Annotated in this window: 88 protein-coding genes, 2 tRNA genes, 2 pseudogenes and 1 riboswitch (2 of these 93 only partly in view); of the genes and pseudogenes, 30 read left to right on the top strand and 62 right to left on the bottom strand. The window is 59.6% G+C overall.

Features of this window, described 5'->3' with window-relative positions:
• Together WG29040_RS04750 and WG29040_RS04745 are read right to left on the bottom strand one after the other, a co-directional pair.
• A protein-coding gene (locus WG29040_RS04750; RefSeq protein WP_003439063.1) for an FAD-binding oxidoreductase crosses the window boundary here: on the bottom strand, positions 1–833 show its 5' portion. 451 nt of this gene lie to the left of the window's left edge; the window shows 833 of its 1284 coding nt (coding positions 1–833); it begins with the start codon at positions 831–833; its stop codon lies beyond the left edge, outside the window.
• 114 nt (positions 834–947) lie between these two features.
• Complete coding sequence (locus WG29040_RS04745) at positions 948–2438, bottom strand: aldehyde dehydrogenase family protein (protein ID WP_010656251.1); 1491 nt, start codon at positions 2436–2438, stop codon at positions 948–950.
• A 165-nt stretch (positions 2439–2603) separates the two neighbouring features.
• On the opposite strand from WG29040_RS04745, the gene WG29040_RS04740 reads away from it, so the two are divergent.
• From WG29040_RS04740 to WG29040_RS04725, 4 genes are all read left to right on the top strand, one after another.
• Positions 2604–3500, top strand: coding sequence for a LysR family transcriptional regulator (locus WG29040_RS04740; protein WP_003439059.1), 897 nt, complete (start codon positions 2604–2606; stop codon positions 3498–3500).
• 175 nt (positions 3501–3675) lie between these two features.
• Positions 3676–4890: a nicotinate phosphoribosyltransferase gene (gene pncB / locus WG29040_RS04735; RefSeq protein WP_003439057.1), complete on the top strand. Its 1215-nt coding sequence runs from the start codon at positions 3676–3678 to the stop codon at positions 4888–4890.
• A 3-nt stretch (positions 4891–4893) separates the two neighbouring features.
• Positions 4894–5721, top strand: a complete 828-nt coding sequence (nadE, locus tag WG29040_RS04730; protein ID WP_010656252.1) for an ammonia-dependent NAD(+) synthetase — start codon at positions 4894–4896, stop codon at positions 5719–5721.
• A 162-nt stretch (positions 5722–5883) separates the two neighbouring features.
• Positions 5884–6906, top strand: coding sequence for a DUF1338 domain-containing protein (locus WG29040_RS04725; RefSeq protein ID WP_127195739.1), 1023 nt, complete (start codon positions 5884–5886; stop codon positions 6904–6906).
• Between the two features lie 58 nt (positions 6907–6964).
• Here the strand turns inward: WG29040_RS04725 and azu are convergent, their stop codons facing one another.
• Positions 6965–7411 (bottom strand): azurin, encoded by a 447-nt coding sequence (gene azu, locus WG29040_RS04720; protein WP_003439051.1) that lies wholly within the window; start codon positions 7409–7411, stop codon positions 6965–6967.
• Between the two features lie 367 nt (positions 7412–7778).
• Here azu and WG29040_RS04715 point away from each other — a divergent pair, with 367 nt between their 5' ends.
• Positions 7779–7985, top strand: coding sequence for a hypothetical protein (locus tag WG29040_RS04715; protein ID WP_003439050.1), 207 nt, complete (start codon positions 7779–7781; stop codon positions 7983–7985).
• A 268-nt stretch (positions 7986–8253) separates the two neighbouring features.
• On the opposite strand, the gene WG29040_RS04710 is transcribed toward WG29040_RS04715, so the two are convergent.
• From WG29040_RS04710 to rnr, 8 genes are all read right to left on the bottom strand, one after another.
• Entirely contained in the window at positions 8254–10560 is a 2307-nt protein-coding gene (locus WG29040_RS04710) for a YgiQ family radical SAM protein (RefSeq protein ID WP_003439049.1), read from the bottom strand.
• A gap of 201 nt (positions 10561–10761) precedes the next feature.
• Positions 10762–12156 (bottom strand): replicative DNA helicase, encoded by a 1395-nt coding sequence (gene dnaB / locus WG29040_RS04705; protein WP_003439048.1) that lies wholly within the window; start codon positions 12154–12156, stop codon positions 10762–10764.
• A 135-nt stretch (positions 12157–12291) separates the two neighbouring features.
• Entirely contained in the window at positions 12292–12738 is a 447-nt protein-coding gene (gene rplI / locus WG29040_RS04700) for a 50S ribosomal protein L9 (RefSeq protein WP_003439047.1), read from the bottom strand.
• Positions 12739–12757: 19 nt separating this feature from the next.
• On the bottom strand, positions 12758–13654 hold the full coding sequence (locus tag WG29040_RS04695; protein WP_003439046.1) for a hypothetical protein: 897 nt from the start codon (positions 13652–13654) through the stop codon (positions 12758–12760).
• Positions 13655–13690: 36 nt separating this feature from the next.
• On the bottom strand, positions 13691–13921 hold the full coding sequence (gene rpsR / locus WG29040_RS04690) for a 30S ribosomal protein S18 (RefSeq protein WP_003171373.1): 231 nt from the start codon (positions 13919–13921) through the stop codon (positions 13691–13693).
• Between the two features lie 28 nt (positions 13922–13949).
• Positions 13950–14375 carry a 30S ribosomal protein S6 gene (gene rpsF / locus WG29040_RS04685; RefSeq protein WP_003439045.1) on the bottom strand — a complete coding sequence of 142 codons (426 nt, stop codon included), beginning with the start codon at positions 14373–14375 and terminating at the stop codon, positions 13950–13952.
• Between the two features lie 306 nt (positions 14376–14681).
• Positions 14682–15449 carry a 23S rRNA (guanosine(2251)-2'-O)-methyltransferase RlmB gene (rlmB, locus tag WG29040_RS04675; RefSeq protein ID WP_003439044.1) on the bottom strand — a complete coding sequence of 256 codons (768 nt, stop codon included), beginning with the start codon at positions 15447–15449 and terminating at the stop codon, positions 14682–14684.
• Positions 15446–18103, bottom strand: coding sequence for a ribonuclease R (gene rnr / locus WG29040_RS04670; RefSeq protein WP_003439043.1), 2658 nt, complete (start codon positions 18101–18103; stop codon positions 15446–15448). Before rnr ends, rlmB begins: the two co-directional genes overlap by 4 nt.
• A gap of 227 nt (positions 18104–18330) precedes the next feature.
• On the opposite strand from rnr, the gene WG29040_RS04665 reads away from it, so the two are divergent.
• From WG29040_RS04665 to WG29040_RS04650, 4 genes are all read left to right on the top strand, one after another.
• Positions 18331–18417: transfer RNA gene (locus WG29040_RS04665), tRNA-Leu, on the top strand.
• A 169-nt stretch (positions 18418–18586) separates the two neighbouring features.
• Positions 18587–18673: transfer RNA gene (locus tag WG29040_RS04660), tRNA-Leu, on the top strand.
• A 212-nt stretch (positions 18674–18885) separates the two neighbouring features.
• Entirely contained in the window at positions 18886–19911 is a 1026-nt protein-coding gene (locus tag WG29040_RS04655) for an iron ABC transporter substrate-binding protein (protein ID WP_003439042.1), read from the top strand.
• Positions 19911–21464, top strand: coding sequence for an iron ABC transporter permease (locus tag WG29040_RS04650; protein WP_003439041.1), 1554 nt, complete (start codon positions 19911–19913; stop codon positions 21462–21464). Before WG29040_RS04655 ends, WG29040_RS04650 begins: the two co-directional genes overlap by 1 nt.
• A gap of 40 nt (positions 21465–21504) precedes the next feature.
• Here the strand turns inward: WG29040_RS04650 and WG29040_RS24685 are convergent.
• The 13 genes and pseudogenes from WG29040_RS24685 to WG29040_RS04590 form a co-directional block, all read right to left on the bottom strand.
• Positions 21505–21999 (bottom strand): annotated as a pseudogene (locus tag WG29040_RS24685) (methyl-accepting chemotaxis protein); the annotation flags it as partial.
• Positions 22000–22410: 411 nt separating this feature from the next.
• Positions 22411–22476: pseudogene (locus WG29040_RS24680) on the bottom strand (hypothetical protein); the annotation flags it as partial.
• Between the two features lie 1096 nt (positions 22477–23572).
• Positions 23573–24868, bottom strand: coding sequence for an adenylosuccinate synthase (locus WG29040_RS04640; RefSeq protein ID WP_003439037.1), 1296 nt, complete (start codon positions 24866–24868; stop codon positions 23573–23575).
• A 53-nt stretch (positions 24869–24921) separates the two neighbouring features.
• Positions 24922–26109, bottom strand: a complete 1188-nt coding sequence (locus tag WG29040_RS04635; RefSeq protein ID WP_003439034.1) for an ATP phosphoribosyltransferase regulatory subunit — start codon at positions 26107–26109, stop codon at positions 24922–24924.
• A gap of 331 nt (positions 26110–26440) precedes the next feature.
• Positions 26441–27319, bottom strand: a complete 879-nt coding sequence (hflC, locus tag WG29040_RS04630; RefSeq protein WP_003439032.1) for a protease modulator HflC — start codon at positions 27317–27319, stop codon at positions 26441–26443.
• Positions 27319–28494, bottom strand: coding sequence for an FtsH protease activity modulator HflK (gene hflK / locus WG29040_RS04625; RefSeq protein WP_003439030.1), 1176 nt, complete (start codon positions 28492–28494; stop codon positions 27319–27321). The genes hflC and hflK overlap by 1 nt, the downstream gene beginning before the upstream one ends.
• A 96-nt stretch (positions 28495–28590) precedes the next feature.
• Positions 28591–29892, bottom strand: coding sequence for a ribosome rescue GTPase HflX (hflX, locus tag WG29040_RS04620; protein WP_003439028.1), 1302 nt, complete (start codon positions 29890–29892; stop codon positions 28591–28593).
• Positions 29893–29904: 12 nt separating this feature from the next.
• On the bottom strand, positions 29905–30165 hold the full coding sequence (hfq, locus tag WG29040_RS04615; RefSeq protein ID WP_003439025.1) for an RNA chaperone Hfq: 261 nt from the start codon (positions 30163–30165) through the stop codon (positions 29905–29907).
• A 90-nt stretch (positions 30166–30255) separates the two neighbouring features.
• Positions 30256–31236 carry a tRNA (adenosine(37)-N6)-dimethylallyltransferase MiaA gene (gene miaA / locus WG29040_RS04610; RefSeq protein WP_127195737.1) on the bottom strand — a complete coding sequence of 327 codons (981 nt, stop codon included), beginning with the start codon at positions 31234–31236 and terminating at the stop codon, positions 30256–30258.
• Positions 31236–33149 (bottom strand): DNA mismatch repair endonuclease MutL, encoded by a 1914-nt coding sequence (gene mutL / locus WG29040_RS04605; protein ID WP_029612523.1) that lies wholly within the window; start codon positions 33147–33149, stop codon positions 31236–31238. Before mutL ends, miaA begins: the two co-directional genes overlap by 1 nt.
• Positions 33146–34570 (bottom strand): N-acetylmuramoyl-L-alanine amidase, encoded by a 1425-nt coding sequence (locus tag WG29040_RS04600; RefSeq protein WP_198285235.1) that lies wholly within the window; start codon positions 34568–34570, stop codon positions 33146–33148. The genes mutL and WG29040_RS04600 overlap by 4 nt, the downstream gene beginning before the upstream one ends.
• A 2-nt stretch (positions 34571–34572) precedes the next feature.
• Positions 34573–35043, bottom strand: coding sequence for a tRNA (adenosine(37)-N6)-threonylcarbamoyltransferase complex ATPase subunit type 1 TsaE (tsaE, locus tag WG29040_RS04595; protein WP_003439021.1), 471 nt, complete (start codon positions 35041–35043; stop codon positions 34573–34575).
• Complete coding sequence (locus tag WG29040_RS04590) at positions 35031–35891, bottom strand: NAD(P)H-hydrate dehydratase (protein ID WP_127195736.1); 861 nt, start codon at positions 35889–35891, stop codon at positions 35031–35033. Before WG29040_RS04590 ends, tsaE begins: the two co-directional genes overlap by 13 nt.
• A 62-nt stretch (positions 35892–35953) precedes the next feature.
• Between WG29040_RS04590 and queG the strand changes: the two genes are divergently transcribed.
• On the top strand, positions 35954–37021 hold the full coding sequence (queG, locus tag WG29040_RS04585) for a tRNA epoxyqueuosine(34) reductase QueG (protein WP_003439019.1): 1068 nt from the start codon (positions 35954–35956) through the stop codon (positions 37019–37021).
• 23 nt (positions 37022–37044) lie between these two features.
• On the opposite strand, the gene WG29040_RS04580 is transcribed toward queG, so the two are convergent.
• Both WG29040_RS04580 and orn read right to left on the bottom strand, forming a co-directional pair.
• The gene (locus WG29040_RS04580; RefSeq protein WP_003439018.1) at positions 37045–37656 is read right to left on the bottom strand and encodes a trimeric intracellular cation channel family protein; all 612 of its coding nucleotides are present in this window, start codon (positions 37654–37656) and stop codon (positions 37045–37047) included.
• Positions 37657–37744: 88 nt separating this feature from the next.
• On the bottom strand, positions 37745–38287 hold the full coding sequence (gene orn, locus WG29040_RS04575) for an oligoribonuclease (protein WP_003439017.1): 543 nt from the start codon (positions 38285–38287) through the stop codon (positions 37745–37747).
• Between the two features lie 106 nt (positions 38288–38393).
• On the opposite strand from orn, the gene rsgA reads away from it, so the two are divergent.
• Positions 38394–39425: a small ribosomal subunit biogenesis GTPase RsgA gene (gene rsgA, locus WG29040_RS04570; protein ID WP_127195735.1), complete on the top strand. Its 1032-nt coding sequence runs from the start codon at positions 38394–38396 to the stop codon at positions 39423–39425.
• A 45-nt stretch (positions 39426–39470) separates the two neighbouring features.
• On the opposite strand, the gene motB is transcribed toward rsgA, so the two are convergent.
• Positions 39471–40466, bottom strand: a complete 996-nt coding sequence (motB, locus tag WG29040_RS04565; protein WP_003439010.1) for a flagellar motor protein MotB — start codon at positions 40464–40466, stop codon at positions 39471–39473.
• Positions 40467–40469: 3 nt separating this feature from the next.
• Positions 40470–41321: a flagellar motor stator protein MotA gene (motA, locus tag WG29040_RS04560; protein WP_003438996.1), complete on the bottom strand. Its 852-nt coding sequence runs from the start codon at positions 41319–41321 to the stop codon at positions 40470–40472.
• Between the two features lie 164 nt (positions 41322–41485).
• Here motA and WG29040_RS04555 point away from each other — a divergent pair, with 164 nt between their 5' ends.
• The 3 genes from WG29040_RS04555 to asd are packed head-to-tail and all read left to right on the top strand — an operon-like array spanning position 41486 to position 44769.
• Positions 41486–43021, top strand: coding sequence for an HDOD domain-containing protein (locus WG29040_RS04555; protein ID WP_010656255.1), 1536 nt, complete (start codon positions 41486–41488; stop codon positions 43019–43021).
• Between the two features lie 44 nt (positions 43022–43065).
• On the top strand, positions 43066–43893 hold the full coding sequence (locus tag WG29040_RS04550; protein WP_010656256.1) for a rhodanese-like domain-containing protein: 828 nt from the start codon (positions 43066–43068) through the stop codon (positions 43891–43893).
• A 9-nt stretch (positions 43894–43902) separates the two neighbouring features.
• On the top strand, positions 43903–44769 hold the full coding sequence (gene asd, locus WG29040_RS04545) for an archaetidylserine decarboxylase (RefSeq protein ID WP_003438984.1): 867 nt from the start codon (positions 43903–43905) through the stop codon (positions 44767–44769).
• A gap of 66 nt (positions 44770–44835) precedes the next feature.
• Here asd and serB read toward each other — a convergent pair whose 3' ends face one another.
• The gene (serB, locus tag WG29040_RS04540) at positions 44836–46050 is read right to left on the bottom strand and encodes a phosphoserine phosphatase SerB (RefSeq protein WP_003438982.1); all 1215 of its coding nucleotides are present in this window, start codon (positions 46048–46050) and stop codon (positions 44836–44838) included.
• A 132-nt stretch (positions 46051–46182) separates the two neighbouring features.
• Here serB and WG29040_RS04535 point away from each other — a divergent pair, with 132 nt between their 5' ends.
• Entirely contained in the window at positions 46183–47721 is a 1539-nt protein-coding gene (locus tag WG29040_RS04535) for an AhpA/YtjB family protein (RefSeq protein WP_003438981.1), read from the top strand.
• 133 nt (positions 47722–47854) lie between these two features.
• Here WG29040_RS04535 and WG29040_RS04530 read toward each other — a convergent pair whose 3' ends face one another.
• The 9 genes from WG29040_RS04530 to WG29040_RS04490 form a co-directional block, all read right to left on the bottom strand.
• The gene (locus WG29040_RS04530; protein ID WP_003438979.1) at positions 47855–48559 is read right to left on the bottom strand and encodes a membrane integrity-associated transporter subunit PqiC; all 705 of its coding nucleotides are present in this window, start codon (positions 48557–48559) and stop codon (positions 47855–47857) included.
• A gap of 173 nt (positions 48560–48732) precedes the next feature.
• Positions 48733–50997: a DNA topoisomerase IV subunit A gene (gene parC, locus WG29040_RS04525; protein WP_003438977.1), complete on the bottom strand. Its 2265-nt coding sequence runs from the start codon at positions 50995–50997 to the stop codon at positions 48733–48735.
• Positions 50998–51008: 11 nt separating this feature from the next.
• Entirely contained in the window at positions 51009–51530 is a 522-nt protein-coding gene (locus WG29040_RS04520) for a TIGR02281 family clan AA aspartic protease (protein WP_127195734.1), read from the bottom strand.
• The gene (locus WG29040_RS04515; protein WP_003438975.1) at positions 51527–52507 is read right to left on the bottom strand and encodes an esterase-like activity of phytase family protein; all 981 of its coding nucleotides are present in this window, start codon (positions 52505–52507) and stop codon (positions 51527–51529) included. The genes WG29040_RS04520 and WG29040_RS04515 overlap by 4 nt, the downstream gene beginning before the upstream one ends.
• Positions 52507–54411 (bottom strand): DNA topoisomerase IV subunit B, encoded by a 1905-nt coding sequence (gene parE / locus WG29040_RS04510; RefSeq protein WP_010656257.1) that lies wholly within the window; start codon positions 54409–54411, stop codon positions 52507–52509. The genes WG29040_RS04515 and parE overlap by 1 nt, the downstream gene beginning before the upstream one ends.
• Positions 54412–54463: 52 nt before the next feature.
• Positions 54464–55072 (bottom strand): YqiA/YcfP family alpha/beta fold hydrolase, encoded by a 609-nt coding sequence (locus WG29040_RS04505; RefSeq protein ID WP_003438973.1) that lies wholly within the window; start codon positions 55070–55072, stop codon positions 54464–54466.
• Positions 55073–55149: 77 nt separating this feature from the next.
• Entirely contained in the window at positions 55150–55965 is an 816-nt protein-coding gene (gene cpdA, locus WG29040_RS04500) for a 3',5'-cyclic-AMP phosphodiesterase (protein WP_003438971.1), read from the bottom strand.
• A gap of 104 nt (positions 55966–56069) precedes the next feature.
• Positions 56070–56522, bottom strand: coding sequence for a DUF1249 domain-containing protein (locus WG29040_RS04495; protein WP_003438969.1), 453 nt, complete (start codon positions 56520–56522; stop codon positions 56070–56072).
• Positions 56513–57130, bottom strand: a complete 618-nt coding sequence (locus WG29040_RS04490) for an NUDIX domain-containing protein (protein ID WP_003438967.1) — start codon at positions 57128–57130, stop codon at positions 56513–56515. The genes WG29040_RS04495 and WG29040_RS04490 overlap by 10 nt, the downstream gene beginning before the upstream one ends.
• 220 nt (positions 57131–57350) lie before the next feature.
• Here WG29040_RS04490 and WG29040_RS04485 point away from each other — a divergent pair, with 220 nt between their 5' ends.
• Complete coding sequence (locus WG29040_RS04485) at positions 57351–58097, top strand: RsiV family protein (protein ID WP_003438965.1); 747 nt, start codon at positions 57351–57353, stop codon at positions 58095–58097.
• Positions 58098–58162: 65 nt separating this feature from the next.
• Here the strand turns inward: WG29040_RS04485 and cytX are convergent, their stop codons facing one another.
• Both cytX and thiC read right to left on the bottom strand, forming a co-directional pair.
• The gene (gene cytX, locus WG29040_RS04480) at positions 58163–59428 is read right to left on the bottom strand and encodes a putative hydroxymethylpyrimidine transporter CytX (protein WP_037001306.1); all 1266 of its coding nucleotides are present in this window, start codon (positions 59426–59428) and stop codon (positions 58163–58165) included.
• 116 nt (positions 59429–59544) lie between these two features.
• Positions 59545–61434 (bottom strand): phosphomethylpyrimidine synthase ThiC, encoded by a 1890-nt coding sequence (gene thiC, locus WG29040_RS04475; protein ID WP_010656259.1) that lies wholly within the window; start codon positions 61432–61434, stop codon positions 59545–59547.
• Between the two features lie 154 nt (positions 61435–61588).
• Positions 61589–61694: riboswitch (TPP riboswitch) on the bottom strand.
• 180 nt (positions 61695–61874) lie between these two features.
• Between thiC and WG29040_RS04470 the strand changes: the two genes are divergently transcribed.
• Entirely contained in the window at positions 61875–63311 is a 1437-nt protein-coding gene (locus tag WG29040_RS04470) for a TolC family outer membrane protein (protein WP_003438959.1), read from the top strand.
• Between the two features lie 40 nt (positions 63312–63351).
• Here the strand turns inward: WG29040_RS04470 and waaA are convergent, their stop codons facing one another.
• The gene (waaA, locus tag WG29040_RS04465; RefSeq protein WP_127195733.1) at positions 63352–64629 is read right to left on the bottom strand and encodes a lipid IV(A) 3-deoxy-D-manno-octulosonic acid transferase; all 1278 of its coding nucleotides are present in this window, start codon (positions 64627–64629) and stop codon (positions 63352–63354) included.
• A gap of 164 nt (positions 64630–64793) precedes the next feature.
• Here waaA and WG29040_RS04460 point away from each other — a divergent pair, with 164 nt between their 5' ends.
• The 4 genes from WG29040_RS04460 to WG29040_RS04445 all read left to right on the top strand — a co-directional run bounded on the left by WG29040_RS04460 (position 64794) and on the right by WG29040_RS04445 (position 68242).
• Positions 64794–65126 carry a multidrug efflux SMR transporter gene (locus WG29040_RS04460; protein ID WP_003438955.1) on the top strand — a complete coding sequence of 111 codons (333 nt, stop codon included), beginning with the start codon at positions 64794–64796 and terminating at the stop codon, positions 65124–65126.
• A gap of 130 nt (positions 65127–65256) precedes the next feature.
• Positions 65257–66432 carry an FAD-binding oxidoreductase gene (locus WG29040_RS04455; protein ID WP_127195732.1) on the top strand — a complete coding sequence of 392 codons (1176 nt, stop codon included), beginning with the start codon at positions 65257–65259 and terminating at the stop codon, positions 66430–66432.
• A complete protein-coding gene (locus WG29040_RS04450) occupies positions 66429–67241 on the top strand; it encodes an aldo/keto reductase (protein WP_127195731.1) in 813 nt (270 codons plus the stop codon). The genes WG29040_RS04455 and WG29040_RS04450 overlap by 4 nt, the downstream gene beginning before the upstream one ends.
• A 41-nt stretch (positions 67242–67282) precedes the next feature.
• On the top strand, positions 67283–68242 hold the full coding sequence (locus WG29040_RS04445) for a hypothetical protein (protein WP_003438949.1): 960 nt from the start codon (positions 67283–67285) through the stop codon (positions 68240–68242).
• 69 nt (positions 68243–68311) lie between these two features.
• Here WG29040_RS04445 and hldE read toward each other — a convergent pair whose 3' ends face one another.
• Together hldE and msbA are read right to left on the bottom strand one after the other, a co-directional pair.
• Positions 68312–69733, bottom strand: a complete 1422-nt coding sequence (hldE, locus tag WG29040_RS04440) for a bifunctional D-glycero-beta-D-manno-heptose-7-phosphate kinase/D-glycero-beta-D-manno-heptose 1-phosphate adenylyltransferase HldE (RefSeq protein WP_003438946.1) — start codon at positions 69731–69733, stop codon at positions 68312–68314.
• Positions 69734–69904: 171 nt separating this feature from the next.
• Positions 69905–71713, bottom strand: a complete 1809-nt coding sequence (msbA, locus tag WG29040_RS04435) for a lipid A export permease/ATP-binding protein MsbA (protein WP_003438945.1) — start codon at positions 71711–71713, stop codon at positions 69905–69907.
• Between the two features lie 157 nt (positions 71714–71870).
• Here msbA and WG29040_RS04430 point away from each other — a divergent pair, with 157 nt between their 5' ends.
• Positions 71871–73733: a bifunctional O-antigen ligase/aminoglycoside phosphotransferase family protein gene (locus tag WG29040_RS04430; RefSeq protein WP_177412929.1), complete on the top strand. Its 1863-nt coding sequence runs from the start codon at positions 71871–71873 to the stop codon at positions 73731–73733.
• Positions 73730–74935, top strand: a complete 1206-nt coding sequence (locus tag WG29040_RS04425) for an acyltransferase (RefSeq protein ID WP_127195729.1) — start codon at positions 73730–73732, stop codon at positions 74933–74935. The genes WG29040_RS04430 and WG29040_RS04425 overlap by 4 nt, the downstream gene beginning before the upstream one ends.
• A gap of 75 nt (positions 74936–75010) precedes the next feature.
• On the opposite strand, the gene WG29040_RS04420 is transcribed toward WG29040_RS04425, so the two are convergent.
• The 7 genes from WG29040_RS04420 to WG29040_RS04390 all read right to left on the bottom strand — a co-directional run bounded on the left by WG29040_RS04420 (position 75011) and on the right by WG29040_RS04390 (position 83265).
• Entirely contained in the window at positions 75011–75895 is an 885-nt protein-coding gene (locus WG29040_RS04420; protein ID WP_127195728.1) for a glycosyltransferase, read from the bottom strand.
• Positions 75892–77043, bottom strand: coding sequence for a glycosyltransferase (locus WG29040_RS04415; RefSeq protein ID WP_127195727.1), 1152 nt, complete (start codon positions 77041–77043; stop codon positions 75892–75894). The genes WG29040_RS04420 and WG29040_RS04415 overlap by 4 nt, the downstream gene beginning before the upstream one ends.
• Complete coding sequence (locus WG29040_RS04410) at positions 77040–77924, bottom strand: DUF6625 family protein (protein WP_029612535.1); 885 nt, start codon at positions 77922–77924, stop codon at positions 77040–77042. The genes WG29040_RS04415 and WG29040_RS04410 overlap by 4 nt, the downstream gene beginning before the upstream one ends.
• 63 nt (positions 77925–77987) lie before the next feature.
• Positions 77988–79394, bottom strand: a complete 1407-nt coding sequence (locus tag WG29040_RS04405) for a PIG-L deacetylase family protein (RefSeq protein WP_127195726.1) — start codon at positions 79392–79394, stop codon at positions 77988–77990.
• 103 nt (positions 79395–79497) lie between these two features.
• Complete coding sequence (locus WG29040_RS04400; protein WP_003438932.1) at positions 79498–80394, bottom strand: antimicrobial resistance protein Mig-14; 897 nt, start codon at positions 80392–80394, stop codon at positions 79498–79500.
• On the bottom strand, positions 80394–81524 hold the full coding sequence (locus WG29040_RS04395) for a glycosyltransferase (protein ID WP_127195725.1): 1131 nt from the start codon (positions 81522–81524) through the stop codon (positions 80394–80396). Before WG29040_RS04395 ends, WG29040_RS04400 begins: the two co-directional genes overlap by 1 nt.
• The gene (locus WG29040_RS04390; protein WP_003438928.1) at positions 81508–83265 is read right to left on the bottom strand and encodes a carbamoyltransferase; all 1758 of its coding nucleotides are present in this window, start codon (positions 83263–83265) and stop codon (positions 81508–81510) included. The genes WG29040_RS04395 and WG29040_RS04390 overlap by 17 nt, the downstream gene beginning before the upstream one ends.
• Before the next feature lie 283 nt (positions 83266–83548).
• Here WG29040_RS04390 and WG29040_RS04385 point away from each other — a divergent pair, with 283 nt between their 5' ends.
• Positions 83549–85651: a TonB-dependent receptor gene (locus WG29040_RS04385; RefSeq protein WP_127195724.1), complete on the top strand. Its 2103-nt coding sequence runs from the start codon at positions 83549–83551 to the stop codon at positions 85649–85651.
• Between the two features lie 503 nt (positions 85652–86154).
• Here the strand turns inward: WG29040_RS04385 and WG29040_RS04380 are convergent.
• From WG29040_RS04380 to glnE, 9 genes are all read right to left on the bottom strand, one after another.
• Positions 86155–87594: a lipopolysaccharide kinase InaA family protein gene (locus WG29040_RS04380; RefSeq protein WP_010656267.1), complete on the bottom strand. Its 1440-nt coding sequence runs from the start codon at positions 87592–87594 to the stop codon at positions 86155–86157.
• Entirely contained in the window at positions 87594–88346 is a 753-nt protein-coding gene (locus WG29040_RS04375) for a lipopolysaccharide kinase InaA family protein (RefSeq protein ID WP_127195723.1), read from the bottom strand. The genes WG29040_RS04380 and WG29040_RS04375 overlap by 1 nt, the downstream gene beginning before the upstream one ends.
• Positions 88343–89077 carry a lipopolysaccharide kinase InaA family protein gene (locus tag WG29040_RS04370; protein WP_127195722.1) on the bottom strand — a complete coding sequence of 245 codons (735 nt, stop codon included), beginning with the start codon at positions 89075–89077 and terminating at the stop codon, positions 88343–88345. Before WG29040_RS04370 ends, WG29040_RS04375 begins: the two co-directional genes overlap by 4 nt.
• Positions 89077–89883, bottom strand: a complete 807-nt coding sequence (gene rfaP, locus WG29040_RS04365) for a lipopolysaccharide core heptose(I) kinase RfaP (RefSeq protein WP_010656268.1) — start codon at positions 89881–89883, stop codon at positions 89077–89079. Before rfaP ends, WG29040_RS04370 begins: the two co-directional genes overlap by 1 nt.
• Complete coding sequence (locus WG29040_RS04360) at positions 89880–91004, bottom strand: glycosyltransferase family 4 protein (RefSeq protein ID WP_003438913.1); 1125 nt, start codon at positions 91002–91004, stop codon at positions 89880–89882. The genes rfaP and WG29040_RS04360 overlap by 4 nt, the downstream gene beginning before the upstream one ends.
• A complete protein-coding gene (gene waaC / locus WG29040_RS04355) occupies positions 91004–92065 on the bottom strand; it encodes a lipopolysaccharide heptosyltransferase I (protein ID WP_003438909.1) in 1062 nt (353 codons plus the stop codon). Before waaC ends, WG29040_RS04360 begins: the two co-directional genes overlap by 1 nt.
• Positions 92066–93100, bottom strand: a complete 1035-nt coding sequence (gene waaF, locus WG29040_RS04350; RefSeq protein ID WP_003438906.1) for a lipopolysaccharide heptosyltransferase II — start codon at positions 93098–93100, stop codon at positions 92066–92068.
• A 235-nt stretch (positions 93101–93335) separates the two neighbouring features.
• Positions 93336–94259 (bottom strand): branched-chain amino acid transaminase, encoded by a 924-nt coding sequence (locus tag WG29040_RS04345; protein ID WP_003438904.1) that lies wholly within the window; start codon positions 94257–94259, stop codon positions 93336–93338.
• Between the two features lie 85 nt (positions 94260–94344).
• Positions 94345–97287 (bottom strand): bifunctional [glutamate--ammonia ligase]-adenylyl-L-tyrosine phosphorylase/[glutamate--ammonia-ligase] adenylyltransferase, encoded by a 2943-nt coding sequence (gene glnE / locus WG29040_RS04340; protein ID WP_003438902.1) that lies wholly within the window; start codon positions 97285–97287, stop codon positions 94345–94347.
• A gap of 384 nt (positions 97288–97671) precedes the next feature.
• Here glnE and aceE point away from each other — a divergent pair, with 384 nt between their 5' ends.
• From aceE to msrA, 4 genes are all read left to right on the top strand, one after another.
• Entirely contained in the window at positions 97672–100317 is a 2646-nt protein-coding gene (gene aceE / locus WG29040_RS04335) for a pyruvate dehydrogenase (acetyl-transferring), homodimeric type (protein WP_003438900.1), read from the top strand.
• Positions 100318–100328: 11 nt separating this feature from the next.
• On the top strand, positions 100329–101972 hold the full coding sequence (gene aceF / locus WG29040_RS04330; protein WP_003438897.1) for a dihydrolipoyllysine-residue acetyltransferase: 1644 nt from the start codon (positions 100329–100331) through the stop codon (positions 101970–101972).
• 377 nt (positions 101973–102349) lie between these two features.
• Entirely contained in the window at positions 102350–105046 is a 2697-nt protein-coding gene (locus tag WG29040_RS04325; RefSeq protein WP_003438895.1) for a GGDEF and EAL domain-containing protein, read from the top strand.
• 67 nt (positions 105047–105113) lie between these two features.
• Complete coding sequence (gene msrA, locus WG29040_RS04320) at positions 105114–105764, top strand: peptide-methionine (S)-S-oxide reductase MsrA (protein ID WP_003438892.1); 651 nt, start codon at positions 105114–105116, stop codon at positions 105762–105764.
• 97 nt (positions 105765–105861) lie between these two features.
• On the opposite strand, the gene WG29040_RS04315 is transcribed toward msrA, so the two are convergent.
• Together WG29040_RS04315 and putP are read right to left on the bottom strand one after the other, a co-directional pair.
• The gene (locus WG29040_RS04315) at positions 105862–106698 is read right to left on the bottom strand and encodes a 23S rRNA (adenine(2030)-N(6))-methyltransferase RlmJ (RefSeq protein ID WP_003438881.1); all 837 of its coding nucleotides are present in this window, start codon (positions 106696–106698) and stop codon (positions 105862–105864) included.
• 188 nt (positions 106699–106886) lie between these two features.
• On the bottom strand, positions 106887–108374 hold the full coding sequence (putP, locus tag WG29040_RS04310) for a sodium/proline symporter PutP (RefSeq protein WP_003438880.1): 1488 nt from the start codon (positions 108372–108374) through the stop codon (positions 106887–106889).
• Positions 108375–108884: 510 nt separating this feature from the next.
• On the opposite strand from putP, the gene putA reads away from it, so the two are divergent.
• Positions 108885–112838: a trifunctional transcriptional regulator/proline dehydrogenase/L-glutamate gamma-semialdehyde dehydrogenase gene (gene putA / locus WG29040_RS04305; RefSeq protein ID WP_127195721.1), complete on the top strand. Its 3954-nt coding sequence runs from the start codon at positions 108885–108887 to the stop codon at positions 112836–112838.
• A gap of 80 nt (positions 112839–112918) precedes the next feature.
• Here putA and WG29040_RS04300 read toward each other — a convergent pair whose 3' ends face one another.
• Positions 112919–113500: a hypothetical protein gene (locus WG29040_RS04300; protein ID WP_127195720.1), complete on the bottom strand. Its 582-nt coding sequence runs from the start codon at positions 113498–113500 to the stop codon at positions 112919–112921.
• A gap of 267 nt (positions 113501–113767) precedes the next feature.
• Between WG29040_RS04300 and WG29040_RS04295 the strand changes: the two genes are divergently transcribed.
• Positions 113768–115343, top strand: the 5' portion of a protein-coding gene (locus WG29040_RS04295) for a potassium/proton antiporter (RefSeq protein WP_003438877.1). It continues 167 nt past the right edge of the window; only the first 1576 of its 1743 coding nucleotides appear in the window; it begins with the start codon at positions 113768–113770; the stop codon falls past the right edge of the window.

Genomic DNA, 115343 nt, shown 5'->3' with positions numbered 1-115343 from the left:
GAGCCCTGCCCGCCGGGCAAGATGCGGCTGGCGCTGTCATCGGTCAGCGGCTTTGAGGCAACCTGGTAGTAATAACCGGGGAAAAAGTTACGTCGCAAGTCAGTCCATTCGCCTTCGGTGTAGGCATTGGACGCCAGCACCACTTGCTCTGCACTCACCGCGCCCTGAGCGGTTTGCACCGACCAGCGCTGGCCTTGACGCTCCAGGCCGGTCACTGCGCTGTGATCAAACAAACGCCCGCCCAAGTCACTGGCGGCTTTGGCCAGGCCCGAGGTATAGGCCATTGGATTGAGGGTTCCGGCACGCCTGTCGAGCAGGGCGGCGGCAATTTTCGGGGTTCCGGTCGCTTCGGTGCAGGCAGCGCCGGTGAGCAGTTCCACAGGGGCGCCCCGACGCTTCCATTGTTGCTCGCGACTGCGCAGGTCAGCTTCGCCCCGGGCGTTGTGAGCCATGTGCAAGGTGCCTTCGCGGCGCAGCTGGCAGTCGATGCGGTACTTGTCGACAAGGCTGAACACCAGTGCCGGGGCAGCACCCAGCATGCGATTGAGCTGGCTGCCCACTGCTTCGCCGAAACCGGCTTCGATCTCGTCCGGGGCAATCCACATCCCGGCATTGACCAGCCCCACATTGCGCCCCGAACCGCCGTGCCCGGTGCGATGGGCTTCGAGCACACAGACGCTTTTACCCTGTTCCAGCAAGTGAATGGCGGCAGACAAACCGGTGATGCCAGCACCAATCACACACACATCAACGCTCAGTTCGCCCTGTAAGGCAGACGATTGCGGACGTTGAGGCGTCAGGTTTTCCCACAAACATTGTTCGAGTAAAGGCATTGCCAAGCTCCAGAGATGAAACCCAACGGTGATGCGTTTTTATCCACAAACAGTGGGAGCCGGGTTGACCCGGCTTCCACAGTGGCCCTTCACATGAGCTCCGGGGGGGTTGCCTCAATCGAACGTAATACCCTGCGCCAGCGGCAGTTCCAGCGAGTAGTTGACGGTATTGGTCTGGCGCCGCATGTAGCCGCGCCATGCATCGGAGCCCGACTCACGGCCGCCACCGGTTTCTTTTTCACCGCCAAAGGCGCCGCCAATTTCTGCACCGCTGGGCCCGATGTTGACGTTGGCGATACCGCAGTCACTGCCGGTGGCCGACATGAACTGCTCGGCCTCACGTACATCGGTGGTGAAGATGCACGACGACAGGCCCTGGGGTACGGCATTGTTCAGGCGCAGGGCCTCGCTGAAGTCGCTGTAACCCACCACGTACAGGATCGGGGCGAAGGTTTCGCTGCACACCACATCGCTCTGCTCGGGCATTTCAACGATGGCCGGGGCCACGTAGTACGCATTCGGGTACTGCCCGGCCAGCTGGCGTTCACCGCCAAACACCCGGCCGCCTTCGCTCAGGGCTTGCTCAAGAGCGTCCTGCATGTTTTCAAAACTGTGTTTGTCGATCAGCGGGCCAACCAGATTGCCTTCCAGCGGGTGACCGATGCGCACCCGGGAATAGGCCGCCTTGAGCCGGGTGACGATTTCTTCCTTGACCGAGTCATGGGCGATCAGGCGACGCAGGCTGGTACAGCGCTGGCCTGCGGTACCGACGGCGCTGAACAGGATGGCGCGCACGGCCATATCCAGATCGGCGCTCGGAGCCAGGATCATCGCGTTGTTGCCACCCAGTTCCAGAATGCTGCGGGCAAAGCGCGCGGCAATCTTTGGTGCCACTTCGCGCCCCATACGGGTGCTGCCGGTGGCGCTGATCAGGGCAACGCGCGGGTCATCGACCAGGGCTTCGCCGGCGTCCCGGCCACCGATAATCACTTGGGCCAGGTACTTGGGGGCATCGCTGAACGTGCTCAGCACCCGATCGAACAGCGCCTGACAGGCCAGTGCCGTGAGCGGGGTTTTCTCCGAGGGTTTCCAGATCACCGCGTTGCCGCAGACCAGTGCCAGGGTGGTGTTCCAGGCCCAGACGGCCACCGGAAAGTTGAACGCGCTGATCACCCCCACCACGCCCAGCGGGTGCCAGGTTTCACGCATGTGGTGGCCCGGGCGCTCGGAAGCAATGGTCAGGCCGTAAAGCTGACGCGACAGGCCGACGGCGAAGTCGCAGATGTCGATCATTTCCTGGACTTCGCCCAGGCCTTCCTGGGTGATCTTGCCCGCTTCCCAGGACACCAGTTCGCCCAGATCCGCCTTGTACTCACGCAGCAGGTCGCCAAACTGACGCACCAGTTCGCCGCGGCGCGGCGCCGGAACCTTGCGCCAGGCTTCGAATGCATGTTCGGCGCGGGTCACGTGCTGCTCGACCTCGGCAGCCCCTTCCCAATGCACGGCACCGATCCGGCTGCCATCAATGGGCGTATGTACCGGTTGCCGGCCCTGCTGGTACAGCGCGGGGTCAACACCAAGACGATCCAGTAATGCAGCAAGCATGGGACACTCCTTCAGCTCAAAAAACGGGTTTTCAGGCCATTAGTTGTAGCTGGCCCGCATCGCGGCAACAAACGACCTTTAAGCGAGATATCATTCCGAAAATTCATGCTGCGCTGGTAACGTTGCCTGACAACAAGAATGAGGGGCTTTTTATGCTCAGCACTGATGCTAAATAAACGCCATCTGCCATCGATCACTGCACTCCAGTGTTTTGAGGCTGTGACCCGCCACCTGAGCTTCACCCGCGCCGCCGAAGAGCTGAACCTGACCCAAAGCGCGGTCAGCAAGCAGGTCGCGCAGCTGGAGGAACTGTTACAGCACTTGCTGTTTCGCCGCGTGCGTCGGCGCCTGCAATTGACCCCGGCGGGTGATTTGTACCTGGTAGAAGTCCGAAAAATCCTGACCCAGGTCGAGATGTCGACCCACACCCTGCGCTCCTACGGCGGCGAAACAGAAGTGTTACGCGTATCTACGCCGTCGACCTTCGGTGCCCGCTGGCTGGTGCCGCGCCTCAAGGGCTGGCGCCTGCAGCACCCGCATATCCATCTGGACCTGTGCAATGAACAGCAGGCCGATGACTTGCTGCAAGGCCGCAGCGATCTGGCGTTCTATTTCGGCCAGGGCTCACGCCCCGGTACCGAATGCCTGAAGCTGTTTGGCGAAGAGTTGGTGGCGGTGTGTGCGCCAGCGAGCTTGCCTGACACGCCCTATACCGATCCTACGCAACTGACCGATTTGGTCCTGCTGCAAAACGCCTCCCGTCCACAAGCCTGGCATGACTGGTTTGAAAGCCAGGGGCATCGCACCGATCACAGTTATCACGGCCCGCGCTTCGATACGTTTTATATGTGCATCCGGGCGGCACAAGTGGGCTGTGGTGTGGCACTGCTGCCCAGGTTTCTGGTGGCAGAAGAATTGGCTGACGGCAAACTGGTCGTTGCCTGGCCGCACTCCATGCCCAGTCCCGACGCCTATTACCTGGCCTACCCTGAACATTCGGCGGGGGTGCCCAAGGTGCAGGCATTTGTGACGTGGATAATGGAACACATTGAGGACCTGTAGGCGCGAGCTTGCTCGCGATCTTTTGATCTTTAAAAAGGTCCCCAGGCTTGCTCGCCCCTGCAGACAAGAGAAAAACCGCTGGCAAAACCGCCCGCGGATATGCGCCACTAGCGCCATTCATTGAAAGAGCTGAACGTCGTGATTATCTGGCACGGCCAGCATGGAGATTGCCGCTATGAGCGAGAGTGTGTTTGCCGATCGCATCGTGCAGAACTTGCTCGACACCGACTTCTACAAATTGACCATGATGCAGGCGGTGCTGCACAACTATCCCAACGTTGAAGTCGAGTGGGAGTTCCGCTGCCGTAACAGCGAGGACTTGCGCCCGTACCTGAATGAAATTCGCCACCAGATCGAGCGTCTGGGCGAGCTGAGCATGACTCAGGATCAACTGGGGTTTCTGGAACGAATCACCTTTATGAAGCCTGATTTCATACGCTTCCTGGGGCTGTTTCGCTTCAACTTGCGCTATGTGCACACCGGCATCGAAAACGGCGAGCTGTTTATCCGCCTGCGCGGGCCGTGGCTGCACGTCATTCTGTTTGAAGTACCGTTACTGGCGATCGTCAGTGAAGTACGCAACCGCTCGCGCTATGCCGACACGGTGCTGTCCCAGGCCCGCGAGCAGCTGTACCGCAAGTTTGACTGGCTGCAGGCCAACGCCAGCGCAGATGAACTGGCCGATTTGCAGGTGGCCGATTTCGGTACACGCCGACGCTTTTCGTACCGGGTACAGGAAGAAGTGGTCAGTGTGCTCAAGCACGACTTCCCGGGGCGCTTCGTCGGTACCAGTAACGTCAACCTGTCCCGCGAACTGGACATGAAGCCTCTGGGCACCATGGCCCATGAATGGATCATGGCCCATCAGCAACTGGGCCCGCGATTGATCGACAGCCAGAGTGCCGCGCTCGATTGTTGGGTGCGCGAATACCGCGGGCTGCTGGGGATTGCCCTGACTGACTGCATCACCACCGATGCGTTTCTGGCCGATTTCGATCTGTACTTTGCCAAGCTGTTCGACGGTTTGCGCCACGATTCGGGGGATCCGGTGGTATGGGCCGAAAAATGCATCGCGCACTACCACAAGCTGGGCATTGACCCGATGAGCAAGACCCTGGTGTTCTCCGACAGCCTGACCCTGCCCCGCTCCCTGGAGATTTTCCGGGCACTGCGCGGGCGGATCAACGTCAGCTTCGGCATCGGCACCAACCTGACCTGCGACATTCCGGGTGTCGAGCCAATGAGCATCGTGCTTAAAATGACCGCCTGTAATGGCTCACCCGTGGCCAAGATTTCGGATGAGCCGGGCAAGACCCATTGCTCGGACCCGAACTTTGCCGCCTACTTGCGCCATGTTTTCCATGTTCCTGAACTACCTCCAAAGGAGTGAATCATGCAGGCCGTACAGCGTCAGATTGCTGAAGAGCTCAAGGTCCAACCGCCGTTTAGCGACACTGCAGCCCTTGAGGCCGAAGTGGCACGACGCATTACCTTTATCCAGTGCTGCCTGCACAACTCCGGGCTCAAGACCCTGGTGCTGGGCATCAGCGGCGGGGTCGATTCGCTGACTGCTGGCTTGATGGCCCAGCGCGCAGTCAAGCAACTGCGCGAGCAGAGCGGCGATCAGGACTACCGTTTTATTGCCGTGCGCCTGCCATACGGCGTGCAGCACGACGAAGTCGACGCCACTGCGGCCGTCGACTTTATTGACCCGGACCAACGTCAAACCGTGAATATCGGCCCGGCGGTCAAAGCGCTGGCCGCTGAGGTGTCGGCTTTTGAAGGCAAGCCCCACGCCACGGTGGATTTTGTCCTCGGCAATACCAAGGCGCGGATGCGCATGGTGGCGCAATACACCATCGCCGGAGCCACCGGTGGCCTGGTGATCGGCACTGACCACGCTGCCGAAGCGGTGATGGGCTTTTTCACCAAGTTCGGTGACGGTTCCTGCGACCTGGCCCCCCTCAGCGGCCTGGTGAAGAATCAGGTGCGGGCGATTGCACGACACTTTGGTGCGCCAGAATCCCTGGTGGAGAAAGTCCCGACTGCCGACCTTGAAGATCTGGAGCCCGGCAAACCTGATGAAGCCTCCCATGGCGTGACCTACGCCGAGATTGATGCGTTCTTGCATGGCGAGCCGGTGAGTCAGGAAGCGTTCGGGATCATCTGCCGCACCTATGAAAAGACCCAGCACAAGCGTGAAATGCCGCTGGCGCCTTGAAGCAAGCCCGGCACCTGGGGGAGCTGGCTGCCAGCTCCCCCAGGCCTGGCAAAGACTGGGCATGTACGAAAAAACGGAATGAACCCCACGTTTTTTTTCGCTTGCCGCCTCTGCATTCAAAGGCTTTGATAGGCGTCTATTTGGTCGCCAGAGCCCTGCCCCATGTCTTCTTTCGATGGTTTGTTCTCTCTTGTCGAGTCTGTGCTCGGTCAATCTGCAGCCCATTGGCTGCGCGAGCATGTCGAGGTGCCCCGGGGGCTGCGGGCTTTCAGCTGGAATCAACAGGCCGTGCACCGGGCCTGGCTGGCCGAAGGGTTGAACCTGTGCCTGCTGCACAAGCTGGTAGACGCCGTGCCGGATGGCCGACGCTACGTTGAGGAGCAGGCGCAGCAAGGGCGCAAAGTGGTGTTTGACCACGGCGCGATCCGCACCGTCGACTGGCCCGCCAACGGCGAACTGCCCCGCGGCCGCCAGGCCTTTGCGCGGCTGCTGGAGCCACTGGGCTTTACCGATGTACGAACCTATCCGCTGACCAAGCTGAACATGACCGGCTGGGGCTATCGGCAGATGGACCTGCCTGAAGACATTGCGCAGTTTTTTGTCTCGGAATTACATCCGGGGCGTTTTAGCCAGACGTTTCAGCAGGCGGTTACCCGGGTTGTCAGCTCCAGTCTCGATCCGCTGCAAGCCGAACACACCAGCATTCTCGAGCGCCTGAGCCTCACCCGTCATTGCAGCCTCGGCGAGGCGCGCACCCTGCTGCCGGCGCTGTACCGGGCATTCGGCCGTCAACACGGCGTGGTGCTCGAGGCCGATTACCAATCTCTGCTCGATGAAAGTGCAGAGATGGCCTGGATTGCCACCGAGGGCAACAGCTTCAACCATCTGACCGATCGCGTGCAGGATCTCAACGCCTGCGTGGCCCAACAGCGAGACTTGCAGCGGCCGATGAAGGACAGCATCGAGGTCTCTGCCTCAGGCCGGGTGATGCAGACTGCCTATCGTGCCTGCACGGTGACCCGGGGGCTGATCGATGCCGCCGGTCATTATCGCGAGCATCAGGTGCCGGGCTCGTTTGTCGAATTTATTCAGCGCAAGGTCGACCCGGAAAACGGGCGGATCGATCTGAATTTCGACAGCAGCAATGCCCAGGGCATTTTCAAGATGACCGATTCAAAAGCCTGAATGCAAACAGCCCTGAGCGCACAAGGCGCGTCAGGGCTGTTGATTGGCAGGCCGGGGCTTATTTGAGGACCACGGCGCCTTTCATCATCGAGTTGTGGCCAGGGAATGTGCAGAAGAACTCGTACGATTCAGCCGGATTCAACTTCGACACGTCGAAGGTCACCGAGTCTTTCTCACCGGCACCAATGATCTTGGTGTGGGCAATGATGCGGGTGTCACCGTCTTTCAGGTAGTTTTTATCCAGCCCGGCGGCCATGCCGTCAGTCGCTACACCTGCCATGTCTGCAGTTTTGCTCAACACCCAGTTATGACCCATGACGTTTTTCGGCAAGCTGCCGGAGTGCGTCAGGTTAACGGTGAAGGTCTTGCAGGACTTGTCGATGACGATCTCTTTGGTGTTGTAAGACATTTGGTCAGTCGAATCGACAGTCACAGCGCATTCAGCCGCCAGCAAATGGCCGCTGGCCAGGGTCAAAAGGGATACCGCAAGAACTTTGGCAAACATGGTGTATCTCCAAGGCAGGGTATGAAAAAAATCTGTATACAGATTGCCCGAAAATTGTCTCGATTCCAATGATCTGAATCATGGTCCTGGCATTGTTCGAAACAATTCGCCCACCAGAGGAACGCCGGGCTTATCACCTTAGGTCATCAACAGGGTATTCGGAGGAATAAGTGACGGGACTTTCTGCGCTGATCAGCCGCTGCTATCAGCTTCGTTCAGAGATTTAATCCACAACCGGCTTTTTCGGCAGTGTAGAGTCGTGTTTTCAGCGCAAAATAGCGACTTGCTAAAACCCAGCTAACGGCTAAGCACTAATACAGGGCAGAATACGCGCCGCTCAACCCCTTCGACCCCCAGAGGATCGCCCATGGCCAAACCAAATTACAACTTCGCTAAGCGTCAAAGAGACTTGGCTAAAGAGCAGAAGAAAGAAGAAAAGCTTGCCCGCAAGAAAGCGGCTGCTGAGGAAGGTACTGTAGAGCTGGACCCGAATGCCGACGTTGACGTCGATGCAGAAGCTGAGGTTGTTGCTGAAAACACCGACGCCGTAGAACAAAAAGCACCCGACGCGTAATACCCTCGGCCCGGTTATCCACAACCCGGCCCACAGGATCTGTGATCAGGATCAGCAGCCCGGCTGTTGATCCTCGCAGTCCACCTGATTGCCTGTGCTGCATCCTCAGACGCTCCAGACCACCCGCCCCCGCATCCCTTGCACCAATCAGTCGATTCACGCCTGACGAGCTTGTGCGCGCGCAGAATGCACAACGCCAGCCCGAAGGCTGGCGTTGTGTTTGGCCAAAGCGCTTTTGCAGGAGCCGGCTAACCGGCCCCGGCAGACGTTAGCGCGGTACCACCGGCTTACGGGTCGGCTTCTGGCTCTTGCCGCCCTTGGCCGCTTCATGGCGCTCTTTGGCAGCCTGCTTGTTACGGGCAAATGCAGCGGCCTTGGCCTGCTCGCGCTTGTCCCACGGGTTACCACCATCGCTGGCACGCGGCGGCAGGCCGGTGTGCTGGGTGAGGATCTTGGTGGTTTTTTCGCCGGCGACCTTGTGGCTGCCTGCAGGCGTCGAGTTTTTGCGACGGGCACTCTGGTAGCTGTCAGTGGCTGGCTGATGCAATGGAATCAGCTGGTCTTTACCCGAACCAATCAGGTCGGCACGGCCCATGCGGGTCAGGGCCTCACGCAGCATTGGCCAGCCCTTGGGGTCGTGGTAGCGCAAGAACGCCTTGTGCAGCCGACGCTGTTCTTCGCTCTTGACGATAACCACCGAGTCGCTTTTGTATGTGACCTTGCGCAGCGGGTTCTTGCCCGAGTGGTACATCGCGGTGGCAGTGGCCATCGGCGACGGGTAGAACGCCTGCACCTGGTCAGCACGGAAGCCATTGCCCTTGAGCCACAGCGCAAGGTTCATCATGTCTTCATCTTTGGTGCCGGGGTGAGCGGCGATGAAGTACGGGATCAGGTACTGCTCTTTGCCTGCTTCCTTGGTGTACTTCTCGAACATGCGCTTGAACTTGTCATAGCTGCCAATGCCCGGCTTCATCATCTGGTTGAGCGGACCTTCCTCGGTGTGTTCCGGGGCGATCTTCAGGTAACCACCTACGTGGTGCGTCACCAGCTCTTTAACGTATTCCGGCGACTCGACCGCGAGGTCGTAGCGCAGACCGGAAGCAATCAGGATTTTCTTCACCCCCGGCAAGGCACGGGCGCTGCGATACAGCTGAATCAACGACGAGTGGTCGGTGTTCAGGTTCGGGCAAATACCCGGGAACACGCAGGATGGCTTGCGGCACGCGGATTCGATTTCCGGCGTTTTGCAGGCGATGCGGTACATGTTCGCGGTCGGGCCACCGAGGTCGGAAATGACGCCGGTAAAGCCTGGCACCTTGTCACGGATCTCTTCGATTTCGCGAATGATCGACTCTTCGGAACGGTTCTGGATGATCCGGCCTTCGTGCTCGGTAATGGAGCAGAAGGTGCAGCCGCCAAAGCAGCCACGCATGATGTTCACCGAGAAGCGGATCATGTCGTAGGCCGGGATTTTTTCCTTGCCGTACGCAGGATGCGGAACACGTGCGTAAGGCATGCCAAACACGTAGTCCATTTCTTCGGTGGTCATAGGGATCGGCGGCGGGTTGAACCACACATCCACTTCGCCATGCTTCTGCACCAGCGCACGGGCGTTACCCGGGTTGGTTTCAAGGTGCAGCACGCGGTTGGCGTGGGCGTACAGAATCGAGTCGCCACGCACTTTCTCTACCGATGGCAGACGGATTACCGTCTTGTCACGGGTCATGCGCGGGCTGGCCAGAAGTTGCACGACCTTGGCTTCGTTCGGGTCTTCAACCGGACCTTTTTCCTGCTCGATGGCGCAGGCCTGGGTGTCCTGGGTGTTCACGTACGGGTTGATGATCTTGTCGATCTTGCCCGGACGGTCGATACGCGTGGAGTCGACTTCGTACCAGTCTTTGGGCGTATCGCGACGAATGAACGCGGTGCCGCGAACATCGGTAATGTCTTCGATCTTGTGGCCATACGACAAACGCTGGGCAACTTCGACAATGGCACGTTCGGCGTTGCCGTACAGCAGGATGTCGGCGCAGGCGTCGATCAGGATCGAGTTGCGCACTCGGTCCTGCCAGTAGTCGTAATGGGCGATACGGCGCAGAGATGCCTCGATGCCACCGAGTACGATCGGTACATTTTTATAGGCTTCCTTGCAGCGCTGGCTATACACCAGGCTCGCGCGATCCGGACGTTTGCCAGCCATGCCACCGGGGGTGTAGGCGTCATCGGAACGGATTTTTTTGTCGGCGGTGTAGCGGTTGATCATCGAGTCCATGTTGCCGGCCGCGACGCCAAAGAACAGGTTCGGCTCGCCCAGCTTCATGAAGTCGTCTTTGGACTGCCAGTTCGGCTGCGCAATGATGCCCACACGGAAGCCCTGGGACTCCAGCAAGCGACCGATGATGGCCATGCCGAACGACGGGTGGTCGACATAGGCATCACCGGTGACGATGATGATGTCGCATGAATCCCAGCCAAGCTGATCCATCTCCTCCCTGCTCATTGGCAGGAATGGCGCTGGACCGAAACATTCGGCCCAGTACTTGGGATAGTCAAATAGAGGCTTGGCTGATTGCATGTCGATGACCGGTGTTGAGTACAGAAAATTGGGCGCGTCATTTACGAAGAAATTCGCGGGCGCGGAATATAGCACAAAAAATGATCAATTCCGACGGTAATGGTCGGAATTGATTGGAGCCTGTGATTGCGATCCCTCACATGCCCGCCTTGCCGGCAATAACCTCAGCGTGACCGCCTGGGGCAACCACGCAGCGGGCCGTTAATCGTCGTCGAAGTTGTAGCTGCCCGGCGCCAGGTTTTCGAAGCGCGTGTATTTGCCGATAAACGCCAGGCGCGTGGTACCGATAGGGCCGTTACGCTGCTTGCCGATGATGATTTCGGCAATGCCCTTGTGCTCGGTTTCGGGGTGATAAACCTCGTCCCGGTACACGAACATGATGACGTCGGCATCCTGCTCGATGGCTCCGGATTCACGCAAGTCAGAGTTGATCGGGCGCTTGTTGGGCCGCTGCTCAAGAGAACGGTTGAGCTGTGACAGCGCCACCACCGGGCAATTGAATTCTTTGGCCAGGGCTTTCAGGGAGCGGGAAATCTCGGAGATTTCGTTGGTGCGGTTGTCACCGCCCGAACCGGGGATCTGCATCAGTTGCAGGTAGTCGATCATGATCAGACCGATCTCACCGTGTTCACGTACCAGGCGCCGGGTACGGGCGCGCATTTCCGACGGGCTGATACCGGCCGTGTCATCGATGAACAGCTTGCGGTCGTTGAGCAGGTTGACCGCCGAGGTCAGGCGCGGCCAGTCATCGTCTTCCAGTCGACCGGCACGGACCTTGGTCTGGTCGATGCGCCCCAGAGACGACAGCATACGCATGATCAGCGATTCGCCTGGCATCTCGAGGGAGTACACCAGTACCGCTTTTTCGCTGCGCAATACCGCGTTTTCCACCAGGTTCATCGCAAAGGTGGTTTTACCCATCGATGGACGACCGGCCACGATGATCAGGTCAGACGGCTGCAAGCCACTGGTCATGCCATCGAGGTCGGTGTAGCCGGTGGACAGGCCGGTAATGGCGTTGTCGGTGTTGAACAGCGTATCGATCCGGTCGATGGCTTTGGTCAACAGATCATTGACGCTGACCGGGCCGCCGGTTTTTGGCCGGGCCTCGGCAATTGCAAAGATCTGCCGCTCGGCTTCGTCAAGAATCTCGGCGGCATTGCGCCCTTCAGGATTGAACGCGCTATCGGCGATTTCGGTGCTGATACCGATCAGCTGGCGCAGTGTGGCGCGCTCGCGAACGATCTGCGCATAGGCCTTGATGTTGGCGACCGACGGCGTGTTTTTTGCCAGTTCGCCCAGGTAGCCCAGGCCACCGACTTGCGACGTCTGACCTTCCTTGTCCAGTTGCTCGGCAAGGGTCACGACGTCAATCGGGGAGTTCTGGTCCGCCAGCTTGGCAATTGCGCGGAAGATCAGGCGATGGTCATGTCGATAGAAGTCGCCGTCCGAGACTTGATCCAGCACGCGTTCCCAGGCGTTGTTGTCCAGCATCAAACCACCGAGCACGGCCTGTTCGGCCTCGATGGAATGCGGCGGCACCTTCAGGGATGCGGTTTGCAGGTCGTATTGCTCAGGAGCGGAGATATCGTTCATGGCCACTTGGTTAATTTGTAAAAGCTGGGGGTTTTAAAATCAGGAACAGCAGAAAGACAAAGGGCACGACCTGTAAACAGGATCGTGCCCGATGTTAACCGCCTGACACACAAGGTGCCAGTCAGTTAAGACTGCTTAAGCAGCTACCACAACAACGCGTACGGTTGCTTCAACTTCGGCGTGCAAGTGCACAGCCACGTCGAATTCGCCAACGTTGCGGATAGTGCCGTTCGGCAGACGAACTTCGCTTTTAGCAACTTCAACGCCAGAGGCGGTCAGTGCATCAGCGATGTCGTGGGTGCCGATCGAACCGAACAGCTTGCCTTCGTCGCCAGCGGTGGCAGTGATAGTCACTTCCAGCTCAGCCAGTTGGGCAGCGCGTGTTTCAGCCGAAGCTTTCTTGTCTGCTGCTGCTTGTTCCAGCTCAGCACGACGCTCTTCAAACGCAGCCAGGTTGGCAGCGGTTGCAGCGGTAGCTTTGCCGTACGGCAGCAGGTAGTTACGACCGTAACCGGCCTTAACATTTACTTTGTCGCCCAGGTTGCCCAGGTTCGCGACTTTTTCCAGAAGGATCAGTTGCATGTGAAAATCCTCTTAACTTTTAACCTTCACCGTCCGCAGAGTCTTTATCAGCGTCTTTCGGCGCCAGACGTCCACGGAAATCAATCAGGCTGTCGACAATGGCCAAGACCACGAGCAACGGATAGATCAGCTGCATAAACAGCAACAGCGTGACGTACAACCCCACCAGCCAAAACTTGGCCAGTCGCTTTTGCGCCACCAGCCCATGGATCAGGGCCAGCCCGGCGAAGAACAACGCTACGCTGCACAACGGCGTAAGCATGGCCATTTGAGGGCCGAAGTTCGGTCCTACAAGCATGCACGCCAGCAACAGTAACGCTGGACCCAGCGGTAGGCGGATGCTGCGAAATTCGCTGGCAAAACCGCCCGGGTTGTACAACAACGCCTGCCAGTAACGCCCGATAATCAGGCTAAGCAAGCTGACGACCTGCATCAAAGCTGCAATCAAACCGGTAAGAACAGGGGCAATCAATGCTCCTAGGCGCGCTCGCTCTACGTCAGATAACTTGTCGTAGAGACCATTGAGGACCTGCGGCAGAAGTTTTTCCAACTCCTGCGCCATCGCACCAATGGGTTCGCGGAAAACCGTACCCAGGATCACGCCATACACTACACCCAACGCCACGCTGACCAGCAGCACGCGATGCCAGGGCTGACCGGCGCGTAACATCATCGCCAATCCCAGAGATCCCAGCAGCACCATCAAGGTGCGAGGTTCTCCGATAAACCACCAGACCAAGGCCGGCAGTAGAGCCCATGAGAGAATGCTCAAGGCATCTCTCGGACCGCGCCGCAGGAGCACAAGGCAACCCGCAGCAGCACTCAACCAGAACAAAAACGGCAATGCCGCACATCCGGCCACGATTAACGCGGCCTGCACACGGCCTCGCATGATGAACTCAGCTAAGGCGCGCATGCTTTCAATCCTTTACTACTTGTCGACTGCCCGGTCTCAGCGGCCGTGGCTGTCGGTGTAGGCCAGCAGGGCCAGGAAGCGGGCGCGCTTGATAGCGGTGGCCAGCTGACGCTGATAACGAGCTTTAGTACCGGTGATACGGCTTGGAACAATTTTGCCGGTTTCGGATACGTAAGCTTTCAGAGTGTTGAGATCCTTGTAATCGATCTCTTTCACTTCTTCTGCGGTGAAGCGGCAGAATTTACGACGACGGAAGAAACGTGCCATGTAATTGGCTCCTCAAAAGGTCCGTGGATTACTCGTCAGCGTTATCGCTGGCGTCGCTGTTATCGCTGTCATCGCCATCGGCGCTGTCAGAATGCTCAGGACGGTCACGACGCTCACGGCGCTCACTGCGGTTCTCTTCAGCCTTGAGCATCTCGGACTGGCCAGTTACGGCTTCGTCGCGACGGATGACCAGGTTACGGATCACAGCATCGTTGTAACGGAAGTTGTCTTCCAGCTCAGCCAGGGCTTTGCCAGTGCATTCAACGTTCAGCATCACGTAGTGAGCCTTGTGAACATTGTTGATTGCGTAGGCCAGTTGACGACGGCCCCAATCTTCCAGACGGTGGATTTTGCCGCCGTCTTCTTCGATCAGCTTGGTGTAACGCTCTACCATGCCGCCGACTTGTTCGCTTTGATCCGGGTGGACCAAAAAGATGATTTCGTAATGACGCATGAATGCTCCTTACGGGTTGTAGCCTGCCGCTAACTAAAAAGCGGTCAGACAAGGAGTGAATGACACTTGTGTGTCTTGCCTAGAGAGGCACATATGCGCCCGCCATGACGGCAAGGGGCGCAATTGTAGAGAAGGGACAAGAGAGGTGCAAGGCAATTGGTGATTATTTGAACAATCCAGACCTTCACCCACCACAAGCGACTGTGGGAGCCTGCTTGCTGGCGATGATTACAACGCGATGGGTCTGACAGACCGCGCTGATGCCATCGCCGGCAAGCCGGCTCCCACAGTGATGTAGCGTGCTGCTTACTTCTTCTTCGAAGAAGTCTTGGCCTTGACGCTGCGCTGGCGCAGGGCTTCAAACAGGCAAACCCCCGTCGCTACCGATACGTTCAGGCTGCTGACGCTACCGGCCATCGGCAGGCGCACCAGGTAATCGCAGTGCTCGCGAGTCAGGCGGCGCATGCCTTTGCCTTCCGCACCCATGATCAGGATGGTCGGGCCAGTCATGTCCTGGTCGTACAGTTCCTGCTCGGCTTCGCCAGCAGTACCCACGATCCACAGTCCGCGCTGTTGAAGCTTTTTCAGCGTGGCCGCAAGGTTGGTAACCGCAACCAACGGAATCACTTCCGCCGCACCGCAGGCTACTTTTCGTACAGTCGGGGTCAAGGTTGCAGACTTGTCTTTAGGTACGATGACGGCCAGAGCACCCGCCGCATCCGCCGTGCGCAAACAGGCACCCAGGTTGTGCGGATCAGTCACGCCGTCCAGCACCAGAATCAGCGGAGCACCTTCGGTACGATCCAGCAATTCGTTGAGCATGGCCTCGCCCCACACCTGGCTCGGGCTTACATCAGCCACAACACCCTGGTGCACGCCTTCAACCCAAACGTCCATCTCGCGACGCTCAGCGTTGCCGACATCGATCCGGTTTTCAGCGGCCAGCGCGATCAGGGTCTGAACCCGCGGATCGTTGCGGCTTTCAGCCAGCCACACTTGCTTGACGCGTTTCGGGTGGTGACGAAGCAACGCTTCTACAGCGTGAATACCGTAGATTTTTTCCAACTGGCTCATGACTTGACCTTAGGTTTACGCGCTCCACCACTTTTGGCGGCAGGAGCGGTGCCCGATTTTGGCGGGCCTTTACGATGTTTGCTCGGCTTGGAAGGCTTGCCTGCGTCTTTAGCAGGTGCCCCCCTACCCGACTTTCCCGACTCAGCTGCACGACCGCCGTTTTTCGCGTCGGCCAGCAGCGCCTGTTTCAATTCACGACTTTTACGCAGCTCGGCATTTTTGGCCGCAGCATCGCCAGGACGATAGGTCTCGTCGGATTTCTTGGCAGTTTTGGGCGCGCTACGACGAGCGGCCGGAGCCGGTTCGACGGGCTTCTCTGTGGCTTTGGTGCCGGATTTCCCAGCATTTTTGCCAGCAGGTGCGTCAGTACCACGATTTTTACGACCAATCGGCGCGCTGAGGGTTTTCTCAGCCATTTCGAAGTCGATTTTGCGTTCGTCGAGATCGACGCGCATTACTCGCACTTCAACGGTGTCGCCCAGACGGAAGCTGCGACCGGTGCGCTCGCCCGCCAGGCGGTGATGCACAGGATCGAAGTGGTAGTAGTCGCCCGGCAAGGCGGTCACGTGGACCAGACCTTCTACATAAATGTCGGTCAGTTCGACAAACAGGCCAAAGCCCGTTACTGCCGTCACTACACCCGGGAACGACTCGCCAACACGATCCTTCATGAACTCGCACTTGAGCCAGTTGGTCACGTCACGCGTGGCTTCGTCGGCACGGCGCTCGCTCATCGAACATTGTTCGCCGAGCTGCTCGAGGATCGCTTCGTCGTACGGATAGATACGCGCTTTCGGAATCGTCATCGCGCCGGCACGACGAACGTGCGGGGTATCCATTTTGGAATGGATAACGCTGCGAATCGCCCGGTGCGTGAGCAAGTCCGGGTAGCGACGAATCGGCGAAGTGAAGTGGGTATAGGCTTCATAATTCAGGCCGAAGTGGCCCTGGTTATCAGCGCTGTACACCGCCTGGCTCAACGAACGCAGCATCACGGTCTGGATCAGGTGGAAATCCGGACGATCCTTGATGCTGGCCAGCAACGCCTGGTAATCCTTCGGCGACGGGCCGTCCTTGCCTTTGTGCAGGCTCAGACCCAGCTCACCGAGGAATGCACGGAGTTTTTCCAGACGCTCAGGTGGCGGACCATCGTGAACGCGATACAGAGCTGGAATTTCGTGCTTTTTGAGGAACTCGGCGGTGGCCACGTTGGCCGCCAGCATGCATTCTTCGATCAGCTTGTGCGCGTCATTACGGGTGGTCGGGCGAATCTCGGCAATTTTGCGCTCGGAGCCGAAGATAATCCGGGTTTCCTGGGTTTCAAAATCAATCGCACCACGCACATGACGAGCGGCCAGCAGCACTTTATACAGCGAGTAAAGCTGCTTGAGGTGCGGCACTACATCAGCGTATTCGCTGCGCAGTTGCTTGGCTTCGCTGGTTTTCGGCTGTTCCAGAATGGTGCTGACCTTGTTGTAGGTCAGGCGCGCCTGGGAGTGAATCACCGCCTCGTAGAACTTGTAGTCGGTCATTTCGCCGGATTTGGAGATGGTCATCTCGCAAACCATCGCCAAACGGTCAACTTTCGGGTTCAGGGAGCACAGACCGTTGGACAGCTGCTCAGGCAGCATCGGAATCACGCGCTCAGGGAAGTACACCGAGTTGCCACGAACCTGAGACTCGGCATCCAGTGCCGAACCGATTTTCACGTAGCTGGATACGTCGGCAATGGCCACGTACAAGGTCCAGCCACCCGAGAACAGGCGCAGCTTGCCAGGCCTGGCTTCGCAGTAAACAGCGTCATCGAAGTCGCGGGCATCTTCGCCGTCAATGGTGACGAACGGCAGATGGCGCAGATCGATGCGCTTCTCTTTGTCTTTCTCTTCGACTTCAGGCTTGAGCTTGGCGGCTTCTTTAAGCACCGCTTCCGGCCAGACGTGAGGAATGTCGTAGGTGCGCAGGGCAATGTCGATTTCCATGCCGGGCGCCATGTAGTTGCCCACCACTTCAAGCACATCACCTTGCGGCTGGAAGCGCGGCGTCGGCCAGTGGGTAATCTTCACTTCGACAAACTGACCCACCTTGGCGCCTGCATTGCGACCCGGGGTAACCAGCACTTCTTGCTGGATCTTCGGATTGTCGGCAACTACAAAGCCAATGCCGCCTTCTTCGAAGTAACGACCCACGATGGTTTCGTGAGCACGCGAAACCACTTCGACGATTACGCCTTCACGACGACCACGGCGATCCAGCCCCGAAACACGGGCCAGCGCACGGTCGCCATCGAACACCAGGCGCATTTGCGACGGGCTCATGAACAGGTCGTCACTGCCATCATCAGGGATCAGAAAGCCGAAGCCATCGCGATGGCCACTGATGCGGCCGAGAATCAGGTCGAGCTTGTCCACCGGCGCATAAGTGCCACGGCGGGTATAAATGAGCTGGGCATCACGCTCCATCGCACGCAGGCGACGACGCAAGGCCTCGATTTGGTCTTCTGTAGTCAGACCGAACTCTTCTACCAACTGCTCGCGAGCAGCCGGCGAACCACGCTCGGCCAGATGCTGAAGGATCAGCTCGCGGCTAGGGATAGGGTTTTCGTATTTTTCCGCTTCACGTGCGGCCTCGGGATCGAGGGTCTGCCAATCGGCCATTAGATAGTTTTCACCTTGTCTATATGCGGGTTAGTTTGGCATACGCGTATTGAAACGGGAAATTTCGGACTCATACAGAGCCGTAATAGCCCGTTCTGGCACACATTCATGTCGCGGACTAACCGTTCGCGAATTTTTTTCACTATTTTTATGCACAACGCTTTACAGGTCAAAGGGTCGTCCGTATAGTGCGCGCCATCGACAACGGCAACAGCGTTGAAGATGATGCCCAGATGGTGAAATTGGTAGACACGCCAGCTTCAGGTGCTGGTGACCGCAAGGTCGTGGAAGTTCGAGTCTTCTTCTGGGCACCAATTCAGAGATGCAGATTAGTACAATCTGCAGACTCACACAAAAACCCGCGAAAGCGGGTTTTTGCATTCTAAGCCGCTGATTTATTAAAACTAAATAAAACAGGGCTTTACAGAATTAAAAGTGCTCCGTATAGTGCGCCACATCAACAGCGGCAACGTTGCTGATAATGCCCAGATGGTGAAATTGGTAGACACGCCAGCTTCAGGTGCTGGTGACCGCAAGGTCGTGGAAGTTCGAGTCTTCTTCTGGGCACCAATTCAAGCTTCAAGTGTTTTCACTGAAAACATTCGAAGCCTCACAAAAACCCGCGAAAGCGGGTTTTTGCGTTTCTGTGGCTGGCAATCGCCTCCCACCCTGCACTTGCCCCCTCTCCTACGACCATCGCCCTATCCTTGTGGCGCACTTGAGAAGCAATATCGTTTATTATTGTTACAAGTTTTGTAGTACCCAAGCGAGGAACCCAGCGAATGATGCTCCGAAATACCCAGCTTGCAACATTTCTACTGCGTAGTTTGTCCATCGCAACTCTTGGTCTGACTCTGATCACTCCCGCCGCTCACGCTGCCGATCCTGTAACCCTGACCCTGTATAACGGCCAGCACAAAGAAGTCGGCGACAACCTCGCCGCTGCCTTTGAAGCCAAGACCGGCATTCACGTCAATGTGCGCAAAGGTAGCAGCAACCAGCTGGCCAGCCAGATCGTCGAAGAAGGCGATCGCTCGCCTGCCGACGTGTTCTACGCCGAGGAGTCGCCGCCACTGAACAGTCTTGGCGAACAGGGCTTCCTGGCCAAGGTCGACGACAGCACCTTGCAAGTACTGCCCAAGGAATACGTGGCCGCCAACGATACCTGGATCGGCGTGACTGCACGCACCCGCGTCGTGGCGTTCAACCCGGACAAGGTCAAGGAAGAAGAACTGCCCAAGTCAGTTCTGGATTTCGCCGGCCCCGAATGGCAGGGCAAGATCGGTTTTGTACCCACCAGCGGCGCATTCCAGGAACAGGCTGTGGCCATCATCAAACTGCATGGCCGCGAAGCTGCAGAAGAATGGCTGACCGGTCTGCGCGCCTTCGGCAAGACCTACACCAACAACATGGTTGCCCTCAAAGCGGTCGAGAATGGTGAAGTGGCCGCCGTACTGGTCAACAATTACTACTGGTTCGCCTTGCAGCGCGAGAAAGGCAAGCTGAACTCCAAACTGCACTACTTCACCGATGGCGATGCGGGCGGCCTGATCACCGTATCCAGCGCCGGCGTTTTGAAGGCCAGCAAACACCCCAAAGAAGCCCAGCAACTCCTGGCTTACATGGCCAGCGAAGAAGGTCAGCGGGTGATCACCAACACCACCGCTGAATACCCGATGCGCAAAGGCATGGTGTCGGAACGCGGCCTCAAGCCGTTCGATGAACTGCAACCGCCAAAAATCACCCCGGCCGACCTTGGCAACGCTGATGAAGCGCTGGAGCTTGAACAAGATGTAGGCCTGCTCTGATGCTGTCTGCCGCCCAACCTGCACGCTTTAACGTGAAACGCAAAAAGCCCTCTGTCTGGCTGTTATTACCGGTGCTGTTACTGGTGGGCCTGAGCCTGTTGCCGCTGCTGTATGTCGGCACCAAGGCCTGGCAGGCCGGATGGGCACAAGCGGTGCACTTGTTGTGGCGGCCCTTCGTATTTGACCTGATGCGCAACACGCTGCTGTTGATGGTTGGTGTAACGGTAACCTGCGCCCTGATCGGTTTGTCGCTGGCCTGGTTACTGGAGCGCAGCAGCTTGCCGGGGCGGCGCCTCTGGGGCGTGATCCTGTGCCTGCCGTTTGCCGTACCTGCATTCGTCAGCAGCTTCACCTGGGTATCGCTCAGCTCCAGCTTCGAGGGCCTGGGCGGCGCCATCCTGGTGATGAGCCTGTCCAAATATCCGCTGATCTTCCTGCCGGTCGCGGCCACGCTGCGCAATCTCGATCCGGCACTTGAAGAGTCGGCCCGCACCCTGGGCCAGAATCGCTGGGGGGTATTTTTCAAAATCACCCTGCCGCTGCTCTGGCCTTCGTTGCTGGCGGGCTCGCTGCTGATTGCCCTGCACATGCTGGTGGAATTCGGCGCGCTGTCGATCATCGGCCTGCAGACCTTCACCACCGCCATCTACCAACAATTCGAGCTGTCGTTCAGCAACGCCAATGCGGCCATGCTTTCGGCGGTACTGCTGGTGATGTGCTTGAGCCTGCTGTGGCTGGAACTGAAAGTGCGCGGCAAAGGCCGGCACATTCGGATCGGCCAGGGTGCGGCACGGCGCGCCGAGCAGGTGCAACTGGGCAAGTGGTCATTTTTTGGCCAGCTGTATTGCCTGGCACTGGCCATCATTGGCAGCGGGATTCCGCTGGGCATGCTGGTGTACTGGCTGGTCAAAGGCAGCTCGGCGGCATTCCCGATGGCAGCCATTGGCGAGGCGCTGTTCGCCTCCCTGTCACTGGCGCTGGGCGGTGCTGCACTGTGCCTGGTACTGGCAGTACCTGTCGGCCTGCTGGTGGTGCGCTACAAAGGCCAACTGGCGATCTGGGCCGAGCGCCTGCCGTATCTGCTGCATGCACTGCCCGGCCTGGTGATCGCCCTGGCGCTGGTGTACTTCTCGCTGCATTACGTGCCTGCGCTGTACCAGACCTCGGCCCTGCTGCTGATCGCCTATGCCTTGCTGTTTTTGCCTCTGGCGCAGGCGCCGATTCGCACGGCGCTGAACAAGGCAGCTCCGCAGCTCGAAGAAGCAGCACGCACCTTGGGCGCATCGTCGTTTTCGGCATTTTGCCGAGTGACATTGCCAATCATTTTCCCGGCACTGGGGGCGGCATTTGCCCTAGTGTTCCTGGACGCCATGAAAGAACTGACCGCCACGCTGCTGCTGAGCCCCACCGGACTCAATACATTGGCAACACAGGTCTGGGCTCACACCTCGAACATCGAGTTCGCGGCGGCGGCACCCTATGCGGCGCTGTTGATAGTGGTCTCGGGACTGCCGGTGTACCTGCTGACCACCAAGATGTACCTGAGCCGCTAACAACCCGCCGGGTAACTCGCTCCTGCAGGTTGCTCGCGGCCTATGCCCTGAACTGCCCCAGGCTCGCTTTCAGCTGCGCCGCCAGGCCATCCAGCACCTGCCCGCTGGCGGTCGTTTCGTTGACCGCCTGCGCCGCACGCTCGGCCTGGGCATGGATCACCTCAACCCGCCCACGTACCGCATGCGCGCCCCGGGCCTGATGCTCAGCAGCTTTGGTGGCGTCACCAATCGCGGCGTGCACCTGCTCAACAGAAGCCTGCACGGTTTTTTGCAACTGCACGCTGCCACGCAGTACTGCCAACCCCTCATTGGCTTGACGCCCTGCCAGCCCGATCGCCGCCACCGCCTCCTTGGCACCCTGCTGCAAGGCCACGATATGGGCCTGGATATCACCGGTGGAGCTTTGCGTCTTGCTGGCCAGCGCCCGCACTTCATCCGCCACCACAGCAAAGCCGCGGCCCGTCTCCCCTGCCCGCGCAGCCTCAATAGCCGCATTGAGGGCCAGAAGATTGGTCTGCTCGGCAATGCCGTGAATGACCGTCAGCACCACTTCGATTTGCTCACTTTGCTGTGCCAGGCGCTCGATGACCCTGGCTCCAGCGCCGACCTGCCCGGCCAGCGCCTCGATCAGGCCGCCCACTTGCGCCGAGGTGCGGGTATTTTCATCGGTCGCCTGACGAATATCCTGCACCTGCTTGAGCGCCGCCTGCATCGCCTGACTTTCAGACTGCGCCGCATCGGCCATGGTCGACAGTGCCTCCAGGCTCTGCGCCACCTCATCGCGCTGCAACTGGGCCGCAGCATTGGCCCCGGCATTGCGCTCCGTCATGGCCCCAATCTCGACCCCGGTACGCTGCGCCACATCCCCCGCCTCCCGCACAATGGGCTGCAACTTGTCGATAAAGCGGTTCACCGCCGCCGCCATATCGCCAATCTCATCCTTGCTGTCCAGGCCCACGCGCTTGGTCAGATCACCCTCGCCTGCGGCCAGATCATTCAACGCGGCAATCATTAGCAGCAGCTTGTTGACCACCCGCCGCCCCAGCACCACCGCCAGCAACAGCAAGACACCCAGACCGACAATCGCCAATCCCATACCAATGCGCCAGCGCAAGGTGTCAGCCGCATCACGGACAGTCTGTGCGGTATTGGCCTGCATCTGTGCCGCCGCTGCCTGAGCCGACTCCAGACGCGCCCCCAGGGCTGCCGAGCTGTCGTTGGCGGCGCCCTGCAGGCTTTCATCCACCAGATGCTCGCTGTTGACTATCAGCTGCGCAAAACGCTTATCGAGAGCCGCCAGGTCCTTCTCGACCGAGGCCGTGGAAACCCCCATCAACACCTTGCCAATCTCCACGCCATTGGGGCTGATGGGGGCTTCGAGGTAATACACCGCCGGATCGTGCCGCGCTGCGTCCAGCACTTTATCCAGCGCCCGCTCTCCCTTGCCCTTCTCCAAAAGGGCTTTGTTGATCGGGTTTTCGCGATTGAGGTAGCGCGTCAGATGTTGCCCGGCAACGTCGTCATAGACCACGAACAGCACATTGGGATTGCGCTGGGCGCGCCGGGCGAACTCGGACAGCGTGGGCACGTCATTATCCCAGATGGCCCGCGGCGCCACAGCCGCTAACAGTTGCGCCATATCATTGGCCGAATCCATCAGATTCTTTTCCAGTGCATTGCGCAATTGCATCTGCTCTTCTTTCAAACGCGGCGCCAGCCCGGCCGTCAGACGCTCACGGGTGCTGGCAGACAGCCCTTCAAGGCTGCTCTTGACCTCTCGTCCGGCCTGCTCCAGCTCAGCCGAAAGCTTTTGACTGTCCGCCCCCAGCCCCGCATCCAGATCAGACTCCAGTGCCGTCACTGTGCTCCGGGTCAGTGCAACAGCCACCAGCACCTGCACCAAAAGTGCGATACCAAGGGTAACGAATACAGGTCGCAGCAGACGACTTCGTAACAGTGAGAGAACGGCAGACACAGGAAACCCCTCCACAGCGGTGCCATTATATTGATGGCACCTTAATGGCAACTCTCACAGCAAGGGTCGTGCCGCATGGCAGGCAGAAACAACAAAGGGCCCCGAAGGGCCCTTTGCTTTACATCAAAACGTCTTAAGCGAACGGGTGACGCAGAACGATAGTCTCGTTGCGATCCGGGCCAGTCGAAATGATGTCGATCGGAGCGCCGATCAGCTCTTCTACGCGCTTGATGTAAGCACGCGCAGCAGCAGGCAGCTCTTCCAGGGTTTTGGCACCCACGGTCGACTCGGTCCAGCCCGGTACAGCTTCGTAAACCGGCTGCAGACCTTCGTAGCTGTCAGCATCGGTCGGCGCATCAACCAGCACATTGCCGTTTGCATCTTTGTAGCCGACGCAAATGTTGATGGTTTCCAGACCGTCGAGTACGTCCAGCTTGGTCAGGCAGATGCCCGAGATGCTGTTCACATCGATAGCGCGACGCAGGATAACGGCGTCGAACCAGCCACAACGACGGGCACGGCCGGTGGTTGCACCGAACTCGTGACCCTGCTTGGCCAGGTGAGCGCCCACTTCGTCGAACAGCTCGGTCGGGAATGGACCCGAACCAACGCGAGTGGTGTAAGCCTTGGTGATGCCCAGGATGTAATCCAGGAACATCGGGCCAACGCCCGAACCGGTGGCAACACCGCCAGCGGTAGTGTTGGAGCTGGTCACGTACGGGTAGGTACCGTGGTCGATGTCCAGCAACGAGCCCTGAGCGCCTTCGAACATGATGTCTTTGCCAGCGCGGCGCAGGCCGTGCAGCTCGGCAGTCACGTCCAGCATCAGCGGCTTGAGCAGCTCGGCGTATTCCTTGCACTCGGCCAGGGTCTTGTCGAAGTCGATGGCGGCTTCTTTGTAGTAACCCACCAGCATGAAGTTGTGGTATTCCACCAATTCACGCAGCTTGGCTTCAAAGCGCGGCATGTTGAGCAGATCGCCCACACGCAGGCCACGACGAGCAACCTTGTCTTCGTATGCCGGGCCAATGCCGCGACCGGTAGTACCGATCTTCAGCTCGCCACGGGCCTTTTCACGAGCCTGGTCCAGCGCTACGTGGAACGACAGGATCAGCGGGCAGGACGGGCTGATACGCAGGCGCTCGCGCACCGGTACGCCTTTCTCTTCCAGCTTGATGATTTCACGCAACAGGGCGTCGGGAGCAACCACCACACCGTTGCCGATCAGGCACTGCACGCCTTCGCGCAATACGCCCGACGGGATCAGGTGCAGAACGGTTTTTTCACCGTCGATTACCAAGGTGTGGCCAGCATTGTGGCCACCCTGGTAGCGCACTACAGCGGCAGCATGTTCGGTCAGCAGATCAACGATCTTGCCTTTGCCCTCATCACCCCATTGGGTGCCCAGGACTACGACATTCTTACCCATAACACTTGTCCTCTTCGCGCAAACTTGGTGCCGGCAGCCGCCGGCAGGAAAACTCAAGAAGCCAGCGGCACTACTTGCCACAAGCCGTTCTGCTGAATCAATTGGCGGTCGCAGTCCGCCTCACTGGCGGCAGCCTGTGACTGCCCAGGCAACGCCTGAACCACACGCTGACCTTCACTGCGAAGCTGGCAAACCTGCTGCCAGAGTGCCGCATCCGTACTGTCAGGCATCCAGATACCGCCAGACGGTAGCTCGACTTCAGCACGCCCCAGGGTGACCAGGGTTTTCAAATCAGTCGAAAAACCGGTCGCCGGACGGGCACGCCCGAAAACAGCACCGATATCGTCATAACGACCGCCCTGGGCGATGGAATCCCCAACGCCCGGAACAAATACCGCAAAGACCACACCTGTGTGGTAGTGATACCCACGCAACTCACCCAGGTCAAAATACAGCGGCAGCTGCGGGAAACGCACAGACAACCGCTCGGCAATCGCCAGCAAATCGTCCAGAGCAGCCAGAACCGGGGCCGGAGCCCGGGCCAGACGCTCGCGCGCAGCAACCAGCACCTCACGGCCGCCGCACAAACCAACCAATGCCTGCAGCATGCCTGCCAAATCAGCCGGCAAGCCTTCGGTCAAGGCCGTTACTTCGTCGATCGCCTTGCGTTGCAGAGCGTCGAACAATTGTTGTTCCACTTCAACCGACAGGTTGGCCGCGCGGGCCAGACCGCGGTAAATGCCAACGTGACCCAGGTCCATATGGACATCCGGCACATCGGCCAATTGCAACATGGCCAGCATCAAGCTGATGACTTCCACGTCGCTGCTCGGGCTGGCATCGCCATACAACTCGGCACCCAGCTGGATCGGGCTGCGCGAGGATGACAACCCGCGCGGCTGAGCATGCAGCACGCTGCCGGCGTAGCACAGACGGCTCGGGCCTTCACGACGCAAGGTATGCGCATCGATGCGCGCCACTTGCGGAGTGATGTCGGCACGAAAACCCATCTGGCGACCCGTCTGCGGGTCAATAACCTTAAAGGTCCGCAAATCGAGATCCTGGCCAGCCCCTGTCAGCAAGGACTCCAGGTATTCGATATGCGGGGTGACGACGAACTCATAGCCCCAGCCCTGGAACAGATCCAACACCTGACGGCGCGCCACTTCAATGCGGGCTGCCTCAGGTGGAAGTACTTCTTCGATGCCATCTGGCAGAAGCCAGCGGTCTACCGTTGCCATTACGCCATTCCCCTATGATCCGGGCGGCCAGCCAGCAGGCAAGCCTTGAGTAAAGCAGAACGTGGCTGCGTCTTGAACGCGCACAGCAAAAAAGCCCAAAGTGACAGGCTTGCACATCCCTCGAAAAATCTGCCGACGTTGTAACAGTCGGTCAATCAAACATGCAGACGCAAAAAAGCCGGGAATTTCCCGGCTGCCGCATCATACACACGTTTTCTAAAAGGATCACCCCGCCAGGCAATTTGCCCGCCAGGCGGAGTGAATGCATGCGCCAGTTGCTCATGTGCAGGAGCGCGTTTCCCCGCTCCTGCAGTGACCGGCGACGCTCCCTTTACTGCTGTGCCGGCTTGGATTTTTCCAGGTAGCGGAAGAAATCGCTGCTCGGGTCCAGAACCAGTACATCGCTCTTGTTCGCAAAGCTTTCGCGGTAAGCGCGCAGGCTGCGATAGAACTTGTAGAACTCCTGATCCTGGCCGTAAGCCTTGGAGTAGATTGCGGAAGCCTGGGCATCACCGTCACCACGAGCCTCTTCAGACTGGCGATACGCTTCAGCCAACAGCACGCGGGCTTGACGATCGGCGTCAGCACGAATGCCTTCTGCCAGCTCGTTACCCTTGGCGCGGTGCTCACGGGCTTCACGCTCACGCTCACTGCTCATACGTTCGAAAACGCTGCGGTTGACTTCTTTCGGCAGGTCGATGGCCTTGACCCGGACATCAACCACTTCGATGCCCAGCTCTTTTTCCGCCATTTTGTTCAGCGACGCCGTCAGGTCAGCCATCAGCGCATCGCGCTCACCGGACACAACCTCGTGCAGCGTGCGCTTGCCGAACTGGTCACGCAGACCCGATTCGAGACGACGCGACAAGCGCTCGTCAGCAACTTGCTTAAGACCCGAAGTCGCTGCGTAGAAGCGACCGGCATCTTTCACACGCCACTTGGCGAAGGCATCAACCATTACCGCTTTCTTTTCCAGCGTCAGAAAACGCTGAGTCGGAGCATCCAGCGTCATCAGGCGGCCGTCGAACTTGCGCACCTGGTTGACGTAAGGAATCTTCACATGCAGACCCGGCGGAACATCGTCCTGCACCACACGACCGAAGCGCAGCATCACGGCACGTTCGGTTTGCGAAACGATGTAGAAGCTGTTCCAGGCAACAATCGCCACGACAACGGCAACAATAAGGGCGATCAGCGATTTATTGCTCATCAGCGACTCTCCCTGGTACGCGGTGGTGTCGGCATATCCGATTTGGCATGGGATGCCGAATCGTTATTGCCCGCCGCAGCTGCCGAGCCCGTTGCCGGGTTGCTGCCATTACGGCCTTCGATCATTTTGTCCAATGGCAAGTACAGCAGGTTGCTCTGGCCGTTTTTGTTGCCGGTCACGAGTACTTTGCTGGTGTTGCTGAAGACTTCCTGCATGGTGTCCAGGTACAGACGGTCACGCGTAACATCCGGAGCCTTGCGATATTCGCTCACCAGTTTGGTAAAGCGGTCTGCCTCACCCTTGGCGCGGGAAATCACTTCATCACGATAGCCATTGGCGTTTTCGATGATGCGCTGGGCCTGACCGCGCGCTTCCGGCACCACGCCATTGGCGTAGCTTTCTGCCTGGTTGCGGGCACGCTGCTCGTCTTCACGGGCGCGGATCACGTCATCAAAGGCTTCCTGCACTTCACGCGGTGCCGCTGCGTTCTGTACGTTGACCTGGGTCACAGTGATACCGGTCTTGTAGGTATCGAGGAAACGCTGCAAGCGTTCCTTGATGTCTACAGCCATCTGTTCACGGCCTTCGGTCAGCACCTGATCCATCGCAGTGGAGCCCACTACGTGACGCAAGGCACTGTCAGTGGCCTGTTGCAGGCTGACTTCCGGCTGATCGACGTTCAACACGAAGTCGCGCAGGTTGCTGATCTTGTACTGCACGGTCAGCGGCACTTCGACGATGTTTTCGTCTTCAGTGAGCATCTGGCCCTGCTTGGTGTACGCACGCTCACGCGTCACGTTCTCCAGGTACTTTTTATCGAACGGCGGGAAGTAGATGTTCAGACCCGGCCCTACGGTGTCGTAGTACTTGCCCAGGCGCAGCACTACGGCTTGCTCCTGCTCGTCGACCACGTAAACCGCGCTATACAGCCAGGCTGCAGCCAGCACCACCAGACCGATACCCAGCAGGCCATAACCAGCACCTTTGCCGCCGTTCGATCCGCCGTCGCCGCTACCACGTTTTTTCCCACCACCGAACAACCCATTCAGGCTTTCCTGCAGCTTTCGGAAGGCCTCGTCGAGATCTGGTGGTCCCTTGCGGCCGCCGTTATTCGGGCGTTTGCCACCCCAAGGATCTTGATTATTCGAGTTGCCACCCGGCTCATTCCAAGCCATAGCGCTCTCCATCTGATAAAGCAAAGACGCGCCCACGGCGCGCCGACCAATGCTACAGAATGCCTACCATAGCGGCACAGCCGCTTTGCGAGGCTTTTATTGCAAAGTGTGTTGTTCGATAAATTCCAGCGGCTGCATCCCTTCGCGGCTGACCAAGCGGTTTAACTCGGATCGCGGTAGGCGCACATCCAGCAGACAGGCACCTTCTTCATCATGTTGTTCTTTTTGCACCACGCCCAATTCAAAGAACTGGGCACGCAGTCGAGCAAAACGCTGAGGCAAGCGCAAGGTGCCAACGAACAAATCATTACCCAGCAACTCGGCGATGGCCTGTTCAAGCAACTCCAGCCCGACCCCTTCACGCGCCGACAACCAGACCCGCTGCGGTTTGCCGTCGGCATCACGCTGGATCTGCGGCTCGACACCTTCAAGCAAATCGATTTTGTTGTAGACCTCGAGGATCGGCAAGTCCTGGGCACCAATTTCGCCCAGCACCACCATCACCTGCTCAATCTGCGCCATGCGCTCAGGTTCGTGCGCATCGATAACGTGCAGCAGCAAATCGGAATTGCTCGACTCTTCGAGCGTAGACCGGAAAGCCTCAACAAGCTTGTGCGGAAGGTGACGAATAAAGCCCACGGTGTCAGCCAGCACGATCGGCCCCAGATCGGCCAGATCAAGACGGCGCAAGGTAGGGTCAAGTGTGGCGAACAACTGGTCGGCGGCGAACACGTCAGAGCCGGTGACCGCATTGAACAGCGTGGATTTGCCGGCGTTGGTATAGCCCACCAGCGACACCGTAGGAATGTCGGCGCGTTGGCGCCCTCTACGGGACTGCTCGCGTTGACTGCGGACTTTTTTCAGACGGGCCTTGATCTGGCTGATGCGTACACGCAACAGACGACGGTCGGTTTCGAGCTGGGTTTCACCCGGCCCGCGCATACCAATGCCACCGCCCTGACGCTCAAGGTGAGTCCAGCCGCGCACAAGACGCGTACTCATGTGATCAAGCTGGGCCAGTTCGACCTGCAACTTGCCTTCATGGGTACGGGCACGCTGAGCGAAGATATCGAGAATCAGCCCGGTACGGTCAAGCACGCGACACTCGAATACACGCTCGAGGTTACGCTCCTGACTGGGGGTGAGGACGTGATTGAAAATCACGATGTCGACCTTCTCGGCCTTGACCAGGTCGCGTAACTCCTCGACCTTGCCACTGCCAATCAGGTACTTGGCCGATGGCCGATGACGCGGCACGTTAAAAAACGCGACCGTCTCGGCGCCGGCCGATACAGCTAACTCCTGGAACTCCTGCGGATCTTCGCGCGCCTCAGGGTCCTGTCCTTCCAAGTGAACGAGGATCGCTCGCTCACCACCACCGTGGCGCTCAAAGAACAAAGCAGACTCCTATCAGGCGTTACCTGGTTCAGCGTCTGCCAGTTCCGATTCAGCTGCGCTTGGCAGACGAATAGGACGTACTGGTACGACTGTCGAGATAGCGTGTTTGTAAACCATTTGGCTCACGGTGTTTTTCAGCAGAATCACGAACTGGTCGAAAGACTCGATAGTCCCCTGCAGCTTGATCCCGTTGACCAGGTAGATGGAAACGCCAACCTTCTCTTTACGCAAAGTATTCAAGTAAGGGTCTTGTAGCGAATGCCCTTTTGACATATGCCGCACTCCTGTAAGGATAAAAAATAGAAACAAAAATTAGATGGCTGATGACGCCATACCCATAGGATAGACGGCATTTCCTGAGACTCAGCTCAATATGGAGACCGATTCCAGGTATTTCAAGGCTCGTGGCAGATTGTCGCAGTCCAGGCTGTCCAGCCAATGCAGATCATTCCAGCTGCGTAACCAGGTGAACTGACGCTTGGCCAACTGGCGCGTGGCAATAACGCCGCGCTCCTGCATCTCGGCTGCTGTCAGCTTGCCGTCCAGGTAATCCCAGACTTGGCGATAGCCCACTGCACGTATAGACGGCAACCCTGCATGCAGGTCACTTCTATTACGCAGGGCTAGGACCTCATCAATGAATCCCTGTTCCAGCATTTGCCCGAATCTTTGTGCAATTCGTTCATGCAGCACCTGACGATTCGCCGGAGCAATGCCCAGGTTCGCGACAGTATAGGGCAATTGACTGCAGCCAGAAGCCGCTGCTTGACTAGATTGTTCAGATTGTTTTTGCCGGTGGGCGGTCATGCTCAGGCCGCTGACCCGATAAACCTCTAATGCACGGGTCAGACGCTGCGGATCGTTGGGGTGAATACGTGCCGCCGACTCCGGGTCGATGGCTGCCAACTGATCGTGCAACGCTTGCCAGCCAAGGCGCTGAGCTTCGTCTTCGAGCTGCGCACGCACTTGCGGATCTGCCGCCGGCATGTCGGCCAGGCCTTCGCTCAGCGCTTTGTAATAGAGCATGGTGCCGCCCACCAGCAGCGGAATATTGCCCCGTGCGGTGATCTCTGCCATGGCCTTGAGCGCATCACGACGGAAATCGGCAGCCGAGTAGCTTTCAGCCGGATCGAGAATATCGATCAACTGGTGCGGGTGTGCGGCCAGAATCTCTTTCGAGGGTTTGGCCGTGCCGATATCCATGCCGCGATAGACCAGCGCCGAGTCGACACTGACCAGCTCGCACGGCAGTACCTTGCTCAGCTCGATGGCCAGATCGGTTTTGCCTGCAGCGGTCGGCCCCATCAAAAAGATGGCCGGTGGTAAAGCGTTGGAACCTGTCATCAGCGACCGCGCAAAAAGAGTTTGTCCAAGTCGTCCAGGCCCATTTGGGTCCAGGTCGGACGACCATGATTGCACTGACCGCTGCGCTCGGTATTTTCCATGTCGCGCAGCAGGCCGTTCATTTCCGGCAGGGCCAGGCGCCGGTTGGCGCGGATCGCGCCGTGACAGGCCATGGTGCCGAGCAATTCATTGAGGTGTGCCTGAATCCGGTCACTGGTGCCGTACTCCATCAAGTCGGCCAGTACATCGTGCACCAGGCGCTGCGCCTCGGCCTGCTTGAGCAGGGCCGGGATCTGGCGGATGGCCAGAGTTTCCGGCCCCAGACGTTGCAGCTCGAAGCCCAGACGCTGAAACCACTCGCCATGTTCTTCGGCACAATCGGCTTCACGCTGGCTGACGGCAATCGACTCCGGCACCAGCAGCGGCTGACCGCTCAGCCCTTCACTGGCCATGGCGATTTTCAGGCGCTCATACATGATCCGCTCGTGGGCCGCATGCATGTCCACCAGCACCAGGCCGTGAGCGTTTTCCGCGAGGATATAGATACCCTTGAGCTGAGCCAGCGCATAACCCAGAGGAGGAATATCGCCCTGCCCTTCAGGCATCGGCGCGGCCCCCGCTTCAGGCAATGGCGCGAAAAACTCCCGGTAGGCATTGCGGGCCTCGGCTGCCGGAACAGACGGCGTGGCAGAGGGTGGTCGATAGAACGACTGATAGCCCGCCCCGGCGCCGGAGCCCGGCACATGCGGTGCAGGCGCAGCCTGAGGCTGCTCAAGCAAATGCGCCGCCAGACGCATTTCGCCTTGCGGACCAAACTCACCGGCGTCGATCCCGGTAGGTCGCTCGGCGCCAGGCACCGGTGCAGGAGCCGCCAGTTGATCCTCGGGGCGCACATCGCCCAGGGCACGGTGCAAGGTGCCATACAAGAAGTCATGCACCATGCGCCCGTCACGGAAACGGACCTCGTGTTTGGTCGGGTGCACGTTAACGTCCACCACGGACGGATCGACCTCAAAAAACAGCACGAAGGTCGGGTGCCGGCCGTTGAACAGTACGTCGCGATAAGCCTGACGCACCGCGTGCGCCACCAGTTTGTCGCGCACCGCACGGCCGTTGACATAGAAGTACTGCAAGTCGGCCTGGCTGCGAGAAAAGGTCGGCAAGCCAACCCAGCCCCACAAATGCAGGCCATTGCGCTCGATCTCGATCGGCAGTGCCTGCTCCAGAAATGCAGCGCCGCACACTGCCGCCACACGGCGGGCGCGGGCGGTGTCGTCGTGGGCTTCATGCAAATTAAGGATGGTTTTACCGTTGTGCCGCAGATTGAACGCCACATCAAAACGCGCCAGCGCCAAACGCTTGATCACTTCTTGCAGGTGATCAAATTCGGTTTTTTCGGTCTTGAGAAACTTGCGCCGCGCAGGGGTGTTGAAAAACAGGTCCCGCACTTCAACCGAAGTACCGACCGGATGCGCGGCCGGCTGGACCCGGGGCGCCATGTCGCGGCCTTCGGTTTCAACTTGCCAGGCCTGATCGGCGCCACGGGTACGCGATGTCAGGGTCAGGCGGGCCACCGAACTGATGGATGCCAGCGCCTCACCGCGGAACCCCAGGCTCATCACCCGCTCAAGGTCTTCCAGGTCGCGGATTTTACTGGTGGCGTGCCGCGCCAGGGCCAGCGGCAAGTCGTCACTGGAGATCCCGCTGCCATCGTCACGCACCCGCAACAGCTTGATGCCGGCCTGTTCCACGTCTACATCGATACGCTTGGCGCCCGAGTCGAGACTGTTTTCCAGCAACTCCTTGATCACCGACGCCGGGCGCTCAACAACCTCGCCTGCGGCAATCTGGTTAGCCAGACGCGGACTGAGCAGCTCGATACGCGCACTGCTGTTCAATACCCCGTCACTCATTGCTTGGATACCAGTTCGGTGGCGGGGATATTCAGGCTCTGGCCTATTTTCAACTCGTCGGTTTTCAAGTTGTTGCTGGAACGCAATGTCGCAACGCCCACTTGATAGCGCACGGCAATCATCGCCAGGGTTTCGCCAGGGCGAACCGTGTGTTCACGGGCTCCCTGGGCGATCTTCCCGGTATCCCGCAGCCAGGCAATGTAAGAACCCGGTGGCGGGTTTTGCTGGAAGAACTGACGCACACCGCTGCTGATAGAGCGCGCCAGCGCTTGCTGATGGCTGGCCGAAGACAGTTTATTGGCTTCATTGGCGTTGGAAATAAACCCGGTTTCTACGAGGATCGATGGAATATCCGGCGATTTGAGCACCATAAATCCGGCCTGCTCTACACGCTGCTTGTGCAGCGGCGTCACCCGGCCGATGTTGCTCAAGACTTTTTGCCCCACGTTCAGGCTGGAAGTCAGTGATGCTGTCATCGACAAATCAAGCAACACCCCCGCCAGCATCCGGTCCTTGTCATCGAGGCTCACGCTGCCTGCACCGCCAATCAAGTCAGAACGGTTTTCACTGTCTGCCAGCCAACGTGCGGTTTCGGACGTTGCGCCGCGTTCAGACAACGCAAACACCGATGCACCAAAGGCCGCCCTGGAAGGTGCCGCGTCGGCGTGGATCGAGACAAACAGGTCGGCGCCCTTCTTGCGGGCAATTTCGGTGCGTCCCCGTAGCGGGATGAAATAGTCGCCGCTGCGGGTGAGCTCGGCCCTGAAGCCCTTCATGCCGTTGATCTGGCGCTGCAACTCTTTGGCGATCGCCAGCACCACGTGTTTTTCGCGCTGTCCGCCGGCACCCGAAGCACCCGGATCCTCGCCACCGTGGCCGGGGTCGATCATCACGATCACGTCACGTTTGCCAGTGGGCACAGGCGCCAGCTTGATCTCGGGCTGGGTCGGCGTCACCGGTACCACTGGCAGCTTGGCCACATTGGTCGGCGGCAAGCTCGGGGCAATATCAGCGCCCTGATCATAAAGATCGACCACCAGACGGTTGCCGTATTGCGCGTTCGGCGCCAGTACGAAGCTCTTCGGGGTGACGGCTTTTTTCAGATCGATCACCACCCGCAAATCGGTGGGCGTGCGTTGCGCCGAGCGCATGCTGGTGATCGGCGTATTGGCAGTGGCCACGTTCAAACTTCCGCCGAGGGTCGCGCCATTGATATCGATCACCAGGCGATCTGGCGCTGTCAGCGTAAACACGCTGTGTTGCACCGGGCCCGTGAGGTCAAACACCAGCCGTGTGTTGTCCGGAGCACGCCATAAACGAACGCTTTTTACCTGAGTCGCAGCCACGGCATTCACCGCCATGACACTGAGCAACAGACCAACGACACTCACTAACGCGCGAAAGCGCATACCAGACCCCATCATTATTTGTTTTCCGGTGCCAAGGCGGCACACCAAGACTCGCCACGTGAACCTTGGGGCGTCAGCTTCAGCAAACGCCCGGTGTTATGCGGACTAATGGTAATGGTCAGGTCAGGCTTTGGCAAAAAGCCTGCACCTTTATCGGGCCACTCGATCAAGCATAGGGCGTCTTCGTCGAAGTAATCGCGAATCCCCATATATTCCAGCTCTTCGGGGTCGACCAGGCGATACAGGTCAAAGTGAAAGGCGCGTATATCGCCAATCTCGTAAGGCTCCACCAGAGTAAAGGTCGGACTTTTAACCGAACCGGTGTGCCCAAGGCCACGAATCAGGCCGCGGGACAGAGTGGTTTTGCCCATCCCCAGGTCGCCGTCGAGAAAGATCAGGCCGTGGCCCCCGGTGACGCTCGCCAGGCGTGCGCCAAACGCGGTCATGGCCTCTTCATCGGCCAATTGCAGTGTTATTTCGTGCACGGTGCGTGTTCCTCCAACAACTGACGAATGGCTGGAATCAAATCACTGGCCGCCAGCCCACGGCCCAATATTCCTTGTTGTTCACCGGCGCGGGCATGCAGCCACACCGCCAGACACGCCGCCTCATATGCAGTCATGCCTTGAGCCAGCAAAGCACCTATCACGCCTGCCAGCACATCACCCAGGCCTGCTGTCGCCATGGCCGGGTGGCCGTGATCGCACACGGCCAGTTCACCATTCAGGCCTGCGATCAAGGTGCCTGCACCTTTGAGAACGCACACTACTGAGTATTTTTTAACCAGCGCCCGGACTGCAGCAGGCCGGTCGGCCTGCACCTGCGCAGTACTGAGCCCCAGCAAACGCGCTGCCTCGCCGGGGTGCGGAGTAATAACCGAGCCTGACGCCAGTTTAAAGTCTGCGTTGGACAACAGATTCAGCGCATCGGCATCCCACACTTGAGGCATTTTTGCCTGGGCCGCCGCCGATAACAGACTGCGCCCCCATGGTGCCAGCCCCAACCCCGGCCCCACCACCAAAACCGAGGCCCGGGCCAGCACCCCCATCAACTGATTGGCCGATGACACGCCCAGGGTCATGACCTCGGGCAGGCGCACCAGAGCGGCGGCCACATGCTCGGGCCGGGTAGCCAGCGACACCAGCCCCGCGCCGCAGCGCAAAGCAGCCTGTGCGCCAAGCGTAATAGAGCCGCCAAAACCGCGGTCTCCGCCAATCAGCAGTACATGCCCGAACAGGCCTTTATGGGCGTCCATAGCCCGTGCAGGCAGGCGCGACAGGCTATCGGCAACAAGGGCTTGCGGTCTGGCAATCAGGCGTTTGGTCTGTGGCATGGGTATCGGACTCCGATGTCTGGCAGAATTATACGCATCTCAGCCCCGGTTTCTCTTGCCTCATGCCTGCTATTACTGTCGACCTCCCCGCTCTCGCTCAATCCATCAAGGAATGGGGCCGCGAGCTGGGCTTTCAACAAGTCGCCATTGCCGGCCTCGACCTGGGAGAACACGAGCAACATCTGGAACGCTGGCTGGCCGCCGGGTATCACGGCGACATGGAATACATGGGCGCCCACGGCAGCAAACGCTCTCATCCTGAAGAACTGGTGCCCGGCACCTTGCGCGTGGTGTCGCTGCGCATGGACTACCTGCCCGGCGATACCCACATGGCGCAATTGCTGGCCCAGCCCGAAAAAGCCTACATCTCGCGCTACGCACTGGGCCGCGACTACCACAAACTGATCCGCAAACGCGTGCAGCAACTGGCTGACCGGATCCAGGCAGACATTGGCCCGTTCGGCTTCCGCGCCTTTGTCGACAGCGCCCCGGTGCTGGAAAAAGCCATCGCGCAAAAGGCCGGCCTGGGCTGGATCGGCAAAAACACCCTGGTGCTCAACCGCAAGGCTGGCAGCTACTTCTTCTTGAGCGAGCTGTTTGTCGACCTGCCCCTGCCGGTGGATGCGCCCCACGAGACCGAGCACTGCGGACGCTGCACCGCATGCCTGGACATCTGCCCGACCAACGCCTTCATCGGACCTTATGTGCTGGATGCCCGGCGCTGTATTTCCTACCTGACCATCGAACTGAAAACCGCGATCCCCGAAGACTTGCGCCCGCTGATTGGTAACCGGGTGTTCGGATGTGACGACTGCCAGATCGTCTGCCCTTGGAACCGCTTTGCCCGCACCACGGCTGAAGGCGACTTCAAACCCCGGCACAACCTCGACAATGCCGAGCTGGCCGAACTGTTCATGTGGGACGAAGACAAGTTCCTCAGCAGCACCGAAGGCTCGCCGTTACGCCGGGCCGGCTACGAACGCTGGCTGCGCAACCTGGCGGTTGGACTGGGTAATGCACCATCGAGCATTCCGGTGCTGGAAGCGCTCAAGGCCAGGCTTGAGTACCCGTCCGAACTGGTGCAGGAGCATGTGACGTGGGCGCTGGCCCAGCACGCACAGCGCGCCTGACCAGAGCCTGCGGCAACACTGACTCAGTGCTCGTCGTTGTACACGAACTTGGGCATTTCCCAGTTGAAGCGAATCGCCAGCAAGCGCAGCAACAGCCCACCGAACAAGGTGACGAAAATCGCCTGATCGTTGGGCATCTGTAGATAGGTACACAGCAAGAAACACCATGCCGCCGCAAACGACACGCTGGCATACAGCTCACGGCGGAAGATCAACGGAATATCGTTACAGAAAATATCCCGCAGGATCCCGCCGAACACCCCGGTAATCACACCGCTCACCGAAGCGACCAGCATGCCCTGGCCCATTTCCAGCGCAGTCATGCAGCCGATCAGGGTGAACGCCACCAGCCCCAGCGCGTCGAGCACCAAAAACAATGAGCGCAAATGGCGCATCAACGGCGCGATAAAAATCGTCACCAGCGCGGCAAAGGTGGTGAGCACCAGGTATTCCGGATGCTTGACCCAGGTTAACGGGTAATGTCCCAGTAGCACGTCGCGTACCGACCCGCCGCCCAGGGCGGTGACGCAGGCAATCAGCACCACCCCGAACCAGTCCATGCCGCGGCGGCCGGCAGACAGCGCGCCGGTCATGGCCTCGGCAGTAATGGCAACTAAATAGAGCATCAGCAACATGGCAGCGATCCTTGCAATAAGGCGCGCAGTCTACTCATTTGCTTCAAGCACCAATAGAGGGCAGCAAACACCCCCTGCAGTCGCGGGCTTAGAACTTGATGAAGTGCTTGCGGTAGTGCTGCAGCTCGGCAATCGACTCGCGAATGTCGTCCAGTGCCAGGTGCGTGCCTTTTTTCACCAGGCTGTCACGTACTTCCGGAGCCCAGCGGGCAACCAGCTCTTTAAGGGTCGAGACGTCGAGATTGCGGTAGTGGAAGTAGCTTTCGAGGGTTTTCATATGGGTGTACAAAAAGCGCCGGTCCTGACAGATGCTGTTGCCACAGATCGGTGATTTGCCTTTAGGCACCCACTGCTCCAGAAAGGCGATGGTCTGCGCTTCGGCCTGGGCCATGGTGGTGGTACTGTCCTTGACCCGCTGGGTCAGGCCGCTGCCACCATGGGTGCGAGTGTTCCATTCGTCCATGCGCGCCAGCACTGCATCGCTGTGATGGATCGCGATAACCGGACCTTCAGCCAGGGTGTTGAGATTGCTGTCGGTAACAATGGTGGCCATTTCAATAATGACGTCGTTATCAGGATCCAGACCGGTCATTTCCAGGTCGATCCAGATCAGGTTCTGCGCGTTGTTCATAAATGGCTCCTGGGCTTAGTCGCGCAGTTTAGCTTAGGCATGCAGCCCACGTGCTAAACTCGCCAGCGTTTTACCCTCCTTATCGTTTTATCAACACGGAACACCCATGGCCAAACGCCAGCTCAATCGTCGCCAAAACTGGCGCATCGAAAAGATCCAGGGCGAGCGCGCTGCACGCGCCGCCAAACGTGAATCCAGTGCCGTCGAAGCGCTTGAAGGCGGCGACCTTGGCGCCGAACAACTCGGCCTGGTGATCGCGCACTTTGGTGTGCAGGTCGAAGTCGAAGCCCAGGAAGGCGAGCTGAAAGGCCAGATGTTCCGTTGCCACTTGCGCGCCAACCTGCCCGCACTGGTCACCGGTGACACAGTCGTATGGCGTGCAGGCAACCAGGGGATCGGCGTTATCGTCGCCCAACTGCCGCGCAAAACCGAACTGTGCCGCCCTGACAGCCGTGGCCAGCTCAAGCCGGTGGCTGCCAACGTCGACATGATCGTCATCGTGTTCGCCCCGATGCCCGAGCCACACGCCAACCTGATCGACCGCTACCTGGTAGCCGCCGAGCACGCCGGCATTCGTCCGCTGTTGCTGCTCAACAAAGCCGACCTGATCGACGATCAAAATGCTCCGGCACTGAATGCCTTGCTGGCGGTGTATCGCCAGCTGGGCTACCCGGTACTGGAAGTATCGGCCCATCACGGCGACGGCATGGAGCAGTTGCAAGCGCAACTGGACGGCCATATCAGCGTGTTTGTGGGTCAGTCGGGCGTGGGCAAGTCGTCCTTGGTCAACAGCCTGCTGCCTGAGGTCAACCTGCGGGTCGGGCCATTGTCCGAAGTGTCGGGCCAGGGTACGCACACCACCACCACCGCGCGCCTGTTCCACTTTCCCGGCGGCGGCGATCTGATCGACTCCCCGGGCATTCGCGAATTCGGTCTGGGCCACGTGAGCCGGGCTGATGTTGAAGCGGGCTTTATCGAGTTCAACGACCTGATCGGCCGCTGCCGCTTCCGCGACTGCAAGCACGACCGCGAGCCGGGCTGTGCATTGCTGATGGCACTGGAAGATGGCCGCGTACAGCAGCAACGCATGAACAGCTATCGCTCGATCATTGCCAGCCTGCCCGAGTCAAGCTACTAACCCCGCCAACCCTGCAGGCGCGAGCTGCAAGCACGCTCCTGCAGGTCAGGGTCTGGCTGGATCCGGCACTTTATCGTCGAAGAGGTTGAGCTTCTGGCGCGGCTCATGGGCCGGCATCGGCTGCTGATCCGCTGGCAAGGCCGTCGGATCTATCGGCGCCTTGGGCAGCTCTTGTGCCTTGACCGGCTCAATGCCCTGCTCACCCTCAATCGCTTGTTGCGCCTTCCTGGTCAGGACCACGATGTCGATACGGCGGTTGACCGGATTGGTCGGGTTGGCCTTGTCAAACAGCACCGATGAGGCATAGCCCACTACCCGCGCCACCTGGTTCTGCGGGTAGCTACCGACCACAAGCGCGCGCCGGGCCGCATTGGCACGGTTGGACGACAACTCCCAATTGCCGAAATCACCACTGCCGGCATAAGGCGTGGCGTCCGTATGACCGCTGATACTGATCTTGTTGGGCACTGCTTTGATGGTGTCAGCCAGGGCCAGCAAGATATCTTCGAAGTACGGCTTGAGCCGCGCACTGCCGACATCGAACATCGGCCTGTTTTCGGCATCCATGATCTGGATCCGCAGGCCGTCCGGGGTGATTTCAAACAGCAGCTGGTCCTTGAACTTGCGCAATTGCGGGTTTTCTTCGACCTTGTTCTGCAACTCCTGAAGCAGCAACTCAAGACGCTCTTTCTCTATTTGCTCCGCCACGCTTTCAGCCTGATCGGAATCGACCTCAACCTTGTCGGGCTGGGGCTGCATCTGTTCTTCGGGGTTGAGTGTTTTGTCCGGCGCCAGCGCTGGGGTGCCGCCCAGGTCGATGGTGTAGGGCGTGCCGCTGTCACTGAACCCGATCGGGTCCTTGAAGTAGCCGCCGATGGCAATTTTTTGTTCCGGCGTGGCGGCTGTCATCAACCACATCACCAGAAAGAACGCCATCATTGCCGTAGCGAAGTCCGCGAAGGCAATTTTCCAGGCGCCGCCGTGATGACCCGAAGCGTAGCGCTTGACGCGCTTGATGATGATCGGCTGATTGTTTTCCATAAATCAGCGACCGCGAACCACTTGTTCCAGCTCGGCAAAGCTCGGCCGGTGTTTGGGATACAACACTTTGCGCCCGAACTCGACCGCCAGCGACGGCGGCATGCCGGAGGCCGATGCCACCAGTGAGGCCTTGATCGACTCGTAAATGTTGAGCTCCTCTTTGGCATCGTGCGCCAGCGCTGTGGCCAGCGGGCCAAAGAAACCATAGGCCGCCAGAATACCGAAGAATGTGCCCACCAACGCCGCACCTACGTGCTGGCCAATGGCGGCCTGATCACCCTCCCCCAAGGAAGCCATGGTCACCACGATCCCCAGAACCGCCGCCACGATACCGAAACCCGGCATACCGTCGGCAATCCCGTTGACGGCGTGGGAGGGATGCTCCAGCTCTTCCTTGAGGTTGAACAACTCCATGTCGAACAGCCCTTCAAGCTCGTGGGGCGCCATGTTGCCCGACGACATGATGCGCAGGTAATCACAGACAAAGGCTGTCATGCGCTCGTCTTTGAGCACGGTGGGGTACTTGGCGAAGATAGGACTGGCCGCCGCATCCTCAATATCGGCCTCAATGGCCATCATGCCTTCGCGACGGCTTTTATTGAGAATCTCGTAAATCAGGCCCAGCACTTCCAGATAAAAAGTGTGGGTAAAACGCGAGCCGAACATACCCAGTGATTTTTTGATCACGTGCATGGTCATGTAACCGGGATTGGCCTGCAGGAATGCACCGAACGCCGCCCCGCCAATAATCAGGACCTCGAACGGCTGAATCAGCGCCCCGATCTTGCCGTGGGAAAGCACGTACCCGCCGAGTACGCTCGCGAATACAACGATGATGCCGATAATTTTAGCCATAGATATAAAAGTACTTATTGAGTCGGGTTCAAGGTCATATTCAAGCGCGGTGAAACTCTACTTCTCCTTATCGGCAAATCTGCGCCAGACTATAGCCGGTAAAGGCGAAAAGCCGTTCAGCCCTTTTGGCGCGAGTAACAAATTGATGATGACCAGCTCCCATCATGACCAGTGAAACCACCAGCCCGACCTCAACACCTGCAACCCTGGATGCCTGGGTCGAGCGGCTCAACGCCGCCCGCTTGCCAATCCCGCAGCATAGCCATGGGCTGGTGTGCAAAGCCCTCAACGACAATCGCCGCTCATTGCGCGAGATTGCCGAGCTGATACAAGACAGCCCGGCACTGGCCCTGACCCTGATTCGCGAAGCCAACCAGCACCTGCAAAGCAGCCTGAGCGAACCGGCCGAGAGCCTGGAAGTGGCCATCAACCGACTGGGCCTGCAACGTACCCAGAGATTGCTTGAGCACATGAACACCCTGAGCCAGGAAGAAATCCCCCCGGGGTTCCGGCAAATCCAGCTCATCAGCCAGCACGCGGCGCAACAGGCCGTCGGCCTGTTCGGCAATCGTCTGGCGCGGCTGTGGCCAGAAATCTACTGGGGCAGCCTGCTGTTTCTCTCACCCTTGTGGGCTTTGGCGCTGACCCATCCAGAACTGCTCGAAGAATGGGAACAGCGGGTCATCCACAAAGGCGAGCGCGCCAGTGACGTCGAGCAAGAGCTGTTCGGTGTACGGCTGTTCGATATCTGCCGGGCGCTGGCGCAATTGTGGCGCCTGCCGGCATGGGTGCTACAGGGTTATACGGTCATCATTGAAGAGCAGCGCACCCTGGTCAGCGTGCTGCACATCGCCCGCAACAACCATGACGGGTTACGCCAGCAACAACGACTGGACGCCGATCCGGCACTGCGGCGCTGGCTCAATCACCCCGCCAATAGCGTGCTGCTGGCCAATGCTCTGGCGCTGTCGGCGCAATCGGGCTGGGATACCCCGCACAATGTGCGCTGGCAGTTGCTCACCGCGCTGTACCTGCAGACAACCCTGGATGAAGTGCAGCAGCTGGTTCACCAAAACGCCGCAAGCAGCGCCCGCTATCACTCGGTGCCCGACCTCTGGCACCCGGCCCAAGCGCTGCTATGGCCGTGGGACAGCCGCCGCAGCAGTCCCGGCCAGCCTGCCGCGCCACCCTCTGCCGAGGCGCTGGCCACATGGCGCAAGCTGTGCGGGCAATTGCTGGCAGAGCCGAGCACCTTCGCCAACGCAATGCACCTGACCACCTGCGCTCGCGATGCCCTGCTGGCATGCGGCATGCGCCGGGTGATGCTGCTGATGGCCGACAAGAGCGCAACCACACTGCGAGTTTTCCAGATATCCGGACTGCCGAAAGCAGCCTTCGACATGAGCTTTACCGTCAGTGAAAGCACCGCCTTGCAACGTTTGATGACGCAACCGGCGCAAGTTCGCCTGACGCCGGAAAACAACGCGACAATTTCTGCGGTCATGCCCGCCAACCTGCGCCAGCTGTTCCCCGGCGAGCATCTGCTGCTACGCTCGCTGGGCAACAGTGGCCGCGTCGTGATGCTGATACTGGCGGACCAGGGTGGCGGCCCGTTTTCCGAGACCAGCGTGCAAGCATTTGGCAAAACCGCGCAATGCATCGAGAAAGCCCTGAATAGCTTTAGCACGCGCGGGCGCTAGCCCTTGCGCTACAATCCCTCCTTTTTTCGCTCTGGAGACCTCACATGCCTGACTTCTCTGGTTTGCCGTTGGTCATCGAGCCCGGCGACCTGCTCGCACGGCTGGATAACCCCGAACTGATTGTGGTCGACCTGACCAGCGTCGCACGCTACGAGTCCGGGCATATTCCGGGCGCCCGTTTCGTCGACCCCAAACGCACCCAACTGGGCCAGCCCCCGGCACCCGGTCTACTGCCGGGCCAGGCTTCTCTGGAGGCGCTGTTCGGCGAACTGGGGCACAACCCCGACGCGGTCTACGTGGTGTATGACGACGAAGGCGGCGGTTGGGCCGGCCGCTTTATCTGGTTGCTCGACGTGATCGGACACAAGGCTTACCACTATCTGGATGGCGGCATTCACGCCTGGGTCGCGGAAGGTTGCCCGGTGTCGAGCGCTGTGCCGCCTGCAGTCGGTGGCCCGTTGCCGCTGACGTTGCACGACGCCCCCACTGCCACCCGCGAGTACCTGCAAAGCCGCCTGGGCGCGGCTGACCTGGCAATTTGGGATGCGCGCAGCCCCGCCGAATACGCCGGTGAAAAAGTGCTGGCGGCCAAAGGCGGGCACATCCCGGGCGCGAAAAACTTCGAATGGACCGCCGGCATGGATAAAAGCCGCAGCCTGCGCATTCGTACCGACATGGCGCAGATCCTCAAGGACCTGGGCATCACCCCGGACAAAGAAGTGATTACCCACTGCCAGACCCACCACCGCTCTGGCTTTACCTATCTCGTCGCCAAATCGCTCGGTTATCCGCGCGTCAAAGGCTACGCCGGCTCCTGGGGCGAATGGGGCAACCACCCCGACACCCCCGTCGAGCTGCCTGTCAAAAACTAAGGACCTGCAATGAAAAAGCGTCTGTTTCTCCTGAGCCAGTACCTGTTGCCGCATCACCTGCTGTCGCGTCTGGCCGGCTGCATTGCCGAGTGCCGCGTGCGCTGGTTCAAGAATGCGTTCACCACCTGGTTCGCCAAGCGTTATCAAGTGGACATGTCCCAGGCTCTGGTTGAAGACGTTACTGCTTACGAGCACTTCAACGCCTTCTTCACCCGCGCCCTGAAAGACGGTGCCCGCCCGCTGGATCAAACGCCGGGCGCAGTGCTGAGCCCGGCCGATGGTGCAGTCAGCCAGCTGGGCCCGATCGAGCACGGCCGGGTGTTCCAGGCCAAAGGTCATAGCTACAGCGTGCTGGAACTGGTCGGCGGTGATGCTGCGGTTGCGGCTCAATTCATGGGCGGCGAATTTGCCACCATTTACCTGTCGCCCAAGGACTACCACCGTGTGCACATGCCACTGGCCGGTACTCTGCGCGAAATGATCTACGTTCCGGGCCGCCTGTTTTCGGTTAACCAGACCACGGCCGAAAACGTGCCGGAGCTGTTTGCCCGCAACGAGCGCGCGGTGTGTATTTTTGATACCGAGCGCGGCCCGATGGCCGTGGTATTGGTGGGTGCCATGATCGTGGCATCGATTGAAACCGTGTTTGCCGGTCTGGTGACGCCGCCTAAACGCGAGCTGAAAACTTTCCGCTACGACGAAGCTGCCCGTGCGCCGATCCATCTGGAAAAAGGTGCCGAACTGGGGCGCTTCAAGCTGGGTTCTACTGCGATCGTGCTGTTCGGGCCAGAACAGATCAAATGGGCTGAAAGCCTGACGGCGGGTTCGCCGGTGATGATGGGGCAGGCCATTGGTGGCCCGGCCAACGCCGAATAACACTGAGCCCCGCCCTTGCTCGCGATCTTGAAAGCTCGCGAGCAAGGGCGCTGCTGCAGGGTCTGGCTAGCCCTGGCTGTTACGGTCGCGCTGACCCAGCAGGTACAGCACGGCATCCAGACCCAGGGTCGAAATGGCATGTCTGGCTGACTGTTTAACCAGCGGCTTGGCACGGAATGCCACACCCAGCCCGGCAATTGCCAGCATTGGCAAGTCGTTGGCGCCATCACCGACCGCAATGGTCTGCTCCAGTACCAACCCTTCCTTTATTGTCAGCTCTCGCAGCAAATCGGCTTTGCGCTGCGCATCGACAATCGGCTCAACCGCCACCCCGGTGACTTTTCCATCCACTACTTGCAGCTCGTTGGCGAACACGTAGTCGATACCCAGCTTTTCCTGCAATTGCTTGGCGAAGTAGGTAAAGCCGCCGGACAGAATGGCGGTTTTGTAGCCCAGGCGCTTAAGCTCTGCGAACAGCACTTCGGTGCCCTCGGTCAACCGCAGCGAGGCGCCGATGGAGTCCAGCACGCTGACGTCCAGACCTTTAAGCAGCGCCATGCGCTCCTTGAAACTGGCCTTGAAATCCAGCTCACCGGCCATGGCCCGCTCGGTAATGGCCGATACCTGCTCGCCCACACCCGCAGCCTTTGCCAGCTCGTCGATGACTTCGGCCTGGATCAGGGTCGAGTCCATATCAAATACGGCAAGGCGGCGATGGCGACGGAACAGGGTGTCCTCCTGCAAGGCAATGTCGACATTGAGTTCTTGCGCCAGGTTAAAGAATGCTTCACGCAACGCCTGGAGGTCGGTCGGCTCACCGCAGACGCGCAACTCGATGCAGCTCTTGCTCAACTGCGTCGGCGCATCCAGCGGCACACGACCGGACAGACGATCCGTCTGCTCGATGTTCAGCCCGTGCTGGCTGATTACCGATGTCACCTGTTGCAGTTCATGGGCCGTGACCTGGCGGCTCATCAATGTCACCACATGACGCTGGCGGCTCTGCTCGTTGACCCAGCGCTGGTAGTGCTCCTCGGAGATCGGGTCGAAGCGCAGTTGCAGGCCTTCTTTGGCGATCAGGGGCTGCAGGTCTTTAAGTACCGCCGACACCTGCTCCGCTTGCGGAATTTCAACCAGAAAACCCAACGACAAAACGCCATGAATGACGGCCTGACCGATGTCGAGAATGTTCACCCCATTGCTGGCCAGTACGCCGGTAATGGCCGCAGTGAGACCCGGACGGTCCTCACCCGTGATGTTTATCAGGACGATTTCGCGCAAGGCACACCCCCATTCACTAAAAAAACCGCATTCTACCTACTTTCAGTGACCATCGGGCATCGCCAAGGCTTTGCCGCCTCGAGGCCGCTCGTTATACTGCGCTCCAACTTAACGGACTAAGAGCCGCGCTCAGTGAACCGGCCATTGCCTGTCAAAAACGATAATTTCTTCCTGCTGATCTTCCGGGCCTTGCGCGATCGTCGCGTTCCGATTGCTCTGCGTATCGCCACCCACAACGTGATTCTGGTCGCGCTGGCGCTGGTCATATATGCCGTGGTGATGGGCCTGCAATTCAAACAGGCCATGCACGAACAAGCCGATGCACTGGGTCAGAGCCTGACCACCCAAACAGCCACCTCGGCCACCGAGTTGCTGGTGTCCAACGACATTCTCAGCCTCAACGTGCTGCTCAATAACCTGACCAAAAACCCCCTGGTTGCGCACGCCGCTATTTATAGCGTCGATAACCGCATCCTCGCCGAAGCCGGGCAACGTCCAAAAAACAGCCTGCTGGGCGAAACCGAGGGCGTGTACCAGACCAAAATCACCTTTCAGGATGTAACGGCCGGGCATCTGCGCATTAGCCTGGACATGAACCAGTTCGAGCAGCCGATGACCATCAGCCTGCAGAGCATGGGCATCTTGAGTGCAATTCTGCTCGCACTGGCGCTGGCTTTGAGCCTGCGTCTGGGCCGCCATATCACCACCCCCCTGTTGCAGCTGCGGGTCTGGCTGCGCGAACCGGACCCTTACACCCCGGCAACTACCCGCCAGGATGAAATCGGTGATCTGGCGCGCCAGCTTCACAGCCGACTGGCCCCCCCGGCTCCAGAGCCGGAACCAGAGCCAGAACCGGAAGACGACTACGACGACAGCGATTACGAAGCCGCCGAAGACAACGAGCCGACCTTCGAAGTACGCAACCTGAGCGATCCGGCTTTCGATGAAGCACCGGCTGCGCCTGCCCCTAAAGCGGCACCCCGGCAAGTGATCAGCACCGAAGAAGATGAGGGTGAAGAAGACCCGTTCGCGGACCTGCGCGATACCGGCACAACCGCGGTTGCTCCCAAAGCCGTGGCCAAAGCCGTGCCGACCTCACCGCAACCGAGCGCGGTACTGGCAGTCCAGCTGGGGGCGCAAGAACAACTGCGGCGCCTGCCCCGTGCCCGTCTGATGGAATTGCTTGAACGCTATCGCGACTGCCTGAACCAGGCGGCGTCGCTGTACCAGAGCGAGCTGCACACGTTGAACGATGGCAGCACCCTGATGCTGTTCCATAGCGAAGACAGCGGCGACGACTACCTGACCAACGCCATCTGCTGTGGCGAATTGCTGCGGGCCCTGGGCCACGCTCTGCAGATCGAAGTTGCCGACAGCGGCATCACCCTGCAATTGCAGCTGGGTCTGGTGCTGGGCGAAGGGCTGAACGGCCTGAGCCAGATTGATCTGCTGCTGACCGAAACCGCCCAGGACGCCCTGGCATTGTCGCAACACAGCCGCAACCTGCTGCTGGTGGAGCGCAAAATCAGCGATGACCCGCTGATTCGTCAACGTGCCCGCATCCGCCCTATCGCCAGCCCCGAAGGCGCCTGCTGCGTTGAGCGGCTGATGGAGCCCTACCCGTCCATGCTCGAACGCCAGCTGGCCCGGATGCATGAGAACCGCGGCTAAAGGCCATAGCCTGCAGGAGCGAGCCGGGCGCTGAAACAGCTCGCTAGCATGCCGGCTCCTGCAAAGGCCGGGCAATAAAAAACGCCGCTTTCCCAGTGCTGGGCAAGCGGCGTTTTTTATTGTGTGAACTGACTCAGAAGCGGAACACTTCCATGTCCGTGCGTATCGGTGAAGCCATCGGAATTCTCGGCTTCTCCGTTTGCTTGGGGGCCGGCCTGGCTTCGGGCTTGCGCAATTCAACCAGCGGCGGCTGGTTGGCCAGCGGTTCCAGGGCCGCCGCCAATTGTTTGCTCAACTGTTGCAACAACTCGCCCTGAGCCTTGACCTGAGCGGCCGTGCTGCCGTCGTGCTGCTGTTCCAGATGAACCATGCGGTTGTCCCGTACCTGGCCGCGCCGGTCGATCAAGCGCCATTGGGCGTCGAGAATTGCCGGTTGGCTCTCTCCGGAGTCCAGACGGGTGATCGACAGCAGCACTTGCACGTCCGGACTGAAGCCCGAAGGGGCCGGTGCCAGCACTACTCGCTGACTGTCCAGACGCCAGGCCACCTGACGCAGCAACAACTGATCGATGTCTGACGACAGGCTGCCGGCCCAACGACCATCGGTGGCCGCACTCAGGCTGCCATCCGGCTGACGTTGCAGCAACGTTTCGCGTTGCAGGTAATCGGCCACAGTCACCGGGCCAAGTACCACAGCCATGCCCGCACTTTGCTTGGGCTGGCCGGGGGTGCCACTGTCCAGTTGGTACAAAGCCGCTGGCTGGTGCGTGCTGCACCCCGCCAGGCCGAGCACACCGGTCAGTAGCGCAATTAAAGGAAGACGTAGAACGTTCATCATTCCATCCAGGTGGCCGCCGTTTGGCGCGCCGCAGTGTGATTCTGAAGATTTCCAGGAAAAATCATACGCGCTATGTCGTAAGAGGCGCATATCATCCGCGAATATACGGCGTGACTCCAGCGCCGTTGCGCCGATCTACGCGATAAATCGCAGATCGGACGCACTAAACGGGCTTAATTGGGCACTTCTACCAGCAAAGCATCCACACGCTGGAAGCCTCGCGGCAATTTGTTCCCGCGCCGACCCCGTTCGCCTTTGTAATGTTCCAGGTCATCAGCCTTGAGCGACAGGGTGCGTTTGCCGGCCTGCAGCACCAATGTGGCGTTGTCCGGCAGCACGGCGATGTCCGTCACGTACTCTTCGCGATTGGCCACGCGATCACCGGGAATGCCGATAATCTTGTTGCCCTTGCCTTTACCCAGTTGCGGCAGGTCGCTGACTTTGAATATCAGCAGCCGGCCTTCGGTGGTAACCGCCGCCAGCCAATTGTGCTCGCGATCCGCCACAGGTCGCGGCAGCATCACTTGCGCGCCTTTGGGCAGGCTGAGCAACGCCTTGCCGGCCTTGTTCTTGGCCTGCAGGTCTTCACCCTTGACCACAAACCCGTAACCGGCATCGGAGGCAATCACGTACAGCGAGTCGTCTTCGGGCAACAACACGCACTCGAAAGTCGCGCCCGGTGGCGGCGTGAGGCGGCCGGTCAACGGCTCGCCCTGGCCTCGTGCCGACGGCAACGTGTGGGCGGGCACCGAGTAACTGCGCCCAGTGGAGTCAATAAATACCGCGAACTGGTTGGAGCGTCCGGCAGCAGCGGTTTTATAGCCGTCCCCTGCTTTATAGGACAGCCCGGTCGCATCCAGGTCGTGACCTTTACCGCAACGTACCCAGCCTTTTTCGGACAGAACCACCGTGACCGCTTCAGTGGGCACCAGCTCGTTTTCCGACAAGGCTTTGGCTTCAGCGCGGGACACAATCGGCGAGCGACGGTCATCGCCATAGGTTTCGGCGTCAGCCAGCAATTCACTGCGCACCAGTTTTTTCAGCTTGGCTTCGCTGCCCAGCAAGGTTTGCAGCTTGGCCTGCTCTTTGCGCAACGCATCTTGCTCGGTGCGCAGCTTCATCTCTTCGAGGCGGGCCAATTGGCGCAGGCGCGTGTCGAGGATGTAGTCGGCCTGGGTTTCGCTCAGGGCAAAACGCGCAATCAGCTCGGCTTTGGGATGTTCCTCGGTACGAATGATATGAATCACTTCGTCGAGGTTCAGATAAGCAGTGAGCAAACCGTCCAACAGGTGCAGGCGGCGCTCGACTTTATCAAGGCGGAACTGCAAGCGGCGGCGCACCGTGTGAACCCGGAACTCCAGCCACTCCACCAGCAGGGCCCGCAGATTTTTCAGCTGCGGCTTGCCGTCCAGGCCGATGATGTTGATGTTGACGCGAAAAGTGGACTCAAGATCGGTCACAGCAAACAGATGCTGCATCAATTCGTCGAGATCGACCTTGTTGTTGCGCGGAATGATCACGATGCGGCACGGGTTTTCGTGGTCCGATTCGTCGCGCAAGTCAGTAACCATCGCCAGCTTGGTCGGCTTGGCCTGCATCAGCGCAGCGATCTGCTCCAGCACCTTGGCGCCCGATACCTGGTGCGGCAATGCCGTGACCACGATGTCGCCATCTTCGATGTGGTACACCGCCCGCATGCGCACCGAACCACGACCGGTCTGGTAGATCTTCAGCAGATCGGCACGGGGGGTGATGATTTCGGCTTCGGTCGGGTAGTCCGGGCCCTGAATGTGTTCGCACAGTTGCTCTATCGTGGCCTTGGGCTCGTCGAGCAGCCGCACGCAGGCGGTCGCGACTTCACGCAGGTTGTGCGGCGGCACGTCAGTGGCCATGCCCACGGCAATGCCGGTGGTGCCATTGAGCAGGATGTTCGGCAAACGGGCCGGTAACACCGCAGGTTCGTCAAGGGTGCCGTCAAAGTTCGGGACCCAGTCCGCCGTGCCCTGGCCCAGTTCGCTGAGCAGCACTTCGGAGTAACGCGACAGGCGGGCTTCGGTGTAACGCATGGCGGCGAATGACTTGGGATCATCCGGCGCACCCCAGTTACCTTGCCCGTCGACCAGGGTGTAGCGATAGCTGAATGGCTGCGCCATCAGCACCATGGCTTCGTAGCACGCCGAATCACCGTGGGGGTGAAACTTGCCGAGTACGTCACCGACGGTACGCGCCGATTTCTTGTGCTTGGAATCTGCGTCCAGCCCCAACTCGCTCATGGCGTAGATAATGCGCCGCTGTACAGGCTTGAGGCCGTCGCCGATATGCGGCAGGGCCCGGTCCATGATTACGTACATGGAGTAGTTGAGGTAGGCCTGTTCGGTGAAGTCGGCCAGTGACCGGCGTTCTACGCCGTCCAGGCTGAGATCAAGGGAATCGCTCATGCGGACCTCATTCAGTTCGTTGTCTGGCGCAGCAGCATGGTGCCGCCGCGCTGGGTAAATTCAAGTTTTTTCAGCGCACTCATGCCCAATAGCACTTGTTCGCCTTCAAGCCCGGGAGCCGCCACCGCGCGTACGTCGCGCAGCACAATGGCGCCCAGTTGTAGGCGGTCGATGCGGGTCTGATAGCCCTGGGTACGGCCATTGGCGGTATTCAGGGTCACGGCCATGCCCTTGGGCAATGCCAACTGCCTGGCCAGCTCCAGCGGGACCGCGACATCGGTGGCCCCGGTATCCAGTAAAAATTCCACCGGCACGTTGTTGATACGGCCGCTGGCGACGAAGTGGCCATGGGAATTGGCGAGCAGTTTGACTTCGATGTAGCCCGCGCCCTGCAGCGAGGCGACCTCAGTATTGGGGTTTTCCTGACGCTGTTCCCAGCGCCCGAAAAATTGCGTCGCCAGATACAGCCCCGCGCACCAGGCCACAATCATGAAGACCCGGCCCACACCCTTGCCCGGCGGTTGCTGGCTCATGATGCGGCACTCCAGCCACCTTGCGGTGCCGCGAAGCGCCAGACCACGGGACGCTTCTCGCCATCGGCGCGCACGTGATTGCCGTTGTCCACACCGATCCAGGCGCCTTCGGCATCCACACTCAGGGCCTCGGCATTGCCATAGGCGCTGTTGTAACGCCGGGGAGCGATCAACCCATCATCGGCAAATGACCAGCAGCGCTCAACGTCGCCCGTGCCCGGGGTGCGACGACAAATGCGATAGGCCATGCGCTCGAGGGTGAACAGCTTGCCCTCGAACAGCGCCAGGTCGGCGAAGTCCTTTTGTTGTGCCTTGACCTTGAGTTGAGGTGGGGCCGACTCGAGGCCACCCTCACTCATCAACACGCAACCGCCTTCGCAGTCCCACACGCTCTGTTTTTTGCCGATGGTCAGCAAACCGCGGCGCTCGCGCTCGGCCGCCAGCCAGATCTGGTTGCCCTGCGGGTTGACGGCGATACCTTCAAACAGCGCATTGAAATGCAGCAGCATGCCGCTGGCGCGCGCCTGACGGACCAGTGACGGATCGATTTTCAACCATGCCGGCGCGCCCGTCTGCGGAATTTGCAGCACCGCGGCGTGGGTCTCGCTGACCACGAAGCGGTTGCCCGCCTCGTCGCAACTGATGCCTTCGAAATCCAGTTCACCACCACGCAACGGGCTGACAGCCTTGCTCATCATGCGCACGCCCCACGGCAAGCCGCTTTCAGGGGGCGGCGGGACATCAATATGCAGTGCCTCGGCGTGCCATTCGGGAGAGTGCTGATCCAGGCGGTAAATCTGATCATCATCGCGATCAGACACCGCCCACAGCTCACCCAGACACAGCGCCAGCCCGGACAGGTTGGCGCCGCGCATGCCTTCTACGGGATGCTCGGACTGCAGCACCAGCTCCGGCCAGGTATCGGCCATTACCGGTGCTGCAGTCACACAAAGCAACGCCATCAAGGCACTGCGCATCAGGCCAGCACCTGCGCCAGGTTGCCTTTGGATTCGAGCCAGGACTTGCGGTCACCGGCGCGTTTTTTCGCCAGCAACATGTCCATCATTTCCGACGTGGCGGCGTAATCTTCAAGCGTCAGCTGCACCAGACGCCGGGTGTTCGGGTCCATGGTGGTTTCACGCAGCTGCGGCGGGTTCATTTCACCCAGACCTTTGAATCGCGTGACCTGCGGTTTGCCGCGCTTCTTCTCGGCCACCAGACGGTCGATGATGCCATCACGCTCGGCTTCGTCCAGGGCGTAGAAAATCTCTTTGCCCAGGTCGATCCGGTACAGCGGCGGCATGGCCACATACACGTGACCGGCATCCACCAGCGGGCGGAAGTGCTGCACGAACAATGCACAGAGCAAGGTGGCAATGTGCAGACCGTCCGAGTCGGCGTCGGCGAGGATGCAGATCTTGCCGTAGCGCAGCTGGCTGATGTCGGCCGCGCCCGGATCAACCCCGATGGCTACCGCGATGTTGTGCACTTCCTGGCTGGCCAGCACTTCGCTGCCGTCGACTTCCCAGGTGTTAAGGATCTTGCCGCGCAACGGCAGGATGGCCTGGAACTCTTTGTCCCGGGCCTGCTTGGCTGAACCGCCGGCGGAGTCACCCTCCACCAGAAACAGCTCGGAGCGCATCGGGTCCTGCCCGGCACAGTCCGCAAGCTTGCCCGGCAGGGCCGGCCCCTGGGTGATGCGTTTGCGCTCGACCTTTTTACTGGCCTTGAGCCTGCGCCCGGCGTTGTTGATTGCCAGTTCTGCCAGCTGCATGCCCAACTCGGGGTTGGCATTGAGCCACAGACTGAAGGAGTCCTTGATCACACCCGAGACGAAAGCGGCCGCCTCACGGGACGACAGACGCTCTTTGGTCTGGCCCGAGAATTGCGGTTCCTGCATTTTCATCGACAGCACGAACGCAATGCGTTCCCACACATCTTCGGGAGCCAGCTTGACGCCACGGGGCAGCAGGCTGCGGAATTCACAGAACTCGCGCATGGCATCGAGCAAGCCCTGGCGCAGTCCGTTGACGTGGGTCCCGCCCTGGGCCGTCGGGATCAGGTTGACGTAGCTTTCCTGAACACTGTCGCCGCCTTCGGGCAGCCACAACAGCGCCCAGTCGATGGCTTCTTTATTGCCCGCCAGGCTGCCACAGAACGGCTCGTCAGGCAGGCGCTCGAATTCGCTGACCGCATCCACCAGATAGGAGCGCAGGCCGTCTTCGTAGTGCCACTCGATCTTTTCGCCGGTGCCCTTGTCCTCGAAACTGACCAGCAGCCCCGGGCACAATACGGCCTTGGCCTTGAGCACGTGCTTGAGACGGCTGACCGAAAACTTGGGTGAATCGAAGTATTTAGGGTCCGGCGCAAAGAACACGCTGGTACCGGTATTGCGCTTGCCGACAGTGCCGACAACTTCCAGGTCGGTGGCTTTGTAGCCATCGGCAAAGGTCATCTGGTACTCGTTGCCGTCACGCTTGACCTTGACCCGCACCAGGGTCGACAGCGCGTTGACCACCGAAATCCCCACGCCGTGCAGGCCGCCGGAGAACTGGTAGTTCTTGTTGGAAAACTTGCCGCCGGCATGGAGCTTGGTGAGGATCAGTTCGACCCCTGACACCCCTTCTTCGGGGTGAATGTCCACCGGCATGCCGCGCCCGTCATCACTGACTTCCAGCGAGTGATCGGCGTGCAGAATGACCTGCACCGATTTGGCGTGACCGGCCAGGGCTTCGTCGACACTGTTATCGATGACTTCCTGGGCCAGGTGGTTGGGCCGGCTGGTGTCGGTGTACATGCCGGGACGTTTGCGCACCGGGTCGAGGCCCGAGAGGACTTCGATGGCGTCGGCGTTATAAGAGCTAGCGCTGGGAGTGGCCATAGGGTCTCGTCGTTAGTCGTAAATGAAAAATAAGGGCCATTCGACCGGCGCCTTAAAGGGCCGCAAAATCGATGGTTTGATACTGTTGGGCGCCAATCCCGGCAAAATTCAGCAGCGCGGGCAGTTGCTGCGCGAACCCCTGGTAACTGTGATCGCCACCGGCCTGAATCCGCAAGACACACGCCTTGTAGTACTTTTCAGCATTACGGTAGTCCAGGGTTTCATCGCCTGTTTGCAGCCACACCTGATACCGCTGCGGGTCCTGGGGTGCCGCCACTTCAAGCTCGGCCAGGGCCTGCACATGATCCAGGGTCAGCTCCCAGGTTTCGCCACTGTAAAGATTGGTTTGGGTGCCCAGATAACCGTCGAACATCCGATGCGGGCTGACGGCCGGGTTGACCAGTAGTGCCTTGAGGCCATGCTGTTCGGCCAACCAGGTCGCATAGTAGCCGCCGAGTGAGCTGCCGACCAGCAACGGACGGTCCATCTCGCTGATTGCCGCGGTCAACTGCGCCATCGCTTCACGGGGGTGATGATGCAAGGCCGGCACCCGGAGCTGATCGCCAAGGCCCATGCCTTGCATTACCGAGATCAACTGCGTGGCCTTTTTGGACTCAGGGGCACTGTTGAAGCCATGGATATACAAGATGGAACCGGACATGCAATCACTCCCGAGTACAGATAAGGCTGAACACAACATCAATAAAGACGCGCAGTTTAGCCTGACTCAGGGGCAACTCAGTAATTGTTGGCGCTGTAATCGGGTTCAAAGACGAAGTCAGTGACGCGTGACACCCCGGTTTGCAAAGTGCCATCAGGCTGCAGGCGCAACCAGCGATAACCCGGCGCCTCACTGCTGACCTTGAAATCCGCGCTGCCGGGGGCGAACTGGATGCAGGTCGAGGGTGAGGCCAGCAACCTGACGCCGTTGCGCTGCTGATCGAACGCCTGATGCACGTGCCCCCAAAGTACGCCACGGACCTGTGGATAACGATCGATGACCTTCCAGAACTCACCGGCGTTGCACAGCCCGATCGGTTCAATCCATTCACAGCCCACCGGCACCGGATGGTGGTGCAGGCAGATCAGATGATGACGGTCCGGCGCTTCGCTCAAGGATTGCGCCAGCAACTGCAGCTGACTGTCTTGCAGATAACCCTGGCTCTTTTGCTCCACGTTCGAATGCAGCAATGTGATGCGCCAATTGCCCAGATCAACCACCGGGTCCAGCAAACGGCTTTGCACGGCCGCTTCGCGCATATGGGGCAGATTGTCATGATTGCCGGGAATCCAGCGCGCTTTGGCGCACAGCGACCCGGTCAATTGCCGAAAACGCTGGTAAGCCGCAATGCTGCCGTCCTGGGCCAGATCACCGGTGCCCAACAGTAAATCGACCTGCGGCTGTTCGCCGCGAACCAGATCGATGACCTGCTGCAGGCTGTCTGCGGTCCTGAGCCCCAGCAGTGAACCCTCGGCATCGGCAAACAAATGGCTGTCGGTCAACTGCACCAGCAGCACCGGGTCTTCGGTGGTCAGCGTGGATACACTCGGCAAGGTGAATCTCCCGGGAGAAAGGGTTGTGTGGCAGGAGCGCGCTTGCTCGCCAGCTGTCGTGGGGCAAAGATCGCGAGCCAGCCCGCTTCTACAAATTAGTACGTCTAACGGACTTCCGCGTATTCATGCCCGCATGCCAGACAATGGCTCAGCCACTCACCCAAAAATATATTGAGCTGGGCTTTCTCGTCGGGCTGGTGCATGGCCACGTTGGGGTACGGGTAAATACTGCGAAAACGCCGCGCATGCTCGGCCGCAATCACCTCAGCCATGCGCGCATCGTGGTACACCTGAACCTGCAGTTCGGGTACCGGCAGCCACGGCAGGCTGTGTTCCTGCCGTACCCGCAACGTGCTGGTGTAGGGGCAGTCCTGAATCACCTCAAGGGTCAGCACCCCGAGCATCTGGTCACCCTGGGTCACGGCGATCCGCCGTGCAACCGGTTGCTCACGCATATCGGGCAGCAACCGCATCAAACGTGCGTAGTTGGCTTCGCAGGCAGCCTGCAAGCCAATCAGGTCGACCCGGTATCGTTCACGACGCGCAATTACAACCATAACCCCCTCACTTCAGCGCGGTTAAGCGCCAGCCATTGCAGGGCAATAATGCTCGCTGCATTGGAAATACGGCCATCGCGTACGGCTTGCAAGGCATCTTCATAGGCCCAGACCGTTACCCGAATATCTTCAGCTTCTTCTTCCAGCCCGTGCAATCCGCCAACCCCTTCGGAGCTGCAACGGCCCAGATACAAATGCACAAACTCGGTACTGCCGCCCGGGGACGGAAAGTAACGGGTGATCGGCCACAAAGACGAGAACTTCAGCCCCGCTTCTTCTTCACCTTCGCGATGGGCGACTTCTTCAGGCACTTCGGCCTTGTCGATGAGCCCGGCGACCAGTTCGATCAGCCAGGGAGTCTCGGCCTTGCCCATGGCCCCGACCCGGAACTGCTCGATCAGCACCACTTCATCGCGCTGCGGATCATAGGGCAGCACACACACGGCATCGTGCCGGACAAATACTTCGCGACTGATCTCAGGGCTCATGCCGCCAGCAAACAATTCATGGCGCAGGTGTACGCGGTCAAGCTGGTAGAAACCCTTAAAACACTCTTCGCGTTTTATGATCTCTGTGGCGCTTGGCGTAGCCTTGGTGATATCAGTCATGGAAAACCTCTGCTGGCGAATTTCTCCGGGGTTGCCCCACGGCATCGGGCATCCTAACGCGCCTGCGGTCAAGGATGCAGCCCCTTTTATGACGCGGGGATAGACGGATCGCCTGCAAACCCTCTCTAATTGACACTGTTGAGCTTAGTGGCGAACCGACTCCCTTGTTGGCAGTCGAACCACCATAATTCCACCTTTCTTTCGTTGATGAAGGACGACCATGTCGCTTTTGAAATTTGCCTCCATGACTTGTATCGCCCTGACCCTGGGTGCCTGCCAGAGCGTATTCCAGCCGTCCGCGCCAAAACCGCTGGCCTTTACTGTGGACGCTTCCGAGCAAGTCAAGGCCGGATGCAGCGGCGATGAGTGCCCACTGGTAAACATCGAGACCGCGCACTTTGCAGACGCCCCGAAACTCGATGCCCTGATCGAAAACCGCTTGTTGAAAATGACTGTGGATTCGCCCGATGCAAAACTGGCGCCTTCGCTCAATGCCTACCGCGAGCAGTTCTTGCGCACCGCGGACAGCCGCAACAGCACCTACTTGCAGGCAAAAGTACGCGAGCAGCATGACGGTCTGGTGATAGTTGAACTGTCCAGTTATCTGGACACCGGCGGCGCCCATGGCATGCCGGGACGCGGCTTTATCAACTACTCCACCAAACAGCAGAAGGAAGTCACCCTGCAGGACATGCTGCTGCCGGGACAGGAGCAAGCCTTTTGGGGCGCCGCCAAAGTGGCGCACAACAACTGGCTGATCAGCAGCCATTTCGGCAACGACCCGGAATACGTGAAGAACTGGCCGTTCCAGACAACGCCGAACGTGGCACTGCTCAAGGACAACGTCGTCCTCAAGTACGACGTGTACAGCATTGCGCCGTACTCCGAAGGGCATGTCGAGTTGAAGATCCCCTACTCGCGCCTGAACGGAATTCTGAAGCCTGAGTGGTTCCCGGCTCGCGGCTAAACCCCGTCCACTGCAGGAGCTAGCTTGCTCGCAAGCTGCAAGCTCATGGCTTGCAGCTTGCTGCTTCAGACTCTGTTACGTCCCAGCACCCACTGCAGCAGCCCGGCCAGCAACAAGGCCGGCAAGGTCGCCCCCACATCCGCAAACAGATTCGCCAGCAGATGATAGGTCAGCACCCCGCCGCCCCAGGCCAGCAATGTCGACCAGCGGAATAATGAGACCGAAACCCGGGCACTGCGTTTGCGCAAAATGAAGTGATCCACCAGCACCACGCCAAACAGCGGCGCGAACACCGAGCCGATCAGCAGCAAGAAGTTCTGGTACTGCGCCAACGGCGCGAAACAGGCGATCAGGGTGCAGATCACACCAATGGTCAGCGCCAGATGCTCAACTTTGACCTGCGACAAAATCCCGCCGGAGACTGCCGCCGAATGAATGTCGGCAAAGGCGTTTTCGGACTCGTCGAGCAAGATCAGCAACAACGGAATCCCCAGCCCCGCACCCGCCAGCGCCAATAGCAACGCATTGACTTCGCCACTCGGAGCGAACGCCAGCGTGTAGGCCACCCCCAGACTCATCAACCAGAAGTTGCCAATAAAAAAGCCCAGCGCGGTGCCGCCGAACACATTTCTGGCGCGCTTGCCAAAGCGCGAATAGTCGGCGATCAACGGCAGCCACGACAGCGGCATGGCGATGGCAATGTCAAAGCCCAGTGCGAACGGCAGCGACCCGTCACCCTTTTGCGCCCACAGGGCAGGCAGATCAGCTTTGGCGAACAGGTTCCAGGTCAGCCACAGACACGCCGCCAGCAGCAGCCAGATGCCCCACTTACGCAGCACCTTGCGCACAAAGGTCAGCGGTCCGCTAACCGCGAGCAAGGTGGCCAGGGCACCAAATAACAGGGTCCACAGCATCGGGCTGGTCAACAGGCTGCCTTCGCCGAAAGCGCGGGCGCCCAGCAAGCTTGCGGCATCGCGCATCACGATGATTTCAAACGAGCCCCAGCCGATCAGTTGCAACACGTTGAGCATGGCCGGGAGCATGGCACCCCGGGTGCCGAGGCTGAGTTTGAGGGCAGCCATGGAGGACAGTCCGGTATCGCTGCCGATCACCCCGACCGAAGCCAGCAGGGCCACGCCCACCAGGGTGCCGAGGAAAATCGCCAGCAATGACCCTGAAAGACCCAGGCCCGGCGCCAGTAACGCGCCGGTCTGCAACACCATCAGGCCAATGCCGAGGGAGAACCACAGGGAGAACAGATCACGGGCGCCGAACACGCGCTTGTCACCGGGTACCGCAATGTCAGGGGAATAGGTGCTGGGTGTGTTCAAGGAATGAATCTCGAAGGGACGTTGGTTTTTTACGCTCGCAATCGCCGGCAAACCGGCTCGCACAATATCGGCGCAATCATTGTGGGAGCCGGCTTGCCCGCGACTCGGGGTTTAGATCAGACTTTTTTGTACAGCTGGCTGCCTTCCTGCTTGAAGCGCTCGGCCTGCTCCGCCAGGCCCTGGGCGACTTCTGCATCCACCGTTTCAATGCGCTGATTGGCGGCGTAGATGCGTACTTCCTGGGTGATTTTCATCGAGCAGAATTTTGGCCCGCACATGGAACAGAAATGCGCGACCTTGGCCGAATCCTTGGGCAGGGTTTCGTCGTGGTAAGAACGGGCCGTGTCCGGGTCCAGACCAAGGTTGAACTGGTCCTCCCAACGGAATTCAAAGCGCGCCTTGCTCAAGGCGTTGTCGCGGATTTGCGCCCCCGGATGACCCTTGGCCAGGTCGGCAGCGTGGGCCGCGATCTTATAAGTGATGATCCCGGTCTTCACGTCATCCTTGTTCGGCAACCCCAGGTGTTCCTTGGGTGTGACGTAACAAAGCATGGCGCAACCGAACCAGCCGATCATGGCTGCGCCGATGCCCGAAGTGATGTGGTCGTAACCCGGCGCAATATCGGTGGTCAGCGGGCCCAGAGTGTAGAACGGCGCCTCGTCACAGCACTCCAGCTGCTTGTCCATGTTCTCCTTGATCAGTTGCATCGGCACGTGGCCCGGCCCTTCGATCATGCACTGCACGTCGTGTTTCCAGGCGATTTTGGTCAGTTCACCGAGGGTTTCCAGCTCACCGAACTGTGCTGCATCGTTGGCGTCGGCGATCGAGCCCGGACGCAGGCCATCGCCCAGCGAGAAGCTGACATCGTAGGCCTTCATGATTTCGCAGATTTCGTCGAAATGGGTATAGAGGAAGTTTTCTTTGTGGTGCGCCAGGCACCACTTGGCCATGATCGAACCACCGCGCGAGACAATCCCGGTCACGCGCTTGGCGGTCAACGGCACATAGCGCAACAACACGCCGGCGTGAATGGTGAAGTAGTCGACGCCCTGCTCGGCCTGTTCGATCAGGGTGTCGCGGAACAATTCCCAGGTCAGGTCTTCGGCCGCGCCGTTAACCTTCTCCAGCGCCTGATAAATCGGCACGGTACCGATCGGCACCGGCGAGTTGCGGATGATCCACTCGCGGGTTTCGTGAATATGTTTGCCGGTGGACAGGTCCATGACCGTGTCCGAACCCCAGCGAATGCCCCAGGTCAGCTTGGCCACTTCTTCTTCAATGGAGGAGCCCAGCGCACTGTTGCCGATGTTGCCGTTGATTTTCACCAGGAAATTACGCCCGATAATCATCGGTTCCAGCTCAACGTGGTTAATGTTGGCCGGGATGATGGCGCGCCCGCGGGCGATCTCTTCGCGCACGAACTCGGCAGTGATTTCTTTCGGGATGCTGGCGCCAAAACTGTGGCCCGGGTGCTGCTGATCCAGCAGACCGGCAGCCCGGGCTTCTTGCAACTTCATGTTTTCGCGGATGGCGACGTATTCCATCTCGGCGGTAATGATGCCCCGACGCGCATAGTGCATCTGGCTGACGTTGGCCCCGGCCCTGGCCCGACGCGGATTTTTCACGTGGGCAAAACGCAGCTTGGTCAGTTCTGCATCGTCGAGACGCATCTGCCCGAAATTGGAGCTCAGGCCCGCCAGGCGTTCAGTGTCGCCACGGTCATCGATCCACGCCGAGCGCACGTCGCCCAGGCCTTTGCGCACGTCGATCTGCACAGACGGATCGGTATACGGGCCCGAGGTGTCGTAGATCAATACCGGCGCGTTGATTTCGCCGCCAAAATCAGTGGGCGTGACATCCAGGCTGACTTCACGCATCGGCACCAGAATGTCCGGGCGCGAGCCCTGTACGTAGACTTTTTGTGATCGGGTAAACGGCTTGACCGATTGTTCATCGACCTTGGCCGAATCACTGAGATTGATCGCGTTTTTTGGTTTTGTACTCATCACGGCTCTCCAGACTGCATCCAGGCGGATTGTCGGAGGTAGAACCTGAAAAAAGCACGGATGCACCCAAGGACTGGATGCTGAGTGGCGACCTCGAACGATTGATCATTTATTGAACAATCGATCCCGGACGGCACTCAAGAGGACTCGCCGGGAGACGAGAAATCTTGTTCCCTACGCAGGCGTTAACCTGATCAGGTTCAACGGGATCCGAAATTATTCGATCTCAGCCTCATAGCAAGGCACCCCGACAAGAACCCGGCCAGTCTATTGAAGAGTGACGCAGAACGCCAACCCGATATGAACCGCGTGATGAAAGGCGCTATAACGGCATTGTTGCAAGATGCCACCACCACTACACTCGCTACGTCTTGAAACCACGAGCGTCGGAGCACGGCCTCGGGCCTTTATTTTTCGCATTATTGAACTAGGGATCGCTCATGCTGCGCAAACTTTCACTGGCTATCGCCGTGTCCTGGGCGACCAACGCAATGGCGCTGGATACACAAGCCCCGCTATCCAGTCAGAACGGGCTGGTCAGCGTCTACCACGAAGCGGTCGACAACAACGCCGATCTGGCAGCTGCCCGCGCCGATTACGATGCCCGCAAGGAAGTCGTACCCCAGGCCCGTGCCGGCTTGCTGCCCAACCTGTCGGGGGGTGCCGAGTCGAGCAACGTGCGCACTTCCATTGACCAGCCATCGCTGACCACCACCCGCAGTGCCGTGGTGTATCAGGCCACACTGGCGCAGCCGATTTTTCGCGCTGACCGCTGGTTCCAGTTGAAAGCCGCCGAATCGGTCAACGAACAGGCTGCCCTGCAACTGTCGGCCACCGAGCAGAACCTGATCCTGCAAACCGCCGAGTCGTACTTCTCGGTACTGCGCGCCCAGGACACGCTGGCCTCGACCAAGGCTGAAGAAGCCGCGTTCAAGCGCCAGCTGGATCAATCGCGCGAGCGCTTTGACGTGGGCCTGTCGGACAAGACAGACGTGCTGCAATCCCAGGCCAGCTATGACACGGCACGGGCCAACCGGCTCCTGGCACAGCGCCAGGTGGCGGATGCGTTTGAAGCCTTGATCACCCTGACCAACCGCCAGTACAACTCGATTGAAGGCATGCGTCACACCCTGCCGATCCTGCCGCCGACGCCAAATGACGCCAAGGCCTGGGTCGATACCGCAGCCCAGCAAAACCTCAATCTGCTGGCCAGCAACTTCGCGGTGGCAGCTGCCGAAGAAACCCTCAAGCAGCGCAAGGCCGGTCACGCGCCGACCCTGGATGCGGTAGCGCAATACAAAACCGGCGACAACGACGGTTTTGGCCTGAGCAACCCGAATGCGCTGCAGCAGCGCTACAGCGGGGATGTGTCGCAACGCAGCATCGGCTTGCAGCTCAACATCCCGATCTACAGCGGCGGCCTGACCAGCTCGCAAGTGCGCGAATCCTATTCGCGCTTGAACCAGACCGAACAGCAGCGTGAATCGATGCGCCGCCAGGTGGTCGAAAACACCCGCAACCTGCACCGCGCGGTCAATACCGATGTCGAGCAGGTACAAGCGCGCAAACAGTCGATCATCTCCAACCAGAGTGCGCTGGAAGCCACAGAAATCGGTTATCAGGTAGGCACGCGCAACATCGTCGACGTGCTCGATGCCCAGCGCCAGCTCTATACCTCGGTGCGCGATTACAACAATTCGCGCTATGACTACATCCTCGACAACCTGCGGCTCAAACAGGCTGCGGGCACCTTGAACCCGGGGGATCTCGAAGCGCTGTCGCGCTATCTGAAGCCTGACTACAACCCGGACAAGGACTTCCTGCCACCGGACCTGGCCCAGGCCGCTGAAGCCAATATGCGCTCACCGGGCAATTGAACAACCGCCTGCAACCGCAAGGTTGCAGGCCAGCCCCGGATCAAATCTTGAGAAGTCGTCCCAGGCCATCCAGCAGGCGCTGCAGCGCGCCCTGATTGGCCTGCATCACCTTCAATCCGGCTTCGCCCATGCGCTGCGCGTCCTGGGGCAGTTCAAACAGGCGCTGTAACGCAACCGCCAGTCCTTGCGCGTCATCCACCTCTTCAAGTGCCCCGGCCTCGCGCAACAGCACGGCGATTTCGAGGAAGTTGAACAGATGCGGACCGCTCAATACCGGTTTGGCCAGGGCCGCCGGCTCCAGCAGGTTGTGCCCGCCATTGGCGACCAGACTGCCGCCGACAAACGCACTGTCGGCCAGCGCATACAAAAACAGCAACTCGCCCATGGTGTCGCCCAACAGCACCTGCACCCCGGCACCGACGTGCTCGCCACTTGAGCGGCGCACGGTGGCGAAACCCTCGCGCCGGCACAGTTCGAACACCGAGTTGAAGCGCTCCGGGTGACGCGGTACCAGAATCAGCAGGGCATCGGGATGGCTGGACAGCAATTGACGATGGGCCGCGAGCACAATCGCGTCTTCGCCTTCATGGGTGCTGGCAGCAATCCACACCGGGCGGCTTTGTGCTTGCCAGTGTTCACGCAGTTCGCCGGCCTTGATCAGCAATTGCGGATCGATGCTCAGGTCAAACTTGATTGAACCTGTCACTTCCACACATTCAGGGCGGGCGCCCAATGCACGGAAACGCTCGGCTTCGGTCGCTGTCTGGACCGCGATCAGGCTCATTTCCTCGAGCATTGGCCGGGTCAGTTTGGCAAACCGTGCATAGCCCTTGGCCGAACGGGCTGAGAGCCGGGCATTGGCCAGCGCCACCGGAATGCCGCGCCGGGCGCACTGGTGTATGTGGTTGGGCCACAGTTCGGTTTCCATGATCACCGCCAGTACCGGCTGTACCCGATCCAGAAAGCGCGCCGCCGCCCAGGGCAAATCGTAAGGCAGGTAGCAATGCTGGATCCGCGGTTCGTCGGCGAACAAGGCTTTGATCCGCTCGGACCCGGTGGGGGTCATGCACGTCACGGTAATGGGCAACTGTGGATAACGCTTGAGCAACGCCCGGATCATCGGTGCGGCAGCGATACTCTCGCCCACAGACACGGCGTGCACCCAAATCCCGCCCGGTTGCAGCAGCGGAAGGTTCAGCGCGAAGCGCTCGCCCACACGCTTGGCATAGGCCGGCGCCTTGCGCGCCCGCAGCCACAAGCGAATCGCCACCAGAGGCAGCCCCAGATGAAACAGCAAGGTGTAGAGAGTTCTATTCATGGGCACAGAGTTTACTTGAAAAAGTATTACCCATGATGGCACCCGCCGACCCGGTCATGTCGAGATGTCTGGCGGATCTGTCGTAATCAAAACGCAATACACTTTTACACTCTCTAGAATGGCTTACTGTTAAATTGCCCCGCATTACTCCTCAGGACTCCACCATGAACGCCTACTACTACCTGGCCATCGCCATCTGCGCCGAAGTGATCGCCACCGTTTCCATGAAAGCGATCAAAGGTTTCAGCACGCCTTTGCCACTGATTCTGGTGATTGCCGGTTACGCCACCGCATTCTGGATGCTGACCCTGGTGGTGCGTACTATCCCGGTGGGTGTGGCCTATGCCGTATGGGCAGGCTTGGGAATCGTGCTGGTGAGCATCGCAGCGCTGTTTATCTACGGCCAGAAACTCGACGTGCCGGCCATGCTCGGCATGGGTCTGATCGTGCTCGGGGTGGTGGTGATCCAGCTGTTTTCGAAAACAGCGGGGCACTAATCCGCCCGTTACCCTGTAGTCGCTCGACAAGTCAGACCCAAGCCCCCATAAATCCTCAACGCCCACTAAAAGTCAGAGTGCGGATCAGCCTGTATACTCCCGGCCTTGTCTTTGAACGCTGAGGTCGACCATGCCATCCGTTATTTCCACCGACGTACTGATTGTCGGCGCTGGTGTTGCTGGCCTCTGGCTCAATGCCCGCCTGCGCCGCCAGGGCTTTTCTACGGTACTGGTCGAGAGCCGGACCCTGGGCGGCGCACAGACCGTAAAGTCCCAGGGCATCATCCACGGCGGTGCCAAGTACGCGTTACATGGCGCGCTGACCGGCGCCTCTGAAGCCATTGCCGATATGCCCCGCCGCTGGCGCGAAGCCCTTGCCGGTACCGGCGAGCTGGATTTGACCGGAGTACGCTTGCTCTCCGAAGCCCACTACCTGTGGTCACCCGGCACCCTGGCCGGCAATCTCACCAGCTTCTTTGCCAGCAAAGCCGTGCGCGGCCGTGTTGATCAAGTCAAAGGCGATCAACTGCCGCCGGCCCTGCAAGACCCGCGATTCAAGGGCAAGGTGTACCGGTTGGCCGAACTGGTGGTCGATGTCCCCAGCCTGATTGAACGCCTGGCCGAACTGGCCGGCGACGGTTTGCTGTCTGGCCAGAATATTGAGCCTGTGTTTGCCAACGAAGAACTGATCGGACTACGGATCGACGGGCGCGAGATCCATGCCCAACGCATCGTTTTCAGTGCCGGAGCCGGCAATGCCGAACTGCTGGCCAGTGCAGGGATCAGCGTACCCGCGCAACAATTGCGGCCGCTGCACATGGTGCTGGTCAAGGGCCCGAGCCTCAAACCGCTGTACGCCCACTGTCTGGGCGGCGGCCCCAAGCCACGGATTACCGTGACCACCCATCCGGCAGCCAATGGCGAGTGGGTCTGGTACCTGGGCGGTGACATTGCCGAGGCCGACGGAGTGGCCCGCACACCGGCCGAACAAATCGCCGTGGCGCAAAAAGAACTGGGCAATTTGCTGCCGTGGGTCGATCTGAGCCAGGCGCAATGGGCCACGCTGCGGGTCAACCGGGCAGAGCCTGCACAGTCCGGACTGGTACGTCCGGACAACGCCTTCCTCGCCGACCAGGGTCGCTTGCTGGTTGGCTGGCCGACCAAGCTGGCACTGGCACCCGACTTCTCGGACCGGGTCATCACCGCACTGCACAACGACGGTATCCACCCAGGCAATGCCCCTGTACTTCCCGAATTTGTGCGCCCGCCATTGGCTCAAACCCCATGGGAGCAACTGTTGCCATGAGCCAGCCAACCCTGCACCCGTTCCACCGCCCGCTGGGCAGTACCGGCCTGATGGTTTCACCGCTGGGGCTCGGCACTGTCAAACTGGGACGTGACCAAGGGGTGAAATACCCCAGCGGTTTCAAGATCCCGGATGATGGCGAAGCGAAAATGCTGCTCAAGCTGAGTCAGGACCTGGGTATCAACCTGATCGACACCGCCCCCGCCTATGGCCACAGTGAAGAGCGTCTGGGCCCGTTGCTGCGGGGTCAGCGTCAAGACTGGGTGATTGTCAGCAAGGTCGGCGAAGAGTTCGATAACGGCGTATCACATCACGACTTCAGTGCCGCACATACCCGGCGCTCGGTTGAACGCAGCCTGCAACGTCTGGAAACGGATTTTATCGATCTGGTCCTCGTGCATTCGGATGGCAATGACCTTGCTATCCTCAACGAAGCCCAGGTCTACGAGACCCTGGCCGAGTTGAAGCGCGAAGGTAAGATCCGCGGTTTCGGCCTGTCGGGAAAAACCGTCGAGGGCGGGCTCAAAGCCCTGGAAACCGGCGACTGCGCGATGGTCACCTACAACCTCAACGAACAGGCCGAACGCCCGGTCATCGATTACGCGGCAGCCCACGGCAAAGCGATTCTGGTTAAAAAAGCCCTGGCCAGCGGTCATGTTTGCCTCAGTCCCGGGGTTGATCCGGTACGCGCCAGCTTCGAACTGGTATTTGGCCATCCCGGGGTTGCCAGTGCTATTGTCGGCACCATCAATCCGCTGCACTTGGCCCATAACGTGGCAACCGTTGCCCAGGTTCTGCGTAACCTCTAAAGCCGCCGACGCGGCCGACCCCGACGCAAGAAGGAGCCGACATGCCGCGTTCGCTGATTCGCAAAAACCCCAGCGACTTTAAAACCCTGCCGTTGTTTGTCGAAGCCACGCCCGAAGGCTTGAGCTACCAGACCATCGGCAGACCCCTGAACTTTGCGCAAACCTTGCAAAAACGCCGCCCGGTGAACGTCGCCGACAATCAGCGATTTTCCCTGGAACTGGCCAACCTCGGGGTCTCCGTCCGCCTGACGCTGAACTGGCAAGGCCGCGATTACTGGGTGCTGGTGCGCCAGCGGCGCCAGGATCGTGGCGACGTAGTGCTCAAACTGATCTCGGGCTACGTGCCTGCCCACGAGGTCAGCCTGCCCCTGCACACAGCCATCCAGGAGATTGCCGAAGAGTGCTTGCTGGAAACCCCGGAAGGCTGGCTCAGCGGGCGCTTCAACGAAACATGGTTGCCCGCGCCTTACGCCAGCGCCCTGCATTACCGAGAGGCCCTGCCCTTTCGTCTCACGCCCTTGTCCGGCGCGGCTCGGCCGGTTCGCTGTGGCAGTCAGCCATTGATCGAGCGTCCCAGGGCCTACGTGCACTTGCCGACGGCATCGCTGCAGCTGATTTACGACCTGCGCCTGGAAGTGCCCAAGGAAGCCAAGTCACTGAGCCTGTTCCACGTCGACGAACGGTTGGAGGGCGACCAGCTAGTGGCGCGACTCGACCGCAAACGTGCAGACCTGTACCTGATGCCGCTGACTGACGGCCAGCCCTGTGCCGAGCTCTACACCCTGCACAAGGATCGTCTGCACAGCGCCAGCACCCGCGGCCTGTATCTGGCCGAGAGTTTTGCCCGTCAAGAAGGCTGGGTGGTGAGTGATGAGCGCATTCGCTGGAAGGACTGGCTCGTGCAGCAAGGTTTGAGCGTGCCGGGCAAGGAGTCGAGACTAAAAAGCCTGACCGGCAAGGCACGGCAGATATTCAGGAAGGTGGTGAAGAGCAAGGCATGACACTGCAGGAGCAAGCTTTTTCAAGATCAAAAGATCGCGAACAAGCTCACTCCAACAGAGACGGGATCATTACTGACCGCGGATTTTATCGACAATCGCCGTGGTCGAACTGTTTTCAACCAGCCCCAGCACTTTCACGGTGCCGCCATAAGACGTCACGATATCGGCACCCACGACCTGGTCGATCCCGTAGTCACCGCCTTTTACCAGCACGTCCGGCTTGACCTGAGCCAGCAGGTTTTCAGGGGTCGCTTCAGGAAAGCTGATCACCCAGTCCACCGCGCCCAGACCGGCCAGTACCGCCATGCGCCGGTCAACGCTGTTGATCGGACGCCCCGGGCCTTTCAGGCGGCTCACCGAAGCATCGTCGTTGACTGCAACGATCAGACGATCGCCCTGCGCCCGCGCCTGCTCCAGATAGGTCACGTGGCCGGCATGCAAAATGTCGAAGCAGCCGTTGGTGAACACTATTTTCTCGTTGTGGGCCCGGGCATCGTCGATGGCCAGCAGCAGCTGATCGAGTTTCAGCACACCGCGCTCGGAACCCTCTTCGCGCTGGATCGCGCGACGCAACTCCGGAGCACTGATGGCAGCCGTCCCCAGCTTGCCAACCACAATCCCGGCAGCCAGATTGGCCAGCGCCACAGCGTGGGGCAGTTCTTCACCCGCGGCAATGGCCGCCGCCAGGGTAGAGATAACCGTGTCACCGGCTCCCGTCACGTCGAACACTTCGCGGGCGCGGGCCGGCAGGTGCATGGCCGCAAAGCCCGGACGCAACAGGGTCATGCCGTGTTCGCCGCGGGTTACCAGCAAGGCGCCGAGGTCCAGGTCAGCCATCAATTTGGCGCCTTTGGCCACCAGATCGGCCTCATCGGCGCAACCGCCAACGATGGTTTCAAACTCGCTGAGGTTGGGCGTGATCAGGCTCGCACCCCGGTAGATCGAGAAGTCCTTGCCCTTGGGATCGGCCAGCACCGGGATGCCCCGGGCACGCGCGGCCTGGATCAATACCTGGTGGTTTTTCAATGCGCCTTTGCCGTAGTCGGACAGCACCAGCACCTTGATGCCTTCAAGGAGATTTTCCACCTCGGCCCCCAACGCCTGCGCGTCGGTGGCGAACGGTTCTTCGAAGTCGATACGCAGCAGTTGCTGGTGGCGGCTCATGACCCGCAGCTTGACGATGGTCGGCTGGTGCGCGATGCGCTGGAACAGTGCGCGTACGCCTGCGCCCTTGAGGCTATTGGCCAGGCTGTCGGCAGCTTCGTCATCGCCGGTCACACCGACCAGAGATGCCGGCGCGCCCAGAGCGGCAATGTTCAAGGCAACGTTGGCAGCACCGCCCGGACGGTCTTCGATTTGCTCAACCTTGACCACCGGCACTGGCGCCTCAGGGGAAATCCGCGAGGTTCCGCCATGCCAATAACGGTCGAGCATGACATCGCCTACCACCAAGACAGGGGCTTGATCGAATCGCGGCATGGACAACTTCATGGAGAACCCACATACAAAATGAACAGAGGCGCGATATTAACACAGGGTGAACCCAGGTCAGTTCACGGTATTAATGCAGCGAATGAGAATCAGGCGAGGGCTACAAACCCTGATCGCCCTTAGGCATATTTATGGGCGCCGGCTGGCCGGCGCCCATAAATCAGGATGACCCTAGGCGATATCGCCGGAGGTCTGCGGGGCATCGAGCCCCATCGAGTGCAGTCGGGCGTAGTAACCGTTTTGCGCCAGCAACTGTGTATGGGTACCACGTTCGACGATCTCGCCCTGATCCATGACCAGGATCATGTCGGCTTTTTCAATCGTTGACAGACGATGGGCAATCACCAGCGTGGTGCGGCCCTTCATGACGTGATCCAGTGCCGCCTGAATATGGCGCTCGGACTCGGTATCGAGAGCCGAGGTCGCTTCATCGAGAATCAGCACCGGGGCGTTTTTGAGCAGTGCCCGGGCAATTGCCAGACGCTGACGCTGACCGCCGGAAAGCAGCACGCCGTTTTCACCGACCTGGGTGTCCAGGCCTTGCGGCAGTTGCTCGATGAAGTCCATCGCGTAAGCATCGCGCGCGGCCTTTTCGATATCGGCCCGGGGTGCACCGGCCAGGTCGCCATAGGCAATATTGTTGGCAACGGTGTCGCTGAACAGGGTCACGTGCTGGGTTACCTGGGCGATATGGCGGCGCAGGTTGAGCAAGCGATATTGTTCAATCTCTACCCCGTCGAGCAGAATTTCGCCCGAGGAGTGGTGATAGAAGCGCGGAATCAGGTTCGCCAGTGTCGACTTGCCGCTACCGGAACGCCCGACCAGAGCCACCATCTGCCCGGGTTCGGCGATGAACGATACATTCTTGAGCACTTGGCGGTCAGTGTCCGGGTAAGTGAAGTTGAGGTTACGCACCTCTACACGCCCCGTAATCTGGTCACGCTCAACGGTTCCGGTGTCCACTTCCGGTTTTTCATCCAGCTGCTCGAAAATGCTTTCAGCCCCGGCCACGCCTTTCTGGATGGTGGAGCTGACTTCCGACAACTGACGAATCGGCTTGGGCAACAAGCCGGCCAGGGTGATGTAGGCAATCATGTCGCCCGCGGAGGCATCGCCACGCAGGTAGAGCACCAGGAACATCAGGATGCCCATGGCGATATAAATGACCAGTTGCAGCATCGGCGTGTAAATCGCCCCGGTACGGGTCATACGTAGTTGCTTGTCCGTGTTGCTCTGGCTGGCTTGCAGAAAGCGCTTCTGCTCGTAGGTCTCGCCGCCGAAGCTGCGTACGACGCGATAACCCTGGATGGTCTCGGACGCTACGTGGGTTACATCACCCATTGCCACCTGGATTTTCTTGCTCTGTTTACGGAATTTTTTACTGGCGGTACTCACCATCACCGCAATCAGCGGCAAAATTGCGATCATCACCAGGGTCAGGCGCCAGTTCATCCACAGCAACGAGGCGAACAGGAACACCACCGTCATGCCTTCGCGGATAACCACCTTGATCGCATCAGTGGCGGCCCCGGTCACCATCGTCACGTTGAAGGTAATGCGCGAGATCAGATGGCCGGAGTTGTGCTTGTCAAAATAGCGGTTGGGCAGTACCAGCAGGTTGTTGAACAGCTGGACCCGCAAGTCATGCACCAGGCCGAGGGACACCTTGGCCAGAAAGTAGTTACCCAGAAACGAGCCCAGGCCTTGCCATGCTGCAATCAACACAATCAGTATCGGCACGGCCTGCAGCAGACGTAAATCACGCAGGTAAGGGACGCTGGGAAACAACACCGCATCCGGGTTCGACAGGCCGTCAACGAAATACTTGAGGATGTAACCAAGCATGGGTTGAGTCGAAGCGAAAATAAGGAACCCGACAATACTCAGCAGGAAAAGGCCGATGTAGGGTCGGACATAGCCTAAAAGACGCAGATAGATTCTTACGCTCGATTGGCTTTCGCTGGGGCTGGATTCAGTCATATCACGCGGCGGTTAGTAAAAAAGGATGCTGACTTTATCACAGCTTCTCTGGTGTACTGCGTGCCGGTTGGGGTGATGCCCCAAGGGGTAGCAAAAACGACATTAAATGGCCACTACGCTAGTATGGCTGTCCAAAATCTGGAATGAATTTTACCGCATGCAATTCAGCTACTTAAGTTATTCAAAACAACGGTTATTTGACTTTATTTGCCTATGGCTCCTGCCCATCGGCTTGTTATTGCTGTTATCCGACCTTTATTTTTTGCCTGGACGCAGCCTTCATCACAAACTTTATTACGCTTTTTTCAGTATCCCTACCCTGATCGCGATCGTTTTACGCCCCCGGGAACTGAAAGAAATCCTGCGCGAGCCCATCATTCTCGGTTTCATTGTGTTTTCAGCATGGGCACTGGTCAGCCTGATCTGGAGCGACACCAGCGACAGCTTCCTCGACGAGCTCAGGCCCCCCTTGCACCTGCTGATGCTGTTTCTGGGCTGCTCACTGCTGATCAAATACCGCAGTGAAAGCCTGCAGCCAGTGTTCTTCAGCGCCGCGCTGATTGCCTTGATCGCCACTGTTTATAACCTGTACATGTTTGCCCAGGCTTACGTCCCGCAAGCCCGGATGGTCGGCGCTGGTGCATTCGACAATCCACTGCTCAGCTCCCATGCCTTCGGGTTCTTTTGTATTTACTGGCTCTCGCTGGCCATGACCTGCAAACGCCCGCATGTCCTGTTAATCGCAATACCTGCCTTTGCCATCATGTTCGTGTCCCTGCTCGCTACGGGCTCAAGAACGCCTCTGGCAGCCATAGTCCTGGGCATGATCTGGCTGAGCTTCATTTGCTGGAACCGTCGCTCGCTGGCGCTGATCAGCATGCTGGCCGCGGGCGGCATTGTGGTTATGACACTGTTCTCCGAAATGATGCTAAGCCGCGGCAGCTCGTTTCGCTTTGATCTGTGGCAATTGACCCTGGAGCAAATCAAGTTGAAGCCCTGGACCGGCCATGGCTTTGACGCCTCCCTGGCCCTGCAACTGCCAGACATCGGCTACGCCTTTAGCGAGCCGCACAACTTCGCTCTGGGGGTGATTTACTACGTGGGCATTCTGGGCTTCGTGCCCTGGCTGCTCATCCAGGCATGGGCGCTGTACAGCAGCTGGCGTCATCGCGTGCAACCGCTGTTCATCCTGGCTTCCGCCTGGCTGGTGTACGGCATTGGTGCCGGCCTGACCGAGGGCGGCGGCATTCTTTCAAGACCTAAAGAGCACTGGTATCTGCTGTGGATCCCTCTGGCCCTGATCGCTGCCCTGAGCATCAATCGGCGCCTGAAAACCCTGCGTGACCGGCCTGTCCACCGGCTACCTGACGCAGCTTTCAACACCTTGAAAGCCCATGCACAGATCATTGAGGAAGACGGTCTGGGGCCTAAAGTTCTGCGTCTGGACAACGGCAACTTCCTCAAGCTGTTCCGCGAGCGTCGCTGCTACACCTCTGGCAGCTTCAATCCGTACTCGGAACGCTTTGCCGTAAACAGCGAGCGTTTGCAGGCTATGGGCATTCCGGCGCCAACAATTCTCGACCTGTACCAACTCAACGACGGCAGCACAGCCGTGCTGTATCAGCCTTTGCCAGGCCAAACACTGCGCCAGGTCATGCAGTCCATGGGCTCACCCGCCGTGCGGCAAGCGCTGGTCGAACGTTTTGGCAAATTCCTGGCCCTGTTGCATGACAAGGGGGTGTACTTCCGGTCCTTGCACCTGGGCAATGTGTTGCTGATGGACGATGGCGAGTTCGCGCTGATCGATATCGCAGACATGCGTATTTTCCCCTCCCCCCTGAGAAATGCCTTGCGCCAAAGAAATCTGCGCCACATGCAACGTTACCCTGAAGACCGCCGCTGGCTGTTCGAAGAGCAACTCCCTGAGCTGCTGCAAGGCTACGCCACACTGGCATCCCCGAGCGCTGTGGAAGGTTTGCGCGTACAGGTTGCCGCGCTTTCCCGGGCGGTCAAAACTTGAGCCTGGCGAACGACAGCGTTCTCTGGGCGCTGATGGCGTATGCCCTGGCGATAGCCACCTCCGGGCTACTGCTGCGGTGTTTCCCGGCACTCCAGCGCCTCCTCAGCCATCCAGGCCAAAGCCGCTATGCCAGCGTCGATGGCTTGCGCGGTTATCTGGCGTTCGGGGTGTTCGTTCACCACATGGCAATCATCTGGGTATTTCTGCATACCGGGGTGTTCGATGTGCCCAAGAGCAAGTTCTACGCCCAGATCGGACTGGCAAGTGTGGCCTTGTTCTTTATGATCACCGGCTTTCTGTTCTGGGGGCGCCTCATGGAAAAGAGGCGCGACTTCGACTGGCTGGCCTTCGCCGTGTCGCGGGTGTTTCGTCTCTACCCGCTGTACTTGCCATTGCTGGTGCTGGTGATTTTCAGCGTGTTTTATATCCAGGACTGGACGTTCAAGGACGCCCCGCTGCAAGTGGCCGGCCAGATCATGAGCTGGCTGATCTTCGACCGGCCCGACATCAACCAGTACCCGCAGACCGGCATTCTGATTTCGAACGTGACCTGGACCCTGAACTACGAAGTGTTCTTCTATATGTCACTGCCGCTGTTCGGGATGGTGTTTCTGTACCGCCGTAACTGGAGGCAGACCGTTTTATGCCTGCTGGGTATCTACGCCCTGTATCAGCTGGTCGGCTGGGAACACTCGCTGAAGAAGCACTTCCTCATGAGTTTCCTGGGAGGTGTGGCAGCAGCCTATTGGGTACGTCAGCCCAGGCTGGCGGCCTGGAGCAAGACGCCTCTTGCGGGGGGCATTGCGCTGATTGTGCTGCTGCTGGTGATTACCCAGTTTCAGAAAAGCTTCGCCTTCCTGCCTCTGGTGCTGCTGACACTGGTGTTCTCGATTATCGCCTCGGGCCACACGCTGTTCGGCGCACTGACCCTGCGCAGCATTCGCTGGATGGGCGAAATCAGCTACAGCACCTATCTGCTGCACGGTTTCCTGATTTGGCTGATGATCCAGCGTACGCCACTGATATTGCCCTTCGATACCACAGAACCACTGACCTTCGTGATGCTGGGGGCGCTGTGTTGTTGCCTGCTGATCATCGTCAGCAGCCTGACCTTCCTGTACATCGAGAAGCCCGGCATGAATGCCGGCAAAAAGGTCGTGGACTGGTTACGCCAGCGCGCGCAGGTCAGGGCCAAGGCTTGACCTGCTGAGCGAGCTTGTTCGCAAGATCCGGTCGTTGAAAAAGCTCGCGAGCCAGCTCATTCCTGCAGGCAGGTCCTAGTCTTTTTCCAGCGGCGAAAAATACAGCCGCCCCAGGCCCCGCCAGGTCTTGCCCGTCCAGTGCCGGAACGGGATTTGAGCCAGCAGTTCCCGGGCCAGGGCCCGGTTGCGATTGGCGGTTTTCAGGAACATGGAATTGAGAAACTTGTACCGCACCTGGTCATACAGCGGGTGATCGCTGAATAACGCGTAGGTTTTCAGAATGCTGTCGATCATGAACCGGTGGTTTTTGTACGAGTTGGTGGCGTGCTTGCGATAGCGCGCCATCACCACGTTCAAGCCATCAATGAAGTACCCGGCATGGGTGACCTTCAGCTCGATATACAGGTCTTCCAGGCGGATCTGCGGATCGAACCCCCCCACTTTGTCCAGCGCCTCACGACGAATCATCAGGGTCGGGGCCGGCGGATAAGGCTTGCGCTCAAGAAACATGTCTTCGAAATCGAGACGGCGAAACGGTACGTCACGGCGCTGGCGCTTCTCCGGGAACAGATTGCCCTCGGCATCAATCAGCTCGATGTTACCCGCGCAAATACCGACCTCGGGCTTGCCGTCCATGTAGGCGACCTGAACTGCAATGCGGTCCGGCATCATGATGTCATCCGAACCGAACGGCACAATCAGGCTGCCTTTGGCGCGGGCAATCGCGCCGTTCAGGGTGTTGGTCAGGCCCTGATTCTGCTGTACCCGAAAGTCGAAACCATGGGCTTGCTGCAGGCGCTGAATGCGCTCCACGCTGTCATCCGGCGAACCATCATCGATAACCAGCAACTCGATATTGGGATAGGTCTGATCCAGAACGCTCTGGATGCTTTGCTCGATATATGGAGCATGGTTGTAGGAAGCGATGATCACCGTTACCAGTGGCTGCGAGTCTGTCATGGGTGATCCTTACGTGCCTGGCTCAAGCCAGAGTCAATCAAGTCCAGATACTCCTGACGGAACACCTCAATGTCATGGTGCTCCTGCAGGTAACGATACGCCTGCTCGCCCTTGGCCTGCAGTGCTGCATCCGGCAATGCCAGGTATTCATCCAGCGCAGCGGTCAGTGTCACCACGTCACTGGGCTTGACTGCCAGACCGCCTGCCCCCTCAATCAACGGCAACATGGCCGGGACATTGGTAGCGATAACCGGCAAATGCCCGCTCATGCCTTCCAGCAGCGCCAGCCCCAGGCCTTCAGCGAGCGAAGGCATGGTCCAGATATCGAAGGCGCGAACGTACTGCAGTGCGTTCTCCTGAAAGCCCAGCAGGTGTGCCCGCCCCTCAAGCCCCAACTGCCCGATCTGCTCGCGCAAACGCGCCTCTTCGCGGCCAGCACCAATAATTGCCAGTTGCGCCTGGGGGTATTTGTCTTTCAGGGCGGCGAAAGCCTGCAGCAAAAAACGATGGCCCTTGATCGGCACCAGGCGACCCAGCGCGCCAATCATCCGCGCATCCTGATCCAGGCCGAGCTTTTCGCGCGCCTGCTGGCGTGGCAGCTGCAAAGCCTCGGCCTGCTCGATGTCGATGGCATTGGTAATGGCGTAGGTATTCTGCTCAGTGAAACCGCATTGGCAGTCGAGCAAGTACTGTTTGACCGCAGGCGATACGCCGACAAAACGCCAGGCTTTATCGATCAGGCGTTTGGCCTGACTGCGCCGGTAAAAGCGGTCGTACTCGCCAAAACCGTGGGAAATCCCCACACACAACGGGATTTTCAGCCAGCGGTTGAGTTGCAGCATCATGTTCACCGGCTTGAAGCGGTTGCAAATCACTACATCGAACTGCTCTTTACGACAGAACTTGTATAACGCCCACATGGCACGGATACGCATGCCCTTGAGCGACTTGTCGCTGAACTCGAAATACACCGAATGATCGGCCTTGCTCACTGGTTCGCCCGGCCCCGGACGACCACGCAAAAATGCCGCCGTGATTTCGTAGCGCTCGCTGGGCAGCGCGCGCACGATCTGCTCGGCAAGGTCGGCAAAGTCATGGGATTTGACGTTGTAATCGGGCTGCAACTGCAAAACCTTTGAACGCTTCATAACTCTCCCCGGTGGAATCCGGTGGCATCAATAACCCAGGAGGGCTCTGCAGCCAGACACTGGATTGAAGCTGGATCGGGCGTTGGCAACTTCGCCCACTCATTACGCTTCCAGCACACGAAGTGAAAGTACGGAAAGGTATGATCGCCGTCACGATCATTCTTCAATATGCCATTCTTCCAGAACCACTTGGCCGGGAAGTTTTCAGTGCCGTCATGCCACTTTATGCAGCCACCCGGCGTGCTGAAGGCCTCGGTAAAGTCACTGGTACGACGAAGCGGATTGAACTTGCCCACCAGTTCAAATAGTGGTTTGGGGAAATTCTTGCGCCACAGGAAGATACGACTGAAAGCCCCTTCGTCCAGCGCATGATGCTGATCGTCGGTAAACCGCTGCTGCCAGCCCTCTATTTTCTTGAACAGTTCGAGCTTGCAGCGTGTATTGCGCATCAAGCACAGATGCCCCGCCACTCGTCGCTCGTGGGTCGAAAACAGATCAAACCTGGCCAGACGCTCCGCCGTGAAATAACTGCGCAAATCGCCGTAGATCAGATCGATATCGCCAAAGGCCCAGAAGTCATAGCCTTCCAGGCAGTCTTCATGGATATAGCCCAGAGCGGGCTTGATATCGCACAATTTGTAGGCATTTTTGGGCGCGAAATTGATCTCCAGGCGCTGCGAGACCTTGCGGCAATAATCAGCAAAACTGATGGTCTGGACTGTCACGTTGGCAGGCAGGTTTTCAGGTACCCCACAGTCACTGAAAAACTGCCAGTCAATATCAGGGTTGTGCCGACAACTTTGCAAAAAAAACGGCATCCAGAACGGCCATTGGCCGAAGTACGGGATGATAAATAAAATACGTGGCGTTGGTTTTATCACTGGGAACTCAATGTAAAGGTCGAGATTAGAGCCAATGCTATGGCCCTGTTTACTGTGCTTTTATTATTGGAGCAGCCAGAAAAGCTCATGACGCCTGACTGCTTTGCGGAAAAACTCATTCTCACCATAAGGTGATGGCTTTCTGCCTGCAAGGAGCTGTTGTATAGAGCGACGAACCCGCCGCTTGAGCGCGGCACGGGGTTGCAGGTCGTGCATCATGCCCAGTGCCATGGCCTTGTCGTGCTGCTGCGCAAGGGTCAGCGACAAACTGCAAGGCTGCAATACCAGGGCCGGGTTGAATACAGGTGGCAATGCAATGCCATCACCGCTATCGCCCATTGGCCAGCGATCGTTATCGTGCAGATGGTTGGCATACCCCAGAATCGTCGTCGGTTGCCACTCCAGCCCTTGCAGCGCCTCAAGAACAGCGGCGTGGGCACAGATGTGATCCGGGTGCGGGTCGATTGCAGGATGCGGCAGCACCATGACTTCGGGGCGCGCCCGCAGGATCAAGGCGCGCAAGTCCGCCAGCAGGTTGTTCCAGGTCGGGGCGCCATCCAGATCACCGGGCAGCGCAAACGGATTGAGCTGACGAAACAGGCGGATATCGCTCAGGTCAGCTTCGCGAGAGGCAACGGGCTGATCGGGGGCCGCCTGCATCGCAGGGAGCTGCAGGCAAAAATACCCCAGCTGCGCGCAATGGGCTTCGGGTACGCCCGCCCAACGCGGTACCACCAGGCTGTCCCAGGCCCGCAGACGGCCCTTGAGTCGCGCCGCTTCGGCGCGTCCAAGGCCCATCTGCTGATAATGCCCGGCTTCAATTTCGCCAGCGGTCAGGGTCACGATCCAGGCCTCTGCGGCCTGACTGTACAACCCGAAAGCGGCCAGCTCGGCATCGTCGGCATGGGGAGCGATCACCATGACCCGCTGATCACGGTAGTCGGGCTGGCGGAACACCCACAGTTCGGGCTCGCCCGCCACTCGGCAAAAACGTCCTTGCAGGCGCAACGTGCCGCTGGCCAGCGATGACGCAAAGCCGCTCAGATTCAGATAGCGCAGGCCGTTAACCCCCCGCTCGAAGGTCTGTTTATCCGTCGCCTGGGCGGCGAACAGTTGCACGAAAGGATCGACAAAACGTCCGAGTATCCCGGCCTTGATCCTGACCGCCAGAATCAGGGTTTCGTCGCCGGTCAGGCTCGGAGGCTGATCGACTACCAGCCTTTCGCCCTCAAGACGTACCGCCACACGCTCGGTGTCCGGCGCAAAGCTGTACTGATAATCATCTTTTGGTGAATAGAACAGGTGGTCGGCAAACCAGGCTTCATGGGCCACCCAGCCCAGAACCGCCAACACCGGCGGCAGCCACCAGGCCAGCAGCACACCGCTGGCAATCAACAGCAGCAGGCCAATCAGCAGACCCACGCGTTTGTTGCGCCGATGGCGCTTGAGGAGTTGTTGTTTGCGGCTCATGGCTTTTGCTCTAAGGCTTTTATTTCCTGTAGGCGCGAGCTTGCTCGCGATCTTTTCACGCAATAACGGAAAGCTCGCGAGCAAGCTCGCGCCTACAAGACCTTTACACTTTGAAGACCGGCACCGGGTTGCACCACCGCTCTTTGTACTCGCGGTCGGCGCGACCGAACGAAAAGCGCAAAGGTTTGTTCAGGCTACGGGCCTGCTCCCAGGCCGACTGGGTGTTGAGGAAGCTCAACACACTGCCAGGACTGAAGGCCCGGGTTTCGGGATCGACACCGCCATTGACATACTCAACGCTGATCCACTGCGGCGATTCAACGCGATACACCAACTGAATAGCAATCGGCAAATTGTTAAGGAAAATCACCGAGCCGATCAACAGCTCGCGCAACAGCTCGATCACCTCTGCCATGCGCTCGGCACCGGTGGCGACAAAACCCCAGCGGCGCAAAAACAGATCGCAGTAAATCGAGGCCAGTTCAACACTGGAAAACTCCGCCACCGGACGTACCACACCGCCCGCCTCTTCCAGCAAGCGCAGTTCGCGGCGCTGGTTATAGCGGAACTTCTTCGAGAGTTCTTCAGGGGTACGGGCCATGGCCAACTGCTCGGGCTGCAGCACCAGGTTGCTGAAACGACCTTCGTTGAGCTGCGACAGATAACGTGCACGATGGCGCAACGGCGCATTGGCGTCAGCGGCCGCGGGCAGGATCAACTCGGCATTGCCCAGATCAAACAGACCTTTTTTGCCGTGCCGCTTGAGCACGTCCTTGGACAGGGCCACATCACGGCCCCAGGCAGGAATCGCCGCTTTGAGCTCGCCATTTTGCTCCCACGCCAGATAACGCACCGGGATCCCGGCCAGTGCGGCCAGGCGCTCGACCACCAGCGGATGGGTCGCGACACTGCCGCCAAAACGCTGCCAGGCCTCAGCATAAGCGGGAGCATCGACAACGCTCCAGCCACGCTCGCGCCAGCCTTGAAATCGATTGAGCATCAGGACTCCGCAGTCAGGTCGGTAACTTGCGGCAAATGCCAGAAAGTGTCGCGCACGGCCTGATCACTAAAGCGCTCCTGCAAGCGCGCCAGCATCAGCTCGGCACAGGCCAGACGCTGTTCGTCATCCAGCACGGCCAGATGTTGCAGGCCCTGGGCCAAATGCTCGGCATCACCCAGCGGGAACAGGATCCCGACGCCTTCGACCACTTCCCTGGCGCCGCCACAGGCCGTGGCCAGCAGCGGAACTCCAGCGGCCATGGCTTCGAGTAGCACCATGCCGAACGGTTCATGATCGGAACTGAGGGCAAACACATCAAACCCGCGGAAATAGCGACGGGCATCAGGCACCTGACCCAAAAACTTCACGTGCTCGGCAATTCCCAGCTCTGTCGCCAGCTCTTTGAGGTCCTGCTCCAGGCGGCCCTTGCCCAGAATTGCCAGCTGACTGTCGGCAGGCAAGCCCGGCAACGCCCTGGCAAAACCCCGGATCAACGTGGCCTGGTCTTTGTCCGGATGCAGGCGCCCGACGTTACCGACAATAAAGCCATCAACCGACAACCCCAGCGCTTCACGCGCCTGGGTGCCCGGCAACTGCCCGGCTTGTACGCCAGCAACATCGATGCGGTTGTACAGCGTGCTGATGCGCCCGGTCGGCCACTTGGGCAGGCACTGGCGCATGTCATCACGCACCGCATCCGAAACACCCAGCAGGCTCAGGCGTTTACGGAACAGGTTGGCGAAAATTTTACGACTGCGACGCTGATAATCGCCAAAGGCGTGATGCACGCCAATCACCGGCAAACCGGTGGCCAGCAAGGCCACATAAATCGGCTTGAAGCGATGGGCGATGCAAAAGCTGAAATTGCGCGAAGCTGCGATTTTACGCAGCTCGCGGATGGCTCCCAGCTTCAGGCCACGTATGGCCTTTGAGCTGAATTCCATAAACAGCACTTCATCAGACGCACAACCTGCAGCCACCTCGGGATCGGCCGCCCCGGTCAAAAAGACCGTGGTAACGCGATAGCCAGTGCCGGCAAACAGGCTGGCGTACTGACGCGCGCAGTCCAGAAACGGCCCGTCATAGCCATGGCAGAACTGCAGTACATGGCGCTCAGTCGAGCGATTCATACGTTTGCGCACCTTCTTTAACAACCAGAATGTCTTCCATGATCAGGTACTGCAGGTCAGAGCCGAAGAACATGTTCAGCGCATCGGTCGGCGAGCAAACCATCGGTTCGCCACGACGGTTGAGCGAGGTGTTCAGCGACACACCGTTACCGGTCAGGACTTCGAGTGCTTTCATCATGTCGTAGTAGCGCGGGTTGTATTCGCGCTTGAGCACCTGGGCGCGGGAGGTGCCATCTTCATGGACAACCTCAGGCACACGGGACTTCCACTCATCCGACACTTCAAAGGTGAAGGTCATGAATGGCGCAGGGTGATCGACCTTGATCATCTGCGGGCCCACGGTATCGAGCATCGACGGGCAGAAAGGCCTCCAGCGCTCGCGGAACTTGATTTGTTCGTTGATGCGGTCAGCCACGCCTTCGCTGCTCGGGCAGCCGATGATCGAACGACCGCCCAGGGCACGCGGGCCAAACTCCATGCGGCCCTGGAACCAGGCCACCGGGTTGCCGTCGACCATGATCTTGGCGATGCGCTCAGGGGTGTTGTCGATTTTGCGATACGCCGGCTTGCCCGGGTGACGGGCACAGGCCGCAATCACGTCTTCGTTGCTGTACGCAGGGCCGAGATAGACGTGTTCCATCTTCTCCACCGGCACGCCGCGAGCGTGGGACACATAGGCTGCTGCGCCCACTGCCGTACCGGCATCGCCGGACGCAGGTTGCACAAACAGCTCTTTGACTTCAGGGCGGGCAATGATCTTCTGGTTCAGCTTCACGTTCAACGCGCAGCCGCCCGCAAAGGCCATCTTGCCGGTCTCCTTGAGGATGTCGCCCAGGTAGTAATCGATCATTTGCAGCGACAGTTTTTCAAACAGCGCCTGCATGCTGGCCGCGTAGTGGATGTAAGGTTCGTCGGCGATATCGCCTTCACGCTTGGGCCCCAGCCACTCGATCAGTTTTGGCGAGAAGTAGAAACCCTTGCCGTTTTCTTTGTAGCGACGCAGACCGATGACGTTGGCGTATTCGGTGTTGATCACCAGTTCGCCGTTTTCAAACGAGGCCAGACGCGAGAAATCGTATTTGCTGGCGTCGCCATACGGCGCCATGCCCATTACCTTGAACTCGCCGTCGAGCATCTCGAAACCGAGGAACTCGGTAATCGCGCCGTACAGGCCGCCCAGGGAGTCCGGATCGAAGAATTCCTTGATCTTGGTGATCTTGCCGTTTTCGCCATAACCGAAGAAAGTCGTGGCGTACTCACCCTTGCCGTCGATGCCGAGGATCGCGGTTTTCTCTTTGAAACCCGAGCAGTGATAAGCGCTGGAGGCGTGGGCCAGGTGGTGCTCAACCGGTTCGATCTTGATTTTTTTCGGATCGAAGCCCAGTTGCTCAAGACAGAACACGATCTTGTTGCGATAGCGCTTGTAGCGACGGTTGCCCATCAGGATCGCGTCAAGGGCGCGGTCCGGGGCGTACCAGTAACGCTTGGCATAATGCCAGCGCGCCTTGCCGAACAAGCTGATCGGTGCGAAAGGGATCGCAACCACGTCAACGTCGCCAGGCTTGATACCGGCCTGTTCTAGACAGAATTTCGCCGATTCGTAGGGCATGCGGTTCTTGGCATGCTTATCACGTACAAATCGCTCTTCTTCCGCCGCTGCGACCAGCTTGCCGTCAATATACAGGGCTGCGGAGGGGTCATGGCTCAGGGCGCCGGACAGGCCAAGAATCGTCAATGCCACAGGTTGTGCCTCTTTGGAATGCAGGCAGGCGGCAGGCGCCTGAAAAAATGGTGTGCTGCGCCCAAGGCGCAGAAACAACTAAAGGGCGGGATTATAGCGTAAAGCGCGAGGGAATGACCCAGCGCGATTTGCCGCGCTCCCCGGCCCTGGAACAGGCCTCCCGAGCCGCCACCCATGCCCTGGCCAAGCAATCCGGCGCGGCACCCGCTAAACTGCGCGCCCTCTGCTAGCCTGATACCCGTCGCCCAGACAGGTCGCTTCACACGGAATCCCTGAACCGCCCATGAAATTTTTTGCACCTACACGCCTTGCCATGCTGCTGCCCGGCCTGAGCCTGGCCTCCACCGGTTTCGCCGCCCAAACCCTGGAACTGGACCCGAGCGTCATCACCGGCTCGCGCAGCGCCAGCCCGAGTTTTGATCTGCCGTACTCGGTAGACAGCATCAGCCAACAGCAAATCAGCGACGGCCAACTGGGGATTAATGCCTCGGAGGTTTTATCCCGGGTGCCGGGGCTGGTGGTGCAAAACCGTCAGAACTACGCCCAGGACCTGCAAATTTCCTCCCGTGGCTTTGGCGCGCGCTCGGCATTCGGCGTGCGTGGCATCAAGTTGATTGCAGACGGTATCCCGGCCAGCACTCCCGACGGTCAGGGGCAAGCCGCCACCTTCAACCTCGATACCGCCGAGCGCATTGAAGTGTTGCGTGGCCCGGCGGCCACCTTGTACGGCAGCAACGCCGGCGGGGTTATTCAAATGTTCTCCCGTGATGGCGAAGGCCCGCCGCGCATTGGTGCCGAAACCCTGATCGGCAGCGACGGCATGAGCAAAAACCACCTCACTGCCGAAGGCGCCACCGATGATGTCGGCTTTGTACTCGATGCCTCGCGCATGGACACCGACGGCTACCGCGACCACAGCGCTGCACGTCGTGACCAGACCTTTGCCAAGCTCAACCTGCACCCCGATGAAGACAGCAAGCTGGCGCTGATTTACAGCAGCCTTGAGCAAAACGGTACCCAGGACCCGCTGGGACAAAGCTGGGATGCCTACAAGGCCGACCCGCGCTCGGTGACCCCCGCAGCCCTGACCTACAACACCCGCAAGAGCATCGACCACCAGCAACTGGGGATGAACTACGAGCGTTATATCGGCGACGCCACCCTGCAGGTCAATGCCTACACCGGCACCCGCAGCGTTATTCAGTACCTGGCGATTCCCAAATATGTAGGAAAGCCACCAGTTCTCAACCCCTCCAACAACCAGGGCGGCGGTGTGGTTCAGTTCGACCGCAAGTTCTACGGTGGCAGCCTGCGCTGGCTGCAACCTGTGGCTGGCGTGCCGGGCGAACTGACCCTGATTGGTGGTCTGGACTTTGACCAGAGCCAGGACAGTCGCCACGGTTACAACAACTACATAGGCGACCAACTGGGGGTCAAAGGCGCGCTGGTACGCGACGAGGTCGATACCGCCCGCAGTCTCGATCCGTATGTACAGGCCAACTGGGCCATCGACGACTGGACCCTGCAGGCCGGCTTGCGCTACAGCACCATGCAAATGGACGTCGATGATCAATTTTTGAGCAATGGCGACGACAGCGGCACCAAGCGCTATGAAAAAGCCACGCCGTCGGTCAGCGTGATGTATGCCTTCACCCCTGAGCTGCATGGTTATGTCAGCGCAGGCAAAGGCTTTGAAACCCCGACCCAGGCCGAGCTGGCCTATTCACCCAGCGGCACTGGCTTTAACTTCGGCCTCAAGCCTTCCGAAAGCACGCAGTACGAAATGGGCCTCAAGGCGCAGATCGACAACACCCGGATCAACGCGGCCGTGTTCCAGATCACCACCGAAGATGAGCTGGTGGTTTTGGGCAATAGAGACGGGCGTACGACCTACCAGAACGCCGGCCGCACCCTGCGCCGCGGGTTTGAACTGGGGATCGAAAGCCAGCTCAGCGAGCACTGGACCACTACCCTGGCCTACACCCGCCTGCAAGCGACCTACGACAGCGACTTCGCCAGCACCAAAGGTACTGTCGACAAAGGCAACTACCTGCCAGGCGTACCGCAGACCACCTTGTTTGCCGAAGTGAACTGGAAGCCGGCCGACTGGGTCAGCACCGCCATCGAAGGCATGTACCGCAGCAAGGTCTACGTTGAAGACACCAATACCGAAAAAGCTGCGCCGGCTTATAGCGTATTCAACTGGCGGGCCAAGTTTGAACAGAAGGTCGAGCACTGGACCTTCCACCAGACCTTGCGCCTGGACAACCTGCTGGACCGTCAGTACGTGGGTTCGGTGATTGTGGCCGACGGCAATAGACGCTTCTACGAAGCCGCGCCGGGCCGTTCGTGGTATGCCGGCGCCGGAGCCGAATACCGCTTTTAAACGCCCCCCCGCCCCTGTAGGAGCGAGCTTGCTCGCGAGCTCTTCCAACGCCGCAACGAAACGCTCGCGAGCAAGCTCGCTCCTACAGAGAGTTGGGGGATCAGGGCTACCGGGGGCCGCCGGGGCCAGATACAAACAGCGAATCCCCCCGTAGAGCGAGCTTGTCTCGCGAGCTCTTCCAGCGCCGCAACGAAACGCTCGCGAGCAAGCTCGCTCCTACAGAGGGTTGGGGGATCAGGGCTACCGGGGGCCGCCGGGACCAGATACAAACAGCGAATCCCCCCGTAGGAGCGAGCTTGTCTCGCGAGCTCTTCCAACGCCGCAACGAAACGCTCGCGAGCAAGCTCGCTCCTACAGAGGGTTGGGGGATCAGGGCTACCGGGGGCCGCCGGGCCAGATACAAACATCGAATCCCCCCCTGTAGGAGCGAGCTTGTCTCGCGAGCTCTTCCAGCGCCGCAACGAAACGCTCGCGAGCAATCTCGCTCCTACAGAGGGTTGGGGTCAGGGCTGTCTTGGCAGGCGGCCGTCGATCACTTGATACAAGGCACTGTCCACCGGCCAGTTACGCATGAAGCGTGCACGGTCGCGGACATAGGCCGGGGCGAAACTACTCAGGGAGCGGTGCTGACACATTGAATCCAGATCAATCAGTGCCCAGCGCCCTTCGTCCCAGAACACGTTGTGACCCTTGAGGTCTCCGTGGCTGATGCGCTCGCGGATCAAATCGGCAAACAGGCCATCCAGCGCCTGCAACTCGACTTCTGGCGCATTACCCTGCTCAACATAGGGCGCAAAGCGCTCGATGATGTCCGCACCCGGCAAGTACTCGGTCACCAGATACGCTTTACCGCGCAGCCAGCAAAAACGTGTTTCCAGCAGCGCCAGCGGCCTGGGCGTAGCAATGCCGAGAAACCCCAGGCGGTTGCCCTCGCGCCACGAATGCCATGCCCGGCTCGGACGCCAGAAGCGCTTGAGCCAGTGGGCAAAGCCCTTGATGTTGTAGCGCTTGACCACCAGCGTGCGGCCCGCCACTTCGACCTTGCCAACACTCGCCGCGCCACCGGTCTTGTACAGGTGCCCCCGATCGAGCAAGGCATCGGCTTGAGCCAGTACCGGCAGCATCGCCGCCTCCTGGTCGCGGCGAATGGCGCGCAGGGCAAAAGCCCCGCGCTGCACGCTAAACAGGGTGCAGTCGCGCCCGACCTTGGTCAAAAAATCGTTCAGCCGCCAGGCACGGACTTTCTCCACCTGCTTGAGCAGCGCTTCCAGCGGCAGTGCGTGTTCACCATTGCTGAGCAGGTAATGCACCAGCAATTCTTCGATAAAAGGCTCCAGGCTTTTCGGCAACTGGGCGAAGAACACGCCGAGATTTTCCAGTACTTTTTGTCGCGACAGCGGCTTGCCCGCCTCTTCGACGCAAATCCCCGCACCGTCGATCAAATACAGTTTGCCGTTGTGACGCAGCAGGTTGTCCAGGTGCAGGTCTTGCTGCCAGAGCCCCTTGAGGTGCATCTGCCCGATCGCCCCCAGGGCCTCTGCCAGAACAGCTTGCTGCTCATCGGCCAGTACCGGCAGAGCCTGCACGGCTTTCCAGGCCATATCGAGGCTTTGGGCGTCTTCCAGAAATTCGAACAACAACCAGCCGCCCTCGCCTTCCTGCAAACCGTCGGCCAGCAGCAAAGGGGTGGTCAGGCCTTGATCGGCCAGCAGACGCACGCCATTGAGTTCACGCTGAAAATTGCGCGCGGCTTTAGGGCCGACCATCAACTTGGCCAGTACCGCACGCCCGCGCCAGACACCGGCGCCGACATAGCGCTGGCCCGGCAATACACGCAGCAAGGTCAATAGTTGCAACCGCGCCGGCCCGGCGGCGTCCGCCAGTTCAATGCTGAGCGGCAAACCCGGCGCACGCCCGGCTTTTTGCAATTCGGACAGGCGCATCAACGTTCCCCTTTGCGGCTACGGCGCAGGTTAAGGCGCTGATACAACGCATCCACCAGGCCGCTGTCAGCCGGTTGCTCCAGATAGGCGGCGAGCAAGGCGCGCACCCCGGCTTCAGTCCAGGCATCTGCCCGGCGCAGCAACGGCTCGATGTCCTTGACCCGATCACGCTGCCCCAGCAGCAACGGGCGGGTTTTCTCCAGATCGATCAGTTGCGCGCGATAGGCCGCACCGTCAGGCTGCAGGAATATGTGTTTGGGATAAAAGCAGCCGTGAACCTGGCGCACCGCGTGCAGCCGGCGGGCCAGTTGACCGCATGCCTGCAAGATCGCCTGCTGTTGCCCGGCTGTCAGCTGCGGCCACTGTTCGAGCAAAGAATCCAGGTCATTCCAGCCATCCAGAGCGCGGGTCATCAGGATCGCCCGACGTTCGCCCGGCACTTTGCGCTCGCCGAAGAACACGGCCTCCAGCGCCGGAATACCCAGCGTTTTGTAGCGCTCGATATTGCGAAACTCGCGGGCAAAACTCGGCTCGCCCAGGGGGCTATGCAGGGTGCGGGTCAGGTAATTACTCTGGCGCTTGAGGTAAAAGCCCTGGCCTTCCAGATCCATACGAAACACGCTGCTCCAGCCACCACCACTGGTGTTGGGTTCGTCCACCGCGTCCAGTTGCACGGCCCACAATGCATCAAAGTCGGCCAGCCCGTTACGCTCAAGCAAGGCGCGGTCAGTGCCTGCAATAAAATCAGTCATTCCCGGCCCTCAAAGAAACGCACGATATGACGAACCCGCTCTTTGTCCGCCGCATTGAGTGTATTACGCCCCGTGTACTGGAAATAAAAACGCAGGCGCTGGGTGGCAGACAGGTGGTATTTGGCCACTTTGTCGAGGCAGGCCAGGTCTTTGGTGATGCGGTACTTGAGCCAGAAACCGCGCCAGAAGTCGCCATTGGGGCAGTCGATCAAATACAGTTTTGCCTGATCGTCGATCAGCAAGTTGCGCCACTTGAGGTCGTTATGGGTGAAGCGGTGGTCGTGCATGATCCGCGTATAGCGAGCCAGTTGACGACTCACACCGTCGACCCAGAGCCGATCCTTGAGCAACGGATCGTGGTTGTCGGCCAGTTCTGACAAGTCGCGGGTATTGGGCAGTTCGCGAGTAATCAGGGCGCCACGGGCATAGGCCGCACCGCTGCGCTCAAGGCCCCAGGCCACGACTTCTGCCGTGGGAATGCCCCACTTGGCGAAACGCTTGAGGTTTTGCCATTCGGATTTGACCCGCGGCCGCCCCAGATAACGGCGCAAGCCTTTACCGGCTCCGGTGTAGCGCTTGACGTAATAGTTGACCCCGGCGCGCTCGACGCGAATCACTTCGGACAGCGGGTCGCGGGTCAGGTGCTCTCCCTGCAAGGCGAAGACCGCGTCCAGAGTGCCAAAATCCGCTGCCAGAGCGCTGTAAGCCGGTTCCAGATTCCAACCCGCCATTACAGTGCATCCCCATAACGCAGTTTGCGTTCATAGAGTTTGCTTGCCTTGCCTTCCAGCCACGCCAGCAGGCGGGCTTCTTCGCGCAGGATCTGGCGTAGCGGCAACTGGAAATAACCGCGCAGGAAGCGCAGTTTGTCGCGTTGTGTCAGACCGATGTCCAGCGCCGAGAAGTACAGCGCCGCCAGGTCTTTATTGCGCCAGCGCTTGCTGATCACAGTGCGGGTCTGGGCACGGTGCAGGTCGATGATGGACAGGCGGAAATTGTCCGCCGTGACCGGCTTGTCGGTGTGCAGCAGGAAGTGGCAGATGTAGCAGTCGCGATGGTTGACCCCAGCGCGGTGCATCATGCCGGTCATGCGTGCCACTTCGGCGATCAGCGCGTGCTTGAGTTTGGGCTGCGGCGGCTGTTTGACCCAGTTGAGGCTGAAGTCTTCGAGGCTGACGGTGGGCGCCAGCTCTTCAGTGATGATGAACGAGTGCTGCGCGGCCGGGTTGCTGCCCTTTTCGCCATAGGCGACGGCCGTCATGGTCGGTACGCCGACTTCATGCAGGCGCTTGATCGCACGCCATTCCTGGCCCGCCCCGAGTACTGGCAGCTTGGCGGTCAGCAGGTTTTTGAAGACTTCACCCCAGCCAATGCCACGGTGAATTTTCACAAAGAAACCACGCCCGTCGACTTCAGTACGCAAGGTACGTCGACCCTCCAGCTCGCGGTATACCTCGCCTTCCAGACGCTCGACTTCGGTGAACGCATCGCGTCCGGCCCACAAGCTTTTGAACGGTTCGGCAAGAATCAGTTTCATCGGTGTTGCTCCGCCAGAATCACATCCGCAGCGTGCTGCGGCATGCTATAGAGGTCGGCCGTCTGCGCGTAGGCCAGGCCGTTTCGGCTCCAGGCCGCACGCGCAGCATCGTCGGACAACATGTGTGTCAGGTATTCATTGAGCTGGTTCTGCTCGAAAGGCTCGTCCAGCACCCGCCCGCAATCGGCGTCGCTGATGTAGTGGGCATAGCCGCACACTGCGCTGACCAGCACCGGCAGCCCGGCCACCAGTGCTTCCAGCAGTACCGTGCCGGTGTTTTCGTTATAGGCCGGGTGGATCAGCAAATCGGCGCCCAGCAGGAAACGCGGGATATCACTGCGCCCTTTAAGGAACTGCACATGGTCGCCCAGCCCCAGGGTGGCGCTTTGCAGCTGGAAGACCTTGGGGTCGTCCTGGCCGATCACGAACAGTCTGGTGCGCTTTTTAAGCTCAGGGGGCAAAGCGGCCAGAGCTTTCAAGCTGCGGTCCACACCCTTGGTCTTGAACCCGGAGCCAATCTGCACCAGCAACAGGTCGTCATCGGCCAGCTGGAATTCGCGGCGGAACTCGGCGCGGATCTCGGCCGCGTTGGCCGGTGCCCGGCGGTCCAGCGCGATACCCGGTGGCAGCAAATGGAAGCGCTGCAACGGGGTCTGGTAATGCTTGATAAACAGCGGTTGCTGGACCTCGGAAATCATCAGGATTTCGGTCGCAGCATCCTTGTCGAATACCGCACGCTCATATTCGGCAAAGTGCTTGTAGCGCTTGAAATGGCGATACATCGCGTGCCGCAGGTTCTGCGCCTTGTCTTCAAAACAGCCGTCCGCCGCGTAGTACACGTCCAGACCCGGCATTTTGTTGAAGCCAATCACCCGATCGACCGGGCGCTTGGCCAGATCGGCCTGCATCCAGGCGAGCATTTTTTCATTGCGGGTGTGGTTGAAGAACGCCTTGACCGGCGCCACCAGCACTTCGAAGCCCGGCGGAATATCGCCTTCCCAAATCATGGTATAGACCCGGATCTGGTGCCCGCGCTTCTGGCACTCCAGGGCAATGCGCATGAAATCGCGTTGCAGGCCGCCAAACGGGAAGTATTTGTACAACACAAAAGCCAGTTGCATCAGCGCAGTTCCTCAGCCAGTAACAACGTGCTTAATCGACTTGCGACACGCTCGGGGTTCAGGCGAGTGAAGCACAAAGGCCACTCGCTCTTCAGATCAAACCGCTGCTGGTCCTGTGCAGTCGGCTGGTAAGTACATTTTTTCTGCAGGCACGGGGCACACGGAAAATCGCTGGCCAGGTGAATCTGCACCTTGCCATAGGCACCCGTGAGGCCGGGATTGGTCGGGCCGAACAGGGAGATGGTGGGCACATCCAGTGCCGCTGCCAGATGCCCAAGGCCGGTATCGACCGCCACACAGGCACTGGCGCTGGCCAGCACCCTGGCAACACCCGCCAGGTTCAGCCTGGGCAGTACCACGGCGTTGCCCAAGCCACTGGCAATGCGCTCTGCCCTGGCCTTTTCCGCCGGGTTGCCCCAGGGCAAGCGGACTTCAATGCCCTTGTGTCCCATGCGTAGCGCCAGATCGCGCCAGTACACTTCAGGCCAGTGTTTGGTATCCCAGGTGGTGCCATGCAAAAACAGTACGTATGGCTTGTTGCGCGGTAATTCAATCAGCCGCTCAACATCGAGCCCGTAATCGCCCAGCCCCTTGGGCAGGTCGTAGCCCAAGGCAACGGCAAACAACTGGCGCAGGCGCTCAACTGCATGCTGCCCCCTGGCTACGGCCAGGCGGCGTTGATAAAAGCGGCTGGCCAGCGGTTCGCGGGCAGAGTTCTGGTCCAGGCCGGCCACCGGAGCTTTGACATAGCGCGTCAGCCAGGCACTTTTGAGCAGGCCCTGGGCATCGAGCACCAGGTCGTATTTCTCGGCGCGCAGACTTTGCTTGAAGCGCCGCCATTCACCGCTCTTGATGGTTTGCCAGATATTCTTGCGCCAGCGGCGAATGGCCACCGGAATGACTTTTCCCACTGCCGGGTGCCAGGTCGGAATCTCGGCAAAACCTTCTTCCACTACCCAGTCGAAGGTGATCCCCGGAATGGCCCGCGCCGCATCGGTCAATGCCGGCAGGGCATGAATGATATCCCCCAGGGATGAGGTTTTTACCAACAGGACGCGCACCTATTTGACCTCGACCACAGAGCCGTGCAAACGCTGCAAGGCTTCAACCACCGGCTGCGGCATCAACTCACGCAGACAGTTGTAGTGGCCGAAACGGCAGGTACGATCAAAGCAGGGGCTGCAATCGAGACCCAGGCGCACGATCTCGACCTTGTCGGCCAGGGGCGGGGTGAAGCCCGGCGACGTGGAGCCATACACCGCCACCAACGGGCGATTAAGCGCCGCTGCCACATGCATCAGCCCGGAATCGTTGGACACCACCGCATCGGCGCACGACAGCAGGTCAATGGCTTCCGCCAGGGAAGTCTCGCCGCTGAGGTTGACCGACTCTTCGCGCAGCCCCGGAATCAGCCGCGCGCGGATGTCTTCGCCCACCCCGTGATCGTTTTTGGAACCGAACAGCCAGACTTGCCAGCCTTCGCGAATTTTTTGCTCGGCCACCGCCGCGTAGTGCTCCGACGGCCAGCGCTTGGACTCGCCAAACTCGGCACCCGGGCACAGCGCCAGCACCGGACGGTCCAGCGCCAGACCGAATTTGCCCAGTGCCGCAGCGCGACTCACCGGGTCGATTTGCAACGCAGGACGCGGGTACGGCCGAGGCAGGTCTGCCCCGGGCTCATAGGCCAGGGCCATAAAGCGCTCGATCATCAACGGATAGCGGTCTTTATCGAGCTTGCGCACATCGTTGAGCAGGCCGTAGCGGAACTCGCCGCGCCAGCCGGTGCGTTTGGGGATACCGGCGAAAAACGGCACCAGTGCCGATTTCAGCGAGTTGGGCAGCAGGATTGCCTGATCGTATTGACCCTTGAGGGACTTGCCGATCTTGCGTCGCGTGGCCAGTTCGAGTGCGCCGTGGCCGAGCGGAAAGCTCAAGGCCTGACGAACTTCAGGCATGCGCTCAAGGATGGGCCGGCTCCACTCGGGGGCCAGCACATCGATTGCGCAATCCGGATGACGCTGTTTCAGGCACTGGAACAGTGTCTGTGCCATCACCATGTCACCGACCCAGCTGGGCCCAACGATCAAAATATTCATAAGTTTCCATAAACGAGCAAGGGAGGCATTCGCCTGATACCTGTCTGTTAAAAGCCCTGTTACCTCAACCGCAGGAGCGGGCTTGTCTCGCGATGATCTCGATAGCGCCGCGTTTATCCAGTAAACACGCGTTAGCGTTAACGACCATCGCGAGCAAGCTCGTTCCTACAGAAACAGCGTTCATTTAACTGACGGGAATCAGGCATTCGCCTCCCCGCTGTAGTGCCATATCGCTTTATTTGACCAGTGTACGCCACTCTGGGTGAGCAGTAGTCTTGCCGGTTACCAGATCAAAGTAGGCTTTTTGCAGTTTTTCGGTAATCGGACCGCGACGGCCAATACCGATCAGTCGCCCGTCAACTTCGCGAATCGGCGTCACTTCAGCGGCAGTGCCGGTAAAGAAGGCTTCGTCGGCGATGTACACCTCGTCCCGGGTAATGCGTTTTTCTACAAATTTGTACCCAAGCTCGGTGGCCAGGGTCAGGATCGTGCTGCGGGTGATGCCGTTCAGGCAAGCCGTCACGTCCGGGGTGTAAATCACGCCGTCCTTGATCAGGAATACGTTTTCGCCCGAGCCTTCAGCCACGAAGCCTTCAGGGTCCAGCAGCAACGCTTCGTCAGCACCGCCGGAAATCGCTTCCTGCAGGGCCAGCATCGAGTTGATGTAGTGACCGTTGGCCTTGGCCCGGGTCATGGAGATGTTCACGTGGTGACGGGTGAAGGAGCTGGTACGCACCTTGATCCCGACTTCCAGGGCTTCGGCGCCCATATAGGCACCCCAGCTCCACGGGGCGATGATCACATGGACTTTAAGGCCGGTGGCACGCAGGCCCATGGCTTCAGATCCGTAGAACACCATCGGCCGGATGTAGGCGCTGTCGAGGTTGTTTTCACGCACCGCCAGGCGGGTCGCTTCGTTGATTTCGTCTTTGCTGAACGGGATCTTCATGCCCATGATGTGGGCCGAATCGAACAGGCGGTCAGTGTGCGCCTGCAGGCGGAAAATCGCCGGGCCTTGCGGGGTTTCATACGCGCGCACACCTTCAAACACGCCCATGCCGTAGTGCAGGGTATGGGTCAGCACGTGGGTTGTAGCATCGCGCCACGGCACCAGCTTGCCGTCATACCAGATCACACCATCACGATCAGCCATCGACATCATTACGCTCCTCAAAGAATCCAGCACCTGCGCATGACACGTCAGGCAAATTGGACGGGCCTTATGAACCCGCCGGATACGTTTTCTAGCTCAATCCTAGCTCAGACCAAATGCGCCGTACGTGTTGACGTTCGACCACAAATTGATCCCCCGTGACCACCCCGGCCTCCTTCTGCAAGGCTTGCCGGTGGGCTACGGCGCGAAAGGCCTTGTAAGCCTCGCGCAACAGGGCAGCATCAGCGGCGGGTATCAGCCCGTCCTGCTCCAGCCCTTCCAGAATGCGGATGTTATCGGTGTAGCGCAGTACCGCAGGGTGTTCCCTGGACCAGGCCAGAGCCGCGTATTGCACCATAAATTCAATATCGACGATACCACCGGCGTCCTGCTTGAGGTCGAACGGCACCGTGGCCTGGAAGGCATTTTCCGCGGTGCCTGCAGCAGTGATCCGGGTACCGAGGTTGCCACGCATTTTGGCCCGCATCTCGCTGACTTCCTGGCGCAGGGTCGGCAAATCGCGCTCCCGGCACAGAATGCTCGCACGCACTTGCTCGAATGCTGCGCCCACTTGCTTGCAACCGACCAGGACCCGGGCCCGCACCAGCGCCTGGTGTTCCCAGGTCCAGGCTTCGCTTTGCTGGTAGCGCTCGAAAGCGCCGAGCGAGCTGACCAACAGGCCTGAAGCGCCTGACGGGCGCAAGCGCATGTCAACTTCATACAGCTGCCCGGAGTTGGTCTGGGCCGTCAGCAAGTGGATGATGCGCTGGCCCAGACGGGTGAAAAACTGCGCGCTGTCGATGGGCTTGGGACCATCGGTGTCAGCGTTGGGGTCGCCATCGTGAATAAACACCAGATCCAGATCCGAGCCGTGCCCCAGCTCGATCCCGCCCACTTTGCCATAGCCCACGATAATGAAACCGGGATCGCACAGACTGCCGTCGGCCCGCTGCGGCGTGCCGTACTTGGCCACTGTCTGGCGCCAGGCCAGCGCCAGCACTTGTTGCAGAATGGCTTCGGCCAGCCAGGTGAGGTAGTCGCTGACCTTCATTAAAGGCAGGCTGCCGGCAATTTCCGAGGCCGCAACCCGCAGGCGGTGGGCCAGTTTGAAGTTACGCAAGGCCTCCATTTGCTGCTCAAGGTCGTCCTCGGGGATCCGCGTCAGGCGTTCGCGCAGTTCAGCGGCCAGCTCCGGGGCCAGGGGCGGCTTGAACAGACGACTTTCATTGAGCAACTCATCGAGCAACAGCGGGAAGCGGGTGATCTGTTCGGCAATCCATGGACTGGCCGCACACAGGGTCAGCAGGCGCCGCAGGGCGTCAGGGTTTTCGGTCAGCAACACTAGATACGCGGAACGCCGGGCCACCGCCTCCACCAGCGGCAACACCCGTTCCAGCACCAGATCGGGGTTGGCATGTTCGACCGCCTGAGCCAGCAAACGCGGAATAAAGGCATCCAGCCGCTCGCGGCCCAAACGCTGCATGGCACGCAGTTGCGGGCTGGAGCGCAGGCTGGCCAGTTGCTTCAAGGCATTGGGGGCATCGACAAACCCGGCTTCCTGCAGTTGCGCGCAGGCCGCGGCGTCATCCTGGACTTCTTCCCACAACGGCAACCACTCACCGCCGACGATCAGCTCACCTTCGTCGATGTCCTCTTCTTCGTCCGGGTCGGCAATCACCTGACGGAAATGCCAGTCGATACGGCCGCGCCACATCATCAACTGTTCATGGAACGCGGCCCAGTTGTCGAACCCCATCATGAATGCGATACGCGCCTGATCCTGCTCGGTGTCCGGCAGCATTTGGGTCTGGCGATCGGCAATGGCCTGAATAGCGTGTTCGGTGTAACGCAAAAATTCGTAACCTTCACGCAACTCGCTGACCACCTGCGCGGGCAGGTAGCCCTGGCCTTCGAGAATGCCCAGCACTGTCAGCAGCGGACGCTGCTGCAGGCTGAGGTCGCGGCCGCCGTGGATCAGCTGGAAGGCCTGGGCGATAAACTCGACTTCACGAATCCCGCCGGCACCCAGCTTGATGTTGTCGGCCATGCCCTTGCGCCGCACTTCCTGCTGGATCAGCTGTTTCATGGTGCGCAGGGCTTCTATCGCCGAAAAATCGAGGTAGCGCCGGTACACGAACGGGCGCAGCAAACTGAGCAACTGTGCCCCCATCGCCTGATCACCGGCCACGACCCGGGCCTTGATCATGGCGTAGCGCTCCCAGTCGCGCCCCTGGTCCTGGTAGTACTGCTCCAGAGCGTTGAAACTCAGCACCAGGGCCCCCGAGGAACCATAAGGGCGCAGGCGCATGTCGACACGGAATACAAAACCGTCAACGGTCATCGGGTCCAGGGCCTTGATCAGGCGCTGGCCCAGACGGATAAAGAACTCCTGATTGTCCAGCGCACGCTTTGCCCCGACGGTTTCGCCGCCCTCGGGGTAGGCGAAAATCAGGTCGATGTCCGATGACAGGTTGAGCTCCACGGCGCCCAGCTTGCCCATCCCCAGAATCACCATTGGCTGCGGTTCGCCACTGCGATGCCCGGTAGGCGTACCGAATTGCTGGCAATGGCGCTGATACAACCAGCGATAGGCCTGATCGATGCTGGCATCGGCCATGTCCGACAGGTCGCGGCAGGTTTCAACCAGATCGGCCTGGCGGTTGAGGTCACGCCAGATAATCCGGATTTGCTGACGGGTGCGCTGACGCCGCAGCACGCGCCCCAATTCGTCATCGGTGGCGGCCGTCTCGACAGCTTCTGCGATTTGCCCGCACAACTCACCAGGTTTGAAGCTGCGGTCCAGCTCCCCACTGCGCACCAGATCAAGCAACATCACAGGATCACGCAATGACTGTTCAATAAAGAAGTCGCTCGCCGCACTCACCCGCTCAAAGGCAGCCCAGCGCTCTGGCGACCAGTCATCAAGCCCGTGCTCGCCGGCAAGTTGCGCAACAGCAGCGCGCCATGACTGCTCGCTACGGCTGACAAGTGGCAATAAAAGGCTCGGAATTGCGGCAAGCGAGGGAAGGCTCATGGTCTATCCTTGATCGGCGAAGGTGTTGCCGAGTACGGTGACAGGAAGAAACAGCGGTTAAATCCGACTGTCGAACAAAGGTTACAAATAGCTGAAATTTCTATTTAATTGGCAGCCAACCTGCAATCTGAAGATCAAATTGCAAATCAAGCACCAACAATATCGATTTTTCACACAACGCAACAGGCAAGCACCCTATGCTTTCCTGTAGTTTTACTACTGAGCAACATACTCGAAAGGCTGAAATGGCCGACGATTTGTAGTAAAACTACACAACGCCGGAATCAACCCTCCGGTCATCCAAGAATTTATGTCGTCTGCCCACAAGGCCAGTCGCAAACTCAGGCAACCGATTCTGGAAGCCTTTCCGCCCTGGAGCAAGCCATGCAAGACCTCGATCCCGTCGAAACCCAGGAATGGCTGGACGCCCTGGAATCGGTTCTCGACAAAGAAGGCGAAGAACGCGCTCACTATCTGATGACCCGTATGGGTGAGCTCGCTACACGCACCGGTTCGCAACTGCCGTACGCCATCACCACGCCATACCGCAACACGATTCCCGTTACCCACGAAGCACGCATGCCTGGCGACCTGTTCATGGAACGCCGCATTCGCTCGCTGGTACGCTGGAACGCGATGGCGATGGTCATGCGCACGAACTTGAAAGATTCTGACCTGGGCGGTCACATCTCCAGTTTCGCTTCCAGCGCAACGCTGTATGACATCGGTTTCAACTACTTCTTCCAGGCTCCGACCGAAGAACATGGCGGCGACCTGATCTACTTCCAGGGTCACACCTCGCCAGGCGTTTACGCCCGTGCGTTCATGGAAGGCCGCATCACCGAAGATCAAATGAACAACTTCCGCCAGGAAGTCGACGGTCAGGGCCTGTCGTCCTACCCGCACCCTTGGCTGATGCCCGACTTCTGGCAGTTCCCGACTGTATCCATGGGCCTTGGCCCGATCCAGGCGATCTACCAGGCACGCTTCATGAAGTACCTGGAAGCCCGTGGCTACATTCCTGCCGGCAAGCAAAAAGTCTGGTGCTTCCTGGGTGACGGCGAGTGTGACGAGCCGGAATCCCTGGGCGCCATCTCCCTGGCAGGCCGCGAAAACCTCGACAACCTGATCTTCGTCATCAACTGCAACCTGCAGCGCCTTGATGGCCCGGTTCGCGGCAACGGCAAGATCATCCAGGAACTCGAAGGCGTGTTCCGCGGCGCTCACTGGAACGTGACCAAAGTCATCTGGGGCCGTTTCTGGGACCCGCTGCTGGCCAAGGACGTCGACGGTATCCTGCAACGTCGCATGGACGAAGTCATCGACGGCGAGTACCAGAACTACAAAGCCAAAGACGGCGCGTTCGTGCGCGAGCACTTCTTCAACACGCCAGAACTCAAGGCGATGGTTGCCGATCTGTCCGACGACGAGATCTGGAAGCTCAACCGTGGCGGTCACGACCCGTACAAGGTCTATGCGGCGTACCACGAAGCGGTCAACCACAAAAACCAGCCAACCGTCATCCTGGCCAAGACCATCAAGGGTTATGGCACCGGTGCCGGCGAAGCGAAGAACACTGCGCACAACACCAAGAAAGTTGATGTTGAAAGCCTGAAGCTGTTCCGCGACCGTTTCGACATTCCGGTCAAAGACGACGAAATCGAAAGCCTGCCATTCTTCAAACCCGAAGAAGGCAGCGCCGAAGCCCGCTACCTGAGCGAACGTCGCACTGCACTGGGCGGCTTCGTCCCTCAGCGCCGCGCCAAGAGCCTGAGCATCCCTACCCCGCCACTGGACACGCTCAAGGCCATCCTTGACGGTTCCGGCGACCGTGAAATTTCCACCACCATGGCGTTCGTGCGCATCCTGGCACAGCTGGTGAAGGACAAGGACATCGGTCAGCGCATCGTTCCGATCATCCCGGACGAAGCCCGTACCTTCGGTATGGAAGGCATGTTCCGCCAGCTGGGCATCTACTCGTCCGTCGGCCAGCTCTACGAGCCGGTTGATAAAGACCAGGTGATGTTCTACCGCGAAGACAAGAAAGGTCAGATTCTCGAAGAAGGCATCAACGAAGCAGGCGCCATGAGCTCCTTCATCGCCGCCGGTACTTCGTACTCCAACCACAACCAGCCAATGCTGCCGTTCTACATCTTCTACTCGATGTTCGGTTTCCAGCGTATTGGCGACCTGGCCTGGGCCGCCGGCGACAGCCGCACCCGTGGCTTCCTGATCGGCGGCACCGCCGGGCGTACCACGCTCAACGGTGAAGGCCTGCAGCACGAAGACGGTCACAGCCACATCCTGGCCAGCACTATCCCGAACTGCCGCACCTTTGATCCGACCTACGGCTACGAGCTGGCGGTGATCATTCAGGACGGCATGAAGAAGATGACCGAAGAACAACAGGACGTCTTCTACTACATCACCGTGATGAACGAGTCGTACCAGCAGCCAGCCATGCCGGCCGGTGTTGAGGAAGGCATCGTCAAGGGCATGTACCTGCTTGAAGAAGACACCAAGGAAGCAGCTCACCACGTTCAGCTGATGGGCTCCGGCACCATCCTGCGCGAAGTGCGTGAAGCGGCGAAAATCCTGCGTGAAGACTTCAACATCGGTGCTGACGTATGGAGCGTTACCAGCTTCAACGAACTGCGTCGCGACGGCCTGGCCGTTGAGCGCAGCAACCGTCTGCACCCGGGCCAGAAGCCTCAGCTGAGCTATGTCGAAGAGTGCCTGACTGGCCGTAAAGGTCCGGTCATTGCCTCCACCGACTACATGAAGCTGTTCGCCGAGCAGATTCGTCAGTGGGTACCGGTCAAGGAATTCAAAGTGCTGGGCACTGATGGTTTCGGCCGCAGCGACAGCCGCAAAAAACTGCGTCACTTCTTTGAGGTAGACCGTCACTTCGTGGTGTTGGCAGCCCTTGAAGCATTGGCTGACCGTGGCGATATCGAACCGAAAGTGGTGGCTGAAGCCATCGTCAAGTTCGGCATCAACCCGGAAAAACGCAACCCACTGGACTGCTGAGGAGAATTTTTGTGAGCGAACTCATTCGAGTACCTGACATCGGCAGCGGTGACGGCGAAGTCATCGAACTGTTTGTAAAGGTCGGCGACCGTATCGAAGCCGATCAAAGCATCCTGACCCTGGAGTCGGACAAGGCGAGCATGGAAATCCCTGCTCCCAAGGCCGGCGTCGTCAAGAGCCTGAAGGTCAAGCTGGGCGACCGCCTGAAAGAAGGCGACGAACTGCTGGAGCTGGAAGTTGAAGGTGGCGCTGCAGCCCCTGAAGCACCAGCCCCTGCAGCGGCACCTGCCGCTGCAGAAAAACCGGCTGCCGCCCCTGCTGCCGAGGCCCCTGCGGCCCCGGCTGCAGCACCTGCACAATCCACCGTCCAGGACATTCACGTCCCGGACATCGGCTCGTCGGGCAAAGCCAAGATCATCGAGATCCTGGTCAAGGCCGGCGATACCGTTGAGGCTGATCAATCGCTGATCACCCTCGAATCCGACAAAGCCAGCATGGAAATTCCATCGCCGGCCGCCGGTGTGGTTGAAAGCATTTCGGTCAAGCTGGATGACGAAGTCGGCACTGGCGACTTCATCCTCAAGCTCAAGGTCGCGGGCGCTGCTGCGCCAGCGGCACCAGCCCAGGCTGCAGCTCCTGCTGCGGCCAAAGCTGAAGCGCCTGCTGCGGCACCTGCTGCACCGGCTGCCAAAGCTGCGGCACCAGCCCCGGCCCCGGCCGCTGCACCAGCAGCAAGCGGTGCCAAAGTTCACGCCGGCCCCGCCGTGCGTCAACTGGCCCGCGAGTTCGGCGTCGAGCTGAGCGCGGTCAGCCCAAGCGGCCCCCATGGTCGTGTGATCAAAGAAGACGTGCAGGCTTACGTCAAAACCATGATGCAGAAGGCCAAGGAAGCTCCGGCAGCCGGTGCAACCGGCGGCGCGGGCATTCCTCCGATCCCGGTAGTGGACTTCAGCCGCTTCGGCGAAGTTGAAGAAGTGGCCATGACCCGCCTGATGCAAATCGGCGCGTCGAGCCTGCACCGCAGCTGGCTGAACATCCCGCACGTGACCCAGTTCGACCAGGCTGACATCACCGAGCTGGAAGCCTTCCGCGTCGCGCAAAAAGCCGTCGCAGAAAAAGCCGGCGTCAAGCTGACCGTACTGCCTCTGCTGCTCAAGTCCTGCGCCCACCTGCTCAAGGAAATGCCGGACTTCAACAGCTCGCTGGCGCCAAGCGGCAAAGCGATCATCCGCAAGAAGTACGTCAACATCGGCTTTGCCGTAGACACCCCGGATGGCCTGCTGGTCCCTGTGATCAAAAACGTCGACCAGAAAAGCCTGTTGCAGCTTGCTGCCGAGGCCGCCGCACTGGCTGCCAAGGCCCGCGACAAGAAGCTCACCGCTGACGACATGCAGGGCGCCTGCTTCACCATTTCCAGCCTCGGGCACATTGGCGGCACCGGCTTCACGCCGATCGTCAACGCACCGGAAGTGGCGATCCTCGGCGTTTCCAAGGCAACCATCCAGCCAGTCTGGGACGGCAAAGCCTTCCAGCCGAAACTGATGCTGCCTCTGTCGCTGTCCTACGATCACCGTGTGATCAACGGCGCAGCAGCTGCACGCTTCACCAAGCGCCTGAGCGACTTGCTGGGCGACATCCGCACCATCCTGTTGTAAGCCACGCCCCGGCCTTCCCCAGGGAAGGCCGGAGTAGCGCACAGTTTTCCGAGCGCCACGCTCGTACCTCAACCCCGCCCGTTTGGCGGGGCTTTTTTTGCCCGCATTTTTTGCTGGCCAGCCGCTTCCCCCATAAGCCTGCGGGAGCCGGCTTGCCAGGGATGATTAAAGCCTGTCGGCCCCTGAAGCCGGCGAGTCATAAAAGCGTAACAGCCGACGGACAACCTGCAGCTATCGGCAAGCCTGCCGATAGCGACCTGAGCCTGCATGCTCACTTGTCAGCGTCGTGAGCTTGATGCAACCTTGCCGCAGACCACAGACCGCAGGAACAGGGCGCCAGCCCGTGTGCAATCAGCATTTGTAAAGCGAGTGTCTTAATGAAAAGCCAACCCGATGCTGCCCTGCGTATGGCAGCCGAGGTCGTGACCCAGTTACCCGTGCCCTCCCGGCTCGGCATGCTGCGTTTCGAACGGCTTAATGAAGCCAGCTGGGCACTGCTCTACCTGGACCCCCACTGCGAACGCCAGTTTGGCCTGCCAGCGGCAGAGCTGTGCGCGCTCACCGGCTCGCCCTATGCCAGCCTGATGGAGCCCAAGGCCCGCTACCAGCTGCATGACGCGATTGAACTGCAACTCAGGACCAGCCCCCACTACGTGGTGCATTACACCCTGCACACCCCCCAGGGCGCGCTGAACCTGATGGAGCTGGGCGAAGCTTACAAACAGCACAATCGGCACTTGCTGCGCGGCTACCTGCTGGTGGTCGAAAGCGCGGTCAACAGCGCACTGCCTGCTGCGCCGCCAGCCGGGCCCGAAACCCAGCACAGCCGCCTGCACATCGCCCTGGAGCTCAACCAGCGGGCCCAGCAAGAGCAACTCCAGCATCTGGAGCGGGTGCGGGCGCAACAGGATCTGATCCTGCTGCTGGCCCGCCACCGGTATAGCCAGCACAACTCGCTGCAAGAAGCAGCGGAACTGATTACCCGTAGCGCCTGCGAGATTTATCAAGTGGACGGCGCCAGCCTGTGGAACCTTGAAGGCAACCAGCTGCTGCCTATCTCTGCGTATCAGCGCGAAAGCCAGGCCTTTGTCGAGCAGGGAATTTTCGACGCCAGCGCGTTTCCGGACTATCTCGAAGCCCTGCACACCAGCCGCTCCATCGATGCCCAGAATGCCAACCATGACCCGCGCACCCGCGAGCTGATGGCGAGCCCGGGTCGACGCGATGCCAACGCCATGCTCGATGCCAGTATCCGCATCGACGGCCAGGTGGTCGGCGTGCTGTGCCTGGAGCAAACCGGCAAAACCCGGGTCTGGCAGGCGGATGAAATTGCCTTTGCCGGCGAACTGGCTGACCAGTTCGCCCAAGTCATCAACAACCACAACCGGCGTACCGCCACCAACGCCCTGCACCTGTTCCAGCGGGCGGTCGAACAAAGCGCCAACGCTTTCCTGCTGGTCAACTGCATGGGAGTGGTCGAATACGTCAACCCCAGCTTTACCGCCATCACCCAGTACAGTTCCGACGAAGTGCAGGGGCACAAGCTGTCGGAACTGCCCGCACTGGAGAACCTCAGCGATCTGCTGTTTGATGCGCACTCAAGCCTGAGCAAAGGCAATAGCTGGCAAGGCGAATTCAAAAGCCGGCGCAAAAACCTGGAGCCCTACTGGGGCCAGATGTCGATCTCCAAGGTCTATGGCGACAACCGTGAACTGACCCATTACATCGGCATTTACGAAGACATCACCGACTCCAAACTGGCACAGCAGCGCATCGAGCGTCTGGCCTACACCGACAACCTGACCAATCTGGGCAACCGCCCGGCGTTCATTCGCAACCTCGATGAGCGCTTCGCCCGCAACAGCACCACCCAGGTATGCCTGCTGCTGGTAGACATCGACAACTTCAAGCGCATCAATGACAGCCTCGGCCACCAGACTGGCGACAAACTGCTGATCAGCCTGGCCAGGCGGTTGCGCAACAGCCTCAACCCGAGCGACAACCTGGCGCGCTTCGCCAGTAACGAATTCGCCGTACTGCTCGATGACACGGGCCTGGAGACCGGGCAGAAAATCGCCAGCCAGCTGCTGATGACCCTCGACAAGCCGATGTTCGTCGACAACCAGCTAATCAGCGTTACGGGCTCGGTTGGCGTCGCCTGCTCGCCCTTGCACGGGCGCGACCCGCAAACCCTGATGCGCAACGCCGGGCTGGCACTGCACAAGGCCAAAGCCAACGGCAAGCACCAGGTGCAAGTGTTCACCGAAGCCCTGAACGCCGAAGCCAGCTACAAACTCTTCGTCGAAAACAATCTGCGCCGGGCCCTGACGCAAAATGAACTCGACGTGTTCTACCAGCCCAAACTCTGCCTGCGCAGCGGCCGACTGCTGGGCATGGAAGCCCTGCTGCGCTGGAACCACCCGGAAAAAGGCATGATCCGCCCTGACCAGTTCATCAGCGTGGCCGAAGAAACCGGGTTGATCATTCCGATTGGCAAATGGGTCGCGCGCCAGGCCTGCCGCATGAGCAAACAGCTGGCCGGAGAAGGCCTGGGCAACCTGCAGGTGGCAATCAATTTGTCGCCCAAGCAGTTTTCCGACCCGGATCTGGTGGCCTCGATTGCCAGCATCCTCAAGGAAGAACGGCTGCCCGCCTCGCTGCTGGAGCTCGAACTGACCGAAGGCCTGCTGCTGGAAGCCACCGATGACACGCGCCTGCAACTCGATCAGCTCAAAAAGCTCGGCCTGACCCTGGCCATGGACGATTTTGGCACCGGTTATTCATCGCTCAGCTACCTGAAAAAATTCCCGATCGACATCCTCAAGATCGACCGCAGCTTTATCAATGACATCCCGGACAACCAGAACGACATGGAGATCACCTCTGCCGTGATCGCCATGGCCCACAACCTCAAACTCAAAGTGGTTGCCGAAGGCATCGAAACCGCTGCACAGTTGGCGTTCCTGCGCCGCCATCGTTGCGATGTGGGCCAGGGTTACCTGTTCGACCGCCCGATCCCCGGCAGCGAACTGGTGACCCGACTCAAACGCTATCCGCGTGGCCCCCTGGCCTGACAACGACGTAACACTGGGGCAAACTGCAGATCTTAATTCCTACAATCTGACTGAGAGGACTTGCAACATGGTCTTACGCTCGGAAATCCTGGTGAATAAAAACGTGCTACCTACTCAAGAACAGGCCCTGCCGGGCCGCGAAACGCCAATGGTGTTGCCGGACTACCACTTCGTACACAAAGACACCCCGCTGCTGGGCCCCTTTATCGGCAATGTCGGCTTTGCCATTTTCGGCCTGGGTTGTTTCTGGGGCGCAGAACGCAAGTTCTGGCAGCGTGAAGGCGTAGTCAGCACCGTCGTGGGCTACGCCGGCGGCTTCACCCCGAACCCGACCTACGAAGAAGTCTGCTCGGGCCTGACCGGCCATACCGAAGTGGTTCTGGTGGTCTACGACCAGGACAAAGTCAGCTACGCAGAACTGTTGAAAATGTTCTGGGAGCTGCACAACCCGACCCAGGGCATGCGCCAGGGCAACGACATCGGTACCCAGTACCGGTCGGTTATCTACTGCACCACACCGGAACAGCTGGATGAGGCACTGGCCAGCAAAGCCGCATTCCAGGCCGAGCTGACCAAAGCTGGCCTGGGCACCATCACCACCGAAATCGACCAGGCCCCTACGGTCTACTTCGCCGAGGCCTATCACCAGCAATACCTGGCGAAAAACCCGGAAGGCTACTGCGGTATCGGTGGCACCGGCGTGACCTGCCCGATTTGAGGTGACACAAACAACATCGCGAGCAAGCTCGCTCCTACAGGTTTAGTTGATACCTGTAGGAGCGAGCTTGCTCGCGATTGGTTTTGCCTGATGCCAATTACTCTGCGATCAACCATTCCATCTGAAAGCCGCCCTGGGTCTGCCCCAGATGCTTGGCCAGCCACGGCATCAACTCACGCAGCTCTTCTTCCAGCCCCCACGGCGGATTGGCAATGGCCAGGCCGGAGCCATTGAGGCTGCCAGGGGTGTCCAGAGGGTGCACGAACAACTCGACCTGAAGCAATTTCGGCGCACCTGAACCTGCCAGGTCCTGATAGAAGCGACGCAACTGGCGCTTGTCCTTGATCGGGTACCAGATCGCCACCACGGTTTGACGCATACGGCTGATCGCATCTTTCAGCGATTCGGCGCAGCGCTTCATCTCATCGAGCTTTTCAAACGGCGGGTCAATCAGCATCAGTCCGCGCTTCTCGGCCACTGGCAGCAGTGCCCGCGGCACATGCCAGCCTTCACCCAGATGCACCGCCACCCGCCGATCGCCTTTCATGTTGTCTTTGAGCAACACGCCGTCTTCCGGGTGCTTCTCGTTCAGCAACACGCGATCCTGGGAACGGGTCAAACACCGCGCCAGCTCAGGCGAACCCGGGTAGTAGCGCAACTCGCCATCCGGGTTCATTTTGTTCAGCACCTGCATGTAATCGGCAGTCACCGCCGGCAAATTCTTCTTGCCCCACAACCGCGCAATCCCTTCCAGGTACTCACCCGTGCGATTGGCCTGGTCGCCCTTGAGGTCGTACAAGCCGATCCCGGCGTGGGTATCGAGGTAGGCAAAAGGTTGATCTTTACGCGACATCAGGGCGATGAGGCGGGTCAAGACAATGTGTTTAAAGACGTCGGCGTGGTTGCCGGCGTGGAAGGCGTGACGATAGTTCATGGTTGCTCCTGCGCAGGGGGCGAAGTTTACCCTGTGCAGCGAATAACGTCAGGGGTTAAGCCCGTGGCCGCGCCAAACGGTGCAGCCAGGCAGGGCCAGCGGTGCCGCGCAAAGCAAAAAAAAGGCCCGCCTCCAAAGGAGACGGGCCTTTTCTCAAGGCCGGCAGAGCTGGCCCTGGCTCAAAACACTTAGCTGTTTTGCTGGAAATCTTTCTCGGCAGCGTCGAAGCGCTCGATCATCTTCTTGCTTGGGCCTTTGCCCATGGAGCTGACCAGCACAATGGCAATGCTGGCAAAGATGAAGCCCGGGATGATTTCGTACAGACCGAACAGGGAGAACTGCTTCCACACGATCACAGTGACTGCACCCACCAGAATACCGGCCAGCGCGCCATTGCGAGTCATGCCTTTCCACAGTACCGAGATCAGTACCACTGGACCGAAAGCAGCACCGAAGCCTGCCCAGGCATAGCTAACCAGGCCCAGAACGCGGTTCTCGGGGTTGGCAGCCAGCGCGATTGCGATCAACGCAACGGCCAGCACCATCAGACGACCGACCCACACCAGCTCTTTCTGGGAAGCATTCTTGCGCAGGAAAGATTTGTAGAAGTCCTCGGTCAGGGCGCTGGAGCACACCAACAGCTGGCAGCTCAAGGTACTCATCACGGCCGCCAGAATGGCCGACAGCAGGACACCGGCAATCCAGGGGTTGAACAGCAGCTTGGCCAGTTCGATGAATACACGCTCAGGGTTTTCATTCACAGGACCTGCCACTTCCGGGTGTGCCGAGAAGTAAGCAATACCAAAGAAGCCCACGGCGACGGTACCGGCCAGACACAGGATCATCCAGGTCATGGAAATGCGACGCGCCTTGGCGATCGACTTCACCGAATCGGCGGCCATGAAACGCGCCAGAATGTGCGGTTGACCGAAGTAACCCAGACCCCAGCCCATCAGCGAGATGATGCCGATGAAGGAAGTGCCCTTGAGCATGTCGAAGTTGCTTGGATCGTTGGCTTCGATTGCCAGGAAGGTGGTATCAACGCCACCCGTGGCCAGCAGCACGATGATCGGCGTCAGGATCAGCGCGAAGATCATCAGGGTTGCTTGTACGGTGTCGGTCCAGCTGACCGCCAGAAAACCACCGACGAAGGTGTAAGCGATGGTCGCTGCAGCACCGGCCCACAGCGCAGTCTCGTAAGACATGCCGAAGGTGCTTTCAAACAGGCGGGCACCGGCCACGATGCCGGAAGCGCAGTAGATGGTGAAGAACACCAGAATCACGATTGCCGAGATAATCCGCAACAGTCCGCTTTGGTCTTCAAAACGGCTGGAGAAGTAATCCGGCAGGGTCAGCGCATCACCGTTGTGCTCGGTCTGCACCCGCAGACGGCCGGCAACAAACAGCCAGTTCAGGTAGGCACCGGTCACCAGACCGATGGCAATCCAGCTTTCCGACAGCCCGGACATATAGATCGCGCCCGGCAAACCCATCAACAACCAGCCGCTCATGTCGGAGGCGCCAGCGGACAATGCAGTCACTACGCTGCCCAGGCTACGGCCACCGAGAATATAGTCAGAAAGGTTGTTGGTGGAGCGATAGGCCATAAAGCCGATCAGCACCATTGCCGAGATATAGATCACGAACGTGATCAGGGTTGGGTTACTTACAATCATTGAGTTAAGCCCTGGCATTGTTTTTATGTTTAGCGGCGGTCTGGCCGTACGCTCACAAACGTCCTGTCTGAGACGATTAACCTGGCCGCGCATTTATGACTGATGTTTCCCCAGAAAATCCACCAGCCGATGAACCAATCTGTATTTCGAGGTTGCACCTTAACCGCGGATGCTATGCAACAAAGCAAATAAGGTGCAACCAGTTTTTGCCGTCCTAGTTGCACCTTGTCGCATTTTCAACTCAATTGAGCTTTTTTGCTCCTTTTCGGAGCAAGAAGTCCCTGTTACTGCCTAAATACAACCCACCCTGCAGGAGCGAGCTTGCTCGCGAGTTTTTCCTCACAAGCCCTCAAGATCTCGCGAGCAAGCTCGCTCCTACATTCGGGTTAGACACACCGCCGATTTTTTCCGACAGAAAACGGGTTGCACTAGGTTGCACCTGCTTCAGCGCAGCGCTAATCTTGCCGCCAGCTGCTGCCACGCAAATGTGGCACCCATGAGGATAAAAATATGGCTACCACCACCCTTGGGGTCAAACTCGACGACCCAACCCGCGAGCGCCTCAAAGCCGCCGCGACCTCGATTGATCGCACGCCACACTGGCTGATCAAGCAGGCAATCTTCAATTACCTGGAAAAACTCGAGGGTGGTGCAACCCTGAATGAGTTGAGCGGCATCCCTGGCATTACCAGCGATGACGCCGACGACGCGCACGCCGATCACGCGCATCAGTGCTTCCTGGAGTTCGCAGAAAGCATCCTGCCGCAATCCGTGTTGCGCGCAGCCATCACCTCGGCCTACCGCCGTCCGGAACCGGAAGTGGTACCCATGCTGCTGGAGCAGGCCCGCCTGCCCGCGCCAATGGCTGAAGCGACCCAGACCCTGGCGGCCTCGATTGCCGAAAAACTGCGCAATCAGAAGAGCGCCGGTGGCCGTGCCGGGATCGTCCAGGGCCTGCTGCAAGAGTTTTCCCTGTCGTCCCAGGAAGGCGTGGCACTGATGTGTCTGGCCGAAGCGCTGCTGCGGATCCCGGACAAAGGCACCCGTGACGCCCTGATCCGCGACAAGATCAGCACCGGCAACTGGCACCCGCACCTGGGCAACAGCCCGTCGCTGTTCGTTAACGCCGCGACCTGGGGCTTGCTGCTGACCGGCAAGCTGGTCTCGACCCATAACGAAGCAGGCCTGACCTCCTCCCTGAGCCGCATCATCGGCAAAAGCGGCGAGCCGATGATCCGCAAGGGCGTCGACATGGCCATGCGCCTGATGGGCGAACAGTTTGTAACCGGCGAAACCATCGCCGAAGCCCTGGCCAACGCCACGCGCTTTGAAGCCAAAGGCTTCCGCTATTCCTACGACATGCTCGGCGAAGCGGCCCTGACCGCCCATGACGCGCAAAAGTACCTCGCGTCTTACGAGCAGGCCATCCACTCGATCGGCAAAGCCTCCAACGGTCGCGGCATTTACGAAGGCCCGGGCATTTCGATCAAGCTGTCGGCCCTGCACCCGCGCTACAGCCGCGCCCAGTACGAACGCGTAATGGACGAGCTGTACCCGATCCTGCTGTCGCTGACCCTGCTGGCCAAACAATATGACATCGGCCTCAACATCGACGCCGAAGAAGCCGACCGTCTTGAACTGTCGCTCGACCTGCTGGAGCGTCTGTGCTTCGAGCCGCAACTGAGCGGCTGGAACGGTATCGGGTTCGTGATCCAGGCTTACCAGAAGCGTTGCCCGTACGTGATCGACTACGTGATCGACCTGGCACGCCGCAGCCGTCACCGCCTGATGATCCGCCTGGTAAAAGGCGCGTACTGGGACAGCGAAATCAAGCGCGCCCAGGTCGAAGGCCTGGAAGGCTATCCGGTCTACACCCGCAAGGTGTACACCGACGTTTCCTACATTGCTTGCGCGAAAAAACTGCTGGCCGTACCTGAGGCCATCTACCCGCAGTTCGCCACGCACAACGCCCACACCCTGTCGGCCATCTACCACCTCGCCGGTCAGAACTACTACCCGGGTCAGTACGAGTTCCAGTGCCTGCACGGCATGGGCGAACCTCTGTACGAGCAAGTGGTAGGCAAGGTTTCCGAAGGCAAGCTGAACCGTCCGTGCCGCGTGTACGCACCGGTCGGCACCCACGAAACCCTGCTGGCGTACCTGGTACGTCGCCTGCTGGAAAACGGCGCGAACACCTCGTTCGTCAACCGCATCGCCGACCACTCGATTTCGATCCACCAGTTGGTGGCCGATCCAGTGAGCCAGATCGAGCAGATGGCGACCGCGGAAGGCGGCTTCGGCTTGCCGCACCCGCGCATCCCGCTGCCGCGTGACCTGTACGGTAGCGAACGCGCCAACTCCAGCGGCATCGACATGGCCAACGAACACCGTCTGGCGTCGCTGTCCTGCGCCCTGCTGGCCTCGGCCCATAACGACTGGAAAGCCGCGCCAATGCTCGGCTGCCCGTCGAGCAACGAAGTGGCTGCAGCGGTACTCAACCCGTCCGACCTGCGTGACATCGTCGGTTACGTGCAAGAAGCCACGATTGAAGACGCCGACAACGCCATCCAGTGTGCCCTGAACACAGCCCCGATCTGGCAGGCCACCCCGCCCGCCGAGCGCGCGGCGATTCTGGAGCGTGCTGCCGACCTGATGGAAGCCGAGATCCAGCCACTGATGGGCCTGCTGGCCCGTGAAGCCGGCAAGACCTTCGCCAACGCCATCGCCGAAGTCCGTGAAGCGGTCGACTTCCTGCGTTACTACGCAGTCCAGGCACGCAACGATCTGACCAACGACGCCCACCGCCCGCTGGGCCCGGTGGTCTGCATCAGCCCGTGGAACTTCCCGCTGGCCATCTTCAGCGGCCAGGTGGCTGCAGCGCTGGCTGCCGGCAACCCGGTACTGGCCAAGCCTGCGGAACAAACGCCGCTGGTGGCTGCCCAGGCGGTACGCATTCTGCTCGAAGCCGGTATTCCCGAGGGCGTGCTGCAATTGCTGCCGGGCCGTGGCGAAACCGTAGGTGCCCGTCTGGTCGGTGACGATCGGGTCAAGGGTGTGATGTTCACCGGCTCCACCGAAGTCGCACGCTTGCTGCAACGCAACGTGGCCGGCCGCCTGGATGCCCAGGGCCGTCCAATCCCGCTGATCGCCGAAACCGGCGGCCAGAACGCCATGATCGTCGACTCCTCGGCACTCACCGAACAAGTGGTCATCGACGTGGTGTCCTCGGCCTTCGACAGCGCCGGTCAGCGTTGCTCTGCCCTGCGCGTACTGTGCCTGCAGGAAGACTCGGCAGACCGCGTCATCGAAATGCTCAAAGGTGCCATGGCCGAATCGCGCATGGGCAACCCGGAACGTCTGAACGTGGACATTGGCCCGGTGATCGACGCCGAAGCCAAGGCCGGAATCGAACAGCACATCCAGGGCATGCGTGATAAAGGGCGCAATGTCTACCAGATGGCCATTGCCGACATCGAAGAGTGCAAACGCGGCACCTTCGTGATGCCGACCCTGATTGAGCTGGAAAGCTTTGACGAGCTGGAACGCGAAATCTTCGGCCCGGTCCTGCACGTGGTGCGCTACAAGCGCAAAGACATCGACCAGCTGATCGCACAGATCAACGCTTCGGGTTACGGCCTGACGCTGGGCGTGCACACCCGTATCGACGAAACCATCGCCAAGGTGGTCAACAACGTCAATGCCGGTAACGTCTACGTCAACCGCAACATCGTAGGCGCCGTGGTCGGCGTGCAACCCTTTGGCGGTGAAGGCCTGTCCGGCACCGGCCCGAAAGCCGGCGGCCCGCTGTACCTGTACCGCCTGCTGTCGACCCGTCCGGCCAACGCGATCGAACAATCGTTCGCCAAAGTCGACGCCATCACCGTACCGGACATCCAGGCCCGCGAAGCGCTGAGCAAACCGCTGCACGCCCTGCAAGCCTGGGCCAGCAGCAACCAGCAAGCGGCGCTGGCTGAACTGTGCGCCGAGTACGAGGCTCACTCGCAAAGCGGCATCACCCGCCTGCTCAACGGCCCGACCGGCGAACGCAACAGCTACGCCATCCTGCCGCGCGAGCACGTACTGTGCCTGGCCGAAGTTGAAACTGACCTGCTGACCCAGCTGGCTGCGGTCCTGGCCGTAGGCAGCTCGGCAGTCCTGCCGGAAAGCGAACTGGCCAAAGCACTGGTTGCACGCCTGCCAAAAGAAGTGAAGGCGCGCATTACCCTGGTGCCTGACTGGACCAAGGACGATGTCATCTTCGACGCCGTTGTCCATCACGGCGACTGCGATCAGCTGCGTGACGTCTGCCAGCAAGTGGCAAAACGTCCGGGCGCCATCGTTGGCGTACAGGGTCTGTCCCAAGGCGAAACCAGCATCGCCCTGGAACGCCTGGTGATCGAGCGCGCACTGAGCGTCAATACCGCTGCCGCTGGCGGTAACGCGAGCTTGATGACAATCGGCTGATAGCAGGCTGAAACGCGAAAACCGGACGCCCTCACAGGGGTCCGGTTTTTTTATGTCTGCATAAACCTGCGGGTGGCCGTTCAGGCCCGGACGGCGAACACGATATAAACCACCAGCGCCATGCACATCACGCCCAAGAGCGTCCACAGCACATCGCCGCTGCTGAAACCGTGATTACCCAGGCCCTGCGGGTCATCGGCCAATATATTGATTGCGCGCTGGGCGCCGATGAACAGGAACAGGCTACCTGCCATCAGCACGGCATCCACCACCAACACAAAAACCGTGTCCGTAGGACGATCAAAGAATAAAGACAGCAGAATGCAAATCATGACCACCAGCATGATCAGCAACCCTCTGGCCTCGCAATACCAGAAATACCCCCGCCCCCTGATATCCAGGCTTCGCTGGATGTTGTCAAACAGCTCGAGAATGAAAAAGGGCCAGAACAGGCCGCGCATGAGCGGCATGATATGGGCCCCGCCAATACCTTTGAAGCACGCCCAGTTGCGGTAAGACCAATAGAAAATGTACCCGCCACCGGTCAGAAGATATAACAGTACAAACTTGGTAACTGACACGACGTACAGCGGGTACGGGCCGTCAAACAGTGCCCGCTTTCCATCCGGCGCACACGTGTTATGCGCAGTGGTGGGTTTCATGACTGTGCCACTCCTTAATAAAAAAGAGATGTACAGATACAACCCGCCCAGCCAAAAAAATGCAGGACTTTTCCATTTCTTCCGTATGCAAGTTCCTCTGAGCCGGATGTAAAAGATTTATCAGCTCCTGCCCGCCTCAACCCCTGGCGCAATCATGCCCGGCAAAACCTTTTTGACAGCCCGCCAAGAACGCAGGTTAGAATCGCTGGCACGCAGACTGCATAAGCCGTTTGCGCCCTGTCTTGTAGGTTTCCTGGAGTACTGCCTTTGAATGCGACGACCATCAACAGCCTGTTCTTGATCGGCGCGTTGCTGGTAGGTGCAAGCATTCTGGTGAGCTCACTGTCCTCGCGTCTGGGCATCCCGATTCTGGTCATCATCCTTGCGGTGGGCATGACAGCGGGGGTCGATGGCGGCGGGATTATTTTCGACAATTACCCCACTGCGTATCTGGTAGGCAACCTCGCCCTGGCGGTGATCCTGCTCGACGGCGGCCTGCGCACCCGGGTCTCGAGTTTCCGGGTGGCGTTATGGCCCGCACTCTCGCTGGCCACGGTCGGGGTAATGATCACCACCGGCCTGACCGGCATGATGGCGGCCTGGCTGTTCAACCTGAACATGATTCAAGGCCTGTTGATCGGCGCCATTGTCGGCTCCACCGATGCGGCTGCAGTGTTCTCGCTACTGGGCGGCAAAGGCCTGAACGAACGGGTCTCGGCCAGTCTCGAAATCGAGTCCGGCAGCAACGACCCGATGGCGGTGTTCCTCACCGTGACCCTGATCGACATGCTCGCCAGCGGCGAAACCAGCCTGCACTGGAGCCTGCTGCTCAACTTGCTGCGCGAATTCGCCATCGGCGGCGCGGTGGGCCTGGCGGGTGGCTGGCTGCTGCTGCAAATGGTCAACCGCATCCATCTGGCCAACGGCCTGTACCCGATTCTGGTGGTAGCGGGCGGGCTGGTGGTCTTCGCCCTGACCAACGCTCTGCATGGCAGCGGCTTCCTCGCGGTTTACCTGTGCGGCCTGGTGATCGGCAACAGCCCGATTCGCAGCCGCCACGGCATTTTGCACATGCTCGACGGCATGGCCTGGCTGGCCCAGATTGGCATGTTCCTGGTACTGGGTTTGCTGGTCACCCCCCACGACTTGCTGCCCATCGCGGTACCGGCCCTGGCTCTGGCATTGTGGATGATTCTGTTCGCACGCCCGCTGTCGGTGATGGTCGGCCTGCTGCCCTTCAAGGCCTTCCACGGACGCGAAAAAGCCTTTATCTCCTGGGTTGGCCTGCGCGGCGCGGTACCCATCATTCTGGCGGTGTTCCCGCTGATGGCCGGCTTGCCCAATGCACAGCTGTATTTCAACCTGGCGTTCTTTATCGTACTGGTGTCACTTCTGGTGCAAGGCACCAGCCTGCCCTGGGTCGCCAAACTGCTGAAGGTCACGGTTCCGCCGGATCTGGCTCCCGTGTCCCGCGCAGCGCTTGAGGTCCACCCCACCAGTGAGTGGGAACTGTTCGTTTACCGGCTCGACGCACAAAACTGGTGCATCGGTGCCGCCCTGCGGGAACTGAAAATGCCGGAGGGCACCCGTATCGCTGCCCTGTTCCGCGATCAGAAACTGCTCCATCCGTCGGGCAGTACCACCCTCGAAATCGGCGATCTGCTCTGTGTGATCGGTCACGAACACAACTTGCCGGCCCTGGGCAAGCTGTTCAGCCTGCCGCCGACCCGAGGCCTGGATCTGCGTTTCTTCGGCGACTTTGTGCTCGAAGGCGACGCCCGGCTGGGTGCGGTATCGGCGCTGTACGGTCTCAAGCTCGACGGCATCGATCCCGACCTGCCCC

Origin of the sequence: Pseudomonas sp. PAMC 29040, assembly GCF_003994535.1 — a bacterium.
Classification (GTDB): Bacteria; Pseudomonadota; Gammaproteobacteria; order Pseudomonadales; family Pseudomonadaceae; genus Aquipseudomonas; species Aquipseudomonas paraversuta.
The sequence above is the reverse complement of the archived record's forward strand: the minus strand, read 5'-3'. Positions and strand labels throughout refer to the sequence as shown.

Coding starts and splice junctions, on each gene's coding strand:
- rpsR (WP_003171373.1), bottom strand. CDS start 13,921: ATGGCACGTTTCTTCCGTCGTCGTAAATTCTGCCGCTTCACCGCAGAA.
- WG29040_RS04360 (WP_003438913.1), bottom strand. CDS start 91,004: ATGCAACTGGCTTTTGTGTTGTACAAATACTTCCCGTTTGGCGGCCTG.
- msbA (WP_003438945.1), bottom strand. CDS start 71,713: ATGACTGAATCCAGCCCCAGCGAAAGCCAATCGAGCGTAAGAATCTAT.
- WG29040_RS04375 (WP_127195723.1), bottom strand. CDS start 88,346: ATGACTGATTTTATTGCAGGCACTGACCGCGCCTTGCTTGAGCGTAAC.
- motA (WP_003438996.1), bottom strand. CDS start 41,321: ATGGCTAAAATTATCGGCATCATCGTTGTATTCGCGAGCGTACTCGGC.
- WG29040_RS04515 (WP_003438975.1), bottom strand. CDS start 52,507: ATGCGCAGTGCCTTGATGGCGTTGCTTTGTGTGACTGCAGCACCGGTA.
- WG29040_RS04555 (WP_010656255.1), top strand. CDS start 41,486: ATGACCAGTGAAACCACCAGCCCGACCTCAACACCTGCAACCCTGGAT.
- thiC (WP_010656259.1), bottom strand. CDS start 61,434: ATGAGTACAAAACCAAAAAACGCGATCAATCTCAGTGATTCGGCCAAG.
- WG29040_RS04490 (WP_003438967.1), bottom strand. CDS start 57,130: ATGACTGATATCACCAAGGCTACGCCAAGCGCCACAGAGATCATAAAA.
- WG29040_RS04380 (WP_010656267.1), bottom strand. CDS start 87,594: ATGCGCCTGTCCGAATTGCAAAAAGCCGGGCGTGCGCCGGGTTTGCCG.
- WG29040_RS04710 (WP_003439049.1), bottom strand. CDS start 10,560: ATGCAATCAGCCAAGCCTCTATTTGACTATCCCAAGTACTGGGCCGAA.
- WG29040_RS04590 (WP_127195736.1), bottom strand. CDS start 35,891: ATGCCACAGACCAAACGCCTGATTGCCAGACCGCAAGCCCTTGTTGCC.
- WG29040_RS04325 (WP_003438895.1), top strand. CDS start 102,350: ATGAAAAGCCAACCCGATGCTGCCCTGCGTATGGCAGCCGAGGTCGTG.
- WG29040_RS04640 (WP_003439037.1), bottom strand. CDS start 24,868: ATGGGTAAGAATGTCGTAGTCCTGGGCACCCAATGGGGTGATGAGGGC.
- WG29040_RS04495 (WP_003438969.1), bottom strand. CDS start 56,522: ATGGTTGTAATTGCGCGTCGTGAACGATACCGGGTCGACCTGATTGGC.
- hflC (WP_003439032.1), bottom strand. CDS start 27,319: ATGAGCAATAAATCGCTGATCGCCCTTATTGTTGCCGTTGTCGTGGCG.
- parE (WP_010656257.1), bottom strand. CDS start 54,411: ATGGCCACTCCCAGCGCTAGCTCTTATAACGCCGACGCCATCGAAGTC.
- WG29040_RS04415 (WP_127195727.1), bottom strand. CDS start 77,043: ATGAAGCGTTCAAAGGTTTTGCAGTTGCAGCCCGATTACAACGTCAAA.
- dnaB (WP_003439048.1), bottom strand. CDS start 12,156: ATGAACGATATCTCCGCTCCTGAGCAATACGACCTGCAAACCGCATCC.
- WG29040_RS04655 (WP_003439042.1), top strand. CDS start 18,886: ATGATGCTCCGAAATACCCAGCTTGCAACATTTCTACTGCGTAGTTTG.
- WG29040_RS04520 (WP_127195734.1), bottom strand. CDS start 51,530: ATGAGCCAGCAACCGCCGGGCAAGGGTGTGGGCCGGGTCTTCATGATT.
- pncB (WP_003439057.1), top strand. CDS start 3,676: ATGAGCGAGAGTGTGTTTGCCGATCGCATCGTGCAGAACTTGCTCGAC.
- queG (WP_003439019.1), top strand. CDS start 35,954: ATGCCTGCTATTACTGTCGACCTCCCCGCTCTCGCTCAATCCATCAAG.
- azu (WP_003439051.1), bottom strand. CDS start 7,411: ATGTTTGCCAAAGTTCTTGCGGTATCCCTTTTGACCCTGGCCAGCGGC.
- motB (WP_003439010.1), bottom strand. CDS start 40,466: ATGGAAAACAATCAGCCGATCATCATCAAGCGCGTCAAGCGCTACGCT.
- miaA (WP_127195737.1), bottom strand. CDS start 31,236: ATGACAGGTTCCAACGCTTTACCACCGGCCATCTTTTTGATGGGGCCG.
- putA (WP_127195721.1), top strand. CDS start 108,885: ATGGCTACCACCACCCTTGGGGTCAAACTCGACGACCCAACCCGCGAG.
- putP (WP_003438880.1), bottom strand. CDS start 108,374: ATGATTGTAAGTAACCCAACCCTGATCACGTTCGTGATCTATATCTCG.
- glnE (WP_003438902.1), bottom strand. CDS start 97,287: ATGAGCCTTCCCTCGCTTGCCGCAATTCCGAGCCTTTTATTGCCACTT.
- WG29040_RS04300 (WP_127195720.1), bottom strand. CDS start 113,500: ATGAAACCCACCACTGCGCATAACACGTGTGCGCCGGATGGAAAGCGG.
- WG29040_RS04315 (WP_003438881.1), bottom strand. CDS start 106,698: ATGAACTATCGTCACGCCTTCCACGCCGGCAACCACGCCGACGTCTTT.
- WG29040_RS04405 (WP_127195726.1), bottom strand. CDS start 79,394: ATGAGCCGCAAACAACAACTCCTCAAGCGCCATCGGCGCAACAAACGC.
- WG29040_RS04650 (WP_003439041.1), top strand. CDS start 19,911: ATGCTGTCTGCCGCCCAACCTGCACGCTTTAACGTGAAACGCAAAAAG.
- orn (WP_003439017.1), bottom strand. CDS start 38,287: ATGAACAACGCGCAGAACCTGATCTGGATCGACCTGGAAATGACCGGT.
- WG29040_RS04400 (WP_003438932.1), bottom strand. CDS start 80,394: ATGCTCAATCGATTTCAAGGCTGGCGCGAGCGTGGCTGGAGCGTTGTC.
- aceE (WP_003438900.1), top strand. CDS start 97,672: ATGCAAGACCTCGATCCCGTCGAAACCCAGGAATGGCTGGACGCCCTG.
- rplI (WP_003439047.1), bottom strand. CDS start 12,738: ATGCAACTGATCCTTCTGGAAAAAGTCGCGAACCTGGGCAACCTGGGC.
- WG29040_RS04600 (WP_198285235.1), bottom strand. CDS start 34,570: ATGGGGTCTGGTATGCGCTTTCGCGCGTTAGTGAGTGTCGTTGGTCTG.
- WG29040_RS04370 (WP_127195722.1), bottom strand. CDS start 89,077: ATGGCGGGTTGGAATCTGGAACCGGCTTACAGCGCTCTGGCAGCGGAT.
- hflK (WP_003439030.1), bottom strand. CDS start 28,494: ATGGCTTGGAATGAGCCGGGTGGCAACTCGAATAATCAAGATCCTTGG.
- WG29040_RS04505 (WP_003438973.1), bottom strand. CDS start 55,072: ATGTCCGGTTCCATCTTGTATATCCATGGCTTCAACAGTGCCCCTGAG.
- WG29040_RS04485 (WP_003438965.1), top strand. CDS start 57,351: ATGTCGCTTTTGAAATTTGCCTCCATGACTTGTATCGCCCTGACCCTG.
- WG29040_RS04580 (WP_003439018.1), bottom strand. CDS start 37,656: ATGTTGCTGATGCTCTATTTAGTTGCCATTACTGCCGAGGCCATGACC.
- WG29040_RS04450 (WP_127195731.1), top strand. CDS start 66,429: ATGAGCCAGCCAACCCTGCACCCGTTCCACCGCCCGCTGGGCAGTACC.
- rlmB (WP_003439044.1), bottom strand. CDS start 15,449: ATGAGCCAGTTGGAAAAAATCTACGGTATTCACGCTGTAGAAGCGTTG.
- WG29040_RS04725 (WP_127195739.1), top strand. CDS start 5,884: ATGTCTTCTTTCGATGGTTTGTTCTCTCTTGTCGAGTCTGTGCTCGGT.
- WG29040_RS04470 (WP_003438959.1), top strand. CDS start 61,875: ATGCTGCGCAAACTTTCACTGGCTATCGCCGTGTCCTGGGCGACCAAC.
- asd (WP_003438984.1), top strand. CDS start 43,903: ATGAAAAAGCGTCTGTTTCTCCTGAGCCAGTACCTGTTGCCGCATCAC.
- WG29040_RS04635 (WP_003439034.1), bottom strand. CDS start 26,109: ATGGCAACGGTAGACCGCTGGCTTCTGCCAGATGGCATCGAAGAAGTA.
- rfaP (WP_010656268.1), bottom strand. CDS start 89,883: ATGAAACTGATTCTTGCCGAACCGTTCAAAAGCTTGTGGGCCGGACGC.
- WG29040_RS04345 (WP_003438904.1), bottom strand. CDS start 94,259: ATGTCGATGGCTGATCGTGATGGTGTGATCTGGTATGACGGCAAGCTG.
- waaA (WP_127195733.1), bottom strand. CDS start 64,629: ATGAATAGAACTCTCTACACCTTGCTGTTTCATCTGGGGCTGCCTCTG.
- WG29040_RS04395 (WP_127195725.1), bottom strand. CDS start 81,524: ATGAATCGCTCGACTGAGCGCCATGTACTGCAGTTCTGCCATGGCTAT.
- WG29040_RS04695 (WP_003439046.1), bottom strand. CDS start 13,654: ATGCGCGCCTTAGCTGAGTTCATCATGCGAGGCCGTGTGCAGGCCGCG.
- hfq (WP_003439025.1), bottom strand. CDS start 30,165: ATGTCAAAAGGGCATTCGCTACAAGACCCTTACTTGAATACTTTGCGT.
- nadE (WP_010656252.1), top strand. CDS start 4,894: ATGCAGGCCGTACAGCGTCAGATTGCTGAAGAGCTCAAGGTCCAACCG.
- hldE (WP_003438946.1), bottom strand. CDS start 69,733: ATGAAGTTGTCCATGCCGCGATTCGATCAAGCCCCTGTCTTGGTGGTA.
- WG29040_RS04385 (WP_127195724.1), top strand. CDS start 83,549: ATGAAATTTTTTGCACCTACACGCCTTGCCATGCTGCTGCCCGGCCTG.
- WG29040_RS04420 (WP_127195728.1), bottom strand. CDS start 75,895: ATGACAGACTCGCAGCCACTGGTAACGGTGATCATCGCTTCCTACAAC.
- WG29040_RS04530 (WP_003438979.1), bottom strand. CDS start 48,559: ATGATGAACGTTCTACGTCTTCCTTTAATTGCGCTACTGACCGGTGTG.
- parC (WP_003438977.1), bottom strand. CDS start 50,997: ATGAGCGATTCCCTTGATCTCAGCCTGGACGGCGTAGAACGCCGGTCA.
- rpsF (WP_003439045.1), bottom strand. CDS start 14,375: ATGCGTCATTACGAAATCATCTTTTTGGTCCACCCGGATCAAAGCGAA.
- waaF (WP_003438906.1), bottom strand. CDS start 93,100: ATGAATATTTTGATCGTTGGGCCCAGCTGGGTCGGTGACATGGTGATG.
- mutL (WP_029612523.1), bottom strand. CDS start 33,149: ATGAGTGACGGGGTATTGAACAGCAGTGCGCGTATCGAGCTGCTCAGT.
- WG29040_RS04745 (WP_010656251.1), bottom strand. CDS start 2,438: ATGCTTGCTGCATTACTGGATCGTCTTGGTGTTGACCCCGCGCTGTAC.
- rsgA (WP_127195735.1), top strand. CDS start 38,394: ATGGCCAAACGCCAGCTCAATCGTCGCCAAAACTGGCGCATCGAAAAG.
- WG29040_RS04715 (WP_003439050.1), top strand. CDS start 7,779: ATGGCCAAACCAAATTACAACTTCGCTAAGCGTCAAAGAGACTTGGCT.
- msrA (WP_003438892.1), top strand. CDS start 105,114: ATGGTCTTACGCTCGGAAATCCTGGTGAATAAAAACGTGCTACCTACT.
- WG29040_RS04455 (WP_127195732.1), top strand. CDS start 65,257: ATGCCATCCGTTATTTCCACCGACGTACTGATTGTCGGCGCTGGTGTT.
- rnr (WP_003439043.1), bottom strand. CDS start 18,103: ATGGCCGATTGGCAGACCCTCGATCCCGAGGCCGCACGTGAAGCGGAA.
- WG29040_RS04550 (WP_010656256.1), top strand. CDS start 43,066: ATGCCTGACTTCTCTGGTTTGCCGTTGGTCATCGAGCCCGGCGACCTG.
- WG29040_RS04445 (WP_003438949.1), top strand. CDS start 67,283: ATGCCGCGTTCGCTGATTCGCAAAAACCCCAGCGACTTTAAAACCCTG.
- WG29040_RS04430 (WP_177412929.1), top strand. CDS start 71,871: ATGCAATTCAGCTACTTAAGTTATTCAAAACAACGGTTATTTGACTTT.
- WG29040_RS04740 (WP_003439059.1), top strand. CDS start 2,604: ATGCTAAATAAACGCCATCTGCCATCGATCACTGCACTCCAGTGTTTT.
- WG29040_RS04460 (WP_003438955.1), top strand. CDS start 64,794: ATGAACGCCTACTACTACCTGGCCATCGCCATCTGCGCCGAAGTGATC.